Origin of the sequence: Variovorax paradoxus (genome assembly GCF_000834655.1) — a bacterium.
GTDB lineage: Bacteria > Pseudomonadota > Gammaproteobacteria > Burkholderiales > Burkholderiaceae_C > Variovorax > Variovorax paradoxus_F.
The window spans coordinates 226,871-342,213 of sequence record NZ_JXQQ01000010.1 but is presented as its reverse complement, the minus strand read 5'-3'; the positions used below and the strand labels follow the sequence as shown (position 1 = coordinate 342,213).

96 protein-coding genes, 6 pseudogenes and 1 other annotated feature (3 of these 103 only partly in view) are annotated in these 115,343 nt (G+C 63.7%); of the genes and pseudogenes, 54 read left to right on the top strand and 48 right to left on the bottom strand.

What is annotated here, in order from left to right:
• Positions 1–756: pseudogene (locus tag RT97_RS06210) on the bottom strand (YihY family inner membrane protein) (its annotated part extends 39 nt beyond the left edge of the window); the annotation flags it as partial.
• Positions 757–995: 239 nt separating this feature from the next.
• On the opposite strand from RT97_RS06210, the gene RT97_RS34100 reads away from it, so the two are divergent.
• Complete coding sequence (locus RT97_RS34100) at positions 996–1,550, top strand: DUF427 domain-containing protein (protein ID WP_080898200.1); 555 nt, start codon at positions 996–998, stop codon at positions 1,548–1,550.
• A gap of 765 nt (positions 1,551–2,315) precedes the next feature.
• Here the strand turns inward: RT97_RS34100 and RT97_RS06205 are convergent.
• The 4 genes from RT97_RS06205 to RT97_RS06195 form a co-directional block, all read right to left on the bottom strand.
• On the bottom strand, positions 2,316–6,692 hold the full coding sequence (locus RT97_RS06205) for a DEAD/DEAH box helicase (protein WP_042577859.1): 4,377 nt from the start codon (positions 6,690–6,692) through the stop codon (positions 2,316–2,318).
• 125 nt (positions 6,693–6,817) lie between these two features.
• Complete coding sequence (locus tag RT97_RS06200; RefSeq protein WP_042577858.1) at positions 6,818–7,462, bottom strand: flavodoxin family protein; 645 nt, start codon at positions 7,460–7,462, stop codon at positions 6,818–6,820.
• Positions 7,463–7,485: 23 nt separating this feature from the next.
• Positions 7,486–7,635, bottom strand: a complete 150-nt coding sequence (locus RT97_RS33055; RefSeq protein ID WP_155403744.1) for a hypothetical protein — start codon at positions 7,633–7,635, stop codon at positions 7,486–7,488.
• A 734-nt stretch (positions 7,636–8,369) separates the two neighbouring features.
• Positions 8,370–8,672, bottom strand: a complete 303-nt coding sequence (locus tag RT97_RS06195; RefSeq protein WP_042577857.1) for a putative quinol monooxygenase — start codon at positions 8,670–8,672, stop codon at positions 8,370–8,372.
• A gap of 524 nt (positions 8,673–9,196) precedes the next feature.
• Between RT97_RS06195 and RT97_RS33755 the strand changes: the two genes are divergently transcribed.
• Positions 9,197–9,568, top strand: a complete 372-nt coding sequence (locus tag RT97_RS33755; RefSeq protein ID WP_253278154.1) for a hypothetical protein — start codon at positions 9,197–9,199, stop codon at positions 9,566–9,568.
• Positions 9,569–9,653: 85 nt separating this feature from the next.
• On the opposite strand, the gene RT97_RS06185 is transcribed toward RT97_RS33755, so the two are convergent.
• From RT97_RS06185 to RT97_RS06165, 5 genes are all read right to left on the bottom strand, one after another.
• A complete protein-coding gene (locus RT97_RS06185; protein ID WP_042577856.1) occupies positions 9,654–10,391 on the bottom strand; it encodes a winged helix-turn-helix domain-containing protein in 738 nt (245 codons plus the stop codon).
• A gap of 614 nt (positions 10,392–11,005) precedes the next feature.
• Positions 11,006–11,551 carry a cytochrome b gene (locus RT97_RS06180; protein WP_042577855.1) on the bottom strand — a complete coding sequence of 182 codons (546 nt, stop codon included), beginning with the start codon at positions 11,549–11,551 and terminating at the stop codon, positions 11,006–11,008.
• Positions 11,548–12,615, bottom strand: a complete 1,068-nt coding sequence (locus RT97_RS06175) for a catalase family peroxidase (protein WP_042577854.1) — start codon at positions 12,613–12,615, stop codon at positions 11,548–11,550. Before RT97_RS06175 ends, RT97_RS06180 begins: the two co-directional genes overlap by 4 nt.
• A 399-nt stretch (positions 12,616–13,014) precedes the next feature.
• Entirely contained in the window at positions 13,015–14,451 is a 1,437-nt protein-coding gene (locus RT97_RS06170; protein ID WP_042577935.1) for an MFS transporter, read from the bottom strand.
• 25 nt (positions 14,452–14,476) lie between these two features.
• Positions 14,477–14,950, bottom strand: coding sequence for a nuclear transport factor 2 family protein (locus tag RT97_RS06165; RefSeq protein ID WP_042577853.1), 474 nt, complete (start codon positions 14,948–14,950; stop codon positions 14,477–14,479).
• 589 nt (positions 14,951–15,539) lie between these two features.
• Between RT97_RS06165 and RT97_RS06160 the strand changes: the two genes are divergently transcribed.
• Entirely contained in the window at positions 15,540–16,169 is a 630-nt protein-coding gene (locus tag RT97_RS06160) for a TetR/AcrR family transcriptional regulator (RefSeq protein WP_042577852.1), read from the top strand.
• A gap of 337 nt (positions 16,170–16,506) precedes the next feature.
• Here RT97_RS06160 and RT97_RS06155 read toward each other — a convergent pair whose 3' ends face one another.
• Entirely contained in the window at positions 16,507–17,403 is an 897-nt protein-coding gene (locus RT97_RS06155) for an oxidoreductase (protein ID WP_042577851.1), read from the bottom strand.
• Between the two features lie 78 nt (positions 17,404–17,481).
• Here RT97_RS06155 and RT97_RS06150 point away from each other — a divergent pair, with 78 nt between their 5' ends.
• From RT97_RS06150 to RT97_RS33750, 4 genes are all read left to right on the top strand, one after another.
• A complete protein-coding gene (locus RT97_RS06150; RefSeq protein WP_042577850.1) occupies positions 17,482–18,366 on the top strand; it encodes a MurR/RpiR family transcriptional regulator in 885 nt (294 codons plus the stop codon).
• Positions 18,366–19,226 (top strand): EamA family transporter, encoded by an 861-nt coding sequence (locus RT97_RS06145; RefSeq protein WP_042577849.1) that lies wholly within the window; start codon positions 18,366–18,368, stop codon positions 19,224–19,226. Before RT97_RS06150 ends, RT97_RS06145 begins: the two co-directional genes overlap by 1 nt.
• Positions 19,227–19,646: 420 nt before the next feature.
• Positions 19,647–25,367, top strand: a complete 5,721-nt coding sequence (locus RT97_RS32035; protein ID WP_052810580.1) for an autotransporter outer membrane beta-barrel domain-containing protein — start codon at positions 19,647–19,649, stop codon at positions 25,365–25,367.
• 576 nt (positions 25,368–25,943) lie between these two features.
• The gene (locus RT97_RS33750; RefSeq protein WP_042577848.1) at positions 25,944–26,378 is read left to right on the top strand and encodes a helix-turn-helix domain-containing protein; all 435 of its coding nucleotides are present in this window, start codon (positions 25,944–25,946) and stop codon (positions 26,376–26,378) included.
• Here RT97_RS33750 and RT97_RS06130 read toward each other — a convergent pair.
• Complete coding sequence (locus tag RT97_RS06130) at positions 26,375–27,331, bottom strand: WG repeat-containing protein (RefSeq protein ID WP_042577847.1); 957 nt, start codon at positions 27,329–27,331, stop codon at positions 26,375–26,377. The genes RT97_RS33750 and RT97_RS06130 overlap by 4 nt on opposite strands.
• Positions 27,332–27,499: 168 nt before the next feature.
• Between RT97_RS06130 and RT97_RS06125 the strand changes: the two genes are divergently transcribed.
• Positions 27,500–27,685: a YlcI/YnfO family protein gene (locus RT97_RS06125; protein WP_253278153.1), complete on the top strand. Its 186-nt coding sequence runs from the start codon at positions 27,500–27,502 to the stop codon at positions 27,683–27,685.
• Positions 27,686–28,063: 378 nt separating this feature from the next.
• Here the strand turns inward: RT97_RS06125 and RT97_RS32380 are convergent, their stop codons facing one another.
• Positions 28,064–29,017 carry a LysR family transcriptional regulator gene (locus tag RT97_RS32380; protein ID WP_042577846.1) on the bottom strand — a complete coding sequence of 318 codons (954 nt, stop codon included), beginning with the start codon at positions 29,015–29,017 and terminating at the stop codon, positions 28,064–28,066.
• Positions 29,018–29,076: 59 nt separating this feature from the next.
• Here RT97_RS32380 and RT97_RS06115 point away from each other — a divergent pair, with 59 nt between their 5' ends.
• A complete protein-coding gene (locus tag RT97_RS06115) occupies positions 29,077–30,645 on the top strand; it encodes an NAD-dependent succinate-semialdehyde dehydrogenase (RefSeq protein WP_080898197.1) in 1,569 nt (522 codons plus the stop codon).
• Positions 30,646–30,861: 216 nt separating this feature from the next.
• Positions 30,862–31,833 carry a PDR/VanB family oxidoreductase gene (locus RT97_RS06110; protein ID WP_042577845.1) on the top strand — a complete coding sequence of 324 codons (972 nt, stop codon included), beginning with the start codon at positions 30,862–30,864 and terminating at the stop codon, positions 31,831–31,833.
• 45 nt (positions 31,834–31,878) lie between these two features.
• On the opposite strand, the gene RT97_RS06105 is transcribed toward RT97_RS06110, so the two are convergent.
• From RT97_RS06105 to RT97_RS06095, 3 genes are all read right to left on the bottom strand, one after another.
• On the bottom strand, positions 31,879–32,571 hold the full coding sequence (locus RT97_RS06105; RefSeq protein WP_253278152.1) for a flavin reductase family protein: 693 nt from the start codon (positions 32,569–32,571) through the stop codon (positions 31,879–31,881).
• Positions 32,568–33,572 (bottom strand): Bug family tripartite tricarboxylate transporter substrate binding protein, encoded by a 1,005-nt coding sequence (locus RT97_RS06100; protein WP_080898196.1) that lies wholly within the window; start codon positions 33,570–33,572, stop codon positions 32,568–32,570. The genes RT97_RS06105 and RT97_RS06100 overlap by 4 nt, the downstream gene beginning before the upstream one ends.
• Positions 33,573–33,653: 81 nt before the next feature.
• Complete coding sequence (locus tag RT97_RS06095; RefSeq protein ID WP_042577843.1) at positions 33,654–34,256, bottom strand: 3-hydroxyanthranilate 3,4-dioxygenase; 603 nt, start codon at positions 34,254–34,256, stop codon at positions 33,654–33,656.
• 12 nt (positions 34,257–34,268) lie between these two features.
• On the opposite strand from RT97_RS06095, the gene RT97_RS06090 reads away from it, so the two are divergent.
• Positions 34,269–35,186 carry a LysR family transcriptional regulator gene (locus RT97_RS06090; protein ID WP_042577842.1) on the top strand — a complete coding sequence of 306 codons (918 nt, stop codon included), beginning with the start codon at positions 34,269–34,271 and terminating at the stop codon, positions 35,184–35,186.
• Positions 35,187–35,194: 8 nt separating this feature from the next.
• Here RT97_RS06090 and RT97_RS06085 read toward each other — a convergent pair whose 3' ends face one another.
• From RT97_RS06085 to RT97_RS06075, 3 genes are all read right to left on the bottom strand, one after another.
• Positions 35,195–35,998 (bottom strand): aspartate dehydrogenase, encoded by an 804-nt coding sequence (locus RT97_RS06085; RefSeq protein ID WP_042577841.1) that lies wholly within the window; start codon positions 35,996–35,998, stop codon positions 35,195–35,197.
• Between the two features lie 136 nt (positions 35,999–36,134).
• The gene (locus RT97_RS06080) at positions 36,135–37,088 is read right to left on the bottom strand and encodes a dihydrodipicolinate synthase family protein (protein ID WP_042577840.1); all 954 of its coding nucleotides are present in this window, start codon (positions 37,086–37,088) and stop codon (positions 36,135–36,137) included.
• 580 nt (positions 37,089–37,668) lie between these two features.
• Positions 37,669–38,346 (bottom strand): GntR family transcriptional regulator, encoded by a 678-nt coding sequence (locus RT97_RS06075; protein WP_042577839.1) that lies wholly within the window; start codon positions 38,344–38,346, stop codon positions 37,669–37,671.
• 199 nt (positions 38,347–38,545) lie between these two features.
• On the opposite strand from RT97_RS06075, the gene RT97_RS06070 reads away from it, so the two are divergent.
• From RT97_RS06070 to RT97_RS06020, 11 genes are all read left to right on the top strand, one after another.
• Positions 38,546–39,868: an aromatic ring-hydroxylating dioxygenase subunit alpha gene (locus RT97_RS06070; RefSeq protein ID WP_042577838.1), complete on the top strand. Its 1,323-nt coding sequence runs from the start codon at positions 38,546–38,548 to the stop codon at positions 39,866–39,868.
• A 1-nt stretch (position 39,869) separates the two neighbouring features.
• Entirely contained in the window at positions 39,870–40,343 is a 474-nt protein-coding gene (locus RT97_RS06065) for an aromatic-ring-hydroxylating dioxygenase subunit beta (protein ID WP_042577837.1), read from the top strand.
• 7 nt (positions 40,344–40,350) lie between these two features.
• Entirely contained in the window at positions 40,351–40,878 is a 528-nt protein-coding gene (locus RT97_RS06060; protein WP_155403743.1) for a 4-vinyl reductase, read from the top strand.
• A gap of 7 nt (positions 40,879–40,885) precedes the next feature.
• A complete protein-coding gene (locus RT97_RS06055) occupies positions 40,886–42,505 on the top strand; it encodes an AMP-binding protein (protein WP_042577836.1) in 1,620 nt (539 codons plus the stop codon).
• Positions 42,502–43,674, top strand: coding sequence for a thiolase family protein (locus RT97_RS06050; RefSeq protein WP_042577835.1), 1,173 nt, complete (start codon positions 42,502–42,504; stop codon positions 43,672–43,674). The genes RT97_RS06055 and RT97_RS06050 overlap by 4 nt, the downstream gene beginning before the upstream one ends.
• Positions 43,671–44,942 (top strand): SDR family NAD(P)-dependent oxidoreductase, encoded by a 1,272-nt coding sequence (locus RT97_RS06045; RefSeq protein WP_042577834.1) that lies wholly within the window; start codon positions 43,671–43,673, stop codon positions 44,940–44,942. The genes RT97_RS06050 and RT97_RS06045 overlap by 4 nt, the downstream gene beginning before the upstream one ends.
• Complete coding sequence (locus tag RT97_RS06040) at positions 44,942–45,733, top strand: cyclase family protein (RefSeq protein WP_042577833.1); 792 nt, start codon at positions 44,942–44,944, stop codon at positions 45,731–45,733. The genes RT97_RS06045 and RT97_RS06040 overlap by 1 nt, the downstream gene beginning before the upstream one ends.
• 37 nt (positions 45,734–45,770) lie before the next feature.
• A complete protein-coding gene (locus RT97_RS06035) occupies positions 45,771–46,553 on the top strand; it encodes a cyclase family protein (protein WP_042577832.1) in 783 nt (260 codons plus the stop codon).
• A 106-nt stretch (positions 46,554–46,659) separates the two neighbouring features.
• A complete protein-coding gene (locus RT97_RS06030) occupies positions 46,660–48,846 on the top strand; it encodes an indolepyruvate ferredoxin oxidoreductase subunit alpha (protein WP_042577831.1) in 2,187 nt (728 codons plus the stop codon).
• Entirely contained in the window at positions 48,836–50,386 is a 1,551-nt protein-coding gene (locus RT97_RS06025; protein ID WP_042577830.1) for an indolepyruvate oxidoreductase subunit beta family protein, read from the top strand. The genes RT97_RS06030 and RT97_RS06025 overlap by 11 nt, the downstream gene beginning before the upstream one ends.
• Before the next feature lie 13 nt (positions 50,387–50,399).
• The gene (locus RT97_RS06020) at positions 50,400–50,837 is read left to right on the top strand and encodes an acyl-CoA thioesterase (protein WP_042577829.1); all 438 of its coding nucleotides are present in this window, start codon (positions 50,400–50,402) and stop codon (positions 50,835–50,837) included.
• Between the two features lie 254 nt (positions 50,838–51,091).
• Here RT97_RS06020 and RT97_RS33745 read toward each other — a convergent pair.
• Positions 51,092–51,254 (bottom strand): annotated as a pseudogene (locus tag RT97_RS33745) (IS110 family transposase); the annotation flags it as partial.
• A gap of 44 nt (positions 51,255–51,298) precedes the next feature.
• Positions 51,299–52,960: a tannase/feruloyl esterase family alpha/beta hydrolase gene (locus tag RT97_RS32375; protein WP_080898195.1), complete on the bottom strand. Its 1,662-nt coding sequence runs from the start codon at positions 52,958–52,960 to the stop codon at positions 51,299–51,301.
• 211 nt (positions 52,961–53,171) lie between these two features.
• Between RT97_RS32375 and RT97_RS06010 the strand changes: the two genes are divergently transcribed.
• From RT97_RS06010 to RT97_RS33735, 4 genes and pseudogenes are all read left to right on the top strand, one after another.
• On the top strand, positions 53,172–53,840 hold the full coding sequence (locus tag RT97_RS06010) for a TetR/AcrR family transcriptional regulator (protein ID WP_042577930.1): 669 nt from the start codon (positions 53,172–53,174) through the stop codon (positions 53,838–53,840).
• A gap of 336 nt (positions 53,841–54,176) precedes the next feature.
• Positions 54,177–54,505: pseudogene (locus RT97_RS06005) on the top strand (IS3 family transposase); the annotation flags it as partial.
• 2 nt (positions 54,506–54,507) lie between these two features.
• Positions 54,508–54,872 (top strand): annotated as a pseudogene (locus tag RT97_RS33740) (cupin domain-containing protein); the annotation flags it as partial.
• 156 nt (positions 54,873–55,028) lie between these two features.
• Positions 55,029–56,312, top strand: a complete 1,284-nt coding sequence (locus RT97_RS33735; protein ID WP_253278151.1) for a Bug family tripartite tricarboxylate transporter substrate binding protein — start codon at positions 55,029–55,031, stop codon at positions 56,310–56,312.
• Positions 56,313–56,583: 271 nt separating this feature from the next.
• Here the strand turns inward: RT97_RS33735 and RT97_RS05990 are convergent, their stop codons facing one another.
• The 3 genes from RT97_RS05990 to RT97_RS05980 all read right to left on the bottom strand — a co-directional run bounded on the left by RT97_RS05990 (position 56,584) and on the right by RT97_RS05980 (position 59,625).
• Positions 56,584–57,405, bottom strand: coding sequence for an HNH endonuclease (locus RT97_RS05990; RefSeq protein ID WP_042577827.1), 822 nt, complete (start codon positions 57,403–57,405; stop codon positions 56,584–56,586).
• Entirely contained in the window at positions 57,402–58,805 is a 1,404-nt protein-coding gene (locus RT97_RS05985; protein WP_172672163.1) for an AAA family ATPase, read from the bottom strand. Before RT97_RS05985 ends, RT97_RS05990 begins: the two co-directional genes overlap by 4 nt.
• A 220-nt stretch (positions 58,806–59,025) precedes the next feature.
• The gene (locus RT97_RS05980) at positions 59,026–59,625 is read right to left on the bottom strand and encodes a flavin reductase family protein (RefSeq protein ID WP_052810574.1); all 600 of its coding nucleotides are present in this window, start codon (positions 59,623–59,625) and stop codon (positions 59,026–59,028) included.
• A gap of 476 nt (positions 59,626–60,101) precedes the next feature.
• Between RT97_RS05980 and RT97_RS05975 the strand changes: the two genes are divergently transcribed.
• The 4 genes from RT97_RS05975 to RT97_RS05960 all read left to right on the top strand — a co-directional run bounded on the left by RT97_RS05975 (position 60,102) and on the right by RT97_RS05960 (position 64,553).
• A complete protein-coding gene (locus tag RT97_RS05975; RefSeq protein ID WP_042577927.1) occupies positions 60,102–60,554 on the top strand; it encodes a hypothetical protein in 453 nt (150 codons plus the stop codon).
• Positions 60,555–60,831: 277 nt separating this feature from the next.
• On the top strand, positions 60,832–62,577 hold the full coding sequence (xseA, locus tag RT97_RS05970; RefSeq protein ID WP_042577825.1) for an exodeoxyribonuclease VII large subunit: 1,746 nt from the start codon (positions 60,832–60,834) through the stop codon (positions 62,575–62,577).
• Positions 62,574–62,855, top strand: coding sequence for an exodeoxyribonuclease VII small subunit (gene xseB / locus RT97_RS05965; protein WP_042577824.1), 282 nt, complete (start codon positions 62,574–62,576; stop codon positions 62,853–62,855). Before xseA ends, xseB begins: the two co-directional genes overlap by 4 nt.
• 9 nt (positions 62,856–62,864) lie before the next feature.
• Positions 62,865–64,553: a methyltransferase domain-containing protein gene (locus tag RT97_RS05960; protein WP_042577823.1), complete on the top strand. Its 1,689-nt coding sequence runs from the start codon at positions 62,865–62,867 to the stop codon at positions 64,551–64,553.
• A 631-nt stretch (positions 64,554–65,184) separates the two neighbouring features.
• Here RT97_RS05960 and RT97_RS05955 read toward each other — a convergent pair.
• From RT97_RS05955 to RT97_RS33050, 3 genes are read right to left on the bottom strand one after another with little or no spacing between them, the layout of a single operon-like run.
• Positions 65,185–65,811 (bottom strand): hypothetical protein, encoded by a 627-nt coding sequence (locus tag RT97_RS05955; RefSeq protein WP_042577822.1) that lies wholly within the window; start codon positions 65,809–65,811, stop codon positions 65,185–65,187.
• A gap of 3 nt (positions 65,812–65,814) precedes the next feature.
• Positions 65,815–66,837 carry an ImmA/IrrE family metallo-endopeptidase gene (locus tag RT97_RS05950; protein ID WP_042577821.1) on the bottom strand — a complete coding sequence of 341 codons (1,023 nt, stop codon included), beginning with the start codon at positions 66,835–66,837 and terminating at the stop codon, positions 65,815–65,817.
• Positions 66,834–67,055 carry a hypothetical protein gene (locus tag RT97_RS33050; protein ID WP_155403742.1) on the bottom strand — a complete coding sequence of 74 codons (222 nt, stop codon included), beginning with the start codon at positions 67,053–67,055 and terminating at the stop codon, positions 66,834–66,836. The genes RT97_RS05950 and RT97_RS33050 overlap by 4 nt, the downstream gene beginning before the upstream one ends.
• A 185-nt stretch (positions 67,056–67,240) precedes the next feature.
• On the opposite strand from RT97_RS33050, the gene RT97_RS05945 reads away from it, so the two are divergent.
• From RT97_RS05945 to RT97_RS05935, 3 genes and pseudogenes are all read left to right on the top strand, one after another.
• The gene (locus RT97_RS05945) at positions 67,241–67,885 is read left to right on the top strand and encodes a sce7726 family protein (protein ID WP_042577820.1); all 645 of its coding nucleotides are present in this window, start codon (positions 67,241–67,243) and stop codon (positions 67,883–67,885) included.
• 136 nt (positions 67,886–68,021) lie between these two features.
• Entirely contained in the window at positions 68,022–69,065 is a 1,044-nt protein-coding gene (locus tag RT97_RS05940) for a beta family protein (RefSeq protein WP_080898193.1), read from the top strand.
• Positions 69,066–69,200: 135 nt separating this feature from the next.
• Positions 69,201–69,317, top strand: a sequence feature (AL1L pseudoknot).
• Positions 69,207–70,114, top strand: a pseudogene (locus RT97_RS05935) (IS3 family transposase); the annotation flags it as partial. Its footprint overlaps the feature before it by 111 nt.
• Positions 70,115–70,378: 264 nt before the next feature.
• Here the strand turns inward: RT97_RS05935 and RT97_RS32360 are convergent.
• Complete coding sequence (locus tag RT97_RS32360) at positions 70,379–70,615, bottom strand: helix-turn-helix domain-containing protein (protein WP_080898192.1); 237 nt, start codon at positions 70,613–70,615, stop codon at positions 70,379–70,381.
• Positions 70,616–70,809: 194 nt separating this feature from the next.
• Between RT97_RS32360 and RT97_RS05930 the strand changes: the two genes are divergently transcribed.
• The gene (locus RT97_RS05930; protein ID WP_042577926.1) at positions 70,810–71,382 is read left to right on the top strand and encodes a helix-turn-helix domain-containing protein; all 573 of its coding nucleotides are present in this window, start codon (positions 70,810–70,812) and stop codon (positions 71,380–71,382) included.
• Positions 71,383–71,466: 84 nt separating this feature from the next.
• Here RT97_RS05930 and RT97_RS33595 read toward each other — a convergent pair whose 3' ends face one another.
• Positions 71,467–71,832 carry a hypothetical protein gene (locus RT97_RS33595; protein ID WP_042577818.1) on the bottom strand — a complete coding sequence of 122 codons (366 nt, stop codon included), beginning with the start codon at positions 71,830–71,832 and terminating at the stop codon, positions 71,467–71,469.
• Positions 71,833–71,846: 14 nt separating this feature from the next.
• Here RT97_RS33595 and RT97_RS34095 point away from each other — a divergent pair.
• From RT97_RS34095 to RT97_RS05915, 3 genes and pseudogenes are all read left to right on the top strand, one after another.
• A pseudogene (locus RT97_RS34095) lies at positions 71,847–72,962 on the top strand (ArdC-like ssDNA-binding domain-containing protein); the annotation flags it as partial.
• Between the two features lie 230 nt (positions 72,963–73,192).
• Complete coding sequence (locus RT97_RS33725; protein WP_253278149.1) at positions 73,193–73,654, top strand: zincin-like metallopeptidase domain-containing protein; 462 nt, start codon at positions 73,193–73,195, stop codon at positions 73,652–73,654.
• Between the two features lie 586 nt (positions 73,655–74,240).
• Complete coding sequence (locus RT97_RS05915) at positions 74,241–77,063, top strand: ATP-binding protein (protein WP_042577817.1); 2,823 nt, start codon at positions 74,241–74,243, stop codon at positions 77,061–77,063.
• Between the two features lie 119 nt (positions 77,064–77,182).
• On the opposite strand, the gene RT97_RS34090 is transcribed toward RT97_RS05915, so the two are convergent.
• On the bottom strand, positions 77,183–77,368 hold the full coding sequence (locus RT97_RS34090; protein WP_367379256.1) for a hypothetical protein: 186 nt from the start codon (positions 77,366–77,368) through the stop codon (positions 77,183–77,185).
• Between the two features lie 893 nt (positions 77,369–78,261).
• Between RT97_RS34090 and RT97_RS05910 the strand changes: the two genes are divergently transcribed.
• Complete coding sequence (locus tag RT97_RS05910; RefSeq protein ID WP_042577816.1) at positions 78,262–78,711, top strand: carboxymuconolactone decarboxylase family protein; 450 nt, start codon at positions 78,262–78,264, stop codon at positions 78,709–78,711.
• A 550-nt stretch (positions 78,712–79,261) separates the two neighbouring features.
• On the opposite strand, the gene RT97_RS32350 is transcribed toward RT97_RS05910, so the two are convergent.
• A complete protein-coding gene (locus RT97_RS32350) occupies positions 79,262–79,447 on the bottom strand; it encodes a DUF3606 domain-containing protein (RefSeq protein ID WP_080898191.1) in 186 nt (61 codons plus the stop codon).
• A gap of 1,218 nt (positions 79,448–80,665) precedes the next feature.
• On the opposite strand from RT97_RS32350, the gene RT97_RS05905 reads away from it, so the two are divergent.
• On the top strand, positions 80,666–82,777 hold the full coding sequence (locus RT97_RS05905) for a ParB/RepB/Spo0J family partition protein (protein WP_052810572.1): 2,112 nt from the start codon (positions 80,666–80,668) through the stop codon (positions 82,775–82,777).
• A 507-nt stretch (positions 82,778–83,284) separates the two neighbouring features.
• Here the strand turns inward: RT97_RS05905 and RT97_RS05900 are convergent.
• Both RT97_RS05900 and RT97_RS05895 read right to left on the bottom strand, forming a co-directional pair.
• Positions 83,285–83,746: a methyltransferase family protein gene (locus RT97_RS05900; RefSeq protein ID WP_042577815.1), complete on the bottom strand. Its 462-nt coding sequence runs from the start codon at positions 83,744–83,746 to the stop codon at positions 83,285–83,287.
• Between the two features lie 105 nt (positions 83,747–83,851).
• On the bottom strand, positions 83,852–84,745 hold the full coding sequence (locus RT97_RS05895) for an NAD(P)/FAD-dependent oxidoreductase (RefSeq protein WP_042577814.1): 894 nt from the start codon (positions 84,743–84,745) through the stop codon (positions 83,852–83,854).
• Positions 84,746–84,903: 158 nt separating this feature from the next.
• Between RT97_RS05895 and RT97_RS05890 the strand changes: the two genes are divergently transcribed.
• The 3 genes from RT97_RS05890 (at position 84,904) to radC (ending at position 87,205) form a co-directional block, all read left to right on the top strand.
• Positions 84,904–85,479 carry a TetR/AcrR family transcriptional regulator gene (locus RT97_RS05890; RefSeq protein WP_253278148.1) on the top strand — a complete coding sequence of 192 codons (576 nt, stop codon included), beginning with the start codon at positions 84,904–84,906 and terminating at the stop codon, positions 85,477–85,479.
• 182 nt (positions 85,480–85,661) lie between these two features.
• Positions 85,662–86,051, top strand: coding sequence for a hypothetical protein (locus RT97_RS33035; protein WP_155403739.1), 390 nt, complete (start codon positions 85,662–85,664; stop codon positions 86,049–86,051).
• Positions 86,052–86,551: 500 nt separating this feature from the next.
• Positions 86,552–87,205 (top strand): RadC family protein, encoded by a 654-nt coding sequence (radC, locus tag RT97_RS05885; protein ID WP_080898189.1) that lies wholly within the window; start codon positions 86,552–86,554, stop codon positions 87,203–87,205.
• Positions 87,206–87,704: 499 nt separating this feature from the next.
• Here radC and RT97_RS05880 read toward each other — a convergent pair whose 3' ends face one another.
• Complete coding sequence (locus RT97_RS05880) at positions 87,705–88,019, bottom strand: ribbon-helix-helix domain-containing protein (protein ID WP_216595158.1); 315 nt, start codon at positions 88,017–88,019, stop codon at positions 87,705–87,707.
• Positions 88,020–88,361: 342 nt separating this feature from the next.
• On the opposite strand from RT97_RS05880, the gene RT97_RS33720 reads away from it, so the two are divergent.
• Together RT97_RS33720 and RT97_RS05870 are read left to right on the top strand one after the other, a co-directional pair.
• Positions 88,362–88,943 (top strand): hypothetical protein, encoded by a 582-nt coding sequence (locus RT97_RS33720; protein ID WP_253278147.1) that lies wholly within the window; start codon positions 88,362–88,364, stop codon positions 88,941–88,943.
• Between the two features lie 7 nt (positions 88,944–88,950).
• Positions 88,951–90,039 carry a relaxase/mobilization nuclease domain-containing protein gene (locus tag RT97_RS05870; RefSeq protein ID WP_042577922.1) on the top strand — a complete coding sequence of 363 codons (1,089 nt, stop codon included), beginning with the start codon at positions 88,951–88,953 and terminating at the stop codon, positions 90,037–90,039.
• A gap of 130 nt (positions 90,040–90,169) precedes the next feature.
• Here RT97_RS05870 and RT97_RS05865 read toward each other — a convergent pair whose 3' ends face one another.
• Positions 90,170–91,066 (bottom strand): LysR family transcriptional regulator, encoded by an 897-nt coding sequence (locus tag RT97_RS05865; RefSeq protein ID WP_042577921.1) that lies wholly within the window; start codon positions 91,064–91,066, stop codon positions 90,170–90,172.
• Between the two features lie 91 nt (positions 91,067–91,157).
• On the opposite strand from RT97_RS05865, the gene RT97_RS05860 reads away from it, so the two are divergent.
• The 8 genes from RT97_RS05860 to RT97_RS05825 all read left to right on the top strand — a co-directional run bounded on the left by RT97_RS05860 (position 91,158) and on the right by RT97_RS05825 (position 100,125).
• Positions 91,158–92,285: an NADH:flavin oxidoreductase/NADH oxidase gene (locus RT97_RS05860; RefSeq protein WP_042577811.1), complete on the top strand. Its 1,128-nt coding sequence runs from the start codon at positions 91,158–91,160 to the stop codon at positions 92,283–92,285.
• Between the two features lie 155 nt (positions 92,286–92,440).
• Positions 92,441–93,424: an aldo/keto reductase gene (locus RT97_RS05855; RefSeq protein ID WP_042577810.1), complete on the top strand. Its 984-nt coding sequence runs from the start codon at positions 92,441–92,443 to the stop codon at positions 93,422–93,424.
• A 44-nt stretch (positions 93,425–93,468) separates the two neighbouring features.
• The gene (locus RT97_RS05850) at positions 93,469–94,320 is read left to right on the top strand and encodes an SDR family oxidoreductase (protein ID WP_042577809.1); all 852 of its coding nucleotides are present in this window, start codon (positions 93,469–93,471) and stop codon (positions 94,318–94,320) included.
• Position 94,321: 1 nt separating this feature from the next.
• On the top strand, positions 94,322–94,813 hold the full coding sequence (locus tag RT97_RS05845) for a (2Fe-2S)-binding protein (RefSeq protein WP_042577808.1): 492 nt from the start codon (positions 94,322–94,324) through the stop codon (positions 94,811–94,813).
• The gene (locus RT97_RS05840) at positions 94,810–95,811 is read left to right on the top strand and encodes an FAD binding domain-containing protein (RefSeq protein ID WP_042577807.1); all 1,002 of its coding nucleotides are present in this window, start codon (positions 94,810–94,812) and stop codon (positions 95,809–95,811) included. The genes RT97_RS05845 and RT97_RS05840 overlap by 4 nt, the downstream gene beginning before the upstream one ends.
• Entirely contained in the window at positions 95,808–98,198 is a 2,391-nt protein-coding gene (locus RT97_RS05835) for a xanthine dehydrogenase family protein molybdopterin-binding subunit (RefSeq protein ID WP_052810570.1), read from the top strand. Before RT97_RS05840 ends, RT97_RS05835 begins: the two co-directional genes overlap by 4 nt.
• 317 nt (positions 98,199–98,515) lie before the next feature.
• Positions 98,516–98,929, top strand: a complete 414-nt coding sequence (locus RT97_RS05830; RefSeq protein ID WP_052810569.1) for a PaaI family thioesterase — start codon at positions 98,516–98,518, stop codon at positions 98,927–98,929.
• A 53-nt stretch (positions 98,930–98,982) separates the two neighbouring features.
• Positions 98,983–100,125 (top strand): PDDEXK nuclease domain-containing protein, encoded by a 1,143-nt coding sequence (locus RT97_RS05825; protein ID WP_042577806.1) that lies wholly within the window; start codon positions 98,983–98,985, stop codon positions 100,123–100,125.
• An 80-nt stretch (positions 100,126–100,205) separates the two neighbouring features.
• Here the strand turns inward: RT97_RS05825 and RT97_RS05820 are convergent, their stop codons facing one another.
• The 13 genes from RT97_RS05820 to RT97_RS05760 form a co-directional block, all read right to left on the bottom strand.
• Complete coding sequence (locus RT97_RS05820) at positions 100,206–100,886, bottom strand: TraX family protein (RefSeq protein ID WP_253278146.1); 681 nt, start codon at positions 100,884–100,886, stop codon at positions 100,206–100,208.
• A gap of 210 nt (positions 100,887–101,096) precedes the next feature.
• On the bottom strand, positions 101,097–102,290 hold the full coding sequence (locus tag RT97_RS05815) for an LPD7 domain-containing protein (RefSeq protein ID WP_042577804.1): 1,194 nt from the start codon (positions 102,288–102,290) through the stop codon (positions 101,097–101,099).
• Between the two features lie 66 nt (positions 102,291–102,356).
• Complete coding sequence (locus RT97_RS05810; RefSeq protein ID WP_042577803.1) at positions 102,357–104,312, bottom strand: type IV secretory system conjugative DNA transfer family protein; 1,956 nt, start codon at positions 104,310–104,312, stop codon at positions 102,357–102,359.
• Complete coding sequence (gene virB11, locus RT97_RS05805; RefSeq protein WP_080898188.1) at positions 104,278–105,423, bottom strand: P-type DNA transfer ATPase VirB11; 1,146 nt, start codon at positions 105,421–105,423, stop codon at positions 104,278–104,280. The genes RT97_RS05810 and virB11 overlap by 35 nt, the downstream gene beginning before the upstream one ends.
• Positions 105,392–106,723: a type IV secretion system protein VirB10 gene (gene virB10 / locus RT97_RS05800; RefSeq protein ID WP_042577802.1), complete on the bottom strand. Its 1,332-nt coding sequence runs from the start codon at positions 106,721–106,723 to the stop codon at positions 105,392–105,394. The genes virB11 and virB10 overlap by 32 nt, the downstream gene beginning before the upstream one ends.
• A complete protein-coding gene (locus tag RT97_RS05795) occupies positions 106,720–107,562 on the bottom strand; it encodes a TrbG/VirB9 family P-type conjugative transfer protein (RefSeq protein WP_042577801.1) in 843 nt (280 codons plus the stop codon). The genes virB10 and RT97_RS05795 overlap by 4 nt, the downstream gene beginning before the upstream one ends.
• Positions 107,559–108,281, bottom strand: coding sequence for a virB8 family protein (locus RT97_RS05790; RefSeq protein WP_042577800.1), 723 nt, complete (start codon positions 108,279–108,281; stop codon positions 107,559–107,561). Before RT97_RS05790 ends, RT97_RS05795 begins: the two co-directional genes overlap by 4 nt.
• A 151-nt stretch (positions 108,282–108,432) precedes the next feature.
• Entirely contained in the window at positions 108,433–109,485 is a 1,053-nt protein-coding gene (locus RT97_RS05785) for a type IV secretion system protein (protein WP_042577799.1), read from the bottom strand.
• Between the two features lie 239 nt (positions 109,486–109,724).
• Positions 109,725–110,459: a type IV secretion system protein gene (locus RT97_RS05780; protein ID WP_042577798.1), complete on the bottom strand. Its 735-nt coding sequence runs from the start codon at positions 110,457–110,459 to the stop codon at positions 109,725–109,727.
• Positions 110,452–112,959, bottom strand: a complete 2,508-nt coding sequence (locus tag RT97_RS05775; RefSeq protein WP_042577797.1) for a VirB4 family type IV secretion/conjugal transfer ATPase — start codon at positions 112,957–112,959, stop codon at positions 110,452–110,454. Before RT97_RS05775 ends, RT97_RS05780 begins: the two co-directional genes overlap by 8 nt.
• A gap of 14 nt (positions 112,960–112,973) precedes the next feature.
• Complete coding sequence (locus RT97_RS05770) at positions 112,974–113,339, bottom strand: type IV secretion system protein VirB3 (RefSeq protein ID WP_042577796.1); 366 nt, start codon at positions 113,337–113,339, stop codon at positions 112,974–112,976.
• 12 nt (positions 113,340–113,351) lie between these two features.
• The gene (locus tag RT97_RS33715; protein ID WP_253278145.1) at positions 113,352–113,870 is read right to left on the bottom strand and encodes a TrbC/VirB2 family protein; all 519 of its coding nucleotides are present in this window, start codon (positions 113,868–113,870) and stop codon (positions 113,352–113,354) included.
• The gene (locus tag RT97_RS05760; protein ID WP_052810568.1) at positions 113,867–114,433 is read right to left on the bottom strand and encodes a hypothetical protein; all 567 of its coding nucleotides are present in this window, start codon (positions 114,431–114,433) and stop codon (positions 113,867–113,869) included. Before RT97_RS05760 ends, RT97_RS33715 begins: the two co-directional genes overlap by 4 nt.
• A gap of 124 nt (positions 114,434–114,557) precedes the next feature.
• Between RT97_RS05760 and RT97_RS05755 the strand changes: the two genes are divergently transcribed.
• Positions 114,558–115,343, top strand: partial view of a ParA family protein gene (locus tag RT97_RS05755; RefSeq protein WP_042577795.1) — the 5' portion only. It continues 3 nt past the right edge of the window; 786 of the gene's 789 nt are visible here — the first part of the coding sequence; its start codon is at positions 114,558–114,560; its stop codon lies off the right edge, out of view.
• On the top strand, position 115,343 holds a 1-nt sliver of the coding sequence (locus RT97_RS05750; RefSeq protein ID WP_042577794.1) for a ParB/RepB/Spo0J family partition protein. 893 nt of this gene lie beyond the right edge of the window; a 1-nt sliver of its 894-nt coding sequence is all that appears in the window; its start codon straddles the right edge of the window (only 1 of its three bases is visible, at position 115,343); its stop codon lies beyond the right edge, outside the window. Before RT97_RS05755 ends, RT97_RS05750 begins: the two co-directional genes overlap by 4 nt.

Below are 115,343 nucleotides of genomic sequence, written 5' to 3'. Positions count from 1 at the left end.
AACCAGCGTGACCAGCCACGAGAAGTACACCCAAAGCAAGAAGATGGGGAGCGCCGCGAATGCCCCATACAGCGCCTTGTACGTAGGTACTTTAACGAGGTATGTCGTGAAGCCGCGCTTGCCGAACTCGAACGCCACACTGGCGATCAAGCCGCCTGCGAAGGCGTCACGCAACGCTACCTTGGTGTTCGGGACAAGGTAGAACATGCTCGTCACCACGGTGACGCCGAGCAGGAGCGGGCCAAGGTCGAGCACGAAGGCGAGCGGGGGCGGCAACGCACCGATCAGGCCCACGGAGATGCCCAGCAAATACGAGGTTGCCCACAGGCTCAGGCCCAGGACGGGCGGCCCGATGGCCAACATGAGCATGTACAAGCCAACCCTCTTGAGGAATGGCCGATTCTTCTTGATCTTCCACATCTGGTTCAGCGCGTTCTCCACGGTGAGCAGCATGGCGACGGCAGTGCCCAGCAGAAAGAGCGAACCGACCCACGTGAGGCCGCTGGCGTTGACTGCGAACTGGTTCAGGTACTTCAGCACCGTGCGCGTGATGTCAGCGGGCAGCAGCCTGCTCAACAAGAATTCTTGAAACGCGTCCTGGAAGCGCGCGAAGACTGGAAATCGCGTGAACAGCACGATGCTCGTTGCCAGCAAAGGCACGATTGACAGCAAAGTGGTGAACGCGAGGCTTCCAGCAACTTGCGGCAAGCGCTCTTTCCGCGCGCGCTCGATTGTTAGACGGAACACGGTAAGCATGTATCGCTGAGGAGGCAGTCGGCTGGCTTCGCGGGGGATAAGGACCCCTGCCGTTGTGGGATATTGCGGTGAGGTCAGCTGTCTTGAGCCTGTGCTCAGCATAGCGCCGCTTACGCACATTCTCCCGAAGGTCGAGCCTCAGGGCCAAGCGCGCGGTCTCTAACTGCGCCCGCTCCTGCGAGGGGGCTCTCAGCCTCTCGACCGGCACTTGGACCTCGTCATGTATTCTCTATGCCGTCATGAGCAGCGATTCCAACTGGCTTGAGAGCGCCCGCGCGCAGTGGGTTTGGCGGGGGGAACAGCGGCCCCCGTTCGCCGATGCCCCGGCCTCAGGGCAGATGTCGGTTTGGGATTTCCCGAGACCGCCAGAGCTCGTACGCGAAGCACGCGAGATTGTCGTGCTCTGGGGCCGCCTGGAGATAGCGCGCACACGCGCCGCTTGGGCGGTCCGCGAAACAGCCCACCCACCCACCTTCTACCTGCCACTGGTCGACGTACAGACCGGATTGTTGCAGCCCGCTGGCGGTGGCTCGTTCTGTGAGTGGAAGGGACCGGCACGCTATTGGAATCTGGTGGACGGTGCACGTCGCTTAGACCAAGTCGCCTGGAGCTACCCCCATCCCTTGTCTGGTGCTGAGCCAATAGCCGGATGTGTGGCCTTTTATGCCCACAATCTTGACTGCCATGTCGGCGGATTGAGAGCCCACCCGCAAGAGGGCGCCTTCTATGGTGGCTGGATCACGCCCGATCTGGCTGGACCCTTCAAAGGCGGAACCGGTAGCGGAGGTTGGTAGCCAGTTGGTTTCATTGACGCGGTGCGCAAGCATGGACAAATCGCACAATCAAATGCCGTCGCGAGTGCGCGTCACCGGAGTTGAGAGCAAGGCCGACCAACTTCGGCTTCAACAAGCACACCGGTCGCTCAACCAGCGCTGGGTCGGAGAGTCGGTATCAACCTGCCAGCCACTGGACCGACAATTCTCCTCTGCAGCGCCCGGCCTGTTGCTGAGATCGATGGACTTCCGCTCCGAGCCCTGAAGCCGAAGTTCAGATTGCCCTGAAGACGTCGTTGCTGCGCGTCCGTCGGGCAGATACAGGGCACTGCACTTTTGAACAACCTACCAGCAGGGCTCGCCTGATCAAGCGAAGGGAAGTTTCCGGTTCGCGCAATCAATCCGTACGCGCTTGAATGGCTGTCAGTTCTGCAATGAAATTCCGATCCTCGAAAGGACTTCACAGTCAAATTTGCCTTCCCGAGCGAGAACATCGCCCCGAGCATGCGGCTGTGCCCAGTCCGAGACCCGGGTTTCCTCGTTGCTGACGGAGGCTTCGAAACAGAACCAGAGCCGGCGGATGGCCATGTAGGCGGCACTTCTGCCGCCAACCAGGCATTCAATGCAGCAGAGGGGGTCTTGGGCTATCGGCTTTCTTCGGTGATTTCTGCGCGCGGTGACATGAAATCTACAGGCTTCCGGTCGCCTCTTATGCAGGTGGCACATGGCGCGCCCTAACGCGCCGCGGTGTGGCGCGTCGCGGCCGTGGCCCCGCTCCGCGGTCAGTCAACCCATGCGCTCTGAGTTTCCTGGAAAGTGTTGCAGCGACGGCGTCAGCAACAGCGCTTGCCGGGCGGCTTGCTCCTCCACCCCGTCAAGCGTAACCAGCGCAGCGAACTCTCCTGCCACACTGGTCGCAATGGGCACGCCATCGCGGTACACCACGCGCGCGCCCGCGACGCGCGGGACCTTCGGTCCGTTCACGATGGTTCCGAGCAGGTTGGCCGGGTCGCTGGCCGCGAGCGCGATCAGCGTGCCGTCGCCTGCGAGCCTGCGCACCTGGCGCATCGAAGCGACCGCTTCGGGCAGGGCAAACTGCTCGCCCGACACCCCGGCAATGAAGCGGCCGCCACGGATTTCTCCGCGAGCTTCCAGCCGCCGGCACACGCGCACAAGGTCGCGCCACGGCGGCAGCCAAGCGGCCTCGCGCTCGAGCAGCCGCCAGCAGATCACGCCGTAGCGGCGCAGCAGCACGCGAACAACCTGTTCGATGGCCTCTGCGGAAGGCACCGCCGTCGCTTCAGCGGTGGGGGGACGCACCAGCGTCCAGCGCCCCGCATCCTCAATGCCGAAGAGCGGCGTGCGCCGACGCCGCCGCGTGTCGGCCGATGCGCGCTTGGAGGCCGGCACCAGCAGTGCGCGCAGGCCCGCGTAGCTGTCGCAGCGCGCGCGGCCCTTGGCGACCAGCTCGGTCAGCGCCTCTTCAATCTCGACTGGCAGCAGGCGCGTGCCGAGCGCGATCTCGTCGAAGAAGCAGGCACCGTGCTGCGCAAGATGCGCGCAGACGCGCAGCGCCCGCGAGCCCAGCGTTTCATCGTCGGCCGGTGCCGGTGCCAAGCCGCTCCACAATAGCGCGCTGCGGCGCGGCAGCAGCACGACCGGCGTGGCGCGCAACGACAGGCTGCCCGTGCCCTTGCGTCCTTCCGCCGCCGACGGGCGCAGGCGCGTCCACAGCACACGCCCCGCCGTGCACAGGTCGTCGAGCCAGGCACCGGCGTAGTCTGTCACGCGCGCGGGCAAAAGTTCGGCTTCCCACAGCGGCGCGGGGGCCTCGTAGCCCTCGAGTTGCGACAGGATGCCCGACAGCGCTTCCGGCCCGCGCACGCGCGCTGCCGTGCCGATATGTTGCCATTCGAAGAGAAAGCGCACGAAGTCGCGTGGCTCGACCGGCTCGATCTCGCGGCGAAGGCGCTTGAGCGTGTAGCGATGGATGCGCGCCAGCAGATGGCGCTCGCACCATTCCAGATCGGCCCCGCCGGGCGTGAAGCGGCCCTGCAGCACGCTGCCTTCGATCTGCAGCGCGAGGAGGCCGCCTTCGATGTCCGCGGGCGGCAGAATGAGCGGCCCGGCGAGTTGCGCCACGGTGACGGGGCCCAGGCCGCCGAGGCGTGAGCGCAGCAGTTCGCGCAGTGCGGTTTCGCGATCGGGCGGCTGCTCGGCATCGGTGGGCGCGTTGATAGGGGGGTGCATAGGCGCATTGGGGGCAATGGCGTGCAGCAGCCGCAGTTGCTCCGCTGTCACCCACAGGCCACGCGCGGCACGCCTCTCGCCTTCAGGCTCAAGCAACAGGCGCGTCGCGCGGCCTGCCCTGGCGAGCGCGGCGAGCCATTGCTTCCAGCCCGCTTCGCGCGCCACTTCGTCGTCGCCCAGGGCGCCGAGCATGTTGAGCGCCTCATGCATCTCGTCGGCAGAGCGCGGTTGCGGCCAGGCTTCCTCGCGCACGCTGGCGATGGCGTCCGCATCGAGCTGTCCGACGTCGTTGGCGCTTTCGGGATCGGTGTAGCGGCGGTTTTGCACGGCTTGCGTGCGGCGCTCCTCCAACGGTGCATCGTCCAGGAATGCGTAGGGGCGCGCGTTCAACGCCTCCATCGCGAGCGGCGAAGGTGCCGGAAGGTCGCGCGCCAGCATGTGCACCTCACCCGACTCCATGCGGCGCAGCAGCGCGAGCCAGCCTTCGGCGTCCATCGCGTCGTGCAGGCAATCGTCCAGCGTCTGCGAGACCAGCGGGTGATCGGGCACTTGGCGCTCGCCGACGATGTTTTCCGCGCACGCAACCTGGTCGGGAAACACAGCTGCGAGCAGGTCTTCGGAGCGCATGCGCTGCACCTGTGGCACCACCTTGCGCCCGCCGCTGAAGCGCGGCAACGCCAGCGCGGTGGTCGCATTCCAGCGCCAGCGCACGCCGAACAGCGGCGCGTCGAGCAGTGCCTGCACCAGCACATGCACGGCCGAGGCCGAATGCAGGTAGTGCGCAACCTCGTCGAGGGGAAAGCTGTGGCTGGTGGACAGCGACAGCACGATCGCGTCCTCGGTCGCCGCGGCCTGCAGCTCGAAGTTGAAGGTGCGGCAAAAGCGCTTGCGCAGCGCAAGGCCCCATGCGCGATTGATCCGGCTGCCGAAGGGCGAGTGAATCACCAACTGCATACCGCCGGAGGCGTCGAAGAAGCGCTCCATCACCAGCGTGCGCTGCGTCGGCAATGCGCCCAGTACCGCGAGCGCATGCGCGAGATGCCCGACGATCTGACGCGCGGATTCGTCGTCCAAGCCCACGGTCCGCGTCAGCAGTTTCATCGCGGCGTCTTCGCCGCCGGATTCCAGCGTCCGCGCGACCTCTTCGCGCAACCGCGACACGCCGAACGACAGCTCATCGCTGCGCCCCGGCGCCTCGCCGAGCCAGAACGGAAGGTTGGGTGCAGCGCCTTGCGCGTCTTCCACGCGCACGCGGCCCGGCTCGATCTTCAGGATACGGTAGCTCGTGTTACCCAACTGGAACACGTCGCCCGCCAGGCTCTCGACTGCGAAGTCTTCGTTGACCGTGCCGATCTTGTCGGCCTGCGGCTCTATCACGACCGTGTAGTCGCCAGTCTCCGGGATGGTGCCGCCAGAGGTCAACGCCGTCATGCGCGAGCCCCTGCGCTCGCGCAGCAGTTGGTTGACGGCATCGCGGTGCACATAGCCGGCGCGCTGGCCCTGCCGCGTGGCGAATCCTTCGGACACCATGCGCACGACCTCCATGTATCGCTCGTGCGTGAGCTGCGCGTAGGGCCATGCGCGGCGCACGAGCGCGAAAAGTTCGTCCTCGTGCCATTCGCGGCAGGCGGTCTCGGCCACGATCTGCTGCGCGAGCACGTCCAGCGGCGCGGGCAACACGCGCAGCGCATCGAGCTCGCCACGGCGGATACAGTCGAGCAGGGCGGCGCACTCGACCAACTCGTCGCGCGACTGCGGAAAGAGCCGCGCCTTTGGCACGCCGCCCACGGCATGGCCCGAGCGCCCGGCACGCTGCAGGAATGTGGCTATGGCGCGCGGTGAGCCGAGTTGGCAGACGAGGTCGACGTCGCCGATGTCCAGGCCCAGCTCGAGCGATGCCGTGGCCACGAGGACCTTCAGGTTGCCGCGCTTGAGGCGCTGCTCCGCATCGAGGCGTGTTTCCTTCGACAGGCTACCGTGGTGCGCCGCTACCGCCTCCTTGCCGAGGATGTCGCCCAGATGCCGCGCTGCGCGCTCGGCCATGCGGCGCGTATTGACGAACACCAGCGTCGTCTTGTGCAAGCACACCAGTTCGGCCAATCGGGCATACACCTGGGTCCACTGGTCGCCCGACATCACCGCCTCAAGCGGCGTCGGGGGCAGTTCCAGCGCCAGATCTCGCTGCTTTGCATAGCCGATGTCGACAATGGCGCAGTCGGCCGTGCCATCGGCGCGCAACGCGCCCGCACCGACCAAGAAGCGCGCAACCTCGTTGATGGGCTTCTGCGTGGCCGAAAGGCCGATGCGCACCGGGCGTGCGTGGCCATCTGCCTCGCACAGCGCCTGCAGCCTCTCCAGCGAGAGCGCCAAGTGGCTGCCGCGCTTGCTCGCGGCAATGGCGTGGATCTCGTCGACGATCACGCTGCGCACGGTCGACAGCATCCGGCGGCCCGATGCCGAGCCCAGCAGGACGTAAAGCGACTCCGGCGTGGTCACCAGAATGTGCGGCGGTCGCCGCAGGTTTTGCTGGCGCTCGCGCTGCGGCGTGTCGCCGGTGCGCACGGCGGTGCGGATGTCGATGTCGGGCAATCCCAGCGCCGTCAGTTCAGCGCGAATGCCCTTCAGTGGCGCATCGAGGTTCAGGCGGATGTCGTTGGAGAGCGCCTTCAGTGGAGAGACGTAGACGACAGCAGTTTCATCCGGCAGCCCCTCCGATGCGAGGCCGCTTCGGACGAGTTCGTCCAATGCCGCGAGAAAGGCGGTGAGCGTCTTGCCGGAGCCGGTGGGCGCTGCGACCAGCGTGTCTCGGCCCGCGCGGATCGCAGGCCATGCCTCGGACTGTGCGGGCGTGGGGCCAGGGAAGGTTCGACGAAACCATCGGGCGATGGCGGGATGAAAGGAATTCAGGACCACGGGAAATGAGCTACGGTAGGCATCGCGGCAACGCGACGCGGCGGGCAGCTATCCAAACACTTAGGGACGATACGGGAAATCTCAAGCCGCGTTTGCTGCTTTGCCGTCGGCCGCGGCCGTGGCATTCATGCCTTTGGTGGATAACCGGATTGCCGCAGGAGGCGCGCCAGGTGCACGGCATTGCGCACCATGAGTTGCGTGGCATCCATGGTCGACTGGGGCACGGGCTTGAGTTCTCGGTACTCTTCGCCGCTGCGTGCCGCGCCCACCCAGTAAGCCATGGCGTTCGGCGCTAGCGAAAAACCCAGGTCGTTGAGCGCCTGATAGATCTCGCCGCCCACGTGGTGCGCCCCGTCTTCATTGCCGACCACGGCTGCGGCGCCCACCTTGCCGTAGGAGGGCATGCGCCCGTCGTCGCCGGTCTCGGCGATGAACGCGTCCATGCGCTCGAGCACGCGCTTGGCGACGCTGCTGGGCTGGCCGATCCAGATCGGGGAGCCGATGACCACGATATCCGCCGCCATCACCCGGGCACGCAGCGCGGGCCAATCGTCGCCGGGGCCCTCGTCGGAGCGCGTGCCGGGCAGGATGTTGTGTGAGGCAGCGTGCACGATGTCGGTCTCCACGCCGTGCGAGGCCAGCGCGTCGCGTATGTCACCGAGCATTGCGCCTGTGGAGGAGGGCAGTTGCGCGGGTTTCAGGCTGCAGTTGAATGCTACGGCGCGAAGGGGCGACGGCTGCGTCGCGGCGGTGGCGATCAGAGAAGACATGGGGCCGAGAGTTGCCAGCGTCTTCAGTGGCGCTTGAAGTACTGGACTTCGCGCTCGTGCTGTTGCGCTTGTGCTCTCGAATCGAAGGTGCCGAGGTTACGTCGCTTACCGGTCTTGGGGTCGGTCTTGCGGGAGTAAAGGCGATATTCGCCGGAGGCCAGTTTCCGGATCATTGGAGTCTCCTTGGCGGGGTGAAAATTAAATCTGCGTTGCACGCGTTGGCGGTCTTGTCGGACAGCTTCACTTCGCCCTGAAGGAAGGCCGAGAGAACCTTGTCAGAGCGCTGGTTCCAATGGTCGGGCCGTCGAGTTTGGGAGAACCCCTTTCGCCTGGTCAGGACGAGGTATGGAGCGGCCATTTTTTCTTTCTGCCGAGATTTCAACACGCGCAGCTCCCGCTTCGCATCAACGAGCCCGGCGAGATCAAGTTTGGTCTCAGTTCTAAAGGCGACAGGCCTTTGCGCCGGCTTTCACACGAGCCAGCGAATTGGCTCCGGCTCGGGTCGCATCCGTGCGCTGCGTCACCTACGCCGGCCGCCGGCATGGCCGAGTTGAAACGTTGGCTTGTCGAGGGCGGCCCCCCAGGTCCGGTGCGCGGCACGCATAAGCTCGGCACGCCGGCGTGGTCGCAGCACTGCCCCGAACCTGAGGCCTGACGCTCTTCGTCCCGCCGCCGGCCTGGAGGCAAAGGTGCGACCAAGAAGATGCCGCCTCGAGCGCGGCGTCCCGTCGAGCATCGCCAGTGCTGCGATCAGCGCGATGCAGCCGGGCGTGGCAGGCGAGCTCGTGGCTCGTTTGCCGCCGCCATCAGCACCTTGTCAAGCGCAGCCAGCGCGGCCGGATCCCGCTTCTTGAAAAAGTTGGGACCTGCAAGGGCATCCACCTGCCGGACAAATCTCCGAAAGTGTTCAGCCGGGCAACTTTGCCGCAAGCACGTCGACATCCTGAATGGACGGCGGCTCGGAAAACAAATCACCTGCCTGTGCCATCAGAGCCGCCGCAACCTTGCCGGACAGATGCGCCTGACGGCCTGTTTCATCCGGAAAGGCATCAAAGATTCCGAAGGTTGTCGGCCCAAGGCGAAGGCCAAACCAAGCGGTCGTGGCGGGCTCCTCCATCACGAGAGGAAGGCCACCCACGAGAAAATTTTCGACTTCTTTCTCTTTCCCGGGCTTCGCTTCCAGGCGAACGAACAACGCGACTGTGACCATGGCATGCTTCCTTTCGTTCAACGAAACGCGAACCGGTTGGTCGCATCGGGCAGATCAGTTTGCGCCGTTTGAATGGCCATGTCGCGAATTATTTCGTTCATCTCAGCTTTCGGCATCGAGCACCTTGGCTTCGACCAGCTCTGGCAGCATGCGTGGTAGTTCACGTCGACGGCCGATCCCTTGCCGAGAGTGGGGATGTTGTAGATGCGCAGGTCGAGCGTGTCGCCGTCGGGCTGCTCAACGGGCTACGCCAGTCCCAGCGATCCGCCTTGTCCCCACGGCAGCTTCACGCCTCATGGCAATACTCTAAAAATGGCAGTCACTAACCCACTTGCCAGCTCAACGAACGGTCGGTTGTGGCCGGAAGCAGGCTTCCAGAGTGCATCCTTGTGCTCTTGCCAAGGTTGGGGCAGCCTCTACTCTGATGATGCTGCCAAGCCCCTACGAATTGCTTTCTGGATCGAGCCTCAGATTACGATCCCACCTCGGTTGCGTCGGCCCAAGACGCGAGGGTCGGCTCCCCGATGGTGGTAGCCAGCAGCACCGACCAGACGCGCGGGACTTCGGGGGCTTTCAGCGTGTCAGTCGCCGAACTGGTCACCCAGTTCGATGGCGCGTGGTTGCACTGCCGCATCGGCGGACATGAGAACCACGACTTGCGCTTCGTTTTCCTAGGCCGAAACTCGGCCTTATCCCCTAGTTCGCTGCGCGACCGCACCGTGGCCACATCCTTGACGTCAACGCGCTCGGTGCGAGTCGTTGTCTCTTCTGTCGAAGCTTATCGGGCCGCTTCCGGCCAGCACCAGCAGGAGATCAAGGACGACATCGCCAATTACACGGATATCCAACCCGTTGTGCAGATCAGCGAGGTGGTCGTGGAGCGTTCGGGCGTTTGACCAAGGACAGGCTGGCAACGCGCTCAGGCAGAGGGGCGCGCATCTGATGTGTCAGGGAGATGAGGGAAGATTCAGCCCTCGCCGGTCAAATGATTTTTGTGCCCACCAAGTCCACGGTTTCTCGACCGCTGGAAGCAGGGTCGACGGCCGAAAGGATGTAGCCAAGCTTGTAGGCGGCCCGAAGAATGAATCCGTTTTCTTCATGCAGATCAAGTTTTCGGCGCACATTGTTTATGCAAACGTCGATCGTCCGATTCTTTGCGATGGGTGGCGGCACGTTCCACACGGATGTCCATAACCGGTCCCGACTGACAACCTCGCCGACGTTTTCAAACATTGTCTTGGCCAGGGTGAACTGCCGTGGTTGGAGGTGGATCGGGCGACCTCGATGCAGTACGACGTGCTCCGATTCAAGGAATTGGTAGCCGCCCCAACTGCCGTCTCGTTCATTGGGTTTTTGTGACTTGATTTGAGCGGCTTTCAGCAGTACGTCGATGCGCCACCCCAATTCGCGTTCCGACATCTCGGATGTGACGATGTCGATGAGCTGGCTGTCCGACGCTCTTGCATGGAGGTCAGGCCATTGAGATGCTTGGACAATGAGCATGACGGGCATGCGCAGCACTTCGCTGACAGAGTGCACGTTGTGCCAAGAAGTCTTTTCAGCGCGAAAGCTCGAAATGGCAAGGGTAAAACGCTGCCCGCAGGCAAGGGCACTCAGCAGGTCGAGAATGTCAGCGAAGTATTTCGGACAATGACCTAGTGCTTCGACCTTTCGCCCGAACTCACTGCGCAGGATTTCCAGATCATTAACGACGGCCACAGAAGACGGCTCTGCGAAGGAAATAACTTCTCCCTTTTTGTTGGATGGTGATGATGCGCAAAGGTAGGTGCGCGTGCGCCAAACCCCACGCCCGTTTCAAGCTTCTGGGGCAGCCCCACGGGAGCAAAACTGAGTCGGGCAACTTTGCCCCAATCCCTCAGGGCGGAGAAGTATCAGTTGTCCAATGATATTGCGGTGCAGGAGAACGCGTCTCATATCGTCTTATTACCGCTGCGGGGCAGATTCGGAAACATTTTGTACCGACGCCTTCCGCCATCTTTCTCGCCTGACCACCGTCAGGTCGCTGGATCTCTACGACGTCCAAAAACCGCTTCAGGCCTCGATTCATTTGACGAAATCCCCAACGTGCAGACGCTGCGTGCCGTCGGCTTGTTCGGCGCCGAACTGTTGACTCCGCCATCTGAAGATTCAGAGCAGCGAACGCAAGCCGCAATCGGGGTTCGCTGACACCCACAGGACGCGTCGCGTTAGAACGCCTGATAGATTGGGGCCTGACTAGTCCGGGCCATTGAGCGCTTCCAGGAAAGTCGCTTAAATCAAGCTCGATTGATCTGTCGACAAGCGCATCCGCGCCGCATCCGATGACGCAGCCATCAGCGGACTCGATCGCGGCCGAATTTCATGGTCTCGAACACACCGTCCCTTCGAACCCAGGCATGAAGAAGTGCGGCAGCAAAGTGCAGCAGGAACAACGCGAACAAAATGAACGCGAGCGCCCTGTGGGCTGCCCACAGCATGCTATGCAGCTCGGCGCTGGGTGGAGCGATCGGAGGCAGCCGAATCCCGGCTATGAAAACGGGATAGTCCGCGGCAGACAACATGGACCAACCCAGCAGCGGCATCGCGATCATCAGCACGTAGAACGCTGCGTGCGACAACCTTGCCGCGAGTTTCATTGGCTCGCTCATGTCCGCCGGCAACGGCGGTGCCCCCCTGCGCCAGCGCACGGCAAGACGCAGCAACGCGAGCGCAAGTATCACAACGCCCAACGGTTTGTGAATGCTCACCAGGAACAGGTAAGCGCCATCGATGGTGGACATCATCCCCACGCCAATGAACAGCATCGCAAGGATGCCAACCGCCATGGCCCAATGGAGCACACGTTGCAGAAGGGAGAATTTCATGCTGGAGCGGCTCATGGCTTGCCTTCGGACTGGATGCGCGGATAGTGTTCTGACTCTGCGGTGCGCCGGTCATAGGACAGGGCATACGCGGCCGATCGCGCTGCCGGGAACGGATCGTCGGAGGTGCGGATTCCCTTCGGCAGCACCGTGGGGTCGAAATTGATGTCGCGACACGGGCCATCGGCCTCGGGGACGATCCTGGTGACCACCAGCATGCCCGCATCGATCTGGCGACGATCGTCGGGCCAGACCTGGGTCGGGTCGGCGCTGGGATCGCCTGGATTGGCAAGAGTCAGGACCAGCTTCCATTTCTGCGGGGCGGCGGCGGTCCGTTCGGTAATGTCCTGGAAGAGGAAGTCAGGGTCACGCTTCTTCAAGTCCTCCGGTGGCACCGCCACCATGGCAGTCGTGGGAATGAAGGACCAACGCGCGACTTGATCGTGACCCTGCGCATTGGTGAACACGAAGCTGTTGAGGCTGTTGAAGCGATCCTGGGCGTAGGATTCGGCATAGGGCGCCGTGCTGGCCCATGCCCCGAACGCGCGCAGCGCGGGATGACTGGCCGCGAATTGCTTGGCCGGCGCTGGGTCCTGCTTGTTCGCATTGGCGCGCTGAAGCGCATAGAAATCGGCGGGCGTGGCGACGGGGAAGAACGGTGGATTGATCATTGCGGTGCGCCACTCCTGGCCATCCGGCGCCTGTATCCGCAGGCTCAGGCCGCGAACACGGCCGGTGCCATCACTCATGGTGGGAATCGGGCCGGCGAGATTGAAGCGCCCGGTGACGGGATAGGTGCCTACCTTGAAGAGCGGTGCCCGAGAAATCGCAACGGCCTCGCCATTTGCCTCAAAACTTCCGGCGAAGCAAATCCCCTTGGCATGGTTGCGCCGATATCCCTTGATGGCGCCGCCAGCTGGCGCGAGTGAGTCGACGATCTTTGCCGGTGTCAGACGCGCAGGCGTCAACCATCCGCCCGCATAGGCGAAGGCCAGAGCAGCAGCAATGACCAGACCAATGATTGCTGCCCAACGAACGCTGATCGGCAGCCCCGCAGGTGAATTGTCTTGGTGTTTTTTCATCGGTTTTTTCCATGGGCGCGGGCAGGGCGCCCCTTGAGTTTTCTAATGACGTGACCGTTCGATGGATCTGCGCATGCCCATGTGCATGCCATCGCAGTCGCTGCGTCCGACGTTAGTTCGCGAGCCGGTCCCCACGGGTTACACCCGCTTGATAATCGGTCGGCCGAATGTGTGAATGGTGAGAGCCCTTACCTCGGTCTTGACGGGGTGAGAGCGTCGGGGCCATCACAGCCGAGGCGTGTTGCTGGCGCTGTCGCGGGGCACGATGAAGGACACGTCTCTGCGCCCTCAGATCGCGCGGAAAGGCCGGCAAGCGAGCGCAGCGGCATTACAGAGGATGACGAGGCCGCCGCGGGAGATGGGGCTCACCCGTCTTCCGTCGAAAAGGAATCCAGGGCATCAGGCGGTCGCGGGCTTCAGGGCGGCCCGCGTGCTCGATCTGGACGCGACAACGGACAGTGCTGCCGCGACAAGCAAACTGAGTGCGACGCACAGCATGGTCGCAACCAGTGCCCTGGCCATGGACACCGGGCTGGGCGTGTCGCCTGCGACGGCGAAGAAGACGCCGCCCATGACTGCAACACCCAAGGCAGCGCTGATCTGCAAAGCCGAGTTGGTGATGCCGGCAATCATTCCGGAGCCGGTCGCCGGCGCCCGGTCTATCAGAGCACGCACGAGGGTCGGCAGCGCCCAACCTTGACCGAAGCCGATGAGCCCGACAGCGACCATCACCGCAAACTTGGGAGGCATGTGGGCGGGTGTGGCTGCCACCAAAGCGGCAAGGTAGAGGCATCCAGCTACTTCGAGCATCATGCCGATGACAGGAACCCACTTGCCGAATGCGCGGATGGCCAGCGGTGTCGTGAGCGGCCCGATGAAAAAGCCGACACCGCACGGCAGGAAGACCAAGCCTGCCGCACCGGGGCTCAGGCCGAGCCCTGATTGAAGGTAGACCGAGAAAAACAGAAAGAACGCAGAGACGACATAGAAGAAAAGGACGCCCGTCAGACCGCTCATCAGACCGGGCATGCGCAACAGATCCATGCTGACCAGCGGCACGCCACCGCGACGAGCGAGCGCAGTTTCGCATTGCCAAAAGCTGAAGCCGGCCACCGGCGAGGCAATGAGCATGGCAGCTGCCCACCATGGCCAACCGTGCTCGCGCCCTTCCACCAGGGGCACGATCAGCAAGCCCAGCGTGATGGCGCAAAGCAGAACGCCGACCTTGTCCACGGGCGCCGGATCATCGCCTCTGGCATTTGGCAAGAGCGGCAATCCACCCGCCAGGACAGCAACGACCACTGGCAGGTTGATCAGAAAGATGATGCGCCACTCCAGTTCAAACAGGTTCGCGGAGATCAGTGCGCCGCCCAGTACCTGCGCCACCACAGCTGCCAGCCCGATCGTTGCCGCGTACACACCGAGGGCACGAGACCGTTCATGGATCGGAAACAGGGCGTGGATGGACGCCAGGCCCTGCGGCGCCATCGCGGCGGCGCTCAGGCCTTGAAGGACCCGGCCCACCACAAGGATGAAAGGTGAAGTCGCGAGGCCGCACACCACCGATGCGAGACCGAAGCCGGCGATGCCGGCGAGGAAGATGTTGCGTCGGCCGAAGAGGTCACCGAGGCGCCCTCCGGTGATCAGAAAGACGGCATAGGCTGCTGCGTACCCGGAGATCACGAGTTGCAACTGCGCATCGCTGGTTTGAAGGTCGCCTTTGATGGACGGCAGGGCCACATTCACGATGAAGAAGTCCAGCGGGGGGAGGAACGCCCCCACCAGCAACACCGCAAACGCAAGCCAGCGGCGCCTGCCCGAAGTTGTCGCTTGCATCATGGTCTGTTGCAGCGCTGTTTGGTCAGTCAGCACGGCCCCAGCCTTCAGTCCCCACAGTGGGAACCCAGTCCTTGAGCGGCGTGGAGAAGTGCATCTCGAACGTGCGCTGCAGGAACGCCCAACGGCCGTCGCGGCGTTCAAAGACATCACGGTATTGACCGCTTGCCTGCAGCGGTCCCTGCTCGACGTGATAGAAAAGGCAGTCCGCCGCGACCGAGCCGGTCGCTGTGTCGCCGTCGATGGCAATGATGGCGTTTGCCATCCAGTGGTGCATGTGCGGCATGCGCTTCATGTTGACCCGCGCCTGCGCAAGAATGGCATCCAGTCCGTCCGAGTTCCCGTTGGCGCCCAGCAGGAGTCGGGAGTCGGGGTGCCACAGGCTTGCCAGCAACTCCATGTTCATGGTGTCGAACGCCTCCGCGTAGTTGGCGATCAATGCATCGATCGCAAAGCGGCTCTCGATCGCATCAAGGCGGGCTTCAATGGATTTGGACATTCACATTCTCCGATTGCGTGCGGTCAGTCCACCAGGACCAACTGGCACAAATAACATACCATTCGGTACAAAAATAGACCAATGATTGAGGCGTTCCCGTGATCGCGTTCGAAACGCGACATCTGCCGAAGGCTTGGCCGTCAAAGCCCGCAGCTCTGGAACCCCTCGTCCGATTTATATATCGAACGGTACAAATATAAGTGGGTCGGTGAGGTTCTGTCAATCGTGTGATTTCGGCCAGCGGTGGAATGCATCCAGCGGTGGAATGCATCCAGCGGGACCTCGGGGACAGCTCGGAGGCCACGGGGTTTCCGGCACGGCACGACGGTCTGCCGGACCCGTTCGCTGCGTGCAGGCACGGCGACGCTGGAGTCCGGCAGTGACGGACTGGGCGGAGGCAAGCAAAGCGGTGTACTCAGCCCCAGCGAAGGGCATGCGCCGTACCGGCCGACGGGTTTGCAGCGCAAAGGCTGTGGCGCGAATGGGCTGCCCCAGACCCTCCGCCGATCGCGGGCAGCGCCATCGCCCAAGCCTTGTCCGCGAATTATGTATCGACTAATATGTAATTTTATCCGCGGGGAAGTTTTGAATGGCTCAGCGAGGTCGACCTCGTACTTTTGATCGTGATCTTGCGCTCACCTCGGCAATGCATCTTTTCTGGGAGCATGGATTCGATGCGACGTCGCTCTCGCAACTCAAGGCGGCAATGGGCAAAGGCATTTCCGCGCCCAGCTTCTATGCAGCCTTCGAATCCAAGGAAGCGCTCTACAAGGAGGCGGTGGAGCTGTACCTGAAAAGCTATGGCGGCGTGACCCAGAGCCTGCACGACGGCTCGCTTCCGCCCAGGGAGGGTGTCTATCTTGCACTTCATCGCTCCGTCGAGATGCAGTACGGCGCTGGCCATCCCAAGGGATGCATGGTGGCGCTGGGTGTGATGGGCGCGAATTCACCAGGGAGCGAGACCATCACCGCGTTGTTGCAGGGCGTCCGCCAGCGCACGCGCGCAGGATTCCGTTCCTGCGTGGAACGCGGCATCAAGTCCGGAGAACTCCGCAAGACCACGAATGCGGTCGCGATGGCCGCTGCCTTTGATGGATTCTTCCTCGGAATCTCGGTCCTCGCCCGCGACCGCGTCCGACATTCGGATGTCCAAAAAGCTGTGTCCGAGTTGATGGGGATATGGGACGCCGCGGCAGCCCGGCCAGCTGAAGCCGCCTGAGTTTCGGCTTCGGCGCGGGATGGAGTAAATGCAGGGCCTGCGCCCGCGGCCTGTTCGGCAATTTCGGGCTCGCGCTCTCGGAGCGCGTTCCTTCGCTGAGCCTTCGACTTCGGACCTCACGCGGCTTGGCGAGGGGCGGAAAAGGCCATCGAGCCCGAGTCCGTCTGGCAGCGCTCCCGGTACCGTCACGTCGCGGCATAGACCCTGACACGGGCGCCCGATGCCAGGAATTCTCAGGGTTGAGCGCGTCGATGAAGCGGACGGAAGAACGCTTGGCCATCGCAATGCGCCTCGAGGTGAAAGCGGGCGAGGATTATTCGTCGTTCATGCCGAGGGATCACCCGGGGCCGTCGCTGGCGGCTGCGAGCAGGGGCACCAGCACGTCGCTGATCGGCGTCGGGATGCCGTGCGCTCGGCCGCGACGCGAGATGACGCCGTTGCGGATGTTCCATTCGAGTGGCCGGCCGGCCTCCCGATCCGCAAGGATCGAGGTGCCCATGTCGATGGGTAATGCCTGGAACTTCTCGAGGATCTCCTGCGGCGCGTCGTCGCCGAGTTCAGCACCCTCCGCGCGGGCCACGGCCAAGCATTCCCGCCCGTACGCGAGGGCGAGGTCGGCAACGTCCGGGCGACCGAACATGCCGGAGCGCCGGTGTGCGAGCACCATGAGTCCCGCCATCGCGTTCTGCAGCAGCTTGCGCCAGGCGAGCGCGCCGAAGTTGGCGGCCAGTTCCACGGCGCACCAGGTGCCTCGCAGCGCCTCAGCCACCACGCGAGAGGCGAGCGTATCTGGCAGGCTGAGTCGAACGTCGCCGCGCAAGCGCACCACGCCATCGGGTTGCGTCTGGGCAGGAAACCACACGACGGCGGGAACGATGCGCGCGGGTGGGGAATGCGCGGCGACCCTTTCCGATTGTTCAACCCCGTTCTGCAGGACGCAGACGACCGTGTCCGGACCGCTCAACGCCCAGAGCCATTCCGCGGCTGCGTCGATCTGCGTGTCCTTGACAGCGAGAAAGACGAGATCGACCTTGCGATCGATGCGTGCGGCGTCGGTCTGCACCGGCCCGGGTACGGCGATGAGCCGATCGTCATCCTGCAGTGTCAGGCGATCTCGGGGTGTGCGGCCGCACAGCAGCGGCGTGCGGCCGACGTCGTGCAGTGCCGCCGCTACCGTGGCCCCGATGGCGCCCGGGCCCACGACAGCAATGGCGCCGGCGAACTGTGTGGTCATGGAACTCCTTTCACTCGAGGCGAGGCAACTGCTCGACTCATATTGCGTTCTTTGAACGCGTCTCGTAATATATTACGAATGACAAGACAAAATGGTAATGGAGTTTCAGATCACGAGGGGCGGCTTGGTGAGTGGATCGGGAGCATCCAGGCCCGCAGCGGCGATCTCGCCGCGAGTGAAGCGAAGGTCGTCGCACTTTTGCTCGCCGATCCATTGTTCGTCGGCGCCAGCACCACCGCGCAGGTCGCCGCACGTGCGGGCGTTTCGCCGCCGAGCGTCATCCGCGCTGCACGCGCGATCGGGTTCGGCGGGTTCACCGAGCTCAAGATCGAGATCGCTCGGGCCCGCGGCACCACCCGTTTCTTCGCGCCTCCTGAAGCGCTCACCGCGGGCGCGACGCTGTCTGCCGTGCTGGAAACCTCCATCCGCGCAGGCAGCGATGCACTGACTGCGCTTGGCGGGGCCATCGAACTGTCCGCACTCGACAACGCGGTCGGGTCGATCCAGCGCGCGCGGCAGGTCATCGCGTTCGGTGCTGGTACGTCGGCGACGGTCGCCGCCGACGCGGTCTTCCGGCTTCGCGCGGTCGGCGTGACGACCATCAGCATTCCGGACTATCTGTCGGCAATGATCGCGACGCGATTGCTCGGCCCGGGCGATGTCGTCATCGCCGTCAGTTCGACCGGGCGCACCTCTACCACGCTCGCCATCGCCGACGCGGCGTCATCGGCCGGGGCGTCGCTCATCGCGATCACCAACCAGTACGGCACACCCCTGGCGAGCCTCGCGGATATCGCGCTCGTCGTCGGCGGTGCGCCGCTGCCCGCGCAAATGGCTGCCGCAGGGAGTCGGTTGGCCCAGCTCGTTGTCATTGACGCACTGGTCGCCGCCATCGCCCTGCGCGACCCGGAACGGAGCCGCCGGGCCGAGCGGGCAGGCATCGATCTGCCCGACATCGCCTGATGCAGCCGCGCACCGTCGCGATCGTGCTCGCCGCGGCCGTCGCGCATGCGGTGTGGAACCTGGCCTCGAAGTACAAGCGGGCGGACACCGTGCTGTTTGTCTGGGCCTACACCTGCGCCTCGGCGGTGCTGTGCGTCCCGATCGCAATCGCGCTCATGGCCAGCGGGGAGCAAGCGCTCGATTGGCGGTTTGCGGCAGGTGCAGCCATCTCGGCTGCGCTGCACCTCGCATATTCCCTGACTTTGCAAGCCGGCTACGACCGCGCCGAACTGGGGGTGGTCTATCCGGTCGCGCGTGGCACAGGGCCGATTCTGACGATGCTGTTCGCTCTCTTCCTTCTGGGAGAACGGCTCACCGCATTCGCGATGCTCGGCGCGCTGCTTGTCATTGCGGGCATCCTCGTGACCACGGGCAACCCGTTCAGGGTGGGGAGTCGCCGCTCGCTGCAGGGAATGATGTGGGGCACCGCGACGGGCGCCACCATCGCCGGCTACACGCTCTGGGACAGCTATGCGGTGACCTCCATGCACTTGGCGCCGGTGAGCTACTACGCCGGCACATTGGCGCTGCAGAGCTTGATACTGACCCCGAACGCGCTGCGCAGGCGGCACCGGGTCCGCGCCGCCCTCCGTGCCGACGTCGTGCCGATCGTCGTCGTGGCTGTCTTCTCCCCCTTGGCCTACATGCTCGTCCTCCACGCCATGCTGGACGCGCCGGTGGCGCTTGTGGCGCCGCTGCGTGAGTCATCCATTGTCATCGGCTCTCTACTCGCATGCCGGCTTTTCGGCGAGGATCATCTCGTGCGCCGGACTGTCGGGGCGGTGGTCGTGCTCGTCGGAGTCGCGGCGATCAGTCTTTGACGTGTGCGTGCAGCCAACCCATGAGCGTCGCTCGCTGACTGGGATTCCCATCCGGGCCGCGCAAGGCGACCACCTGTCGAAAGCAACCGGACATTACAGGGTCGGTGGCCGATGGCCTTGCCACGGTCAGCGGAAATCTAGGTTCGGAGGGTCAGGGAGCCCCAACTTTTGAGGTCTGTGAGGATCGTTTGAGAGTCAGGGCCGGATGGCCAAGACGCAGTGACGATCGACAAGGGGCCGGCAGATCGGCGAAACAATCGATTTCAGATTTGCGGAAATCGTGACGATACGTAACAATTAGCCTACAAAAACAACTGATTGCCCCCGAGGAGACGCTCTTCACGAACGAACCTGTCGTCAGGCGCCGCCCACTTCTTTGTACTAACTTGCTGCCCAGGCTGGCGTTTGGGTGGCCTTGCCATGAACCGCACCCACCGCATCGTCTTCAACCGCCGCACCGGCGCCTGCCAGGCCGTTTCCGAAACCGCGAAGTCATCGGGCGGGGGGCGTTCGGCACTCGGTTGCGCCTTGATCGCCGGCGCGGCGCTGCTCGCGTCGGCCGTATCGCCGTCTGTTCATGCGCAAGGTGCTCCGCAAGCCTACTGGCAGAGCCCCCTGTCCGGCGCGTGGTTCGATGCGGACAACTGGCGCGATGCTGTGGTGCCGACCAGCGCACACGACGCCCTCATCGACGCCATTGGCTTGGTGCAGATCGCGGGAAGCGGCACCAACGCCGGGGCCAATCAACTGGTCGTTGGCCTGGCCGTCCCAAGCACCATGTCCGTGACAAACGGCGGAACGCTCACCGCCGTCAGGGCGTACCTTGGGTTCGGTGCTGCAGCAGGTTCGCTGCTGGTCGACGGCGCGAATTCGGTGTTCAGCGCGACGTCCGGGCTGCTCTTGGGCTACAGATCGGCAGGCACGCTGACGGTGCGCAACGGCGGCACGGTTCGCGCCAGCTCGATCGAACTCGGGCCCCAGGCCGGTGGACAGGGCACTCTGAATCTCGAGGTCGGCGGCACGGTGGAGACCGGTGGGGCATCCGGGCTGGTGCCGGCTGTAGGCGCAGGGGCCACCGGCGCCTTCAACTGGACCGGCGGCACGCTGCGGGTGGTCGGCAGCACGCTCGTGAGCGGCATGGATGCGACGCTCGGCGGCACGGGCTCCACGCTGGACACCAACGGCTTCGACGCGACGCTCTCGGGCGTGCTCTCGGGCAGCGGCGCGCTCACCAAGACCGGCGCGGGAACGCTCGTGCTCTCGGGCGTGAATACCTATGGCGGCGGGACCACTGTCACCGGCGGCGTGGTGTCGATCAACAACGCCTCGGCACTGGGGAGCGGCGCTATGTCGATCGGCAATGCCGAGTTGCGCGCCACCAGTTCGATGGACCTGGCCACCTCCCTGAACCTCAGCGGCCCGGCCACGGTGTCGGCGGTCAACGGCGTGACCCTGCGGCTCACGGGCTCGATCGGGTTCACCCGCGACCTGACCATCGGCGGCACGGGCCGCGCGGGCACCGTGGAAATCGCCAGCACCGGTGGCGTCGCCTCGCCCACCAGCAATCTTGTTGTCGCTGCCGGCACCGCGCGTGCGGGCAGCGGCGTCCTGTCGATCCTGACGAACATCGCGGCTTCCACGACGGTGGCTTCGGGGGCCGTGCTGGACATGAACGACAACACCGGCTTCGCCGTGAAAAACCTGCAGGGCGCAGGCATCGTGCGCACAGGCGCACTGGACACGACGGTGCTGCGCGTGGACGCCGGCGACTTCTCCGGCTCGATTCAAGGCACCGGCGCGTTCCAGAAGACCGGCACCGGCACCCTCGCGCTGCGAGGGGCCAGCACCTACCAAGGCAACACGGGCGTCGCCGGCGGCACGCTCCTGCTGGCGGGTGCTGGCGCGCTGCCCACCACCAGCGCGCTCAATGTGCTTAGCGGCGCGACCTTCGATGCCACCGCCATCGACGCTGCGGGCGTGACGCTCAGCACGCTGTCCGGCGGCGGCGCGGTGCTGATGGGCACGAAGTCGCTCACGCTGTCCGGCGCCCTGAGCGGCGTCTTCAGCGGCACCATCAGCGGAAGCGGTGCGCTGTTCAAGACCGGCACGGGCGCACTGACCCTCGCCGGCGCCAATGCCTACCTGGGCGGCACGACGATCTCGGGCGGCACGCTGGCCCTGGCGGACGCGGGCTCGCTCGCCAACGCCAGCGCGGTGAGCGTGGCCAGCGGCGCTACATTCAACATCGCGGGCCTCACCACCGGCGGCACCGCAATCGGCAGGCTGACGGGCAACGGCAGCGTGCTCCTGGGCACCAAGACGCTCACGACCGGCATTGCGGCCGACACCGTCTTCGATGGCGACCTCCAGGGCACGGGCGGGCTGGTGAAGCAGGGCGGCGGCACCTTCTTCCTGAACGGCGCGAACACATACACGGGCGCGACCACCGTGCAGGCCGGCCGCCTGTCCGTGGGCAGCACCGCCGCCGACAGCGGCGCGCGCATCGCGGGCGCGGTCGACGTCGCATCGGGCGCCACGCTCAGCGGTTTCGGCAGCATCGGCGGTAACGTGACCATCGACGGCGGCGCGCACCTCGCGCCCGGCGACCCCGCAGCGGGCAACGGCATCGGCACGCTGCGCATCGAGGGTGACCTGGCACTGAACACCGGCAGCCAACTCGACTTCGACATCGGTGCGCCGAGCGGCACCGCGTCCGTGCCGGGCCAGAGCGACAACGTCGAGGTCGGCGGCAACCTGTCGATCGCCGCGTCCACGCTGAACGTGCGCAACGCGGGCGGCATGGGGCCGGGCCTGTACAACCTATTCAAGTGGGGGGGCTCGCTGTCGGTCACCGGCGGCGGCTTCGCACCGCCTGCTGGCATGACGCTGCAGACGCTGGTGGGCAGCAAGCAGATCAACCTCATCACCGGCGCCGGCTATACGCTGAACTTCTGGAACGGCAATGGCCTGGCGAGCCCGTCGCAAATGGGCGGCGGCGACGGCACCTGGTCGGCCACGTCGCCCACCTGGGCCGACGAGACCGGTGTGGCGAGCGGGCCGCTGCAGCCGCAGCCGGGCTTCGCGATCTTTGGCGGCGCGGCCGGCAACGTGACGGTCAGCACCGCCAACGGCGCGGTCACCGCGAGCGGCATGCAGTTCGCGAGCGACGGCTACCGGCTCACGGGAGACACGATCACGCTGGTGGCCGATGCCGGCCACCCCGCGCCGGTGGAGGTGCGCGTGGGCGACGGCAGCTCGGCGAGCGCAGGCTGGAATGCGAACATCGCCAACGTCATCGCGGGCACCGACGGCCTCGCCAAGACCGGCGCGGGCACGCTCGTGCTCAGCGGTGCAAACACCTACAGCGGCGGCACCACCGTGCGCGGCGGCACGTTGCAGGTGGCGGCCGACAACAACCTGGGCGTTGCGAGCGGCGGCCTTGCACTCGACGGCGGTACGCTGCGCGCGACGAGCGGCTTCGCATCGAGCCGGGCCGTCTCGCTCGGCGCGGGCGGTGGCGGCTTCGATGTCGACCTGATCCAGACGCTGCGCCTGAACGGCACGGTCTCGGGCGACGGCGGGCTGGTGAAGACCGGGGAGGGCACGCTCGTGCTCGGCGCTGCCAACAGCTACGGCGGCGGCACAGCCGTGAACGCGGGCTCGCTCGAAGCGGCGGTGAGCGACGCGCTCGGCACCGGCCCGGTGTCGGTGGGGACCGGCGCCGCGCTGATCTTCAGCGGCAACGCGCAGGCCGGCGCGCAGACCATCACCGCAGCCGAGCGCACATCGCCCACGGTCAACGCGGGGCAGGTGCTGTTTCGCGACAACGCGTCAGCAGGCAACGCGCGCTTCGTGCTGAACACCGATTCGGTGGCCGAATTCGGCGGTGCGTCCACCGCCGGGAACGGTGTCTTCGAGAACCGCGGCGGCCGCACGGATTTCGTCGCCAATGCCACCGCGGGCAAGGCCACCATCACCAACTTCGCAAATGGCCAGATCAACCTGCTGGACGACGCGAGCGCCGGACAGGCCACCTTCATCAACAAGAGCGGCGGCCTGATCGACGTGTTCGACAACGCCACCGCCGACCAGGCCACCGTGGTCAACGAGGCCGGCGCGCGGCTGCGCATCCGATCGGCGGCCACCGGCTTCGGCATCGGCGCGCTCTCGGGCGCGGGCGACGTGATCCTCGGCGCGAAGGCGCTGACCACCGGCGCGCTGAACGCCGACACCGTTGTCTCGGGCGTGATCTCGGGCGCGGGTGGCTCGCTGGTGAAGGTGGGCACCGGCGCGCTCACACTGTCGGGCGCCAATACTTACACGGGCGGCACCGCGCTGCGCCAGGGCCGCTTGAACGTCGCGCACAGCCAGGCGCTGGGCACCGGCGCGCTCACGATGGACGATGACACCACGCTGGGCTTCGGCGCCGACGGCCTCACGATCGCCAACGCGATCCGGCTGACCGGGAAGAACGATCCGGTCATCGACACCGGCGCGTTCAACGGCACGTTGAGCGGCGGCATCAGCGGCGGCGGCTTCGTCACCAAAGAGGGAACAGGCACGCTGACGCTGCTGGGCGCCAACACATACAGCGGTTCCACGAATGTGGCGCAGGGCACGCTGCGCGCGGGTGCGGCCGACACGCTCAGCGCGAGCTCGGCGCACAGCGTAGCCACGGGCGCGACGCTGGACCTCGCAGGCTTCAGCCAGACGGTCGCCTCGCTTGCCAACGGCGGTACTGTTTCGCTCATGGGTGCTGCGCCGGGCACAACGCTCACGGTCAACGGCAACTATGTCGGCAACAACGGCGTGTTGAAGTTGGGCACGGCGCTGAACGCGACGGGCCCGTCGGACCGGCTCGTGATCAACGGTGGCGCAGCCAGCGGAAGGACCAGCGTGCAGTTCGCCAACCTCGGCGGACTGGGCGCGCTCACGGGCGGCAACGGCATCGAGGTGATCACCGCGCAAAACGGCGGGACCACCACCGCGCAGACGACCAAGGATGCGTTTTCGCTCGCGGGTGGGCAGGTGAACGCGGGTGCCTACGAGTACCGCCTCTACGCCGCGGACGCGAGCGGCGCGGGCGAGAACTGGTACCTGCGCTCCAGCATTCCCGGCGCCACGCCGCCCACAATCCCTGGTGCGCCCGATGCGCCTGCGGTGCCCGTCATCACCTATCGCGCCGAAGCCTCGCTCTATGAGGCGCTGCCGAACCAGTTGCGTCTGGGCAACCTCGCGATGCTGGGAGATCTCCGCAAGCGCGTGGGCGACGACGACGTGAAGGGCACGGCCACCGCGCCGACCGGTCCGGACCGGCGTGCGTGGGCACGCGTGCTCTCGACCGATCTCGACATCCAGCAAGGCGGCACGGTGTCGCCGACGAGCAAGGGACGCCTCACAGGCTTCCAGGCCGGCACGGACCTGCTGGCCACGTCGAACGTGCGCGCCGGCCTTTACGTCGGCCAGCTCGATGGCGACGCGAGCGTCAACGGCTTTGCGAGCGGTGTGAACAACCTGCGCACCGGCCGCACCGACCTGCGAAGCCAGTATGTCGGTGTGTACGGCACCTACACCGGCGAGAGCGGCTTTTATGCGGATGCGGTCGTGCAGTCAGGGCGCCATCGCTACACGGTGCAAACGAACATCGGCACCGCTGCCGAAGGCAAGGGCAACAGCCTGCTGGGTTCGATCGAAGTCGGTCAATCCTTCGCACTGGGTGCAAGCGGCTGGAGCGTCGAGCCGCAGCTGCAGCTGATCCACCAGCGACTGGACCTGGGCAACTCGACCATCCTCGGTGCCGTCGTGCAACCCGATGCCGACAGCGGCTGGATCGCGCGTGCCGGTGTTCGTGTGAAGGGCCAGGTCGACACTGGCATGGGCGCGCTTCAACCGTACGGCCGCTTCAATGTCTACAGGACCTCAAGCGGCACCGACGTTGCGCGCTTCCTGAACGGCACGACGCGCAGCGGCATCGAGGCGCCCACCGGCGGCACGAGCACCGAGCTTGCAGGAGGCTTCACGCTGGCTGTTGGCCAGACGACCAGCCTCTATGGCGAGATCGGAAAGCTCTGGTCGTCGGGCGGCGATGCGAAGGTCAAGAGCTCGATCAACGGATCGGTCGGTGTGCGCGTGAGGTGGTGACGGGCGCGCAGCAACGCACGACTCGCCGGGCGCTCAGCGCTGCGCCGCCTCGACGCTCACGTGGATGCTCTCTGAGGTGGTCGCGCGCGGCGGCTCGGGCGACGCCTATGTCTGCGACCAGCCCTGAGGAGCAGTTCGCGGCCCTCTAAAGAAGTCGCGCTGTTTTTTCTCGTACCTGATAAATCGCAGCCTTACTGCCTTCTACCCACGTTCCGCCACCGAATGTGGTGCCCCCTTGCCACTTCATGGGGCAGCTGTCAGTGCGCTGAGTCATGCGAGCAAGACTGCCTTCTTTTCGTCCAAAGTCAGGCCGCCCTTCGTAGCAAGGCGTCTGTGCCTGAAGGCCCGCCGCTCTACTTCCCCGCGAGGCGTCGGATCCGCGCCGAACGAAGCTCATCTCACCGGCCGAGGCCACGCCAAGCGAACGTGTGTCTGCGAATTCATTCAGCAACGGGCCAGATGATGAAAAGCGCCAGGATCCAATCCCTCGCGCGCCGCATCCGCGCAAGTCGCCACAACGCGGGGCGCTTGGCTGCTGGCCGAGATCGTTCCCTGGAACATCAGGCATCATGCGCCTTGCTCGACGACAGCGACACGATGGTCGATTGGCGCCACTTGCCAGACGACCTGGTCGACGACCTGCAGGGCGCCACGACGATGCACGGGGCCATCGACGACACCATCGATCTGCGCGCGCAGTCAGGACGAACGGTGAAGCAGGCCGTGCAGGCCAGCGGCGGCAACCTCTCTGCGGCTGCGCGCTGCCTGGGCATCAGTCGCAATACGCTGTATCGCAAGCTGCGTCAGTTCGAGTCGGCAAGCGGCGACTGGGTTTGCCTTGAACGCATCGCCTGCAGCGCGATCGCCTTGCGCCAGCATGCGAAGCGATCTTCGCTTGGCCATGACCGGAATGCACCGCGGGGCAGGGGACGCGCGTGGGCGTCCTGGAAACGCACCTCGGATTCACTGCGGATCGAATGGCGAGGTCCGGTCCAGGCTCGCACTGGCTAGCAGAGCTGATTGCCGATCCAGGCGCCGGCGCGGGTGATGTAGCCGCGCACGCCATCGCGCACGACCTCGAGCACTGTGGGGTCGAACGACGCATCGATGTCGTCGTAGACCGGCTCGATGACCGTATCGCTCGAGGCATTGATGGCGCCCCACTTGCCGTTGGTGTGCAAAAAGATGGCAAGCCCCGCGTAGGTGAAGCCCGAGACGTCGTCGAAGCCCGGGGCGATCCTCAGCGCTCCAGCCGTGTCGATGAAGCCCCATCGTTTTGCTATGCGAACCTTGGCGAGGCCGTTCGCAGCGAAGCCGGCGGCTTCCGCGTAGCGCGCAGGAATACGCGTCTCGCCGCCGCTGCCCATGTAGCCATACCGATGGTTGCCGGCCTTGAAGGTCGCGAGCCCGCACGCATCGAATTCGCCGAACTCCTTGAACGCCGGGCGAAGCGCTTGCTTGCCGGCGACGTCCACGAACCCGCGATAGCCGGCGCGCCTGACCTTGGCGAGGCCGTTGGCGGCGAATGCGCCGATGCCGTCATAGATCGCTGGAATCACCAGTTCTCCCCGCACGTCGATGCAACCGCAGGTGCCTTCTTCCGTGCGGACCACCGCGAGACCGCCATCGTCGAACGAGCGGGCATGTTCGAAGTCCGCAGGGAAGACCTTGTTCCCCGCGGCGTCCACGAAGCCGTGTCGGAAGAACTGGGCGCGATCGAGGATCACCATGGCGATGCCCTGCTTTGAGAAATCCTCGGCCTGGTGGAACGACGGCCCGACGACGATGCGGCCGGTCCGATCGATGAATCCATAGCCGCTCTCGCTGTTTGGATCCAGGTGGGCGACGGCCAGACCATTTGCGGCAAAAGGCCCGACGCCGTGGAACTGCGGCGGCACCACGATTTCGCCTGCGAGATCGATGAAACCAAAGAGGCCGCTCTCGGCGGATCTGACAGGAAGCATGGATCGTTTCTCGGTTGCGGGGAGTAGCTGGTGGTGCAGCGGCTTGGCGCACAGTATCGCGGTCGTTGCGGCATGACCCGGCTCCGTCTTGCTTCGCCTCGTGCCGGTCCGAAGAGAGGAGGGGCAGAGAAGGGCGAGGCTGCATAGCATTTGCTATACGATTTTTCCATGAAGACGACCCAACTCCCTCCGGTCCGGGTGACGGCCGCCGTTCGAGAACAGATCGAAGGCGTGCTGCTCGACGGCGAAACGCTGTCGCATTTCGTCGAGCAGGCTTCGATCGATGCGGCGCGTCGTCGCAAGGCGCAGCAAGAATTCATGGCCCGTGGGCGCATCGCTTGCGCGCGCCCTTGAGACGGGCGAGTCCTATGCGGCAGACGAGGTCCTCGATGCGATGAAGTTCCGGAGACCGATCCGTTCACTTGCCGAATTGCTTTTGATGACCGCATGGAGCGGGAACTCGTCATCCGTTCGGCGCATACGGCTACGTAGCCCTGTTCCATATCGTCAGCGAAACGGAGATCATGGCATCTGCCATTCGGCACCAGCGCGAGGACGACTACCACTGAAGGCAAGGGCGACGCGGCGATCGCGAGGGGAGGCGCGCGGGTGTCTAACGCGCTTGGATCGGAACCCTCATGCAATCTCACGGGCGGCCAAAACCGGGGTCCTCGTGCCTTCGCCGTGGGCCCTCTTCGTATGGACTGGGGGACGGATAAGAACTTGGACCGATTATGCAGCGATCCCAACGGCTCTGCGGTACTCGACGGGGCTGCGGGCGCCCACCGTTCTCAGTGCGTCGACCATCATTTGCGCGGAAGGCGACAGGCCGGGTGTGGTGCGCCACCAGACGCCCAGCGGGCGCTCGGTCTTGGCCAGCTCGAGCGGCAGGATCTTGATCAGTCCCGTGCGCGCCTCCACGTCAGCCAAGTGCTGCGGCCAGACGGTGATCAGCTCCGACGTGAGGACCAGCGCACGGTTCGTGAGGAACGACATGGATTCAACCGTGGCCACTGGCGCATTCATTCCGGCTTCCCGAAATGTCGCTTCGAGCTGCCGCCGCATGGAGGTTTCAGGCGGCGGAAGAACCCATCCGTAGCCACCGAGCATGTCCAATCCGATTCGCTTTCGACTGCTCAAGGGATGTTGCGCGCGCACGATCAGGCGTGCGCGGTCCATTCCCAACACTTCCTGGGTGATGTCTGTCGGTAGCCGCCGGCTCGGAAGCCGGCTCGTCATCAGATCCAGATCGCCGCGGCGCAAGAGCGTGGTCAACCAATCATGCTGGCCTTCGACCACCGTCACCTTCAAACGCGGCTGGCGCTTCAACACGATGGTCAATGCGGCCGGAAGAATGCCACCGGCAGTGGATGGCAAAGTGCCAATTGTCACGCTGCCGTGGCCCTCGCGCAGTTCGGTCACCTCGCGATCCGCATTGCGAAGCTGCGCGATGATGGCCCGCGCGTGGCGCACGAGTACTTGGCCGAAAGGCGTTGGCACCGAGCCCCGACTGGTGCGCGTGAAAAGCGGAGCTTCGGTCAACGCCTCCATTTCCTGAAGCGCCTTGGTCACTGCCGACTGGGTCATATGCAGACGCTCGGCTGCGCGCACGAGACTTCCCTCTCGCTCGATCGCGTCGGCCAAGCGCAAGTGGCGCAGGGAGATGCGCAATTCCCAGTTCGACATGAGCAACACCTTCGCTGGAGAGGTCGTGGCTCACATCGAATTGAAGTAAGCGACAAGCCATGAATTTCTTTCAAGTGAATGGTAATGGAATTCACTTTTTGGAATTTCTTCGCGGTGCCATAGTCCCTTCCGACGAACCTCCGTCTCTCAAGGACTGCACTCAAGTGATCGACTACCCGGACCTCCAGCTCTACATTGGTGGCGCGTGGCGCAAGACGCGCAGCGACATGCCGGTGGTGAACCCCGCCACCGAACAGGAGATCGGGCGCCTGCCTCGCGCCATGGCCTCGGATCTGGACGACGCGCTGGGCGCCGCCGAAAGGGGCTTTCGTGCGTGGCGCCGCACCGCACCCAGCGAACGCGCGGACGTGCTGCGATGCGCAGCGCGGCTGATGCGAGAGCGCATCGACACCATCGCGCATGCCATCACGCTCGAACATGGCAAGCCGCTCGCGCAGGCACGCCTCGAGGTGATCCGGGGCTGTGAGTTCCTCGAATGGGACGCTGGCGAGGCCGTGCGCACCTATGGCCGCGTGATTCCGAGTGCTCAAGGCACGCGCTACATCGTGCATCACCAGCCGATCGGCACCGTTGCCGCGTTCTCTCCGTGGAACTTTCCGTTGAGCCAGCCGGCTCGCAAGATCGGTGGCGCGATTGCTTCGGGTTGCTCCATCATTCTCAAGGCAGCCGAAGAAACGCCCGCTGGTGCCCTGCACATTGCCCGCGCGCTGCACGACGCCGGGTTGCCGCCCGGTGTGCTCAACCTCGTCTTTGGGGATCCAGCCGAAATTTCCGACTACCTGATCCCGCAGGATCAGGTGCGCCTGGTCGCCTTCACCGGCTCAACCAATGTTGGGCGCCATCTCACAACGCTGGCATCCCAGCACATGACGCCCGTGCTCATGGAACTGGGCGGGCATGCGCCCGTCATCGTCTGTGACGACGTGGATGTGCAAGATGCGGCGGTCATGTCCGCCAACCGGAAGATGCGCAATGCGGGCCAGGTATGCACGTCCCCAACCCGCTTTTTCGTTGACGAGAAGGTCTTCGACGAATTCGTGGAAGTCTTTGCTGAGCGCACCCGCGCCCTGCACGTGGGCGACGGCATGACCCCTGGCGTGGAGATGGGCCCGCTGGCCAACGGCCGCCGAGTCGCAGCACTGATCGAACTCGTGGAGGATGCCGCAGCGAGCGGTGCCCGCCTGGTCGCCGGCGGCAAGCGCATGGATCGACCGGGCTATTTCTTCGAGCCTACTGTTTTGGCCAATGTGCCCTCCGGCGCTCGGGTCATGAGTGAGGAGCCATTCGGTCCGTTGGCCATCATCAACCCGGTGAGCTCGCTGGACGAAGCCATCGCGCATGCCAATGCCGTGCCCTTCGGCCTCGCGGCTTACGGCTTCACCCACAGTGCAGCCAAGGCGGATCAAATGGTGGAGGAGGTCGAGTGCGGCAACTTCTCGATCAATACGCTGGAAGCGTCGCTGCCAGAGACGCCTTTTGGCGGTATCAAATCCAGCGGCTACGGGCGGGAAGGTGGCAGCGAGGGACTGCATCACTACATGACCGTCAAGAACGTTTCGCACATCATGAAGCTCGAAGCCGCGTCCGCGAAAAGCTCCGGCGATTAGGCCAGGGTTCTGGATGCCACTGCGAGCTCCAGGCCACACACGCTGCTCCCAGTTCGTAAGAGCGCTGGCCCGAGACCATTGGCAAACGTGCCGAGTTCGCAATGCCCACTGCCAAATCACGCGTTCGCGATGACGCGCTGATTGGTGAACTCGCAGCTTGAATTCGCTCGTTGAGTTTCCGGCTCGTCTCTACCCGTTGTCTCCGAGCTTTCCAACATGTCCTCTCCTGCGCTGAAAGCCCTGGTCCACACCATGCGATACGAGGCTGACGGCATCGTCAGCGTCGAGTTCCGCCCGACATCTCCCGAGGTGGATTTTCCCGCCTTCGAAGCCGGCTCGCACATTGACCTGCACCTGCCCAACGGGTTGGTGCGCAGCTACTCGCTCTGCAACCCGGCGAGCGAGCGCCAGCGCTACGTGGTGGGCGTGCTCGACGACAGGAAGAGCCGCGGCGGCTCGCGCTACGTGCACCAGCAACTGCGCGTGGGCAGCACCATCGAGATTTCGCACCCGCGCAACAACTTCGCGCTGCAGGATGGCGCGGAGCGCTCGGTGCTGGTGTCCGGTGGCATCGGCGTGACGCCCATCTGGTGCATGCTGCAGTGCCTGGCTGCCCTGGGCAGGCCGGTGGAAATCGTGTACTGCGCGCGCAGCCGCAATGAAGCCGCCTTCATCGACGCCATCTCCGCACTGGCTGCAGAGAAGGACATCGCGGTCACTTGGCACTTCGACCAGGAAAAAGGCGCGCCGCCGAACTTGGTGCAGATGTTGGAAGGCAAGGGCGCCGACAGCCATTACTACTGCTGCGGCCCCACGCCCATGCTGGACAGCTTCGTGAAGAGCTGCGAGCAGCTGGGCTACGCCAACGCTCACATCGAGCGCTTCGCCGCAGTGCACGCGGATGCCTCCGCCGCCGCCGAGACCTACGTGGTCGAGTGTGCGAAGAGCGGCAAGAGCGTAGAGGTGCCGCCCGGAAAGTCCATCCTCGACAGCCTGATCGAGGCGGGGCTCAACCCCGAGCACAGCTGCAAAGAAGGTGTCTGCGGGGCTTGCGAGACCGTCGTGCTGGAAGCCGGCGAGATCGAGCACCGCGACGGCATCCTCAGCAAGTTGGAGCGTCAGTCGAACAAGACCATGATGATCTGTGTGTCGCGCTGCAAGCGCGGTCCGCTGGTGCTGGACATCTGATATCCACTTGACGCTCGTACGGATGGGACTGCTGGCCCACCAACGCTACCGCTGCAGGATCTGGCCCACAGTGGCGTAGTTGGGACCAGCGAGCCGACAGATGGGATTGAGGAGCGCCGTATCGATCTTGCCGGCGCTCAGCAGCGAGTCTTGGACGTGAAAGCACAGCACGTCCCCGATCATCAACCTCGTGGGCCCTTGTCCGAGTTCGATGCAACGATTGAGTCGGCATTCGACAGCAATGGGCGCATCCAGCAGGCGAGGTGTCTCAACCTGCGAGGACGCCACGGAACGCAAGCCAAGCGCATCGATCTCGCTGATCTCCGCCGGATATTCTTCTGCGCTCGCGTGAAGTGGTGACAGCAAGGAGTAGTCGGCGATGTGAACGACAAACTCCCGCGTGTCGAGGATATTTCGAGCGGTGTCTTTCAACCCTGCGCCATCAGGTTTCGTATCGACGCCGATCGCCAACATGGGCGGCGAATGGCTGACGAATGTGAAGGAAGAAAATGGCGCCAGATTCGCGTTGCCCTGGCGCGACCTGGAGGTCACCCACGCGATCGGCCTTGGAACCACGATGCCTGTCATCACTTTGTAGACCTCTGCGTCGGTCATCGTTCGGGGATCAAGGTACTTCATTGTTGAGGCGGCCGCCTTCTCGATGGTGCCCGGCGGTGGGCAGGTGAAGCTGCTGCAAAGAGCAGCCTCGTCGTTGACAAGAGAGTCGACCCCGGTCATTCAATGGATACGCCGGTCTCGACAATCAACGGTTTCATCTTGCTTCCCTCGTCACGAACGAAGGCGTCGAACTTCTCGGGCGACATGGAGACTCGGCTGTAGCCCTGATCGGAAAGCTTCTTCCAGTTCTCCGGGTTCGACAGCGCGTATTCGAAGGCCTCGTGGATCTTGTTGATGATGGGCCGGGGCGTGCCTTTCTTGACCGCCACGCCAAGCCAGAAGTCCATGACCAGCGATGGAAATCCGATCTCTGCGGTGGTCGGAACGTTAGGTAGATGGCTATTGCGGCTGGAGTCGGCAACGGCAAGAGGAATCACCTTGCCAGTCTTCATCAGATTCAGTGTGCCAGGAACCGCGTCGAACAGAAGGTCGATCTCCTGGGTCATGATGGCCTGCATGACCGGTGGGAAACCCTTGTACGGTACGTGGGTGAACTTGGCGCGCGACCCACCTCTGGACAACATATGGCCCAGAAGGTGCGGCGCAGTGCCGGAGCCGAATGAGCCATAGAGGACGCTGCCGTCTGCCGAGGACATCGTCTGTTTCAATGACTGGACGCTGTTGATCTTGCCCGAGACATTGGTCAGCATCACCTGGGGTGCGCGGGCGAGCATGGCGACGCCGTCGAAATCCCGTGTCGGAAGATAGGTGCTGTTCTTGTAGAGAAACGGATTGACACTGAAATCTCCGGTTTGCCCGACGAACACGGAGTAGCCGTCGGCCGGCGCGGACATCATGTCCGCCACGGCGATCTGTGACCCACCCCCGGGCTTGTTAAAAATGATGACGGGCTGCCCCATTCGCGTCGTCAGCTCCGGCCCGATGATTCTGACGAAGGCATCCACCGCGCCTCCTGCAGGGAAAGGGATCAGGATTCGGATCGGTTTGTTTGGATACGTGGCTTCAGCATGCGATGGCAGGATGGCCCCTCCGAAGATTCCTACGGCGGCTGCGAGAAGGACAGTCCTGAGAATTGGGTGCGTAGAGCCGTGGGCAGTCATGACATCTTCCGTTGGTGATTGAGAGTGGGACGAGGTTGTTTGAAAATAGGGCGGCTGTGTTGCGTTCGTGAAGGTCGCGGTTCAACGAGGATCCGATGGCGTCGTTGGCACGGCCGCGTCGGCATGGTGAGCGCTCAGATCGGCATGCCACCTGCGCCAGTCCCTGGCGGGATGAACGGTTCCGCACTCCTTGCAGGTGCGCTCGACGTCGCTGGTTTCGTAGAACTGTGCGAAAACCTTGGGCAGATCGCTCACAATGCTCTGCAGCTGAAGTTCCTTTCGGATGACGAGCGAGCCGCATACGGCGCAGGCCCATTCAAATCCATCCTTCACGCCCATCGGGCGCGATCGCTCGATCACTGTGCACAGGCTGCCAGACTCGGGCCGCTGCGGAGAGTGCCGCACATGCGCAGGCAACAAGAAGGTGTCGCCCTCCTTGAGGCTCACCCGTTCAAACTTTCCCCGATCCAACAGGAGAAGATGTGCCGTTCCGCGAAATTGATGAAAGTATTCCTCGAACGGGTCATCGTGAAAGTCCGAACGCTGATTGGGACCACCTACGACCGTACATATCAGATCCGAATCGGCCCAGATCTGCTTGTTGCCGACAGGCGGCACGAGACTCGCGGCGTTCTCGGCCAGCCAGTTGTCAAAATTGATGGGTCCACCGTACTTCAGGTTCATGTTTAGCTCGTCATGAAAAAGGAAAATAGAAATATCTCATTGAAGCAAATGAGGGCCTTCGTCGCGGTGGCTCGGGCGGGCAGCTTTACGCGCGCTGCAGATCAACTGTTCATCACGCAGTCGGCACTCTCGTCCCTGATACGCAACCTTGAGTCGGAACTCGATCTGCGATTGCTGGACCGGACAACGCGGCGCTTGGAACTCACGGATGCGGGAGAGGAATTGTTGGATTCCCTCGAGCAGCTGCTCAACGATCTGGACCGGATGACGTCCGACCTGCGCGACGTCCGCGTCATTCGACGGGGGCGTGTTCGCATCGGCGCGACGCCGCTTCTGGCGTCGACCTTCCTTCCCGTAGCCGTCCAGGCCTTTGCTCAGCGGTACCCGGAAATCACCGTTCGGGTCGTCGATGACGCTTCGGCGAAGCTGATGCAGAGTCTGGAGCAGGGAGACGTCGATCTGCTCATTGCGACGCTGGATGGAGGCCATCCGGAACTCGCCTCGACTGTGGTCCTGACGGACGTGATGGTCCTGGTCTGCCGGCGTGAACACCGGCTCGGCGATGCACTGGAGGCAACATGGAGCGACCTGCTTTCCGAACCCGTCATTGCGATGTGCAAAGGAAGCGGGTTGCGGGCGATCATGGATCAGACCATGGAGTCGATCGGCGCAACGATCAGTCCTTCGCAGGAAGTCAATCATGTGGCCACCGCGGTGGCCATGGTTGCCGCGGGCATGGGCATCGCCGTGCTGCCGGCGTACTCCGTGCGCTTCGGCGAGGCGGCGGGAGTTCGGGCGGTTCCGTTGACGTCGCCGACGGTGCAACGGCACGTCAGCCTTGCAACGCTCAAGCGAAGAACGCCTTCTGCCGCGACACAGGCTATGGCCGAGCACCTGCTGGAATTCGCGCGCAGGCAGGAGGGGCGATGAGTGGAGGATCATGGCTCGCCCCAATGCGAGGCGACTGCATCCAAGATGCTGAAGGCGGTGACTCGAGACGATTTCGGATTGGTTGGCAGCGGGCTGTTTTCGACGGAAAGGCGGATCGTTCCTGCAACGCCTTGCGCGGTGAGCTCGTGACGATTGGTGCGGGCACCTGGATCCGCCACCAGTTCGACGGTCACCGCAGACGGGTCCCCGACCGCCAGGGCGAGCGCTGCGACAACATTGGCGTTCTGCGGGAAGCGCGCTGCCGCCTCCTCGGCGCCCCCACGAAAGAACACGGTGCTCTTGCTGATGGTGGACAGGTCGATCATGCTTTCCGCCGCCGTACCGCGCCAGGCGGCCACAGGTTTGCACCCGCGGTAGTTGACGTGGACAGGACCGAGGCGACGTGCGGCGCGCAAATAATCGAGCCCGCCGAGCGCCCCGGAGGGGATCAGCAACCGGCTTTCCCCTTGACGCGCGCAATCCCATAGCCGGGCGCGCAGCGAGGCGTCCATGAGCGCGCCCACTGAGGCTGCAACGACGTCGCAGCCCGCCTGAAGGCAACCGGGCGCGTGGCTTTCAAGGGCCGTCTGGCCCGCCACCTCCACAACCAGATCGGGGCCGGCGGCAAGCAGATCCTCGAGGCGACTCCACGAAGAGCGCAGGCCGGGATGGGGCACGGTGCCCGTCACCAGGGCCCCGAGAAATTCGACGCCCGGCAAATGGCCGGCTTGCAGCTCGCCTGCAATGACTTGGCCCAATGCACCGAAGCCAATGAGTGCAATGCGACGGAGAGTTCGGCGTGCTTGCTTCATCGTTTCTCTTCAGCCCGTCTGGCCCATGCCGTCGCTTGAGCATTGGCTGCAGGAGTCTCCCGAGCAGGGGCGACAGTGCCCACTCGTCTTGGACGCCAGCACTCCGGATGCGGATACGTGACGGGACATGGCCGGCTCATCGAGACAGGCCACTTTCGGCGAACATCTGACGGCTCCATGCCCGCTGTTGTTCGGTAAGTGCGAGCAGAGGACGGCGAACCGGACCGCCGACCTGACCAAGCAACTCCTGCCAGTACTTGGTGTGCGCCTGCGGCGTTCCGGCGGGACGGCTCTTGCGGAAGGCCTGGCGCGCAGGCTCCAGGCTATCGCGGACAGCACGCGCTTCGGCATAGCGCCCCTCGAACGCGAGCTTGGTGTATTCGTGAATGCGCTGGTCCTTGGCCGTTTGAAGAAGCAGCGGCGGGGTGGAGCACAGATAGAGGCGCCATCCGAGCTGGATGATGTTGTCCAGCCATTCCTCTTCGGAGGCAGTGCTGACCTGGATGCGGTCGCCCACCAGCTGGGTCAGTTCCGTGTAGAGCTCGCGCGAGACGCTGTACTTGATGGCGACGATGTTGGGGAGCTCGGCGATCCTCGCGCAAAGCTGGGGCGACATGATGTACCCGCAATCCGGGTGATTCCACATGGCGATGCCGATGTCCAGCGTCTCGCTCAAGTGCCGGTAGTACTCATAGACAGTCGCTTCCACGTCATTCGCGAAATGAAGCACCGGACTGTGCACGACGATCCAGTCCGCGCCGACTTTTTCCGCGTGCCGGGCAAGATCGATCACCACATCGAGATTGGTGTCGGAACAGGACATCACGGTGTGCGCGCGCCCTTGGCAAACCTGTGCAGCGATCTCGAAGCTGCGCTTTCTCTCGTGCACCGACATCGAGAAAAATTCGCCCTGCTTCCCGGTGACAAACAGGCCCGCTACCTTCAACGCTCCGATCCAATGGTCGACGTTTCGTGCAAACCCCTGCTCGTCGAAGGAAAGATCGGCTCGGTAAGGTGTCGTGCTTGCAGCCCACACGCCTGTGAAGTGCTCCTTCGCGTATTGCTGGGCGTTGTCCTTCGTGTACTTCATTTGTTCTTTCTGCTGGTTCAGCGTGCTGAAAGCGCAAGGCGCGCCTCAGCCTGTCTGCGTTGGATGGGAAGATCCTGCGATGGGCAGGGGAGTGCTCGGTTCTTCACGCACGAGTGACGCTTCATCGTCGTGGCGGCAGCGGCAGGCATGCCCGCGGACGACCCTCGCCCGTGCTGCGTGGCCGATCGATCGCCAGGCATCGCCCGGCCACGGCTTGCGAGGTGTTGGATGCGGTGAGGTTCGGCCATGCACTGAATTACAGACGGCTTGGCGACCGGCAACAAACGGGAAATTTCGAACCACTCAGAAAGCGACTCTCTGAATCACGGTGCTGGTTTGCGTGCACAGGACCTCGGACATGTCCCCGCCTGCTTCGGGACAACGCAGGGGATGCACTTCGCGCACGGATCAGGTCGGCTCAGATACGAAACGAGCGGCGAAGCCCCGTTGGGGCCTTACCAGAGCGCGCATCGGTTGGGCGGTGCACCCAAGGCCTGCGCAACTTGGGCATCGGACCTTTGGCCCGCAAATGGATCGGGACACCTCCGGCGCGTGTTGCGCCGGGCAGTTCCCCGGTCGCCTAGGACTGGACCGGGTTTCGGACCGTTGCTGCGAAGTCCCGTTGGGCGGCGATGACCATTCGAAGCATGGCGTCGTGGGCGGCAACGCTGTCTTTGCGCGCAAAGGCGTCGCGCAGTTCCCGGTAGCCGGCGATCACCGCCAGTCGCCGCTGGGGATCGCCAAGCGTCATGCGTCGCACCAGCGCCACCTGATCTGCATAGCGTGCTATACCCGAAGCCAGACGGGTATTGCGGACCGCGGCAAGCCAGGCGTCGCGAAACAGGCGGCCGGCGCCGAATGCACCGATCGCGTCGTTCATCTCGTGCGCCCGCTGGGCTTCGGCGGTGGCAAGGTCCACCTGGTGAAGCTGAGTGGGGGTGACGTCGCGCGCGGCCAGGGCGGCGGCCCGCGGCTCGAGGAGAAGCCGCAGCTCGAAGACATCGTCGACGTCCTGCGGTGTCAGGGTCGGCACTTTGTAGCCGCGCGGCGTGCTCACCAGATAGCCCTCGGCCACAAGTTGAAGCAGCGCCTGGCGCACCGGCACCCGCGACACGCCCAAATGATTGGCGATGTCGGCTTCTACGAGCCGCTCACTGGCTCCCGGAATTCCACTGCGCAGGCGCGCGAGAAGGTAGTCATAGGCTGCTGTGCTCAAGCTGGGCTGAGCAATGGCGGTGTTTTCTTCTCTGACTTGCATGGGAGCGATGGTGTGCGAAGCCGCGAGCTTAAGGCGCGCCGTGAAAAGTGTTTGAGCAACCGAAGGTTCAGTATACCTAAGTAATGAACTTCGCTGAGATAGAAACCTAGCTCACTCAGGGTTTCACTGGAGAGCGAGAAAAATGGTTGTAATTTAGCTGAGGTTCGGTATACTGCAAATCTCACTAAATGATATTGCCATGACTTTGGAGCAATTTGGTTCAGCTCGGATAGCCTCGCTCGTACAGAGCGACAAGGTCCACAAGGACCTTTATCTGAGCGAAGAACTCTTCGCGCTGGAGCAGCGAGAGTTGTTCGGCAACACCTGGTCCTTCCTGGGGCACGCCAGTCAAATCGCCGATTCCGGGGACTTCTTTACCGTCGAGGTTGCGGGGCAGTCCTTGATCGTGCTGCGCGATGACAAGGGCGAGATCCGTGCGCTGCACAATCGTTGCGCCCACAAGGGGGCGCAACTGCTCACCGTCGAGTCCGGTCGGCTCACCGGGCGCTTCCTGCGCTGTCCCTACCATGCGTGGTCGTACCGGCTCGACGGAGCCCTGGCGGCTTATCCGCTCCGGTCGGGCTACGAGAACACCGGGCTCATGGCCTGCGAGTCCGGCCGCGGGCTGTCGCCGGTCGCTGACCTGCATGTCTACCGTGACTTCATCTTCGCGCGGCTGAACGCTGACGGCCCAGCGTTTGACGCCTACTTCGGCGATGTATTGCCCACCATCGACCTGATGGTCGACCGCTCTCCTGTCGGCCGGCTGGAGATCGCCGGAGGCGTTTTGCGTAGCGTCGTTCACTGCAACTGGAAGCTCTATCTTGAAAACGTCAACGACTCGGTGCATCCGGCCTCGACGCACGAGTCCGCGGTGCGGGCAGCGCAAGCGGTCGCACGCGACCGCGGGTCGGAGCCCATGCCTCTGGCTTTCGAGCAGATCCTTCCGTTCGGCGAGCGGTACGAGTTCTTCGAAGGAATGGGCGGCAGGGTCTTTCCAAATGGCCACAGCATCTCCGGCACTCGCTTCAGCGTGCACTCGGGATACGGAAACCTCGGGCAGTATGTTCAGGACCTGCAGGCGGCGCACGGGGAGGCGCGCGCGAAACAGGTGCTCGAACAGTCCCCTCAGAACACCGTCCTCTATCCCAGCCTCGCCATCAAGGGCTCTCCCCAGACCATAAGGGTCATCCGGCCCGTCGCCGTCGACAGGACCGTCGTCGAAGCCTGGAACTTCCGCACGGTCGGCGGGCCGGACCTCCTGCTGGATCGCGCACTGACGTACAGCCGGCTGGTCTTCTCGCCGATGTCGGTCGTGGCGCACGACGATCTCCATCTGTTCGAGTCTCAACAGAAGGGTTTGCGATCAGGGCCCAACCCGTGGGTGAGCCTGCATCGCGAACACACGCCCGATGAGGCCAAACAACAGACGGCCGAGACCAGCGGCACCAGCGAACTGCTGATGCGCAATCAGTACCGCGCCTGGGCCAAGTTCATGACCCTGAACATGAAGGAGGCATGAGATGTCGGTGCCAGAGTGTGTCGAGCTGATCTATCGGGAGGCCTTACTGCTCGACGAAGGCCGCTATGAGGAGTGGTTGAAGTTGTTCTCGCCCAGTGGGCGCTACTGGGTTCCCCTGAGCAAGTCCCAGGCCGAAGGTGATTCGCAGCTGTCGATCGCGGACGAGGACATGAACCTGCTTCGCTTGCGCATCGAGCGACTTGCATCCGGCCGGGCGCATTCGCAGCAGCCGCCCAGCTCCATGCAGCACGTGCTGCAGCAGCCCATGCTCGGCGAACAGATCACCGACGTGGACACGCTCGTTTTTCGAACCGCATTCAACTACTCGGAATGTCGACAGGATGACGTCGTCGTGCTGCACGGCCACTACGTTCACAGGCTCGTTCGGCTCGATGGTCAATGGCGCATTGAACTCAAGCGGGTCAACCTGGTCAACGCGGCCAGCCGCCTTCCGATGATTCAGCTCTTTCCGTGAGGCCAGGATGACCACATTGGCGCTTCACGACCGACTGCGATTCGACGTCGACAACGGGCAGGTACTGGATGCCGACCGTCGATATGTCCTGCTGCGCGCGGACGTGCTTATGGGCCTCTTTGAAGGCCTGTCCGAAGGCGCGGCCGAGGACGCTCTGGCTGCATTGCGCGATTCGGTGAACCGCTACGGCAGCGCGAGCGTTCGCGCCTACGACAACCGCGCGGACTCCGATCCCGCAGCCCTGCTGGCCAGCGTCGCCGCTGGTGCCGCATCGCTGGGTTGGGGGCGATGGCATATCGAACTCGACGGCACCACCTGCCGACTGCGCGTCGTCAACAGCCCTTTTGCGCGAGCGCGCCGGGTGCGGGGCGAGGCATGCGCGGCGATCGTCGGCATGTTCTCGGCTGCCTGCAGTCACATCTGGCAAGAGCCTGTCCTCGCCACCGAGGTCCACTGTTCTGCGTGCGGAGCGCGTTCTTCCAGCCCGGAAGAGAACGTCTGCACATTCGAAGCGACCCGTCAACCATCAACCTGAGCATTCGATGAGCACTGTCTACGACCGATTCTGCGCGAGCGCTTCGCACCGCGGGAATGCCGACTTCCTTTGCGTTGAAGAAGTCACCGCAGCCAACTATGGCATTGAGGCGCAAACCATCTCGTGGCGCGACGCAAGCGAGCGGGTGAACGCGCTGAAGGCGGCCTATGCCGAAGCCGGGTATGGCCACGGCCATCGCGTCGGTCTTCTGCTCGAGAACCGGCCGGACCATCTTTTTCATTGGCTCGCGCTCAACGCATTGGGCACCTCGGTGGTCCCCATCAGCGCTGAAATGCGCGCTGCCGAACTCGAATATCTGATCGGGCATGCGCAGCTGGCTTTGGCGGTCGTCCTGGAAGGCAGGCTCGACGTGGTGCAAAGTGCGGCCGAGACGGTGGGCATCCGCACGCAGGTCATCACGGCGAAGTCGACGGAGTTTCCGTGCCCGGCTGCCCCTGCGCCTTTGTCCGGCCGGCCAGGCCTGCAAAGCGAGTGCGCGCTGCTCTACACCTCCGGCACGACCGGGCGTCCCAAAGGCTGCCGCCTTTCCAACGACTACTTCCTGCATATCGGCAGCTGGTACACGGCACTGGGAGGCTGGTGCCCCGTGCGTCCGCACGAAGAGCGCATCGTCACGCCGCTGCCCATGAACCACGTCAACGCGATGGCCTTCACCGCCATGGCCGTGATCACCTCCGGTGGCTGCCTCATCCAGCTGGACAGATTCCATCCCAGGACCTGGTGGAAAACCGTGCGCGCCACGCGCGCCACCATCTGCCACTACCTGGGCGTCATGCCGGCCATGCTCCTGGGGGCCGAACCTTCTGACATGGATCGGTCCCATTCGCTGCGCTGGGCGTTCGGCGCAGGGGTCGCGCGCCAGGACCATGCCCGCTTCGAGGAACGCTTCGGCTTGCCGCTGGTGGAAGGATGGGCCATGACGGAAACCGGCGCGGGCGGCGCCATCCATGCCAATGCCGGTCCACGCGAAGTCGGCGTCAATTGCTTCGGCGCTCCAGGCAAAGACGTCGAGGTGCGCCTGGTGAACGACGAGGGGCGGGACGTCCCTGACGGCACGCCCGGCGAGCTGCTGGTGCGAGCGCGGGGAGAAGACCCTCGTCGACACTTCTTCTCGGGCTATCTCAAGGATGAATCCGCCACGGAAGAAGCCTGGGCGGATGGATGGTTTCACACGGGCGACATCGTTCGCCGCGAAGCGACCGGGAACCTGTACTTTGTTGACCGAAAGAAAAATGTGATCCGGCGCAGCGGAGAAAACATCTCGGCCGTCGAAGTGGAAGGGGTCCTGGTTCGCCACCCCGCCGTCAAGACGGTTGCAGTTGCCGCCACTCCCGACCTGGTCCGAGGCGACGAGGTCATTGCATGCATTGTCCCGGAGGTGCCCGTGAGGTCGGACACGCAGGCGCAGGTGGCACGCAGCATTGTCGAGCTCGCGCTCCAGCAACTGGCCTACTACAAGGCGCCGGGCTATGTGGCCTTCGTGGATGCCCTGCCGGTCACCAGTTCCCAGAAGATTCAGCGTGGAGAACTTCGTCAGATGGCAGAGAAGTTGCCTGGGACTGCAAACTGCGTCGACACGCGATCGATGAAGACGCGCCAGCCATGATTCCAGTTCGCACAGGCTACGAGGGCGTTGCGCTCGTTGCGCCATTCACGGTGCCCTACGAGCGATACAGCATCCGCAATGCACAGTGGTTCGCGGCCCAGGCCCTGCGAGGTCTGCTCAAGGAGGCCAGCCTGGACAAGTCTCAGGTCGATGGAATCAGCCTGAGCAGCTTCTTGCTGAGGCCGGACACGGTGGTGGGACTCACGCAGCAGCTCGGATTGTCTCCACGCTGGATGGATGACGTGCCCACAGGGGGGGCTTCGGGCGTCATGGCGCTTCGGCGTGCCGCACGCGCGGTTCAGTGTGGAGACGCCGACATCATCGCGTGCATTGGCGCGGACACCAATCACGTCGAGTCTTTCCGCCAGGGGCTTGCCAACTTCAGCTCCTTCGCTCGCGACGCGACCTACCCGTACGGTGCCGGAGGGCCGAACTCGATGTTCGCGCTGATCACCGACAACTACATGCGTCAGTTCGGTGCGACGCGTACCGACTTCGGTCGAATTGCCGTGAGCCAGCGAGCGAACGCTGCGCTCAACCCCAACGCGATGCTGCGCAAGCCCATGAGCCTGGACGACTACATGCGGGCGCGCCCGATCGCAGAGCCCATCCATCTTCTGGATTGCGTCATGCCCTGTGCAGGTGCGGAGGGGTTCCTGGTGATGCGCGAAGAGCGCGCCGAAGCGCTTTCGCTGCCACACGTGAAACTGCGTGGTGCCATCGAGCGCCACAACGCGTACGTGGAAGATCCGGTCATGATTCGCGGTGGCTGGCTTCGGGACCGGGACGAGCTGTATGCGCAGGCGGGTATCTCGCCCGGTCATATCGATGTGGTCCACACGTACGACGACTATCCAGTCATCGTGCTCATGCAGTTCGAAGGTCTGGGACTGTGCGACTTGGGCGGCGGACCGGCATTCGTGAGAGAGAACACCTTCACCCACGACGGTACGGTCCCGCACAACACGAGCGGCGGTCAGCTGTCCGCGGGACAGGCCGGAGCGGCAGGCGGCTTTCTCGGGCTCACCGAAACGATTCGCCAGCTGCTGGGCGTCGCCGGAGAGCGGCAAGTGCGGGACGCCCGTTGGGGGCTTGTGAGCGGCTTCGGCATCGTCAACTTCGATCGGTGTGTCTGCACCGGCGCCGTCATCCTGGAGCGCGCGCAATGACGTCCCCGGTCTTCCCTCGCAAGAATCCCGTGCTGCGTACGCAGCGCATGAATCTCCCTCCCACGGGACGAGGTCGCGTGGCCCATGGCCTCACCCGGGCTGCGGCCGTCAGCGATCACCTCGAGCTCCAAGTCTGCGAGGCATGCGAGACGGTCCAGTATCCGCCGCGCGACGCCTGCGGGACGTGCCTGTCCCCGGACTTGAGCTGGCGCAAGCTGAGCCCCTGCGGCGAACTGCTCAGCGTTTCAACGCTGCATCACAGCAACCACCTGTACTTCCGCGAAAGACTGCCTTGGCGAATCGGCGTGGTGCGCCTCGACGCCGGTCCGACCGTCATCGCCTTTCTGACCGATAGCGTTGGCCCGCCTGGCGTCGTTGGCGGCGCGGAGCGAACGCGAGTGCAGGTTCTGCTGCGGCTCGACCGGGCCGGACAGGCGGTGCTCGTGGCACAGCCGATGGAAGAACTCAACATTGACTTGAAGGACAAACTCCAGATGGAAACCGGATGCTCCCCTCGCGGGCGAAAGATTCTCGTGACGGATGGGAAGACTCCTGTGGGCCAGGCTCTCGTGCGTGCGCTGCTCAATGCAGGTGCCGAGACCGTCTGGGTCGGCTACTCGGAGCCGTGGAAGCGCCCGGAAGAGATCGCGAGGCTCAAGAATGTTCCTGGCGTGGAACCCGTGGCGTTGGACCTCACCGACGCGCGGTCGGTCGCCGCCCTGGGTGGCGAGCTCGGAGGAAAGGTCGACATCGTGGTCAGCAACGCCGAAGTCCACCGCACCGAGGGCATCTCGTCGAGGCCCGGCACCGATGTCGCCCGAGCCGAGATGGAAGTGAACTACTTCGGACTGCTTCGCCTGGCACAGGCATTCGGCCCGGCGCTGAAGGGCCGCGCAGCAGACGGGTCCGGGCACTCGGTGGCATGGGTGAATCTCCTGTCCGTCTTTGCCCTGTCCAACCTGCCTTCCCAGGGTACGTTCTCGGCATCCAAGGCAGCCGCCTGGTCGCTGTCGCAATGTCTGCGCGCCGAAATGCTGCCCCACGGAATTCGTGTGCTGAACATCTTTCCCGGTCCCATCGACGACGAGTGGAATCAGAACGTGCCGCCTCCCAAGCTGTCGCCCGGCGCCTTGGCGGGTGCGACGGTCCGGGCCCTGACCGATGGGTTGGAGGACCTGTACCCGGGCGACGTTGCCCAGGAGTGGTTTGAGCGCTGGAGGGACAACCACAAGGCGCTTGAGCGAGAGCTTGTGACGGGAGGCCTGTGATGACGACCGGCACCCTTCTCCAGGCGCTTGCGAAAGCGCTTCAGACCCGCGCGGTCCGCGTGATCGACCTCACGCAAACCTTGGCGCCGGATTTCCCGACGATCGCCCTGCCGCCCGAACTTGGCCAGGCATGGCCTTTCCGGATCGAGGAGATCTCGCATTACGACGAGCGGGGTCCGGGCCAATACTGGAACAACTTCTCGTGCAGCGAGCACACCGGCACTCATCTGGACGCGCCGGCCCACTGGATTTCGGGGCGTCACCGACCGAACAACACCGTCGACACGCTGGAAGTGCAACAGTTTCTCGCGCCGGCGTGCGTCATCGATTGCTCAGCCGCGTCAGCCAAGGACCCCGACTATCTCCTCGGTGTTGATGACATCCTGGCGTTCGAGTCCAGACACGGTCGCATTCCTGCAGGCGCCTGGCTTCTGATGCGTACGGATTGGAGCAAGCGCAGAGACGCTGTCGCTTACCAGAACTTTGACGAGACGGGGCAGCACACGCCGGGCCCCGGCACGGACGCGGTCCGGTTCCTGGTTGAGGAGAGAGGCGTCCTCGGCTTCGGCTCGGAAGCGATCGGTACCGATGCCGGGCAGGGCTACCACTTGAAGCCTCCCTATCCCTGCCATTCCTTGATGCACGGCGCCGGCAAGCTCGGCCTGCAGTGCCTGACCAACCTGGATCTGTTGCCACCGGCCGGCTCGCTCCTCCTCACGCCTCCGCTGAAGATTCTCAAAGGCTCCGGCAGCCCTTTGCGGGTGCTTGCCCTTGTGGAGACGCAACCGTGAATCCTCGCGCGTCATCCAACAACAGAAACCACTGCCCATGAACACACTCCGTCAGCTCACCGAATCCATCCGATCGCGCAAGATCCGCGTGGTCGATCTGACCCAGACCTTGAGCGAGGACTTCCCCTCGCTGCAGTTGCCTCCCGAGTTCGGCCAGGTCCAGGGCTTCAAGCGCGATCGAATCTCGAAATACGACGAAGCAGGCCCCGATTGGTATTGGAACAACTTCAGCTGCGGTGAGCACACGGGCACCCATTTCGACGCGCCTGCCCACTGGATCACCGGTCGTGGGCACGCCGCCAGCACGGTTGACACGATTGCGGCGGAGAACTTTCTGACGCCCGCCGTGGTCGTCGATGGCAGTGCGCAGGTGGCCGAGGACAGCGACTGGCTCCTCACGAGAGAGTACCTGGAGGATTGGGAGCATCGGCATGGCCGCATTCCGGCCCATGCCTGGGTCCTGTTCAGGACCGATTGGTCCAGGCGTGTCAATGATGCGGCCCGCTTCCTGAACACGCGCGAGGACGGTGCACACACGCCCGGACCCACGCAAGAAGCCATCGAGTGGCTCATACGCGAGCGAGACGTGCATGGCTTCGGCGTGGAGACGATCAACACCGACGCTGGCCAGTCCTTCAGGTGGCCTCTGGCCTACCCGTGTCACACCCTCATGCACGGAGCGGGAAAGTATGGGCTCCAGTGCCTCACGAATCTGGACCTGCTTCCAGCCACCGGGGCGGTGATCCTGTCGGCACCTCTGAAGATTCTCGAGGGTTCCGGCAGTCCGTTGCGCGTTCTCGCGCTCACCGAGGCCGCTTGAGCGCGTCCGTTGTTGCCCGGCTCCCCACGCACCCTGTCTCCGCGCAATTGACCGCGGGCTTCGCACTCCTCTCCCATCCATTCCATTCAGAACCACGAGAATCTTCATGGCAGAACGTTCCTTCAAGCACGAGGTCGAGAAGCTCAAGATCGCGCCCGGCGCAGAGTTCGAGGGCGAAGGCATTCTTGCCGTGACCAAGGCCTTGCTGCAATCCGGCGTAGCGTATGTCGGGGGCTATCAGGGGTCACCCGTGTCCCACCTGATGGACGTCTTGGCCGATGCGAGCGAGACCCTCGACGCCCTGGGGGTCCACTTCGACAGCAGCGCCAGTGAGGCCACTGCAGCGGCCATGCTGGGCGCGTCGGTCCACTACCCTCTGCGCGGTGCGATCACGTTCAAGTCGACCGTGGGCACCAATGTCGCATCGGACGCATTGTCCAATCTCGCCTCGGGCGGCGTGACTGGCGGAGTCTTGGTCATCCTCGGCGAGGACTACGGAGAGGGCTCGAGCATCATCCAGGAGCGCTCACATGCGTTCGCCATGAAGTCGCAGATGTGGCTGCTCGATCCGCGGCCCAACCACGCTTCGCTGGTGCGTGCCGTCGAGAAGGCGTTCGAACTGTCCGAAGCCAGTCGAACGCCCGCCATGCTGACCATGCGTGTGCGCGCTTGCCATTCCCATGGACGCTTTATCGCCTCCGAGAACCGGAGGCCGCCTTTCACCGTGAAGGACGCCCTGGATGAGCCCCGGCGCGACATCCATCGCATGGCCCTGGCTCCGGCGACCTTCGTGCACGAACACGAAAAAATCTCGGACCGTTGGCCTGCGGCGCAGGCGTTCATCAGGGAGCATGCGCTCAACGAAATCTTCGGCGATGCCAAGCTCAACGTCGGCCTGGTGGTCCAGGGCGGGCTCTACAACTCATTGATGCGTGCTTTGGAATTGTTGGGGCTGGCAGATATCTACGGAAGAACCGCGCTTCCGATCTACGTAATGAACGTGGTATATCCGGTCGTGGACCTTGAAGTGCAGGAATTCTTCGAAGGCAAGGACGCCGTTCTGATGCTCGAGGAAGGCCAACCCGAATTCATCGAGCAGACCTTGCACACCATCGTGAATCGCCAGGAAATGACGACGCGCGTGCACGGCAAGGACATGCTGCCTAAGGCCGGCGAGTACACCACCTTGGTCATGCTCAAAGGCTTGCGACGCTTTCTTCAGAAGTACGTCCCGTCGATGCTCGAGAAGGAAAGGATCCCCGAGGGGGTCAGGCAGATGCTGGCGCCGAAGGTCACGCCGATTATTCCCTCCATGCCCGGCGTCGCCCTCGACGATGGTGGCCCCGTCCTGCCGAGACCGCCTTCGTTCTGTACCGGCTGTCCCGAGCGGCCGGTCTTCACCGCATTGAAGATGGTGGAGAAGGAGACAGGCAAGCACCACATCAGCGCCGACATCGGCTGCCATCAGTTTGCTGCGCTTGCGCCGTTTGACATCGGTGCGACCTCCATGGGTTACGGCCTGGGCGCTGCAGGGGCAGCCGCCTTGAATACCGGGCAGACGGGAAGGCGCAGCGTCAGCATCATGGGCGATGGGGGCTTCTGGCACAACGGCCTGACTTCCGGTGTTGGCAATGCCGTCTTCAACCAGAGCAACAGCGTCATCGTGCTGGTCGACAACGGCTACTCGGCGGCCACTGGAGGTCAGGATATCTTGTCGTCGCGAGGAGCCGGGCCGACCCGGACGGCGTCGCTGCCCATTGTCGAGGCGGTCCGCGGGATAGGCGTCAGATGGATTCGCACCGTTTCGCGCACCTACGATCTGAAGGCAATGAAGAGGGCCCTGTCGGATGCGCTGACGTCTTCGGATTCAGGGCCGAAGGTGGTGGTTGCGCAGTCCGAGTGCATGCTCAACAAGCAACGCCGCATAAAGCCTCAGGTTCGAGATCGATTGAAAGCCGGGGCGCGTGTCGTGCAGGAAAAGTTTGGCGTGGATGCGGAGACATGCACGGGAGACCACTCGTGCATTCGGCTGTCCGGGTGCCCTTCCTTGACCATCAAGGACAACCCCGATCCTCTGCGCCAGGACCCCGTGGCCACCGTCGAGTCCAGTTGCGTCGCATGCGGACACTGCGGGGAAGTTTCCCATGCAGCCGTCCTGTGTCCGTCCTTCTACCGCATTGAAGTCGTGCGCAATGCAGGTTGGTTCGAGCGATGGAGGAACAGGCTGGCCAATGCCGTGATTCATCCGATGCAACGGCGCCTGGCTGCCAAGGAGTTTCGATATGCAGCCTGAAGCAGCTATGCGACCGCTGAAGATTGCCATCCTGGCGATGGGGGGTGAAGGTGGCGGAGTCCTTGTGGACTGGATCGTCCAAACGGCCGAGCGCCAAGGTTTGCATGCGCAATCGACCTCGGTTCCCGGTGTAGCCCAGCGTACCGGTGCGACCATCTACTACGTCGAAATTCTCCCGCTCATCCGCGGGACTGTGGAGACACCCATCTTCGCGCTGATGCCCACGCCGGGTGACGTGGACGTGGTGATTGCATCTGAGCTCATGGAGGCAGCGCGCGCCGTCCAGCGCGGCCTGGTGACGCCCGATCGCACGCTGCTGATTGCCTCGTCTCACCGGGTCTACGCGCTCCAGGAGAAGATGGCCATGGGGGATGGCCGCATGGACTCCAGTGCCTTCCGTGCTCAATGCGAGAGGGCGTCGCGTCAACTCGTACTTCAAGACTTTGCCGCCGTTGCAGAGAAGGCAGGAAGCGTCATCAGTGCAAGCCTCTTCGGGGCGCTGGCGGCAGCGGCTCTTCCGGGTCTGCCCCGTGATATGTGCGAGGAGGCCATTCGAGAAGGAGGCGTGGGCGTTGCCCCGAGCCTGAAGGCGTTCGCCGCCGGATTCTTGGCCGGGACCGATGCGCGTTCCGAGGATGGCGAAGCGAGGCCCTCCGGTCTGATTCGCGTAGACCCACGACTTGCCTGCCTCGCGCAGCGCATCGAGCGGAACTACTCACCGTCGACGCACGCCATGCTTCATGCCGGAATTGCGAAGACTTCGGACTATCAGTCCACAGACTATGCCAAGCTCTACCTCGACAAGATGGACGAAGTGCATCGACTTGAAGCGGCTCGAGGTGATGGCTCGTTCAGGCTGACCAATGACGTGGCTCGCCATCTTGCGCTTTGGATGAGCTTCGAAGATCTTCCCCGTGTTGCGGAGCTGAAGATCCGCAAATCGAGGTTCGAGCGGGTTCGGCAGGAAATTGGTGCGGCGCCGGGTCAGGTTGTGCGCATCAACGAGTACTTCCATCCAAGGCTCGAAGAAATTGCAGATACGCTTCCCCCGGCCCTCGGAAGATTCGTCTTGCGCTCCAGGCTCGTGAACTCGCTGCTTGGACCGTTGACAAGGAATGGGCGAGTCGTTCGCAGTTCGTCCCTCGTGGGGTTCCTGGTTCTGTATGGCGTCTCTCGATTCAAGGCAGTTCGCAAGTACTCGCTGCGCTACCGCCACGAGATGAGCGAAATCTCCGACTGGCTCGGACGCATCGCGAGCGCGGCGAGCCACGACTACGACCTGGCTTGCGAGATCGCCCAATGTCAGCGACTCATCAAGGGTTACAGCGACACCCATGCCCGGGGCATGCGCAATTTCAAGTCCATCATGTCCGTGATTGCGCAGCTGCCTGCCGTGGATGCTGCATCCAGGCTCAAGCAGCTTCGCGAAGCAGCGCTGGCAGATGAGGGGGGCACCGCATTGGAGGCAGTGATGAAATCGATGGCCCCTGGTGACTCATCGCGTGATTTTGGCCAAGTGCAGGCACGCTCTCTTGCTTGACCGGGGTGCAGGAATGAAGCGTCATGAAATGGGTTTAGAGATCGGCTTCAAGCACTGCGATCCCGCAGGCATCGTCTTTTATCCACGCTATGCCGAGATGGTCAACGACACGGTCGAGCATTGGTTCAAGCATGGGCTTGGTGTCGACTTTGATTGCCTGCACCGTGTTCGCCGCATCGCGATTCCCACAGTGAAGCTCGACTTCGAGTTCAAAGCCCCCAGCAGATTGGGCGAGGCGTTGATCTCAACCTTGATCGTTGTCGCAACGGGTCGAAGTTCCGTCGCGCTGGAGGTGGATTTCGCGGGCCAGGACAAACGGCCGAGGCTACGAGCTGAGGTGACCTTTGTCTTCGTCGACATGGAATCAATGAAATCTCTGGAGATACCTTCAGACCTGAAACGATCGATCGAAGGTTATCGCTCGGCGGCCGAGTCGTGCGGGCCAGACTGAAGGCGCTGAGGCCGGGCAAGAATAGGAAGCGCTGCACTGACAAGTGGGAGAGCGAGAAATCCGTTTCCAACGCCCGAAAGCGGACAGGGCTGCTCCGTGTGGGCTCTTCTATTTGGCAAACGCGCTGAGTGCGAACGTGGCGTACGGCGCCGTGCGGCGGGATAGGTGGTGCACGTAGCCGAGCGCCCATTGGCTGGCGCTGGCGCCCTGCGTTGCGTCAATTCCGGGGCCATGGACGTTAGTCGGATGGAGACCATCCGCACCAACATCTCGCGCTGACGATGCAAGGTGAGCGTGGCTTGCTGCATCATCGTCTTAGCGCCTACGAATTTGGTGCCCTGCTGTTGAATCGCCGGGCCAGATGGTGCGCGCGTCCGTGGCAGCGTTCTTGTTACCGCTTACGAACGCGCGCACGGCTGGCGAAGTGCTTTAACACAGAGGGCGCACGCGGTCCTACTAGCTCACGATTCGCAGGAATAACTGCTGAGTCCATTGATGTCGCCGGAACCCTTGTACTTGGGGTACTGGGGATACTGACAGACAGGCAGGCTTCGCGTCGTCGTTCCGCTCCTGAATGTGTATGTCATCTGCGTAGGAGCGATGCCGTCTTCGACCCAACCCATGATGGAACTGGCCCAGTCCACTTCCTGCAGTGTTTGGCCGGCGGAGTGACTTCCGCCTGGAATGATGAAGAACCGTGTTGCGGTGCTTGGGTCGGAAAGGCCATTGAACTTGGCGATGTCCGTCATGGTCGTCCAGTTGCGGTAGTGGTCGTTTGGTGACAGGAGTCCATCGCTGCCATCGTGCCAGGAGATGAGTTTCTTGCCCGCCGTGATGAAAGCTGCGATGGCGGCTTTGTCATGGTCGGCACCGATGCGTGCGAGGCCGCTGCCGATCATGTAATAGTCGGATTCCAGCTGGAATCCGGACTGTCGAGCGGACGTCAGCCATGCGGGGTCGCCACTTGCCAGCAAGGCAAACCCTCCACCGAGGCTGCCCCAGCCCTGACCAAGCCCTCTGGCCCACGAGTAGCCGGAAAGGACGGTGGTTCCGTTCTGAAGTTTCTGATCTGTGATGAGTGATTTCATCGTGGCAACCTGAGTTGTTGTCAGACATACTGAGGGGTCGTTGCTGGCCCCTGCAGCGCCACATTGAAGCACTGCGGGATCGAATGTGCATGCCTTCGGATTGCCGATAAGTGAGTCTGTCACGCCATCGAGCGAGTCGCATGCAGCCAGAGCTGCGGACCAAGCGGCGTTGTTTTGAGTGCTGCTGAGAGCGGCAGGCGTCCCAGAATAGGAGGCCGCCTGCAGCCATGCAGACGTCTGTCCAGTCATATCCATCGTTTCGCAACCCGACACGATGCCATCGAACTCCTCCGGCCAGCGCTGCGCTGCAATGTATGCATTTCGCCCACCGTTGGAGCAGCCATTGAAGTAGCTGTGTGTCGGGGCCGAGCCGAAGAAGGCCTTGGCGAGCGCTTTGCCGAAGTAGACCGTCGTGCCCAAAGCTTGGTATGCATAGTCCGTTGCCGACTGACGTCCCTCGGGAGTTCCATTTCCCCATACCGCAGGAGCTGCCTGCGCCGATACTGATGCGCGGTTGCCCCCGTTCGACGCGGCATAGATCGCGCCCTTGAGCCCTACAGCAGGACTGAGTGATGTGAGATTGCCGCTGGAATCTGTGGTGAGCGCAGAGGGAATGCGGCCATCGAAGCCACCCCCTCCCTGTTGCCAGTAGCGCCCTGTCCAGTTGTCTGGCACGTCGACTTCGATATCGAGATATGGCGCACGCGTACCGAGCACCTGGCAAAAGCCGGACGGGTTCACGGATGCTGCGGCTTCGAAGCGCGTGGCCTTCGTAATCGTTACTCCTTCGATGACTTGTCCACTCAGTGAAGCGCAAACGGCCTTCAGCTGCTCGGCACTCGGCCCAGACGCGGGGCCAGGAGCAGGCGTAGGTGGAGGTGTAGGTGCTGGTGCGGGTGCGGGTGCGGGTGCTGGTGCAAACGCGAGACCAAGCGCGTTGCTGCCACTGCCACCGCCACAGCCTTGCAAAGAAAAGATCACTGCAATTGCAAGCCCACCCAGCATCCTGGCACGGGTTAAGAGTTCGTCGCGCATGTTTGTCTCCAGTGTTTGTATTGCCGCCATTCGCCAGGAGGCTGTTTCCTAACGATTCGATCGCTCTCTGGATCACGACCGACCGGTCGGTCCGTAATCCGGAGATGAGAATACCGTCGCAGTCAGGACTTTCGCAAGCGCTAAGCCGTCCGGACAAACACCTATGATTCGAGTTGTCGCTGAGCGTTTGCCTCAGCCCATCACCTTGCCCATGAGCGTTGAACGCATCTCGCCTCGAACCAACGAACAGCGCGCCTTGATCTCGAGGAATGCGGCTGAGTTGTTCGCTCGCAAAGGCTTTGCAGCCACATCCATGAACGAGATTGCCGAAGCCAGCCACCTCTCGAAGCCAGGGCTGTATCACCACTTCAAGGACAAAGCCGAGGTGTTGTTTCACATCGCTGACGGCCACGTGTCACGTCTCGCAGACATCGTCACGGGTGTGGAGGCTATGGAGTTGACTCCAGAGCGGAGACTGCCGGAACTCATCAAGGCATTCATGCTCGAGTACGCCGAGGCGCAAAACGAGCACCGGGTCCTTACCGAAGATGTTCGCTTCTTGGACGTTGAGGCGCAGGCGTGCGTCCTCGACAAAGAACGCGCAGTTGTCCGAGTCTTTTCCGATGCGGTCGCTGCGGCTCGCCCCGACTTGGACGGTACGCAACTTCCCAAACTGCTTACGATGTTCCTTTTCGGGATGCTGAACTGGATGTTCACCTGGTTTCAGCCGAACGGACGATTCACTTACGCCGAAATCGCACCCATTGCGACCCAACTCTTTCTTCACGGCGTTGCAGGAGTGGAGGCCGAAGACCCGGCTGTGGTCGGCAGGCGCCGGAAAACGTCTGCCTCTCGCGGCGGTCCTAGAGCTAGCACCTAGTATCGTCTTCGTCGATTGGTCCGCTGCTGTTTGAAAGTCCGGCTCACTGCCGGCAATCAGCGTGAGAGTATTCGGAAAGATGAGCTACTCGACCGGCGGCTTGACCAACGAACGGTAGTCTTCAATCGATCTCTTCAGGTTTGAGGGAATCTCCAAGGATTTCATCGATTCCATTCCGACAAAGACACGAGTGACCTTGACTCGTAATCTCATCGATCCGTCTTGGCCAGCGAAACTGACCGCTAGCGCAACAGAACTGCGGACCGCTGTTGATTTCCATGGAATGCTGACCCGCGAAGAATGCGGACAAAAACTTGGACTACCAAGAGCTAGTTCATGTATTCATACGAAGACAGGTTCGAGCGGTCGAGCTGTATATCAAGCTCGGCAAACGCGTCAGGGCGACCATTCGTCAGCTGGGTTATCCGACCAAGAATGTCCTGAAGGGCTGGCACCGCGAATACGAGCAGCGGCTCGATTTGCCTGTGGGCTATGCGGGCCGAGTCCCCAAGTACTCGCAGGCGCAGAAGGAGGCGGCTGTCGAGCACTACATCACTCACGATCGCTGCATTGCCGCAACGATGAGAGCCTTGGGCTATCCGGGTCGTGGGACGTTGACCGCATGGGCTCGCGAGGCGCTGCCTGAGGCCAGGAAAGCCATGGTTAGGATCAGGCCCGGCGCACCGACTTCTGCCATGTGCGCGCAGGGCAGGGTGTTGTGGTGGATCGGGTCGGTGCGGTGTCAGACTACCGCTACGAGCTGCTAGGGCATCTGTTGTCCGGCAACCTGTTCGTCGAGCCCTACCTGGTCACGCTGCTGCCCGGTGCCGTTCCTTATGTGACCTTCCAGCATCCAGGCCTCAAGTTCCTGTACTCCTGTGCGGGGAGGTAGTCTACCGCTATGGCGGCAGGTCCGTGGAGGTGAGGGCAGCGGACTCACTGCTGTTCGAAGCAACGGCGCTGCACGGGATCGAGGCGATCCATTCGGGGCCGGTTTCCTGCCTCTCGGTGGTGTTCACATTGCGTGAATAACGCTGGGTGCGCGTCAGCTTGTGAACTCGCCGATCGCGCCGCAGCAATTCCCGCTAAAACTACAAAGCACCTTTTCATGCTTTGATGCATGTCGCGTTTCCCGCGCTCCTAAACTGGGTCAAACCATTCTCAGCGGCCCATTCAGGAGACATCGCAATGCAATTCCGAAAGCGCCTCGGCGGCTTTCTGCTCGCTCTCGGCCTCGCGGTCGGGACGGCGCAGGCTCAGCAACCCCTACGCGTCGTGGTGCCGTTCGCGGCTGGCGGCGGAACAGACCAATACGCGCGGCTGCTGGCTTCGGAGCTCACCAGGCGCGGCACCCAGACCATCGTGGAGAACAAGCCCGGTGCCAGCGGCATCGTGGCGGCAGACAACGTTGCCCGCTCGAAGCCCGACGGCACCACCGTGCTGATGAGCTCGCTGAGCATTCTGGCGAGCAACACCGTGATGTACGACAAGCTGCCCTATGACCCGGCGAAGAGCTTCACGCCCGTCACCCAGATCGCCTATCAACCGACGATCATCGTGGGGCGCCCGGATCTGCCCTACAAGAACATCAAGGAAATGGTGGCCTATGCCAAGGCTCATCCGGACAAGATCAACCGTGGCTCGCCGGGCGCATCCATCCTGACCAACCTGGCGCCACTGGCCTTCGAGGGCATGGCCGGCATCCGCACGACGCACATTCCGTTCAACGGGGATTCCCCCGGCCTGCAGGCCATGCTCGGCAGCCAGATCGACATCCAGGGCACCTCCATCACCGGCCCGCTGCAGCACGTCAAGGCGGGCAAGATGCGCGTGCTGGGTGTGATGGACTCCAAGCGCCTCCCCCAGGTGCCCGATGCACCTGCTTTCAAGGAGCAGGGCTACGACATCGAGGCGCTGCTCTGGTACGCGCTTTCCGCGCCCGCTGCCACGCCGAACGCTGGGGCCATCAAGTGGGCGCGAGAGCGTCAAGCCGCAGGGCTTCTAGAAATCATTAAGAGCGTTACGACGTGGAGATGCCATCCCACCATCGCGAGTTTCTCTGACAGCATCTTCGAACCTTCTTGCAAGTTCCCGATCACACAGTCCAAGAACAAGACAGTGACACATCATGACGGAGTGTTCTTAGTTGCGACGAAGCATGTCGCCGAGTACGTTCACACGTTCAAACCTCAGTGTCTGCGAAATAGCGTTACATCAGGAAAGGACTTCGATCTTGACTATCTGAACTTCAAGGTTTCGAAGGGCATGACATATGGCCGCGTGCTAATCGTGCCGACTGCTCCGATCGCCAAGTTCGTTGCATCCGGTGCTTACCTGGCGGAGGGACCCGCTTCAAGTTTCTATGTCGCGGTGACGCGTGCGAAACAGAGCGTGGCGATTGTTCTGGACAAGGCAGGAGGATCCCTGTTGCCTTACTGGCGCCCAGATTCATTGGTTGCCAACGAAATTTAAGAGCATGACGCTTGCTGTTGATCCTCTGGCTTTAATTTCACGCGCAAAACACACCGCTGGCTCGCGTCGATCAACGCATGAAGAGATCGCCCTCAGCGTTATCGAAATCCGTGTCGGTCATCGCGGGGTCGCCGGGCTAGCCTAGTGGCAGGTGACAAGGGGATCGATGTGTCTGCCGCGACCGTCCTTCCACCTTCCACCTTCCACCTCACATTCCCAACCTCACACGTCGCGGCTCGTGGACGCATTCCTTAAAGATTCTTGATCGAGGTCAGATCGTATTGACCTCGTATTTAAGGATCGAATCGAAATACTGTTTCATCGTCTGGACACTCGTCGCATAGGTCAATCGTTTGTTGATGATGTCCTTGGCCTCTGCCGTGGGAATCCCGCGCTCTTGCGCCAATGTCTGGATGGCGTGCGCTTTGCTGAAGGCCTTGAGCTCGATGCCGCTGGCGAGTGCGTCAACTGCCTGTCGGAAGGATTCGGCTTGCTTGGCGCGCACCCTAGCCCGCTCAAGGAATTTGCGGCCCAGCACTTCCGAGTCGAACAACCTGCACTCGGCGATGATGGCGCGGCCGCCCGCAGTTTGGCCAGTGAAGCCGAAGTCCTCATCGATCGTGATGTGCGTCTCGTACTTTTCCGTGTGAGGGTGGAACCAGATAAGTTGAGCGGCGCTCGGGAACTTGTTGAGGGGACGTGCCGTGGTCCTGTCCTTTAGAGGGTCGTGCATACCCTTGTAGTTGTTGCATTGCTTGCAACTGATCGCCAGGTTGATAGGCTCGAAAGTGAATTCCTGGTAGCCAAGCGTGGAGCGGCGTTTATCCTGGTCGTTGCTGGTCCCTCGCGCATGCGTGCACCTGTAGCTCTTGTTCTTTGGCAGGATGTGCTCGAGCTCGCGAAATCCCGATTCGTCCGACTCGATAGGTGCCTGGCAGTAGCAGCACCGATGGTTCTGGAGCTCGCGCAGTCGGGTCCTCAGGCGCTTGATCGCGTCAAGGTCGGTTGACCACTTCTTACCCGCCAATGCGCGCACCTCGTTGAGCAGGGCGTTGTCGGATCGCGTGAACTTGATCGTACTGAATCGGCTCATGCGTTCTTGTTCTTGCCATGACCGGGCGATTCTCCCGTGTCTTGCTTCTTAAGCCGGGCGATGATCCCTTCGAGTACATCACGCATGGAATCGTGGGAAGGAAGAATGTCGATACGACCGCGAAATTGCTTGATCCACTGTTCACGCTCATCGTCGGTGATGGGCCTCCTCATCGACAGCTTGCGCAGGGCGGTGTTGGCGTCGTCCATGAAATCCGGGGCACGAGTCGATTCCAGTCCAAACATCTCGCCATAAACGTCCGAGGCGCTCCAACCGAATGCAGTGGGGAGTTCCTTGCTGTGCACGTGCGCTCCCTTTCTCGTCGGCTTGGTGAGGGTGCGGATGCTTCCCCATTCCTCGGATATCCCCGAGGCGATCAGCGGGGAGTGCGTGGCGACCACCACCTGGCAGTCCCTGAAATTGGAGACCATCGCATGGAGCTCCCGGATGAACTCCTGTTGCCAGCGAGGATGAAGGCTGTTCTCCGGCTCATCCACTAGGATCAGCGAGTCGTCCCTGATCTCGGCGGCGAGGGATGCAAAAGTGCCAAGCCATCCCCATTGCCCAGAGCTCAATTCATCACCCAGCACGGTCTCATCGTGCTTGATCCTGTGAAAGCGCGTGCCGGTGATCACGACATGGCCAAGGCGAATGAGCAGCTCCCACATCGGGACGTCGATGAAGGTCCTAGCTCCTATAGTGGCGTGATCTATTCCCAGACGAAGCCTAGCCTCCGTCTTGTTGGAGAGGCGTTCGAGTTCCCGATTGATCTTGCCGATATTGGCTCGATACTTCTCCATGGTGGAGTACAACTCGAGGGCTTCATCCTCGGGTCGGTCCCCAAGCGACTGCTCCAGTGTGTATAGGCTCTCTGCGATCTTTTCTCGTGAACCTCCCCTCTCGGAAGAGCCTTGGAGTAACACGTCGATACGTGGTGACAGGCCCAGTGACGAGAATGCCTCCGTTAACAGCGACGCCCGCTCCTTCAGACGGTAGCGATTGGACAGCAGTGAGCCGACGAGGCTTCGCTCGCTTTGCGCGACTCCTGCCATCCCATTGCTCGCCCGGGGACCGAGGTACACGAAATCGTCGGGCATCTTGCGGCGCCGGATCTTGAGGTCACGCGTTCCAGTTCGTGGAAAGCGATCGAGGGGTGTTCCGGAAATCGCGATGACCCGCCTTGGCAGTTTCGCGGGTGCGGTGAGAAGGATGGAGGACCCCTTGTCGGCCACGTATTGGTGCCTTCCGAGTGCCACCTCGACCAAACACCGCAAGAGGTAGCTCTTGCGTCCCCCATTTTCAGCAATGAAGACCGTAAACCAGTTTCCTCCTGGTTCAACCTGCGGCGCGATGGCCAGTCTCCGCTCAAAGCCACCGCCCATGGAATTGAGATGCGTCAACATACGTCCCGCGCACGACCCGCTCGCGCGACCGTGCATCCCTCCTTGTCATTTATTAAGCTCGAAGACTACAACATTCCCGAGCGGTTGGTGGCCCAAATCGACCACAGGCCGATGTCCCATAGTTTGCCTTGCAGCGCTCGAAGTCACACAGCCTGCAGACCTCGATTGCTGAGGGCAACGAGCCAATATCGATGTGTTTCTTGGCCTAATGAATGCCTTAGATCGCCAGGTGCAGAACCCCTTGTGAGTGCTCTGAAGGAACAGCACAGCAGATCAGCGCCTCGCCATCGCCGACTGAAGAAGTGGGCTGTACCGGATATGCGACCGAGCCCTCGGTCACGCGGCACTTGCATTCGCCGCAACTGCCGCCCCTGCATCCGAATGCGGGAGACAGTCCCCGCGCTTCCGCGACTTCCAGCAGCGAACCATCTCCGGGATTGCACCGACCTTCCTTGACGGATTCCGTGACGATGATCTTCACCGATTCGCTGGCCGGAGCAGCAAGTTGTGCACCCAATCCGCCGGCATCGGGCATGCGCCGCAGCGAGGATGGACCGAAGCCCTCCGTGTGAATTCGCTCGTCCCGCACTGTCAGTTCGCGCAACCCGCCGAAGACGTCCTGCATGAACTGGGCGGGACCGCACAGGTAGAAGTCATAGTCATCGAAGGGGAGTGTCGTCTTGAGCAATGCCATGTCGATGCGCCCCTCCCGCTCGTAGTCGTGGCCGGCCACGGCCGCGCCCGGCCTGCTAAGCGTGCGAATCCAGTGGACCTTTCCGTCACTGCCGTAGACCAGCGATCGGATTTCTCGCCCCAATACCAGTTCTCCTTGGATGCGTGCTGCCTGGAACAGCCAGCGGGCCTCAGGTGACGCGTGCGACGCCCCTCGTGAGCCAGGTGGCCGAGCATGGACAGCGTGGGCGTGATGCCGATGCCGGCTCCCATGAGAACGGCGGGGCTGCTCTGCAATGCATCGATGGTGAATCCACCTGCTGGCGCCCGGGTCTCGATGCGATCACCAACCTGCAGTTGGTGCAGCAGTCCGGAGGCTTGTCCACCTCTCTTCACGCTGATTCGGTAACGGGATGAAGCCCTTTGGGGGAAACCTTCAAGCAGTCGCCTTCGACCGTCGGCTTGGTCTTGAAGTCAACCTTTACCAACTCATACGGATGTCCAGCCTCTCGCATCGCGATTTGCGACGCTAGGGCAGGCCGCATCCCGCGCCCTGTGCGCTGAATGAAAATGGAAGAAGTCGCGCGGATCATCTGCGCCACTATCTCAGGAGGGCGACAGATGGCATTCAAGGACGACAGCGGTGGATTTAGGTTTTCATGCGACGATGCAAAATTGTCGATCGGGGCGAGCACATGGAGCACGCGCCTCTCGCAGCTTGCTCGCATGGGCCCGATGTATGTGATGACACGGATGCTGCCGAATCTCGACTATGTTGGAAGGATCTTGGGCAAGCGACCGCGCGAGATCTACATCATTGCCAGTACCGAAGCTGAGGCGGATGCACGCCGCCTCAAAGCCCAGTTTCCAGAAATTAGTATCGTTCTTAACGACAACGTGAACGCGAAGATCGTCCTGGTTGCGCCGAACATCATTTGGCTTGGGAGCTCTGACTTCGGGGAGTCGAAAGAGATCGAGTCTGGAATCGGTCTTCATTCCGATTTGGCGTTCAGCAAGGCAGTCACCTCACTTTTCGAACCGGTCTGGTTGAAATCGCGGGAAATATTGCTTTGAGCATTTGGCGGTTCTCTACCGGTTGCAGGGCCATAGAAGTTGGAGTGGATGGATTTGAGTATGAGTGAGCAACGATGACAGGTGATCAATCTGTTTCCCTGAACCGCTGCGGCTATTGCGGCTCGACCAACTACCGTAGGGTCGTTGAGCGTGACGCGCAGGGCGCTATGCGTTATGGCCAGCGGCTCGTGTGCTCCGGTTGCACGAGGGAGCTCGCCAGCATGGAGGATTGGCGGCAAGGCCAGTGCGATGCTGGGCCACTGTTGCCTTCAGCGGCATGAGCCTTACGTATCTGGTTTCGTCCTTCGCGGACAAGGATCGGGTGAAGGCGCTTGGCGCCCGATGGGACCCGGGCCGCCGGCAGTGGTACGTGCCCGAGGGGCGTGATCTGGCTCCCTTCTCCCAATGGCTGCAGGATAGCGGTGCTGTCGCCGCGAGCCCTTCCAGGGAACTGCTGGCTCAGGCTCCGGCAGAGTCGCGCGACCTGGCGGTGCCTCGCAAGAAAGGTGTGCCGCTCTCCCAACTGCTGCAGGGCGTTTCCGCGGCAGTGGCGCAAGCTTTCAAGACCGGTGTCTGGACCATGGTCGAGGTGGTGGATACGCGCATGCGCAACGGACATGTTTACCTGGAGGTGTCCGAGCGGGATGCCTCGGGTGTGATCACCGCCAAAGCGAATGCCGTCATCTGGGCCAGCACGGCCAGTCAGATCTTGCCCATGTTCGAAGAGGCTACGGGCGCTCAGGTGGGCCCCGGCATCAAGCTGTTGGTGCGGGCTCGCCCCGTCTTCAAGCCGCAGTTCGGCTTCAGCATCGAGCTCGATGCCATCGACTCGGAATACACACTCGGCGACCTCGAGGCGCGCAAGCGGGAAATTCGAGACCGCCTGCAGCTTGAGGGCCTCTTCGACCTCAATCGGCGATTGCCAACACCTTGGGACTACAACTTGGTGTTGGTCATCGCCCCTGAGGGCGGTGCTGGTTTGGGTGATTTCCAATCGGAGGCCAGCCGCTTGCAGGCACTGGGCATTTGCCGCTTTGTGTACGTTCACAGCCGTTTTCAGGGTGACGGTGCGGCCGCGGAGATCCGTCGAGCGCTACTGGGAGCTCTGGCCCATTTGGGAACGGGCGACGAGGGCAGTGACCCTCTGCCCGATGCCGTGGCGATCATTCGAGGGGGCGGTGCCATCAACGACATGGCCTGGCTCAACGACTATGCGCTGGTGCGGGCTGTGTGCGAGCTGGAGGTTCCTGTGCTCACCGGCATTGGCCATGAACGCGACAACACTGTGCTCGATGAAGTGGCGCACATCCGCTTTGATACGCCTTCCAAAGTCATTGTCGGGGTCGAACGGTTGATCCTGCAGCGGGCGCAGGAAGCCAAGGCGCTGTTCGCCGGCGTGATCAGAGACGCGACCAAGGTTATTGGAGCGACCCGGCGTACCGTGGTGGAACGCTATGCCGCCATCGAAGCGGGAGCACGACACGAAGTCGCGCGCAGCCGCCAAGAGGCGCGCGAACTTCTCGCGCAAACCCAGCTCGATGCCGCGCAGGCAGTGCGCGTGGCCGCGGAGGGCACGGAGCGTCAGTTGAACGATGTGCGCCGCCTCGCAGCCCACCAACTGGCCGATGCCCGCAGTACGGTGCCGGCCCTACTGGCCGAGATCCGCGCCGAGGCGCGTCAGTCCCTGCAAACTGCCCGCGCCGGCATCTGGACCAACCAAGCCTATGTGCTCGACAAGGCGACGGCCGATCTTCGCTTCGTGGCAGATACCACCAGCAGAGCATTCGAGGACGTTGCAGCACGATCCCGCCAGGCCGTGGCGAGCGCCAAGACCGATACCCAGGCTCTCATGCGCGAGATTGCAGGGCAGGGCCCGGAAAAGACATTGAGCCGCGGCTTCGCCCTCGTGCGCAATGCCGACGGCAACGCCATCACCAGCGCGTCCAGCACCGAGGCGCAGATCACCATTCAGTTCAGAGATGGAGCCCGGCGTGCCAAGCTCCAAGAGGACAATCAACCATGAGTACCACGTTCAAAGAGTCCTACAGCGTCTTGCAGCGCCACGCCGAGACGTTGCGAAAGCAGTCCGAGCCCAATATCGACGATCTCCTGCGCATCGTCGAGGAGTCCGTGGCTGCCTACAAGGTGTGCCAGGAGCGCATCGATGCGGTGGAGACGGCCTTGGAAAAGGCTCTGGGTGGCGCCCAGCAGCGCACCTCCGACGACCAGGTCTCGAAACCCGGCGCGAGTGCGTCAAGGGCAACCCCAGCTCCAGATGGTGAAGACGACATCCCGTTCTGATCACCCCTGATGGACACCGCGACCGCACGCTTCTACCAAGACAACGCGAAGGACATCGCGGGCCAATACGAGTCCGTGGAAAGCCCTGTCGCTAAGTACTTTCCTCTCGCATTCGTGGCAGGCGGTCGGGTGCTAGACATCGGGGCGGGTTCCGGGCGAGACCTGGCGCACTTGCTGCGCAGCGGGTATGACGCCTACGGTATCGAACCAACCGACGGTCTGCGCACGGCGGCCCTGTCGGCCCATCCCGAGCTGCTGGAACGGCTTCAAGCGGCTTCTCTGCCCGCGCCGGGCCTGCCGTTCGGTGGAGGGTTCGATGGAATCCTGTGCAGCGCGGTGCTTATGCATGTGCCGGACCACGAACTTTTTGATGCTGCATTGGCCATGCGCGCCTTGCTGAAGCCGCGTGGGCGAATTCTGCTCTCGCTGCCGTTGTCGAGAGGCGAGGGCCTGGTGGAGCAGCGCGACGCGAGTGGACGCTTGTTCGAAGGGTACACCGCTGAGGAAATCCAGCTGCTGTTCGTGCGGCTCGGCTTCCAATGCGTCGGGCGCTGGAACTCCGACGATGCGCTGGCGCGCACGGGTACCACCTGGTACACGCTTCTGCTGGAGCTGCAATCCACAGGCTCACTGCGATCCATCGATCAGATTGAAGGCGTGCTCAACAGGGATCGAAAAGTCGCCACCTACAAGCTGGCACTGTTCCGGGCCTTGGCAGATCTGGCGATGCATGAGAGCAAGGTGGCGGTTTGGCATGCAGATGGCACCGTCGGCGTGCCGCTGATGCGCATCGCTGAGAAGTGGCTGATGTACTACTGGCCCATCTTTGCCGCCTCTCGGTTTATTCCGCAGTCTCAGTCGGAAGGGGCAGGGGATGCAAAGCCGGTGAAGTTCAGAGCGGCGCTCACTGCGCTGATGCAGCCGTACCGGGAGCAAGGCGCTCATGGTGGGCTGGGCGCCTGGCACCTAGATTGGCAGTCTGGGCGACTCTCGCCGGGAGTCCAGACGCAGCTCAAATCTGCCCTTCGAACCATTGCGGAGACGATACGTCTGGGGCCTGTTGCCTTCTCGGGTGGCGCGTTGGACACGGGGACGGTATTCGAATTCGACCGTCGCACCGGCTTGGTGATTCTTCCTGCCGGTATCTGGAGCGAGCTGAGCCTGTTGGGCCATTGGATCGCCGATGCGGTGGTCCTGCGCTGGGCCGCACTGTCCGAGCGTTTCGGTTACCGGCAAGCAGTGACGTCGGGAGATGTGCTCCCGCTGCTGCTGGCCCGGCCCGATCCCGAGAGAGCCACCATGCTTGCCCGCCAGGCTTACGAGCGGGCCGGGATCACACGTTGCACTTGGTCGGGGCGTCCGCTGAAGCAGCGGTTCGTGGTCGACCACGCGATCCCGTTTGCGCTATGGGCGAGCAACGACCTGTGGAACCTGCTGCAGGCGGACCACCAGGTCAACGCCAACAAGTCAGACAAGTTACCATCGGCTCAGCTGCTCAGCGCGAGGCGCTTGGCCGTGATGGAGGACTGGGCCGTGCTGCGAGCCGCGCATCCTGTGTTGTTTGATCGTCAGGCTACGCAGTTATTGGGAAGCCCGCCTGCTGATTCAGCTGGGTGGGCGGACGCCATGTTTGGGCGCTTTCGCGAAGCTGTGGAACTCACTGCACTGCAGCGAGGCGTAGAGCGATGGTCGATTTAGAGCGGCTGACGAAGTTCAGAAAGCAGATGTCGGCAACAGCACGGGCCAGCGCCAACATGGGCGCTCATGCACTCAGTTGCTTCTTGACTTCGCGTACACCAAGGCCACGAACAGCTGCCATTTTGCGCAAGCTGCGCAGCGCGCGGGCGGGCGTTTCCTCGTTCCCAGTGATAAATTGTTTGGCCAGAGACGCCGACGAGTTTGCCGTCGCTTGCGCTGAGATACCTAGTTTGTCGCGGTGTGCCGACAACCTGCCCGGATTGAACCGACGCCTAGTGCCGGCCTTGCTTTCCAGAGGTTCAGCGCTTTCCGTACGTCTGGCCGCTCTGGCTAATCGCCGCAGCTGCTTTTCCAACGGCGGGCACAAGCTGCTGCTCTCAAAAGTCGTCGTACAGGAGCTTGAAAATAAGTAACGGGAGAAGGCACGAGGCTCTCGTTGACACTGTCAAGCTTCACGATCGTTTGGTGCGCCTTGGGCCGTTTGACCTTCGCGAGCAACTCCACCGTCGGATCGACAAACACAGCCGCCGCCAGTTTTCAAATAGTCTCGGCGCGGAACGGTCATCGCCTTCGCTCGAAGTCGATATTGATTCAGCAGCAGCTATCGTGCGTCTGTCAACGTACGAGCAAGTCAGAGCTTTTCGCAGATCAGCGAGGGATCGCACAGCGAAGTCAGTTCTCCGATGTACGAGGCGAGCGCCTCCCGAACCGAGGCTTCCCCTGCGTCGCAGCGACTCCCCATGATGATGTTCACTGCAACGTCGATCTTCTTCCAAGGACACACCTTAGATCGAAGCATGTCCAATCCCCAGTGGTCCAGCCCTGCCTCGATGATTCGTTCCACGCAGATCACCCGGCCATGAAAGGGTTCACGCGCTTCTGGCGGTAGCGCTGCGAGTGCGCGCAGCGCCCGCTTGTCTCCGGTCAGCAGCCTTGTATCTGGCGCTGCCACGAGCGATGCGAGAAGCACCGCCTCACCGGCGTCGATGCCCAACACGTTTTCGAAATTCCCAAGGCTTTGGCTCGCAGGCTCTATTGGCGCCCGCATCAATGCGATGGCTTCGAGCACACGGTCAGCTGCCTCGACTGCGTGGAACACTCGCATGTCGAGCTTGCTCTTTGCCTTGATGGCCCGGTACTTTGACGAGGCGAGCGTGGTGCACTCTTGCATCGGGATGCCCATCAACGACGGGATCTCCTCGAGAAGCCCCCAATGCGCCAGCTTGCACAGCGCGTCGACGTCTATCAGTAGACACACGCTTCAGTTCGCTCCATCCCAGCCGGTGATCTGCGACACGAGGTCCTGCAGGTCATCGGCGACGCGGCTGAGATCCAAGTGCGAGCGCAACTGCTGCAGCAGTGCCCCCTCTGGATCCAAGTCTTCACTGAGGAAGTTCAGCGCCGTCAGCGCGGTAGGCCACCGCTTCGTGAGAAAGGCATATCTCAGAACAAAGTGTCCAGCTTCGATCCCCACAGCGCCAGCAGCGCCGCGGGCCAGTACCGCGATGTCCACAGGCGCAGCCAGAACTGGCCATTCGGTCACACGCGCCGTCACTTCCTCGCCGCCCAGCGTCTGGAGCGCGAAGCCGTCCGCTTCTGCTTCCTGGCCATCGGTCGACAACTCGGTTGCGTATGTGCTCGTCTCCTGAAGCGATACATCGATGATGGAGGATCCAGGGCGCAAATGCCCCAGTGCGATGTGTCCGATCTCATGCGCCAGGATGAAGCTCAGCCAAGCCCGTGAGGACTTCTTCTTCGCGATCACGATGGCCGGACGTCCGCCCAGCTGCAGCGCGGCCCCATCCATCTTGCGCACGCCCACAGGCAGGTGTGGCAAGGGAATGACCGGAATTCCGTGAGCCCAGCACAGCTCCAGGAGGGCACTGAAGCCGAACTGGCCAGCGCGATCGCGCATGGCCAGTGCGCGCAAATCTCCTGGATCTTGAGGCAGCGGAACGTACGGTATCGGCAAGGCGGCCAACACCGCCTGCGCAAGAGATGACGCGATGAAGCTTGCAGCCGAGAGTGAAGACGCCTCGATGTTGACCGAGTGCTTATAGGCAACGCTGGCCATGGCACCCTTGGGAACGATCTGACCCGACAGCAGAGGCAGAAGCTCGACGCTCAGCCGCCGACTGACGTGCATCGCCAACTCCGCCGCGCCGCCGCGCTCCTTTTCCAGTGCGGGATCCCACCAGTCAGGCAAAAGCCGACGCACTTGCGCGCGCGTCAGGCCGATCGCCGACACGGCTTGGTAGATGGTCTTGGCATCCGGATGGGTCACTGCATGTTCCTGGTTGCCGTCAATGGTGCGCTTTTCAAGACGGGGCCTAACGCTTCGATCAATCGGGCGAGCAAATCAGCCGTCTCCGGCCGCCCGTCCCAAACACGCTCGAGCGCCCCTCGCACACGGGGATTATCGAGCACACCGCCTATCTCTGTTATGCCATTTTCGAAATCAATATTTGCATAATTCAACAGCGGTCGAATGGCTGCTGTCACGGACTTCGTCCGTCCACTCAAAAATCGGCTCACTGTGGGCTGGCCTACACCTGCAGCCTGAGCAAGCGCATTTACAGAGATGCTCTGCCGCTTCAGGTACAGCCGAAGCGCGTCTCGGGCCCGGACAGCTTCCAAGGTGGTGGGTTTTGCTGTTCTTGGCATAGTTTAATTATATAATGCATAAAATGAGCGCCCCCTCCATCACCGAAAGCGATTTGCGCCAAGCGGTGCGTTCGCGACTACTCGCGGATGCCACTAAGTCGGGTGGAAGGCTCTTTGAAGAGCTTGGGATCGAAGGTGGAGAGGCGCGAGTTGACCTCGCACTGGTGGACACACAGCTCAGCGCTTTCGAGTTGAAAAGCGATCTCGATTCGTTCGCACGCATGCACAACCAGATTCACGCTTACAACCGCGTCTTCGACCGGGTGACGCTGGTCACTGGGCCGGTCTATTCCGAGGTCAGTCTGGCCTTGATGCCCACATGGTGGGGGGTTTGGTCAGCCGCGCGCCGTACGAATGGCACGCTCGGGCTGCGCGTGCTGCGAAAGCCAAAAGCCAATCCGGTGCAGGATCGCCTGAGCATGGCCATGCTGTTGTGGCGCGCCGAATGCATCGAAACGCTGGCGTCGCACAGGGGAAAGTTGCCTCCCAAGAGAGCTACGAAGTTTGAGTTGCAAGAAATGCTCGCTCGGGAACTGAGCGTGCGCACGCTGCGCGAAGCTGTCACCAGTTTTCTGCGCAAGCGACAGGTGGGTCTCCTGCCGCCGATTTCGCTCGCTTCAGATGGCTCCTCTGATGCTGTTGCCTTTGCGCTGAACTGCTTGGCATAAGTCGTCGCAGCGCGCACTGGCAACACACGGCACACGCCGCGCGCCGAACCGCAGCATGGTGCGACCTGGGAAATCCCGTAATCCAATGTAAGTAATCGTGACGTACCCTCTAGACACAACGAGTCTGGAGGGACCTATGCCCGCGATATGGAAATACCTGCCCATCCTGAAATGGAAGCAGGGGGAACGAATCGCCTTGAGCAAGCTCACGGGCGCCCAATGGAATGGAATGGTCCCGCTGATCGAAATCCTCCCCATTGACCCCAAGAAGGGGACGCTCTCCGAAACGCTGGTGCCTTACATCACCAAGATTGGAGGGCAAATGGCCAAATCGATTCCGGAGGGCACGCCAATCGCGATCGACATTCGATATTTCATGCCTACCTACGCAAAACAGAGCCAGGTGCTCACCTCGATCTGCAAGCGGCTCTCGTCGCTGACCGGTCGTCAGATCATCCCGGTCATCACGGAGGCGATGGTTGCGCGTCCGGCAGACCTGCCGGACCTCGCCAAGGCCTTTGAGGTCTTCGTGCTCCGGATCCAGACACACGGCGTGACCTCCGACCAGGTCAAGGATTTCGTGAAGGTCGTCGTCGGCGCGGGCATCGCCAAATCGCGGCTTCATCTGCTGGTGGATCAGTTCTCGATCGTGGGCGTCGCACCAGCAGCGTGCGCCACTGCCGCGCAGCCTTATCTTGACGAGGCGCTCGCGGCCGGGTGCAGCAGCACCACGCTCGCAGGCGGCTCTTTCCCACTGAACCTCGTTGGCCGTAAGCAAGGGCTGCACGACATCGAGCGCGTTGAATGGAAAGCTTGGAAGACGTTGGTTGCCAAACCGGCATACGCAAAGGTACTGTTCAGCGATTACACCGTAAGCAATCCAGCTCCGGCGCCTGACATCGACCCCACCATGATGAACCCGTCGGTGGCCATCCGTTATGCCAGCGACGGCTTCTGGCGCTTGTTCAAGGCTGGCGGCTTCAAGAAGGGGAAGCAAGATCAATACAAGAACCTGTGCGTCCTGCTCAAAGGCGATCCTGTGTATTCAGGCGCCGCGTTCAGCTACGGCGACGATTGCTACGACAAAGCGTCCGTCGGCGTGCTCGGCAATGGCAACCCGACCAGCTGGCGGCGCGATGCCGCGAGTCACCACCTGGTGCTCACGTCGTCGGCGATATGAGACAGCGAACTGATTCGGCCGTCTCCTTTTGCCTACCTCCAAGAAGGGGTAAAGGGTACGTCCCTCTGCAAAGCGCAGACCCCGAGCAATCCTCGTGAGACAGTGAGAATTCCATATTCCTTTTCCCTTGGTGAGCGCGTTTTTCGCCCAGGCGGAGCTCGGCAGCCGGCTGAAGTCCTGAGGGATTTCATCGACAAGCATCGCGGTACCTTCGGGGTCGAGCCGATCTGCAAGGTCTTGCAGGTCGCCCCGTCGGGCTACCGGCGGCACGCGGCGCTGCTGCGTGAGCCGCGTAGGCGCTGCGCCAGAGCACACCGTGACTATGCCTCATGCCGGCGATACAGCGCGTTTGGCAGGTCAACATGCAGGTCTATGCGGCCGACAAGGTCTCAAGGCAACTGGCGCGCGAGGGCACTGCGGTGGCGCGCTGCACGGTCGAGCAGCTAGTGCGTCGTGATGCGGCAAGGTGGTGAAGACCGCGATCAACGATTCCAGAGCACCATGCCCGCTGGATCGGGTCAACCGGCAGTTCCGTGCCCAGCGTCCGAATCAACTGTGGGTCAGCGATTTCACGTACGTCTCAACATGGCTGGGCTGGCTGTACGTCGCCTTCGTGATCGATGTGTTCGCCCGGCGCATCGTGGGCTGGCGGGTCAACAGTCAATGCGCACGGACTCCGTGCTCAATGCTTTGGAGCAAGCGCTGTACGACCGTCAACCCGAGCGCGACGGCAGCCTGATTTGTCACTCCGATCGCGGCTCTCGATACATCAGCATCCGCTACAGCAAACAACTGGGCGAGGCTCGCATCGAGCCATTATTGGGCAAAGGGAATTCGTACGACAACGCCCTGGCCGAGACGATCAACGGCCTCTAAAAGGCTGAACTGATCCATCGCCGGGCACGGTGGAAGACCAAGGAGGCGGTGGAGTTCGCGACGCATGAATGGGTGTCCTAGTTCAACCACCATCGCCTGCTCGAACCCATCGGCTATATCCCGCCTGCTATTACCGGCAACTCACCAATCAGTCCGCCACAAAGGCGACATGACTTAAACCAACCGGCCTCCACGTAAGCCGGGGCGATCCAAGAAAAGCGAGCAGCTCAACGCCGAGCAGAAGCCGCTGGGCGCGTGAGCACGTCTTATAGGTACGCCCAGGGCACGTGGTTGTGGAGCGGAACTTCTAGCGGAGGAAGGTTACACCCATTCTTTCAGAGCCAGGCCGACCGCTGCGTTTGGACGCTCTAGCTTATTGAAAGCACGGCTTGGAGTGATACCACTCGCTAACGCGCTTTTGAGAGGTTCTGGCGACTCTAGGCATTCAAAAATTTGTCCAGGGTGCTCCCCGCCCTGACGCCACAGGCAGAACACCATCGTGCAAAGAGCAAGACATCCAGAAAGTTTTCGCCTCGTTCAATTTTGGAAACGTATGACTGCCCCACGCGAAGTGAACTTGCCAACTGAGCTTGTGTAAGTCCCGCTTCCAACCGCAAGCTGCGCAGCAGAGAGCGAAGTTCTTCGTACTTAGCATCGTAAAGGGAAACGGACATCCACGAATCGTTAAGTCCTTTACGGAATAGTCGTAAACGGACTAAAATTGCGCAATCTGTCCATCAACTAAACATCTCGCGACCGGTTGTTCCTCGTGCCCAATCGAGCAATTGCATCCCCACTACCTAGTGCCCGGCCTTTGAGGTTGCCGGTCTCGGTGACGCGTGTCCAGCCGCGGCAGCCCGCACCTGTCGTGCGCAGTTTGTCCGCGGCTCGCATCGGCGCGCAGGTGAGGGCGCTGCGTATGGCGGCCGAGGTGTCTGGCGGCGCGCTGGCTAAGACCTCGGGGATTTCTGCCTCGATGCTCTCGCGCATCGAGCGCGGGCTGGTGTCGCCTTCGGTGGAGACGCTGGAGCGTCTGGCGAATGGCTTGGGTGCGCCGATCTCGCGGTTTTTCGGTGATCAGGCCCGTCGCTCGGACTTCTGCCATGTGCGCGCAGGGCAGGGCGTTGTGGTGGATCGCGTCGGTGCCGTTTCGGACTACCGCTACGAATTGCTGGGTCACCTGCTGTCGGGGAATCTGTTCGTCGAGCCTTATCTGGTCACGCTGCTGCCCGGTGCCGATCCTTATGTGACTTTCCAGCACCCGGGCCTCAAGTTCCTGTACTTCCTGTCCGGGGAGGTGAGCTACCGCTATGGCGGCAAGTCTGTGGAGGTGAGGGCAGGGGACTCGCTGCTGTTCGATGCGACCGCACTGCATGGGATCGAAGCGATCCAGAGTGGGCCGGTGTCCTACCTCTCGGTGGTGTTTACGCTGCGTGAATAGCGCTGGGGTGCGCGTCAGCTTGTGAGCTCGCCGATGGCGCCACAGCGATTGCCGCCCGCTTGCGCGTGCGCGCACCGAGCTATCTTAGTGTTCGCATGAATTCGGAGATCCTGGCCGGAGAAGGCACCTTTTGCCGGGTCGTGCCGATGCAGTGTCCCGGTCCAGACACAAAGTAAGGATGAGCGCTTCTTGCGTTTGACCGCACGCGGCAATGGTTGCCTCTGCTGCCGCGTCCTTCGGCGTGCTCAAGGCATAGAACTCATGCAGCTTCGCCGCCAGCAACCCCTCGTCAGGCAACTGCATCCGGTATTGCGCCACCAGCGCAGGCGAGAGCGTGCGGCTCAGCGGGTATTCCACCACCTCACTGTCCTTGGGCCAGAGGCTCGTCGCGGAATACCCGGCTGTCCCCGGGAAGGAAGCCTTGAGATCGCGCGCGAGGAAATTGACCACCGCATCGCCTGTCTATGCAAAGAAGGCGCGCATGGTGGGCCGTATCAAGACCTGAGGGCCCGCTCGCCGGCCCGCTCGGTGTTTTTTTTCTCCGGATCTGGTTTTCTCCTGCTTTATCTCTCTCTTTTTGTGCGCCGGCTGTACGTCAACGCAGAGTGAAGTTCAAGGCGATACCGCGGCTGTCTACTCTGATATCTGACAGTGGGCTCGACAGGCGAATCGCTGCAGTCTTCGTCGGACGCGCGCGTCGCGCCGCTTGCTGCGTCTTGCGCTTGCGTGACCCGCGCCGATGCCTGCATCCCGATGCGGTCGATGGTCAGCGAAGTGACGTTGGCCGCGCCATTGGGCGAGGGTGCGCCAGGCCGCCCACCTCGGTGCTCGGCGGTCCTGAGTCGGGGTCGAGGGCCTGCTTCGCAGCGCCTCGGGCGTGCCGCCGTTGGCGGTGCAGCGCTGGTCGCGTGCAGGGCTTGACGGCCTGTCCGTTCGCGTCACCTCTGCGTTCGATGCCGCCTCTTGACCGACGCATAGCGCGCTCGGGCCGATGTCCAGGGCCGTGGGCTTCGCCACCGTCCTCACCCGGTCCTCGCTTGGTCGCTCGGCTGCGGCTTGCGGGCGGTCCCTGGACATCGGCCCTTGTCGCGCGCTGCCCCTGCGTCGAGGCGGCTCCGAAAGCAGATGTTCAACCACCGCGGCACATGCCGCAGAAAGGCCCAGCCATGCACGCCAATTCGACTTCCAGTTCCAACCCGCGCGATGCGGGCAGCCCGCATCGTCCGGGCCATCCGACAACCACGGGCGTTCCCCCCGTGCCCCCCGAGGACTCACCCCAAGCAGGTGGGGGTGTCGCCGAATCTCCGGGCACCGCTGCGCGGGACCGCATGGACGTGCGGCAGGCCGTGACGGACCGGATCATCGCGATGCTGGAGAAGGGCGGCCACGTGTTCCGCGAACGCTGGACGCGGGCGGCGGCGCGCAGGATGCCCCGCAATGGCCAGACGGGAGCACCGTACCGCGGTGCCAATGTGTTGCTGCTCTGGGAGGCGGCGATCGAAGGGGGCTATGCGTCGAACGTGTGGTTGACCTACCGGCAGGCGCGCAGCGTCGGCGCCCAGGTGCGCAAGGGCGAGCGTGGCGTGCTGTGCGCGCACTTCGAGCGCAGCGCGCGCGAGCGCCGCGACGATGCCGACGAGGTCCTCTCGGAAGGCGGGATGGACGAGGGGGCCATGACCGCGGAGGGCGGGGCCCGCGCCGGCGTGCTGCTGTGCCGGGCGTTCTGGCTGTTCAACGTGGCGCAGATCGATGGGTTGCCGCTCGAGGTGGTGGACCTGGGTGTCGCGCTCCAGTGGGCTCACAGGGGCCGGTGGAGCGGGCGCTGCGGTTGCTTGGGGGCTGCAATGCGACGATCCGGCATGGCTTCGCGCAGGCGGCGTACTTGCCGGGGCTCGACGAGATCCGGTTGCCTTGGCCGCGGCAGTTCACAAGTCCCGAGGCGCAGTGCGCGACGGCGCTGCACGAGCTGGTGCACTGGACCGGCCATCCCGATCGGCTCAACCGCAGCCTCGGGCGGCGCTTCGGTGATGCCGCCTATGCGTTCGAGGAGCTGGTGGCGGAGCTGGGCAGCGCGTTCGTGATAGGCCACTGCGGTCTGGTCGATGCCACGGTCGAGGGACATGCGGCCTATATCGATGCCTGGCTGCAGGTGTTGCGCGAAGACCGCACGGCGATCTTCACGGCAGCGCGCCTGGCGGAGGACGCCTTCGCGTTGATCGTGGCACGCGAGATGCCCGAGGTCGACGGGCTCGCGACAGCTGCAGCGCAGTGAGGTGCCTTTGCGCCCAAGGCGAAAGGCACCTGGCCCTCCAGGTCTGCGGTGGGATCCGGATCCCGTCATCGGCCAGCGCTCCGAGCAGATGCCCGCAGTTAGCCGGTTTGCTACCAGTTTGCAGAAGCTGCCGCTGGTGCTATGCCCAAACCGGCAACTTCGCGTAGCCTGAGAATCTTCCAGACGCACGAACAACTCATCGCAATGGTCTCTGCGCGACCATCTGCATGCCATGACGTGGTGCCAACACCCAAGGAGTTCCGTCGGTACCACGCCACCGGTTCACTCGCCCATTTGCCTGTTCGCGCTTTAATGGCAGCTCGTCGCTGCGCGCACGACCAAGGCTGTGGTTAGCAGAATGCCGGAAACCAATGCAGTGATTGCCATCAATCCCCTGGGAGTGACCTCGACGTTGGCTTCAATCTGCAAAGGTCTGTTGCTGAATTTGGACCGCGCAGTCTGCACGCAAGGTGAATTAGGGATACTGTGCGTTTTTTCCCCAGACCTCATGAACGCCCCCCGCTTCGTTGGGCATCCGCTGCGCGTCCTCGCGCGCGCGGGCTGACGCCAGTCCGACACGGCCACCATGCAGGAACATCCGCCTCTCGCACCCGCCGAAGTGCACTGGTACTTCGGCCCTTTCAAGCTGTGGGAAACGCAGCGCAGGCTCGAGCGCGGCGGGCAGCTCGTGAAGCTCGGCGGGCGTTCCTTCGACCTGCTGCTGCAGCTGGTCAAGCGCGCTGGCGAATGCCTCGGCAAGGATGAGCTCCTTGCTGCCGTATGGGCCGGGGTGCTGGTCGAGGAAGCCAGCGTGCGGGTGCACATGTCGCTGCTGCGCAAGGCGCTGGGCGAGCCGGCCCCGGACGAAGGATGCAAGGAGTGGATCTCCAACATCCCGCTGCGCGGCTACCGATTCAACGGGCGCGTGCGGTATGAGGCGCTCGACACCTCGGCCTTGCCGGCACCGCCCGCCGCCCGGGCCTCGCCCTTCACGAAGCCGCCGGCCCGCCTGATCCAGCTCGTCGGCCGCGACGCGGAGGTCGAGCGCGTCCTCTCGCTGCTCGAGGACCACCGGCTGGTGACCCTCGCCGGCCCCGGCGGCATCGGCAAGACCAGCGTGGCGATCCGCGCCGCGGAGTGCCTCCATCACGCACAAGGCGTGCAGGTCGCGTTCGTCGATCTCGCGCCGCTGATCTCGCAGGACCACGTGACCGGCACGCTCGCGCGCGCGGTGGGCGTGGCCGCCGACATGCCCGACACCCTGCAGGCGATCACGCAATGCCTGCACGGACAGGACGTGCTGCTGCTCGTCGACAACTGCGAGCACATGCTCGACGTGCTGCCGCAGCCAATCGCCGGGCTGCTGGCGGCCCTGCCGCGCCTGCGCGTGCTCGCGACCAGCCGCGAGGTGGTTCGCGTGACCGGTGAGTTCGTCATGCGGCTGCCCGCGCTCGCGTTCCCGGAAGCGGAGCCGCTCACGCTCGAGGAGGCCATGGACTGGCCCGCCGTGAAGCTGCTGGTGGCCCGCGCCCGCGATGCCGGCGCGGGCACGTTCAAGGAATCGCACGGTGCGCTGCTGGCCAGGATCTCGCAGCAGGTCGACGGCATTCCGCTGGCCATCGAACTGGTGGCGGCGCGGCTGGGCGTGCAGTCGGTGAACGACCTCGCGCTGCTGCTCAACGACCACATGCGCCTGTACGCCATCGGCCAGCGTGCGGTGCACGAGCGTCACCGCACCCTGGCCGCCGCGCTGGACTGGAGCGTCGCGCTGCTCGACGAGGACGAACTGCGCATGTTCCGGCGGCTGTCGGTGTTCCGCGGGCGATTCGACGTCGATTCCGCGGTCGGCCTCTGCGCGGACATGGACGGCGAGCTCGCATTCAACGCGCTGATTTCGCTGGCCAACAAGTCGCTCATCTTCTTCGACAGCACCGACTCGGTGGCGCCGTACCGCATGCTCGACACCACCAGGAGCTACGCCGCATCGCTGCTCGCGCAGGCCGGCGAGCGCGAATCCGCCCTGCGGCGCCACCTGCAGCTGATGCTCGGGCTCATGAAGACCGCAACCAGCGAGCTGCCGACGCTGACCGAGCAGTCCTGGGTCGCCCGCTACGCGTACCGGCTGAACGACGTGCGCTTCGCGCTGAAGGCCTGCCTCACGGAGCTGGACGATGCCGGCGCCGCCGCGGCGCTCATCGTGGCATCGGCCTCCTTGTGGTACCAGGTGTCGGAGGTCGAGGAATACCGCGACGGCATCATTGCCACGCTCACGATGATCGAGCAGCAGCCGACACCCGACCTTGAGACCGCTACGCGCTTGCATACTGGGCTTCTGAGTGCGCTGCTGCATACAGGTGGGTCCAATGAAGAGTTCGACGCAGCCAGTGAGCGTGCCTTGGCTGGCGCTTTGGCTGTCGGCGTGCCGGCACTCGAATTGCAGGCCCGATGGGGGCACTGCACAGTCCACATATTCCGTGGTAACTACCTGGCGGCACTTCGGCATTCGCAGACGCTGCAGGAGGTCGTCCAGTCGTGGATGAATCCTGCCGCCGAGATCCTCGCGCATCGTGTGAGCGCAATGACGAACCACTTCTGCGGCCGCTTCGAGACCTCGCGACAGCACAGCGAAGCTGCCATTGCCGTGTCCCGCGCCGCGGGCCGCACGCATGCCAACATCGGTTCGGACTCCGTCGTGGCCGTCAAGGCATTGTTTTGCAGGACGCTCTGGATTCAGGGCGAGACGACTTCAGCCCTTCGGATGGCCACTGAGGCTGTCACACGTGCCGAGGAGGTCGGCGACGCAATCTCACTGTGCGCGGCGCTTTTCGGTGCCTGCCCCGTCGCCTTGTGGGCAGGCGAATACGAGATCGCCGATCGCTGGAGTCGGATGATGCTGCATGAAGCAAAGCGAAGGGGACTCAGGGGCTGGCTTGGCCATGCAGAGTATTTCATTCAGGGGCTCAGGCTTCATCTAGAGCGCGATCCCATCGTGCATGTTCGTGCGGTCGCCGCGCAGCTGTCCAGCTACGACGCTCAGCGCAAGGAGATGCTCCTGACCTTCTGCCCCGATTGGCTCGACGATGCGCTGTTCGCGCGCATCGAGCGCGGCGAAGGACTGTGGTGCGAGCCCGAGGTTCGGCGTGCGGCCGGCCTGCGACACGAGAGGCATGGCGACACGGCCAAAGCCACGAAGGCCTACCAACGCGCCATCGAAGTCGCTAGGCAGCGCGGCGCCGTTGCATGGGAGCTACGCGCAGTTCTCAGCCAGGCCAGGCTCTGGACAGGCGCGGGGCGCGAGCAGGAGGCTGCGGAATTGCTCGATGCCAGCATCGGTCGTGCACCGGTGGACGATGCGAACTCGACCTTGAACGAAGCGCGCAGCCTGCGCGAACGCCTGATGCGGGGTTGAGTTTTGTCACGCTCACTCAGGCGTCGAGCGCGAGCCGTATGCTTGTCGCGATGCCATGCTGAGTCATCTTTGCATAAGGACTGACTTTTTTGGTCTCCTCGAGAAGCAGCACTGCCTCGTTAGCCGGGACGCACCGGTAGTGCGACCGAGACGTCGGCTTCCAAAAAGAAGAGTCCGTCGATGGGGTCACGGCCGAATATCACCTTCACCTTGATCGATACATTGGGAGGCAACATGAGCTTTCGCTTCTCTGCGACCAATGCCAAGGCGCCATGAAAGCAGGCTCCGTAGCCCGCGGCAAACAGCTGCTCCGGATTCGTCCCACCACCGATTCCACCGAGTGATTTGGGCAGCCGAATGCGGACATCAAGCTCTCCATCCTCTGAAACAGCGTGCCCTCACAGTCGTGCGTGTCCGACTGATCCGCCCGTCACGCTGACTTCAGTTTCGTAGAGGGGCAATACCGAATGGCCTTCGTAGGCGTCAAGCAACGATACGGAGGGCGAGGCGAAAGTTGTCATGGGATGTGGGACCGAGAAAAAGCTCACTGGAGAGCGGGGCATACACTTTGCCTGCGTGCAAGACATTCAGAACGCGTGCCCGGGAGATCGGGACCTCTCCCGATTGGGTTACCTCGCTTCAGAGATGCTGGATGCGCAGCGCCTCGACCGCGAAATGCTCGATCAAGCACACGCCGGCCCTTCGACGGAACTCTGGCAGAGCCGGCATTCGCGTCTGGCGTGCGACAACTTGGCTCGCGATCGCAGCGACTCGTCCGCGGGGCAAGATCCGCTGCATGTCGGGGCGGCGCATCGCTCAGAAGTACTTGGCTTCGCAACTGCGCCACGGCACCCACATGCGATTCGACCTCACCAGATTGAACGGCGAATGGGCTCTTCTTCGCTACGTTGGAAACGCACTGGATTCCGTGCAGATGTTCGAGTTCCAAGACGGGACAATCGCCCGCGTGCGCCTTCAGCGCAACCCCGAGAAACTGGTGCATCTCATGCATCCACGACGTCAGATGGCCTCAGGGGTCATCTCACCTCTTGCCTTTTCCGAACGCTGTCGGCTCGCGCGAGCAGCCACAAAAAAACTTGTGCGCGCTGTCACAACTGCAAGGGCTTGAACGTCTTATAGGGAGCGGGCCGTGATGTATGGCCCGCGTAACCCCTCACCGTGAAGGAAAGCGTTAACCATGACTCGCGCTGTTTGGTTCCAGGCATCGCCTGAAGGCGCAAAAGCCGTCAGTGCTCTGCACCATTTTGTCTCGACCGGAACCGGTCTGCCCGCCTCTCTGATCCATCTTGTCTTCCTTCGAGTCTCGCAAATCAACGGCTGTGCGCACTGCATCGACATCCACACGCGGGACCTTATCGCCGAAGGAATGTCGGTCGAGAAAATTGTCCTTATTCCTGTTTGGCACGAGGCCCAATATCTGTTCTCCGCCCAAGAGCGTGCCGCGCTCGCATGGGCCGAGGAGGTCACGCTTGTCAGCGAAACACATGCGTCCGATGAAGCCTACGAGGCAGCGCTCGAAGCCTTCGGCGAAAAGGACTTGGTAGACCTGACGCTTACCATTGCCGCCATGAATGCCATCAATCGCATGGGCATCAGCTTCCGCATGAAGCCTCGAGCAAAAGCCTGATGTCAGCTTAGACCAGGTACGTCAACGCTGCGTCGCTGGCCTCGGAGGGCTGCCACAGCGCAACATTGGGCAGACGATCGCGGCAACCTGCCGTGGGTCCGCTGTTGGCCGACTGTAGCCGCTGACCACCGGCGGCTGCCATAAAGGAACGCTGCAACGTTCTGCGCCAAGACGGGGTCGGCGGACCGTACCGCCAAAGTCGATGGCATCGCCGGCTGTCTTCTCGAACAAGTCCCGCACTGTCCAAGACGTCCGTCGCGCTTTGGTTTTCCCTGGCGCCGCGGAAAGCTGCGCCCTGCATCCCGGTGCGCCATGCTGCCCCGCTTGTGGACATCTCACCGATTTTTCAGAAAGAAAAGGGCGATTGGCTCTTGTCTTACTTCGTCTCGACAGATCCAGCAGGAGAAGGGTTCGTCGGCAGCGCGGAAATTCTTCTTCGCAGGACGTTGCAGTGCAAACTTGTGTCGGTGCACCCGATGGCGAGTCAGGACGATGTCCTGAGGCATCTCGACAGTCGTTGTCAGGATTGGATGGCCGACTGGAACTGCCGTCATTGTTCTGCAGCCGTCCCTCTGAGCGCGCCGAGGTAAGCGCGCACGCGCTCGACAGAGGGGCCCACCGCCCGCATGGCGATTCTCAATTCGGCCACTGAGCACCCCAGATGGTCGGCCCACGCTTTCGCGACCGCAGGCGTTGGCGTCTTGATGTTCTTCACTTCGAATGAAGCTGCGCGCATGTCCACATCCTTCGAACCAGTTGTTGAAAAGCGGGATGTTGCGTCGCTGGACTGCGCGTGCTGTCAGACGAGGTTGAACCGTTGCGTCGGTTGTTGCGCGTTGGCCCATCGCCTGGCTGGAACGCCCGTGAAAAAGCCGCCTCAAGGGCGGCTCGGTCGTGGCGCGCGATCAGGCGACGCGAAGGACCGATCACCCCCGCGCGGGCGGGCATGTGAGAGCACGCGGTCGCACGTGGATCGTCGCGACGGGTGGCGGGCACCTGTTGCCGCCGGGGCGCCGCTGGCTTCACAGGCATGCCGGCCTCTCCTGTGGGGAGATCATCGAAGCAGGGCCGGCGACGATCATCCGGCGAAGGGGGTTCCTGATCCTTGGGGTCGGCGTTTTGCGTTGCGAGGCATGGTCTCGCTGCGGCGTGCAGCCGGGGGTGCCGTTGGACCTTGCTGCCCGAGGCTCGCGCGAGTGGCGGGCTCGGGGCGCCGGTGCCGGGCAGGCTTTTGGTGGGCGGCGATTGCAGGCGACGGTGAACGCGGGAGGCGCAGGGGGCGGGCTGGGTCGAGTGATCCCGTCGCCATGCGCCTGGATCGTGCACGGCCGGAGGGGGGCTGCGAAGGTCGGGCGAGCGGGGTGGGGCGGGGCGTCAAGGGCCGCCTTTCGGTGGTGCTGTGCGGGTGGTCCCGGTGCGCGGGGGGGGATGCCGTCCGATGCCTTGGGCGCCCCACCGGCGTCGCCGGTGTCGGGCTGCTGCAGGTTCGCGCGGTCGCGCTCATCCCCTGCGGGGACGGCCTGCGGCCGCCTTGCGCATCCCTGGCGCACGGGGCTGCGCCCCTTGAACTTCCCTTCTCGATCGGACCTGCCTGCGGCAGGTGAGGGCGCTCGCCGCGCGGCGGTTCCGGTGCGCCTCGGTCCGTCGTGGCGGGGCTGCCGTCTGCCTGTGTCCTTCGCCTTTTCCGGTGACGGTGCGCCCGCGGCGCCGTGGGACCGGCTGCGCCTGCAAGGGGGTGTTCATAACGCGTGCGCGTTACGAAGGCTTCCCCCTGGCTCCCCCGTCCCCGCGCGCGCCTGCGGTCACCGGGCGAAGAACTCAGGAAGACGGCGGCCAGCTCCGGATGCTTGGCCGATGCGATCCGGAACCCTTTCACGAGGGGCTCCGAATCTAGGAATCCGGCAGGGCTCTTTGTCCTTTTTCTTTCTTCAACTTCACGACAAAGGAAATGCAAATGACTGCGACAACGACGACTCATGCGAATGACGCGGCCCGTGCAGCGGGCAAGGGTGGCGCTCGCCGGCGCAAGGCGGCCTCGGCGAAGGGGCGGGGCGGCGACCGGGCGGGGGCCGACGCGCGCGCGACAGCCGACGCGGACACGGCGCCGCTCGACCTGCTGGTGCCGCTGGAGCAACTGGTGCTCGGCGAGGCGAACGTGCGCCGGGTACAGCGCGACGAAGGCATTGCCGAGCTGGCCGCGCTGATCGAATCGCAGGGCCTGCTGCAGCGGCTCGCGGTGGTGGCGTTGCCGGACGGTCGCTATGCGGTGGTGGCGGGCGGGCGGCGTCTGCGTGCGATGCAGCGTCTGGCGGCCGAGGGGCGGCTCGATGCGGCGCAGGCGGTGGAGTGCCGGTGCTTCGCCGATGCGCGCGCGGTGGAGGTCTCCCTCGCGGAAAACTCGGGACGCGAGGCGATGCATCCGGCCGACGAGATGGAGGCGTTCCGCGCCCTGATCGACAACGGGCTCACGGTGGCGCAGGTGGCGGGCCGTTTCGGGGTGTCGCCGCTGACCGTGGAACGGCGGCTGCGTCTCGCGCGGCTCGCACCGCGCTTTCTTGCGATGTACCGCGCCGACGAGATCGGGCCGGACGAGTTGCAGGCGCTGGCGCTGACGGAGGACCACGCCGCGCAGGAGGCGGTCTGGGACGGGCTGCCGGTCTACGAGCGCAGCGCATGGGCGCTGCGGCGCAAGCTCACCGAGCAGTCCTGCGCGGGCGACAGCCGGCTCGCGCGCTTCGTGGGTCTGGCGGCCTACGAGGCGCGCGGCGGCGCGGTGCGGCGCGATCTCTTCGCCGAGGACGACGAGGGCGAGGGCGTGTACCTGGACGATCCGGTGCTGCTGCAGGTGCTGGCCATGGAAAAGCTGCGGGCGCTGGCCGAGGAGGTGCGGGCAGAGGGCTGGGCCTGGGTGGACTGCGTGACGGAAGGCGACGGGCTCGCGCTGCGCCACCATTGGCAGGCTTCGCAGACAGCGCGCGCGATGACGCCCGAGGAAGCGCAGGCCGTGGCGGCGATGGAGACCGAGCGCGACCGGTTGGCCGAAGCGCTCGAGGCGGTGGAGGCGCAGCTCGACAATGTCGACGCGGCGGACGGCGGGGACGGGGTCGATGCCGAGGTCGAGGTCGAAGCTGAGGCCGAGGCCGAGGCGCAGCGTCTCTCGAGCGCGCTCGACGATCTGGACGACCGGCTCGCGGCGGCGCATGCCGCGCTGCTGGCGTGGACGCCCGAGCAGATGGCGAGCACCGGGGTGCTGTTGCGCATCGACCATCGCGGGGAGGTGGTGGCGAGCCGGGGGCTGGTGCGGGCGGAGGACGGCCCCGCCGACCCGGAGGGCGGCGACGCGAGGAACGGCGCGACGGGCGACGCAGGGCACGAGGTTCTCGGGACAACGCGCTCCGCGATCAGCGAGAAGCTGATGCGCGATCTCACGGCCCATCGCACTGCGGCGTTGCAGGCCGCGCTGATGCAGGACCCGCAGGTGGCGCTCACGACGCTCGTCCACCGGATGGCGGAGACGGTGTTCGGCCAGTATGGCCGGGGCAACGATGTGGTGAAGGTCCATCTGCATGTGACCAGCGACTACGCCCTCGCGCAGTCGGCCACGGGCTACGAGGACAGCCCGGCCGGCGCACTGCTCGTGCGGGCCGCGGCCGACTGGGGCGATCGCCTGCCCGGCGATCCGCAGGCCCTGTTCCGCTGGCTGCTTGCGCAGCCGCGCGAGGTGCTGCTCGACCTGCTGGCGTATTGCACCGCCCGCAGCATCGATGCGGTGGTTCCGCGCGAGCGCACGGCCGACCAGAGCGATGCGATCGCCGAGGCGCTGGGCCTGGACATGGCGGACTGGTGGACGCCGACTGCTGCGAACTATCTCGGGCAGGTCAGCAAGGCGAAGGCGCTGGAGGCGGTGGCCGAGGCGACCGGCGACGCCGCCCTTCCGGCCGTGGCGGCGATGAAGAAGGCCGAGGCCGCGGCGCATTGCGCGCGCCAGCTGGAGGGCACGCGCTGGCTGCCGTCGCCGCTGAGGCCACTCGCGGCGGCGCCGCGCGTCCACGAGGCGGAAGCGTAGCCGTCGGCCCCTGCGTTCCCGGTGTTCGGCATGCCGAACATCGGGGCGCACTTCGCATCGCGCGTCTCGCATCTCGCGTCATGGCTCACTCAGGGGGAGGCAGTTGTTCTTTGCCAGTCGTGTCCGAGACAGTGGCTAGAGTCTCAGGCAACATCGGCGGCCGCTTTCGGGTGAACCGGTCGCCGAGCGCCGACGGCTGACTCCAACAGAGTGCGAACCCAGACCTGGTGAGCCTACGCTTGCGGCGCGAACCGACAGATGAAGATGTGCATCCTTGTGCCCGGGCGCGGATGAGAGGTGGAGACACGCAATCGAGCCCCCGAGGATTTCGGCGGCAAGGCCTGTCCGATCATCAAAACCAAGTCGCTGTTCTGGACCTTGCACCAGATCGCCGACCGCCTCCGGCTCGACCCATTGGCCACGAATGCCTGGCGGCGGTGGCGGGGACGTGCGGGCGGGAAGTCAGGCGGTCGACTGAAGGTGGCGTGCTGGCGGGCCAGTCAAGCCTCACACCCATCTGCGTACCCTGCCTTTGTAAGCCTCGTACGCTGCCCCGAAAAGAGACGCCAACACGCGTTCTTCCGGGATGATTTGGAACCGGGTGATGTAGCGCACGTACACGACAATCCAGAAGACAGCGAGCGGATTCGCCAACGACACTGCCCACGCCAACAGGGTTAGCAAGAGTCCCACATACATGGGGTTGCGCGTATACCGGTACACACCTCGGATGACCAACGAGGACGCGGAGCTTGCCCTGATCGGGCTCACGGTCGTCCTGGCGCGCCGGAACGCAACCATTCCGGCGATGCTGATGCCTTGCCCAACGCACGCCAGGACGACGGCGCAGATCACACGGGCCGGATACGGAATCTGCACAAGGCCTGCGGCAGCTGGCGTCAGCCACATCAGAAGCGCCAGAAGAAGCGCCACGACGGGCGGAGGAACTTTCAGTTCAAGCATGCTCATGTCGCTCCATGACGAGGCCTGGCGCCCCGCATCATCCGCCGCCCACCACGGGACGCCCCCATTGGCGATGCCCTGCGGCAACCGGAGAAGGACATCGCCACTGCCTCAAACCACCATCGATTGCTGGGCGAAGATGCCCGCCATCGCGCCCTGGGATGACGCCTGGGTGACCGAGGGCAAGAAGGGCGTGGTGAGGTCGCCGGCGGCGTAGATGCCGGGCATGCTGGTCTGGCGGCGCTCGTCGACTTTGAGGACGATGCCGGTGGGCGTGTCGACCGTGGCGAGGCCCAGCGATTCATGCAGGCTTGCGGATGGCTTGTTGCGCGGATGGGCGAACAGGATATCGACCGCCACATTGCGGCCGCCCTCGAGATCGACGGTGGTGATGCGGCCCTCGCGATGGGCGATTTCGATGATCCGGCCATCGATGACAGGGATGTTGCGGCGCGCCAGATCGCCCTGGATCTCCGGGGGAACGTCGTGGCCGTCGGCGAACACGGTCAGTTTGTCTGTCCAGTCGCGGAACAGCCTGGCCTGATTGTGCGATTGCGGGCCGGACCAGACGAGGCCCCAATGCCGGTCGGCGACTTCGAAGCCGTCGCAATAGGGGCAGGGCACGATGGACGTGCCCCAGCTGTCGGCGAATCCGGGAACAGCAGGCATCTGGTCGACCACGCCATAGCTCAGGATCACGCGGCGCGCGCCAAGGCTTTGGCCATCGGCAGTGAGGACCGAGAAATTGTCGATGGCACTGGAGACGCTGTCGGCCCGGGCAGTGACCAGTTTGACAGTGGGGTAACGCGCCAGCTGCTTTCGCGCTTCGGCCAGGATGTCCAGCGGCGGCTTGTGGTCGTGGCCGAGCAGCCCGTGCGAGTGGCCGGCGAAGCGATTGCGCGGCAGGCCGGTGTCGAGAACGGTGACCTTGCGGCGGGCGCGGCCGAGCTGCAGGGCCGCGGCCAGGCCGGCAAAGCTGCCGCCGATGATGATGGCGTCATTCATGGTGAGAGGCTCCGTGCGGACGATTGTTTAATGGACTATCAAGTACAGTAATCTAGATTTGATATAGTGAACTGTCAAGTCCATTAAATATGTCCACGGCCCGTCTCCCAGTTCCTGCTCCCAAGCCCCAACGCGGGCGGCCACGCGATCCCGAGCGCGTGCGGCGCATCGTGGAAGCGGCGCAAAGGCACTTCAACGAGCACGGCCTGGAGCGAGCCAGTGTGGATGCCATCGCCGCGGACGCCGGTGTCTCCAAGATGACCGTGTACAGCAACTTCGGCTCCAAGGAAGGGCTGTTCCAGGCGGTCGTGCGCGACAGGACGGCGCCGGTGGTGGACGGCGTTCAGGGCACGGAGCCGCTGGACCCGAACCACCCCGAAGAGGCGCTGCTGGCGGTCGGCGCCCGATTTCTCGCGCTGGCGCGCGGCGACGCACTGGGCGCGTTGCGCGCCGTCTATGGTGTCGCAGGGGCGCAGCCTGAAGCCTGCCGTGCGTTCTACAAGGAAGGGCCGGAGCGTGCGAATGGCGAGCTGGCCGCATACCTGCGCCGTGCCCACTCGGCGGGCACGCTGAAGGTGCGAAACCCGCTGCAGGCAGCGGACCTGTTCCTGTCAATGTTTCTGGGCTCCGGGCACATCCGTGGATTGCTGAAGCTCGATCTGCCGGATGCCCGGGAGAACAGGGCCCTTCTGCGCGAGGCCGTTCGGGTCTTCATGGCGGCCTACGGCGCGTAGGCACCCACGATGCGGCCTGAGGTCGCGCTGGCTTGAGCGCGGCAGTCCGCCGGCTCGGGTGGAAGCGATGCGATACCCTGAAATCATCCGGGGGCGCTGTGACCGCAGCCGCAGATCGCCAGGCTGCTGGCGGAGCATGCGCAGATCCGGCTTCTCGGCTCCTGTCCGAGGCGCTGGAGGCGATGGCTGAGAAGGCCGGCGAAGCCGCCCTCCCGGCCGTGGCGGCGACGAAGAAGGCCGAGGTCGCGGCGAATTGCGCGCGCCGGCTGCAGCGCCAGCGCTGGCTTCCGTCGCCGCTGCGCCTGCTTGCGGCGACGAAGCGCGGCCATGAGCCGGAAGCGGAGCCCTCGCCCCTGCGTTCCCGGTGTTCGGCATGCCGAACACCGGGACGCATCTCGCGTCTCATGTCGCGGCGGTCCGAGATCCCCGGTTCGTTTCCTCTCTTCTTCGATTCTTTTCTTTTAGGGCTGATCGCCCGGCGCATCGGAACCGCTTCGTCCCATCCCCCTCACGCCACGGCGCGTGCTGGCTGGCTGCCGGCCTGTGCCTCTCGAGCGGTCGAGTGGGCTTGAAGTCCGGCGGAACGCATCTGCCATTGCACTGCCTTCGGCCGTGACATCGGCACAGGCGCTGAAAAATCCCCGCCGATCGCCGAGGCGCCTCGGCGGCCGGGGCACGGCGCCGGGCACCTTGACACGTTGGTTCGGTTGCCATCGGCGAGACAGCCTCACTGAACTGTCAGGTTCCTGCGCCAACCGCCCATCCAGGTTCGGGGCCGCCAGCGGCCCTGTCGCTCGGCGCACGCCCGCGCTCCGGGTTGGATAAGCGGTGCGGGGCCAGCCCTCGGAATCGAACTGCAGGATGCGGGAGCCTTCGTGGCGCTGCGAAGGGTGGGGTGGGCTTGCCTGTGAGCCCCAAGGCTACCCCATCGTTCTCGCGTTCAAGGCCCTGCGCGCGCTGCGCGTGCTCGGCGCGTGCCGCGCGCCTGCGGCGGCCTTGAGCGCTGCGCTGCGACGGGGTCGCGGGGGCACGCAGGCAATCCCGCCTGCGTCTTGCACAGGAGTTCATCGTCATGAACGCTACGACTTCTTCTTCCTCTTCCCTTTCATCTTCCCTTCCTGGGTCCTCGGCCGCGGAGGCCGGCGACGCCTTGACGTCGCGCGACCTGCGGGTGCTCGAGGCGCTGCGTCCGTTCCTGGGCGCTGAGGCCGAGGCGCTGTACGAGGCGCATGGGCGTTCGCTGCACCGGTTGGTCGGGGTCGCGAGGGAAGCCTCGGGAATCGGCTGGGTGCAGCTGCGCTCGGGACTGCGCCTGGCGCGAGAGCTGCTGATGGAGGACGTGCGTCCCTCGCAGGCCTTCCGTTCCGCGTACGCGGTGTCTGACTACCTGAAGCTGCACTTCGCGGGGCAGGCGCACGAGAGCTTTGCGGTGCTGTTCCTGAGCGCCCAGAACACGATGCTGGCCTTCGAGGACATGTTCCGCGGTACGCTGACGCAGACGGGCGTCTATCCACGCGAGGTGGTCAAGCGGGCGCTGCAGCTGAATGCCTCGGCGGTGATCCTGGCGCACAACCATCCGTCAGGCCATGTCGAGCCGTCCGAGGCGGACCTGGTGCTCACGCGGGTCCTGAAGGAGGCGCTGGCGCTCGTGGACGTGCAGGTGCTTGACCACTTCGTCGTGGGGAACAACCGCACCGCGTCGATGGCCGAGCGCGGCCTCGTCTGAGGCTGCACGCGGGCGCCTGGGCGCCCGCGTTTATCTTTTCCGCTTCTTTTTGCTCTTGTTCGCCTGCCGGGCGCTGCGCCGTGAGCGCAGACACGCTGATGCCGATGGCGGGCATGGGCGCCGGCGCGGACGGTCTTCGCCGACATGGAAGGTCCGGTTCAAGACGAAGGGAGACGAGCGATCAGCGCGGTGACGTAGTCGGTGCGTTTGTGCGGCACATCCACCACATCACGGCATCGGGGTGGCGGAAATAGACGATCAGGTAGGGGTACCCGGGGAAGTTTTCGGGAGCGCAGTCCGGGCCTTCCCAGTTCGGCGTCGAGACCCGGCGAGCCCGCGCCCGGATGCTGCTTGATGAGCTCGTAAGCCCTCTGCAGTTTATCTAGCAAGCCCCTCGCGGCGTTCGGTGCATGCATGGTGATCGCGTCGTAGTGGATTGCGGCGGTAATCTGCGTACCCGCACGAGGGCGGACAACGAATCGCCTGACGCCCTTCACACTCAGGTCGCTTTCTTCCTCACGCCCTTTGCCGGCCGCCTGGCCTTGCGCTGAGCACGAACTTTCGACGTGCGCGCGCCCACTGCCTCGACGTCGGTGATCTCGGCCCTCAATTCATCGAAGTGTGCCGGCGTCCACTCGACGGCAGGCCCCGATGCGAGGCCAGCAAAGATGGCCGCTCGAAATTGCTCCCGCGCGAGATCCCGCCGGCTGAGGTCAAGCATGTATTCGCTGGCGTTGCCGTAGCGACGGTCTGCGACCTGCGCATCGACAAAGGCCTTCATCTCGCCGGGTAGGGAAATGTTCATCATGGTCATGGAAGAGGCTTCAACGCGCCATGGCAGACTTTGCCATCCTCCGCTGGACAGTGCTGGGCCATCCTCTCCGCAACGGCCAACGAGACGAGGCCGCTGATTCCGATACTCCGTTTCTCACCGATGCGCGCTGACTACGCATGCCGGGCCGATCACCACTCGGCTCGGTTGTTCGGCATGCCGAACGTGCGGGCGGCGTCCGTGCCGGCGGCTGTGGGGGGAGGGGGGAGGGACCTTTGATGGCGGGGAAGGAGCGCGTGGAGCGGGTGGGGGAGCAGAGTCCTTGTGCGGTGTTGAGGGCAGGATAGACTGACGTCAGACATTGTTTACTGCAACGGCGTTGCAATGACCAAAACCTCTCGATCGAGCCGCGTGATAGCTACCCGGGTACCGCCCGAGACCAGGGCACACTTCGCCGCACTGGCGGCCAGGCATCATCTCAGTGCGTCGACCCTGCTCGCGAAAATGGTCGACGAGGTACTCAAGGTCAACGGCGAAAACTCGCTGGACCCGGGTGGACAGCGGTTCCTACACGAGTCGCAAAGCGACGTTGGCGTGGCGGATCGCATCACGCTGCGGCTTCGCAAGGGCGATCGTGTTCTGGTGACACAGCGAGCCCATTCCCGTGGGATGAAGACAGGCAGCTACCTGGCCCTGCTGATCCACAACCATGCGCGTGACGCGGCCGTGCTGCCGCCGAACGAACTCGACCAGATCAAAGTGAGCGTCGCCCAACTGGCTGCGCTGGGACGGCAGCTTCGAGCGTTCGGCATGCCGAACACTCTGCCGGAGCCGATGACACCAGACCTCGGCGAAGCCATCGCGATGGTCCGGCGGGAAATCGAGTTGGCACGCGAGGCCACAGCCGCCATCGTGCGCCGCAACCTCATCAGCTGGGAGACCGGCGAAGGGAACCGCCATGCCTAAGCAGATGATGCGCGTGGACAGAAGCGGCCACGGCTCGGCCGGAGAGTCGCGCGACATGAGCCTGGACATCGTCAGCTACGGCCGGCGAGGACCGGGCGGCAGGTTGCGCCTCGGAGCCGAGCAGATCGCGCAGATTCAGCGCACGGTGGGTCGCGCGCCCGAGGTGATGGTGAAGGTCTCTGGCGGCGGACGGGACGTTGGCGGCGTCGAGGCTCATCTGCGCTACATCGGTCGGCACGGCAAGCTTGCGTTGGAAATTGACGAGGGGCTGGCGCAGCAGGGCCGGGGTGCAGCCAAGGAGATCACGGCGGAGTGGCAGCTTGAGCTTTGCAGAAGCCAGTACAAGCCGAGGCCCGCTCCGGGGGAGAAGGACACGCGCGCAAAGCTGGTTCACAACATTGTCCTGTCCATGCCCGCCGGTACGCCGCCGGACAAGGTGCTGGCTGCGGCGCGCGTCTTCGCACGCGAGAACTTCGCGCTGCAATATCGCTACGCCATGGCGCTGCACACCGATCAGCCGCATCCGCATGTGCATCTGGTGGTCAAGTGCGAGCACGAGTTTGAGCCCGGCAAGCGCCTCTACATCCGCAAGAACACGCTGCGCCAGTGGCGCGAGCAATTCGCCGCGCTGATGCGTGAGCAGGGCGTGGCGGCCAATGCCACACCACGCCAGCTACGAGGGCAAGCACGCAAGCCCTTTCGGGACCCGATCCATCATCGGCTGCGGGCACTTCGGGCGTTCGGGCAACTCCCGCCCAGCGACCGGGCCAAGCATGGGCCGCCGAGGACCTCTACCTTCATGCGCAGCAAGTTGGACGGTATGCTCCGGGCGCTCAAGTGGGGGAGCGATCTAGAAATTGGCCAAGAGGCGATGCGCAGCACCCGGCGGGAGGTGACTGCGGATTGGCGGGCGACGGCGGAAGCACTTCGAAGACAGGGCGAAGAGAATATTGCCGCTCATGTAGATCAATTCGTAGCGGGCCTGCCGGATGTACAGACTGATGCACAGCGAATAGCTGACCAGTGGAGAGAGCAGGTGAGACACCGAGCGCCAGGACGCAACGATATCAAGCTATGGGCGCCGAAGTCCCGGTGAGATAGCGCACGACTGTGACAGTGAGATTCACGGCAGCCCCTATGTCCGCTTCAGACTGTTTGCAGACCTCCAGGCGCCCGTGTGCAAAGGGCGTTTCTCGTCACAAAGCGGCCGCTCCCAAACAGGGCTTTCACTTCGCAGATCGTCCGACAAACTCGATCAACGCCTTCAACTTCGTCGGCTGGTCATGCCGGCTCGGGTAGTACAGGTAGAAGCCCGGAAACGACGGCGAAAACCTGGTCAACACGCGCGTCAGGCGCTTGGCTTTGACCAGCGGCGCCGCCAAGGCTTCGAAGGTGTAGACCAGCCCAACGCCTTCCAGTGCGGCGTCCAAGCCGAACAGCGAGTCCGAAATGGTCAGGTTGCCTTGCACCTCGTACTCCACCGGGCGACCTTCGATCTCGAACTCCCACTTGTAGATCGTTCCTGAGCCGGAACCCCGGAAGCGCACACAGTTGTGGCGCGCGAGGTCGTTCGGGTGACGTGGCGCCGGCATCCGCTTCAGGTAGTCGGGCGATGCGACCACGGCCATCGTCACCGGCCCGCCCAGAGGGACGGCCACCATGTCCTGCTGAACGCTTTCGCCCAGGCGGATGCCGGCGTCGAACCCGCGCTCGACGATGTCGACGAAGCCCTCGTCGTTCGTCAACTCGATGTGCACCTGCGGATGCTCCCGAAAGAAGTCGGCCAGCCGATGCTGCAGCACCATGGCGATCGACACCCGGGCCGCGTTGATTCGCAGCGTGCCGGCGGGCCGGCCCTGCATCACGTTGAGTTCTTCACCCGCCTCGACGACCTGCCCCAGCGCCGGACCCACCCGCGCGAGGTAAGCCTCTCCCGCTTCGGTGAGGCTCACGCTGCGGGTCGATCTGTTCAACAAGCGAACGCCCAGCCGCGTCTCCAGGCTCCGGATGGCCTGGCTCAACGCAGAAGGCGACACCTCCAGTTCAGCGGCCGCCGAGCTGAACCCCTTGTGTTCGGCAACCTTCCAAAACGCAATCAATCCATCGAGCTGTTTAAGTTTCATCTTGAAGATTATCTTCAAGCGGCATGCGGTATTAGGGTATTTTTCTTTCGGAAGATGACTTCTACAGTCGGCGCCATCACAAGGATTTCAGATGCCCGGCCTGTTCGACAGCTTCACTCTGAAGCAAATCACCCTTCGCAATCGCATCGCTGCGTCACCGATGTGCCAGTACCAGGCCAAAGATGGCCTGGTCACCGACTGGCACCTTCCTCACTACACGGCCTTGGCACGCGGTGGCGCCGGGCTGGTGGTGGTCGAGGCCACGGCCGTGTCGCCGGAAGGCCGGATCACGCTCGGCGACCTGGGATTCTGGAGCGATGCGCACACCGCAGGCGCTGCGGCCATCGCGAAAGCGATTTCGGATGCCGGCGCCGTTGCAGGCATCCAGCTGGGCCATGCGGGCCGCAAGGCCGGCTGCACTCCGCCGTGGGAAGGCGGAGCGCCACTCGCTTCCAGTGATCCGGAAGCTTGGCAGCCCTTGGCGCCGTCCGCCGTGCCGCTGATCGCCGAACAGCCCCACGTGCCGCGGGCCATGAGCCTGGAAGACATCCATCGGGCCCAGCAGGACTTCGTCGATGCCGCCTGCCGCGCCCTGGCGGCCGGCTTCAAATGGATCGAGCTGCATTTCGCGCACGGTTTCCTTGCCCAGAGCTTCCTGTCGACGCACTCGAACCAGCGCGACGATGCCTACGGCGGGAGCCTGGAGAACCGGGCCCGTTTCCTGGTGGAAACGGTCGCTGCCGTGCGCCGCGTGTGGCCTGCGGATCTGCCGCTGACAGCGCGCCTCGGTGTCCTGGAATTCGACGGCCAAGACGATGTGAATCTGCCTGAGTCCCTTCAGGTTCTCGAATGGCTCAAGGCGGAGGGCCTGGACCTGGTGGATGTCGGCATCGGGTTCTCGACGCTCTCGCCCGTGCCATGGGCGCCGAACCTGCTGGTCGATACCGCTGCCGAAGTGGCACGGGTGACCGGTTTAAAGACGACGACCAGCTGGCTCATCACCGACGCAACAGACGCCGACCGTGCCGTGCGCGAGCACAAGGTCGATCTCGTGATGGTCGCCCGGCGGCTGCTTGACAACCCGCACTGGCCCCGACAGGCCGCGCGCGAGCTCGGAGTCGGCGATCCGGTCCTGCCCACGCCCTACGCGTACTGGCTCGAAAACTGGTCGCCCCAACCCGCGCCGATCGCCCCCGAAACCTTCAAGGAGCCTGCATGAGCACCCGCGTCCCACATCCCACATCGGCTACGACCCCGCTGTCGGCCCTGAGCCGGCGCCAACTCATCACCCGGACCGCAGTACTTGGCGTCGCGCACGCCGCCGCCGTGCCCACGGCCTGGGCCGAAACACCCCGACACGCAGGAACACACGTCATGAAGACTCGCAAACTCGCCTCACTCGAAGTCTCGGCGCTCGGCGCCGGCGCCATGAGCATCAGCGCCAACTACGGACCGCCCGCGGACAAGAACCAGGGCATCGCGGTGCTGCGCGAGGCCCATAACCGCGGCGTCACGTTCTTCGACACCGCCGAGGTCTACGGCCCGTACACCAGCGAAGAACTGGTCGGCGAGGCGCTCGCACCGTTCCGCGACAAGGTGGTCATTGCCACCAAGTTCGGTTTCAACATCGGCGGCGAGGGCCTGAACAGTCGGCCGGAGCACATCCGGACGGTCGTCGAGGCCTCCTTGAAGCGACTGCGGACCGATCGCATCGATCTGCTGTATCAGCATCGCGTCGATCCTGCGGTGCCGATCGAAGACGTTGCCGGCGCCGTCAAGGCACTGATCGCCCAAGGCAAGGTGCTGCACTTCGGGCTGTCCGAGGCCAGCGCCAGGACCATCCGCCGCGCACATGCCGTGCAGCCCGTGACGGCCGTCCAGACAGAGTATTCCGTGATGGAGCGCGATGTCGAGCGCAACGGCGTGCTGAACATTTGCGAAGAGCTCGGCATCGGCTTCGTGCCCTGGGGTCCGGTGGGCATGGGCTATCTCACGGGCACGATGAACGGCGCCACCAAGCTCGATCCGAAGACGGACTTCCGCTCGGGCTTCGATCGCTTCACCCCAGCAAACTTGGCTGCGAACCAACTGATCGTGGACGTCTTGAAGACCGTCGGCCAGCGCAGGAATGCCACACCTGCACAGGTTTCACTCGCCTGGCTGCTCGCGCAAAAAGCGTTCATCGTGCCGATTCCCGGCACACGGAATCCGGTGCACCTGCGAGAGAACCTGGCATCGATCGACCTTCAGTTGAACCCGGCCGACTTGAGAGAAATAGACAGCGCTTTCGCGCGCATGAAGCTGCAGGGTGGGCGCATGAACGCCGACCAGATGCGCATCGTCGACGCCGACGCCTGACGCGGAATCCGCACCTCGCCTCAACCCAACTCCAGGAACCCACGATGTCTTCGAATGAAAAAGTATGGCTGGTCACCGGCGCTGGCCGTGGCCTCGGAGCGGACATCGTCCGCGCGGCATTGGCGGCCGGACACAAGGTCGTCGCCACAGGCCGCGACCCCGCAAAGCTGGAGGCCGTGCTCGGCGTGCACGACAAGCTCATGACCCTGAAGCTCGACATCACCGACGCAGACGACGCGAAAGCCGCCGCCGCGGCGGCCGTTGCGCGCTTCGGCCGGATCGACGTGCTCGTGAACAACGCCGGCAACTTCTACGCAGGCTTCTTCGAAGAGCTGACCGCGGACCAGATGCGACAGCAGATCGAGACGCTGCTCTTCGGTCCCATGAACGTCACGCGCGCGGTGCTGCCGGTGATGCGACAGCACCGCGCCGGCCTCGTCCTTACGATCTCATCGACCGCAGGCATCGTCGGCGGGTCTTTCTGCACTGGCTATGCCGCGGGCAAGTTCGCCGTGGAAGGCTGGATGGAGTCGCTCGGCCCGGAGATCGAACCCTTCGGCATCCAGACGATGCTGGTCGAGCCGGGCTTCTTTCGCACCGAGTTGCTGTCGGCCGGTTCCACGACCTTTGCGAAGCCCTCGATCGACGACTACGCCGATCGCACGGCAGGAACCATCGCCTTCCTGTCCGGCCTCGACGGCAAGCAGCCGGGCGACCCGATGAAGCTCGCGAGCGCACTGGTCCAACTGGCCGGGCTCGACAAGCCGCCGCTGCGCTTCGTTGCAGGCACCGACGCGATGGAGCCCATCGCTGCCAAGGCCCGCGCGCTGCTCGCACAGATCGACACGCACCGCGCGCTGTCGGCTTCGCTGGCGACCCAAGCACAGGAGACCTGAAATGTCTGCCACTCGCCCGCTCACGCTGGAGGTCAACGGCAAGCGCCATGACCTGCGGCTGGACACCCGTACGACCTTGCTCGACGCTCTGCGCGAGCATGCCTTTCTCCCCGGCACCAAGAAGGGCTGCGACCAGGGCCAGTGCGGCGCCTGCACCGTCCATGTCGGCGGCGAGCGGGTGCTCAGCTGCCTCACCCTGGCGGCGCAGGCCGAGGGGCGCCAGATCATGACGATCGAAGGTCTCCAGACGCGTGACGGGGTGATGCACGCGGTGCAGTCGGCGTTCATGGACCACGACGCCTTCCAGTGCGGTTTTTGCACGCCGGGCCAGATCATGTCCGCCGTGGCCTGCATCCGCGAAGGTCACGCCAACTCGGACGACGAGATCCGCGAATACATGAGCGGCAACATTTGCCGCTGCGGCGCCTACCCGCACATCGTTGCCGCGGTGCGCGATGCGGCCGGCCGCGTCAAGAAGGGAGCTGTGCTGTGAGAACGTTCGACTATCTGCGCGCCGACACCGTCGCGACCGCGGGCGCTGAAGCCGCTCAACCTGAAACCCGTTTGCTTGCGGGTGGCACGACGTTGCTCGACCTCATGAAGCTCAACGTCGAGCGACCTGCGCGCGTGGTCGACATCACGCGCATCGCAGGCCTCGACGGCATCGCGGTGTCGGCCAACGCCATCCGCATCGGCGCGCTCGCCAAGATGAGCAAGGTCGCGGACCACGCCGACATCAAGACCGCCGCGCCTGCGTTGTCCGAAAGCCTCTGGCGCGCCGCCTCGGCGCAACTGCGCAACATGGCCTCCATCGGCGGCAACCTGATGCAGCGCACCCGCTGCATGTACTTCCGCGATCCGGGCGCCTACCCGAACTGCAACAAGCGCACGCCCGGTTCGGGCTGTGCCGCCATGAACGGCGTTAATCGCAATCACGCCGTGCTGGGCACCAGCGATGCCTGCATCGCCATCTATCCGGGCGATTTCGCGGTGGCGTTGGTGGCCTTCGATGCCAAGGTGATCGTCCAGGGCGCTTCTCTTCCTCGTGAGCGAAGCATTCCGGTCGACGACTTCTTTCTGCTTCCCGGCCAGACGCCGCATCTGGAAACTCGTCTGGCGCCCGGCGAGATGATCGTCGGCATTGAGGTGCCGCGTTCGGCCGCGCTGCAACGCTCGCACTACCTCAAGGTGCGCGATCGCGCGTCCTACGAGTTCGCCGCTGCCAGCGCCGCCGTTGGCCTGGCGATGGAGCCTGATGGCAAGACGATCCGCGACGTGCGCATCGCCGTGGGCGGCGTCGCCACCAAGCCCTGGCGACTGCGCGCGGTCGAAGCGGCGCTCAAGGGAAAAACCCTCGACGAAGCCACGCTGCGCGCAGCTGCTGCGGCCACTGCCGAGGGCGCGAAGTCGAGCGGGCACAACGCGTTCAAGATCGACCTGGCACCCAAGGTCGTGGCACGCGCACTCATGATGGTTGGAGGTGTGGCATGACCCGACACAACGAGCTGGAACTGAACCGCCGCGCCGTCATGAAGCTCGGCGTCGGCACCGCGGCGGTGGCCACGGCGGGCGTCGGCTTGTCGGCCCACGAAGCCGTCGCGCGCGAGGTCCCACCCTCGGGAGGCCCGGCCCTCGGCGCCGCCCTGTCGCGCGCCGACGGTCCGCTGAAGGTCGCCGGCCTGGCCCGCTACGCGATCGAGCAGAAGCTCGAAAACTTGGTCTACGGCGTCACGGTGCAGTCGACGCGACCGGCCGGGCGCATCGTCGGTATCGACACCTCGGCCGCGAAGGCGCTGCCGGGCGTGGTCGACGTGTACACGCTGCATAACCCCCTGAAGCTGAACGAGCCGACGGTCTACAGCAAGGGCGGCGGCGCCACCGAAGAGTTCACGCCCCTGCAGGACGACGTGGTGCGCTTCAACGGCATGCACATCGCGCTGGTGGTGGCGGACACGTTGGAGCAGGCCACCGAAGCGGCAAGTCTGCTCAAGATCACGTACGAAAACGCCGAACCGATCCTCGATCTGGACGATCCGAAAGCGAAGCCGCAGACTATCGCCGACATGGGTGCCGCATGGGGCGATGCGCCTGCCGCGCTCGCCGGTGCCGAGGTGAAGGTCGATGTCACCTACACCACGGCCCGCGAGTACAACGTGCCGCTGGAGCCGCATGCCTGCATCGCATCGTGGGACAACGGCAAGATCACCGTCTGGGAACCGAGCCAGTGGGTCGGCGGCGCGCGCAGCGTAGTTGCCGAGTGGCTCGGCATCGACATCGAGAACGTTCGGGTGATTTCGCCTTACGTGGGCGGCGGCTTCGGCTCCAAGATCGGCGCGCATCCGCATGTCGGCCTGGCCTGCGCGGCGTCGCGTCAGCTCGGCAGGCCCGTCAAGGTGTCGCTCACGCGGCCGCAGACCTTCACCGGCCTCGGTGGGAGACCGGCAACCAAACAGAACCTGTCGATCGGCGCCCGCAAGGACGGAAAGATCGTGTCGATCATCCACGAGAGCTGGAACGAGACGGCCATCGACGAGGTGCACGTCGAGGCCTGCAACAACGTGACCAAGATCATGTACGCGACGCCCAACTTCGCCTCGCGCCTGAACGTGGTGCCGGTGCACACCGTCATGCCAGGCTGGAAGCGTGGCCCGGGCGAGAACCCCAGCGCCTTCGCGCTCGAAAGCGCCATGGACGAGCTGGCCTACGCACTGGGCATGGACCCGATCACCCTGCGCCTGGCCAACTGGGCCGACAAGGACCCGAGCAACCAGTTTCCGTGGACGACGCGACAGTTGCGCGAAGCCTATGCTGCAGGTGCCCAGGCCATCGGCTGGTGGAACCGCAACCCGAAGCCCCGCTCGATGCGTGAAGGCCGTGAGCTGATCGGTTACGGCATGGCTGCCGGCGCGTATCCCATGATCCGAACCGCCAGCGAAGCGAAGATCGTCTTCCACGCCGACGGACGGATCGAAGTGCTCAGCGCCGGCACCGACATCGGCACCGGGACGTACACGATCCTGGCGCAGACAGCCGCCGATGTGCTGGGCGTGCCGGTTGCGAGCGTCGTGGTTCGGCTGGGCGACACCGTCCTTCCGCGCTCGGCACTGGCTGGCGGCTCGCAGCAGGCAAACAACCTTGCGAGCGCCGTCGCCAAGGCCGCACGAAACGCGATCGACGCGCTGCGCGCTTTGGCGGCCAGCGATCCCAAGTCACCTTTGGCAACGTCGAAGCCGGCGGATCTCAGCTTCAAGCGCGGCATCCTTCGCCTCGCCCGCCGCCCGACCGGCGGCATCAGCATCGCGAACCTGCTCAAGGCCGTCGGCAAGAGCAACCTCGAAGTCGATGGCAACACCTTCGCCGCCGATGCGACTGAAGCGACCAAAAATGCAGCCGACCGCAGCTTCGCGCAATTGAAGGGCGCGGTCGAGGGCGGCCTCTCGGCCCACAGCTGGTGCGCGCAATTCGTGGAAGTGCGTGTCGACGAAGACTTCGGCACGGTCCGGGTCAAGCGCATGGTCGCCGCGTTCGACAGCGGACGCATCTTCAATCCCAAGCTTGCCGAAAGCCAGTGGATCGGCGGCATGGTGATGGGCCTTGGGCAGACGCTGCTCGAAGAAGGCCAGATCGACCGGCGCGATGGCCGCACCGTGAACGCCAACTTTGCGGACTACGCAGTGCCTGTGAATGCCGACGTGCCGGAGATGCGGGTGATCTCCGTGGGCATCCCCGATCTGCAAGCCACTGCGCTCGGCGGCAAGGGCGTCGGTGAGATTGGTGTGGTGGGCGTGGCTCCAGCCATCGGCAACGCCGTGTTCCACGCAACCGGCAAACGTATCCGCAGTCTGCCGATCACGCTGGAGAAAATCAACGCGACGTGAGCGTGAGGCCTTCGACGACTGCTTCCGGCCATCGAGCAGACCATCGCGCCGGCAGCCTGACCGACAGCAATCGCTGCAAAGTCGACATTGGTCGGGAAAGTTCATTGCGCGATTCGGCGACGAGGACGCTGGCCTAGTTCGCATTTTTTCGACAATGATCGGCGGCCTCAAGGCTGCAGGGCCACAGGTCTGATGGCCATGCTGCGGCTCGTTGGTGATCAGAGCCTCGCTTTTGGAGGAAGCGCAGTCAACCGAGGTCCGCGTCGCACTCGGCTTCGGTTAAAAATGGCCATGACTTCATCAGGACGCAAACATCAATGGACGACGATCTAGAGGCACGCATCCGGTCTGGCCAGGCACTGTGTGAATCGATGGGCAACTTTCATGTGACCGGTTGGTCTCCCGAGCGCAAGACGCTCGGCGCGGCATTCACGGTGCGACGCGAGTATTGCCATACGAACGGAACGATCGCACAGGGTGGATTCATCACGGCCTGGCTGGACGCTGCCATGGCCCACGCCGTGATGCATGACACGGATCACACGCAGACGGTATTCAGCCTCGAGATCAAGGTGAGCTTTTATGAAAAGGTCGGGCCCGGAGAGGGACGGGTCGAAGGGCGAGTGGTCAAACGCGGCAAGCGCATTGCATTCCTTGAAGCAGCGCTCTACAACGCGGAAGGCAAGCTGGCCGCCGAGGCCTCCTCAACCGGGATCCTTGCCAGTCTCTAGCGCGGCTCCAGCGTGGACGAACTTCGAGCTGACGATGGCCTACAGTCTCGTTCATGACGCGCATTTCGATACCGGACGCCCCGAGCGATTACGCCCTTTTCATCAGTGAGCTGAAGGCCCGCGTGGCCGCAGCGCGCCTGTCGGCGGCACGTGCCGTCAATCGTGACCTGATCGCGCTTTACTGGGACATCGGTAAGGCCATCGTGGACAAGCAGTCTGCGCAGGGATGGGGCCAGTCTGTCGTCGAGCAGATTGCGCGCGACCTGCGCGCCTCATTTCCAGGCACGCAGGGGTTTTCGGCGCGCAATGTGTGGGACATGCGTCGCTTCTACGATGAGTACTCGCGTCCGGAAATACTGCGACAACTTGCCGCAGAAAGCGGCGGGCCGACGCCGCGGCGTTCGAAGCATTCCATTGCGGCGACTCCATTCGCCGAGGGAGACAGCGGATTTCTGCGACAGCTTGTCGCAGAAGTTCCCTGGGGACACCACCTGCTGCTCCTGAGCAAGCTGAGCGATCCGGTCCAGCGAATTTTCTACTTGCGCGCGTGTGCGGCCTATGGCTGGAGCCGTAGCGTACTGCTCAACCAGATCAAGGCTGGCGCCTACACTCGCTCACGGTCGGAAGGCAAAAGCCACAACTTCCCGCTGGCACTGCCCGTTCACCTGGCCGAACAAGCCGAGGAGGCGCTCAAGAGCAGCTACAACCTGGAATTCCTGGGCGTGCGTCAGGCGATCAAGGAGCGCGAACTCGAGAACCAGCTGACAGACAAATTGCGCGACTTCATCCTCGAGCTGGGTTATGGTTTCTGTTTCATAGGTCGACAGCATCGACTGACTCTGGGGCGCAACGAGTATTTCATCGACCTGCTGTTCTATCACCGCTTCCTGAAGTCGTTGGTCGCCGTGGAGCTGAAGATCGGCAAGTTCGAGCCCGAGTACGCGGGGAAGATGGATTTCTACCTGAATCTGCTCAATGAGAAAGAGCGCGCACCCGACGACGCGCCATCGATCGGCATCATCCTGTGCGCGGAGAAGGACAACCTGGAAGTCGAGTTTGCGCTCAAGAGCAAGTCCAACCCGATCGGCGTCGCCGAGTACCAACTTCAGGCCAAACTTCCGGCCGAGATGAAGGGCAAGCTGCCTACCGCGCGGCAGCTCCAGGAAATCGTGCGGTTGCGCAGTCGCGAGTCTTGATCCAGCGGGGTGGGCACGGATCGCCGCAGCGCTGAGGGTGGGCGCGTCCTGTCATCGATCCGAATGCTCGCCTTGGCCGATCACATCGGCGGGACCCACAGGGCGATCAGCGAGAGGTGGGCTGGATAGAAGACGTAGAAGATCCACCGATGGCGCGGCAAGGGAACCTCGACCTTGCCCGCAGCCCAGATGAGCGGCAGAGCGGCCAGTGCAGCAAAGTTGCCGTTGATCGGAAAAAACGAGACCGTTGCCAGCACCCACAACAACAGCCGACGAACGCTCGGCCTTCGGACGAATGCCCAGGCGCCCAGGCAACAAAGCAGCGCCGGCCACCAGAACTCCACCGCCGCCCCGCCAATCAGGAACGCGACCGCGGCCAGGGAACGTGCGGCCAGGCCGCCTTGCTCGAGCAGCCAAGTGATCAGTGTTGCCAGGAGCAGGGTGGCGAGGATGTTCAATGGCCACCATCCGACCAGGTGAACAAAGGCCGGCGTTGCCAGGAGGGCGAAGATCGCCAGGCGCCCCATGACCCGCAGATGTACGCCGCGCTCGCGCGCCCCGGGGCGCGCCAGGTGGGCCATGAGTACGAATCCGAAGAGCGGCATCACCATGCGTCCCAGCGCATACAGCGTGGGGCTCGACTCATGCAGCATGTACTTGTTGACGTGGTCACCCGTCATGAGCAACAGGCCGACCCATTTGAGCGCTTCGAGCGAGCCGTTCGAGATCGACCAGTCGCTCACGAGCGAGCCGGTCTTCAATCGATGGGGTACCTGGAGCCTTCGAGACATGCCGTGGCATTCCTTGAATTTCGCGTGCATCGGTGCGCCGGTGGCAGCCAGCGGACTGGCGTCAAGGCCGCCATCGCCGGATCGGCTCGTACGACAGCGTTTTGCCACTCAGGGGCGGTGGCGTGCGCGCAAATCCTGAGGCAATGACAGTGGACGTCGCCCGACGGGCCCGCTCGATCCCTAGACGCGCTCATGGTTCAACTCTTCCTCCCGGAGACTAGGCGTGCGCTGGCGCGTACGTGATCCGGGGCGCAGGCGGAGGTCGGGGAGGCGGAGGGCGCGGCCTTGCCCCAGTGCATCCGCCATCCGCTCGCGAATCAGTTGGACCAGGCGCTGCTGGGAGTCAGGATCGCCGGTCACGCGCCGCGCGTACTGCTCGGCAAGCTTCAAGTCTGCCGCCGCCGTGGCCAGTTCAGGATCCCGCTGCCGCATCTCATCGGACAGAAACTCGATGTTGCGCACGCGCTCTGCCCGCTGTTTCATCGCGCGCAGGTGATCGGGCGTCTCCACACTCCACCGGCCACGCTGAAGCGGGACTTTTCCTTCGCCGACAAATTCGCCGTTCGCATTCCGAGCGGCGGCGCGCACGTGGACCGGCTGGGTGCCGTGATGCATGAGCACCACTTGGTCGCCGATGCGCGGTTGCGAAGCCGACTCCGCGAGGGCTCGCTCGAGATCGACACCCCAGATGGTGCGGTCACCAGCCTGCGTGCGCACCATCACATAGAACGACATGCGCTGCGCGGGGTCAAACTGGTAGGGTACAGCGGCGGCTGCCAACAGCACGCCCCTGACAGGGGCGCTCACCCGCCTGGGAGCCTCCTGCGGCCCCTCGGGCGCTCGATGATCGGAAGGACGTTCTGATCCGGCAGGGGTGGGGGCTGCGCGCGCGGCGGCCGTCTCGCGATCCGCCGATGTCAGCGCCGCATCCGGCGCCCTTTCTTGCGTGAGCCGCGCTCTCTCCGATGCGCGCTGCATCTGAAGTACCTCGGCTGGCGTCGGCGCATAGCCGCGGACCTCGATGCCGCGCAGGACGGCTTCGCGCCACATGCCCCGGCGGAAAGCCTCGGTGCCTTCGAGCTCGATGACCTTCCAGCCGCGCGCTTGTGCGATCGCCGCAACGCTGTTCAGCACCTCGTGGTTCTCGGTACGCACGCGGATGCCGCCGCCGTCGTCGATGAAGGCGAGGGTCCGGTCCGGGAAGAAGTAACGATTGTCGACGCGAAGGTAGCGACGTTCGATGGCATCGGGTACCCGGCGATGGCCGCGATTCGACCCAGGCAGGTGTCCCTGCACGGCGCGAGCGACCGCCTGCGGGGCCATGCTTTCCGTCCCGATCGGCGGCTGGTGTTCGGGAAAATGGTTTGAGGACACTGCGGCTCCTTTCCTACGCGCTGCTCTGCAAGACGTCCGGACCGACCGCCCCGATTGGATGCATCATCAGTCCAGGATTCGCGCCATGAATTCATCGGCGCGGCGCTTCATGTCCTCGTCGCTGAGCTTCTCGGTGGGAATCTCCACGTCGTCGAAGTCGAACGAGAAGTCGTCCAGCTTCAATTCATCGTTGAGGACGTCGCCCGGCTCGGCGCTGGCTGCCTTCACCGCCGGTGCGCAGCCGCCATCCTGCGCCATGGCACCGGTGACGGCACCGGGGCTCAGGTCGGATACGTGTTCATTGCTATCGGACGTTGGCGTTGGCGCGTGTGCCACGACGGGGTCGGACCTGTTCACGTCCAGCTTGGGCACCCGTGGTGGTGGGCGCTCGCGCGACGCGAAGAACCTGTCGCGAAAATAGAGGATGCGGTGCGCCAGCACCGGCCGCAAGCCCTCATAGAACAGGATCATTCGATCCGGGCCCAGTTCCTTGATCTCCTGGGGCAGCAGCAGGCGGCGCGGCTGCTCACTGATGCTGACGGTCGCCGTCTTGCTCCCACCGCTCCACATCGGGCGGCTGATGCTTTTCTGCCGGACGGTGCAGGTGCCCAACTCGCGGGAGATGGCCTCGGCGTCCTCGTACTCCTTGGGCGGGAACACGATGCGCGCGGCCAACATCTTGCGGATCGACTTGGCGCCCTCGATGCCGTATCTCTCGATCAGCTGCGAATTGGACTGGACGATGATGACGGCTCGCACGTTGTACCCGGGGAGGAAGGCCGTGGAGTCGGCGATCACGGGGATGCGCCCGAGCGCCGGAAACTCGTCAAGCATCAGGAGCACCTGGTGGCGAAGCTGCGGATTGTTCTCGGGCAGTTCGCGCGTCTGCAGGCCAATGGCCTGCTGGAAGAACAGGTTCAGGAGCGGCTGCAGCCGGGCGATGTTGTCGGGGTTGATCTGGACATAAATCGTGATCGGGCGCTTGCGCAGCTCCCGCAGTTCGAAGTCATTGGCTGATGTGGCTGCATCGATCATCGGATTGAGCCAAAGATCCAACCGGCTTGTGAAGGTCTTGCGGATGCTGGAGGCCGTGGTCGGCGCCAGGTCGATCACGTCATAGAGGCTCTGCACGGCCTCCTGCGACAGCGGATACCCGGCGCGCTCGCAGGTGTCGATGACGCGCTTCCAGTGCTTTTGAAATCCCTCGGCGTCGCTGGCCATGCCCTGGCGCAGCACCTCGCCAAGGGTGCGCCTGGCGCCCTCGGTCTCGAAGAGGTAGAGCGCGATGCCCAGGAAAAGCGATCGGGCCGACGAGGTCCAGAAGGGATCGCCCGCCTGGGGATCGGGAAAGAGCATCGTGCCGATGCGCTGCAGATCGTCAATGCAGCGGTAGGGCGTCTCGGACACGTAGCCAAGCGGATTCCAGCGTGCCGAGCACTCGCGCTCGGACAGGGGATCGAACAGATGCACTTCCTGTCCATGGGCCGCGCGAAAGCCTGCTGTGCGCGTGAAATTCTCGCCCTTGATGTCGCTGACGATGGCCGAGCCAGGCCAGTTCAGCAGGTTGGGAATCACCACGCCGACACCCTTGCCGCTGCGCGGCGGCGCCTCCAGCTCAACGCCCTGTTGGCCGGGCAGCACCAGGTAGTGGTTGCCGAGGCGGCCGAGGATGATGCCTTGTTCATCCAGGAGGCGAGCCTTCGAGATTTCTCGCCGGGTGGCGAATCGTGCATTGCCGTGCAGGGGGCGGCGGCGCGGCAGCACAGCGATGCCGACAAGGCCGAACATCAGACCTTGCGAGCCTGCCAGCGTCGCAATGAGGACACGACGCACGTCCGGCCGCTCGCCGTAGGCCTGCCAGTATCGCGGGAGAGTCCATGGCGTGGCGTCCTGCGGCGGCAGTCCCATCGCCGCCAGAAACGCGTAGCCGGCGACATACATGCCGACCATCGCCGCGACGAGCAGCGCGACGGCGATCCGGAAGGGACTAGGCAAGCCTTCGGATCCTGTCGCCGGGGTCATACCAGATCTCCCGCACGATGCGCCGCTGCAGGTCGTCCCGGCGGTCTCGTGCGCACTGCACCACGATGTCCACGCTCATCTGGGCCAGTTCCACGCCTTCGCGCGTGCTCATGCCCTGTCCCGCCTGACTGCGCTTCATCAACTGCGCAAGTGCCACAAAGGCCATCTCCGCACTGTCTGCGTGCACGCTGGTGATCGACCCCGGGTGGCCGGTGTTGACGGACACCAGGTAGTCGTACACCTCTTCGCCCGTGCGAAGCTCGGACACGAACACGCGGTCGGGGCGTTGCCGCTTGGCTCCGGCGAGCAGCTGGCCGGGGGTGACCGAGGACTGCCCTTGGGCACCCTGGGAATAGAACAGTCGCACATGGTTGGGCTGGTTGCGCAGCGACAGTTCCTTGACGTCCTCGATGGTGATCAGCCGGTCCTCGGCGGGCACCTCGAGGATCAGTGCCTTGCTGACCGTGGTCTTGCCGGAACCAGTGGCCCCGGACAGGAGGATGTTCTTGCGCAGCTGGACGGCACGACGCAGGAAGTGCACGAATTGCCTGCGGGCGAGCAAGCCAGTCAGTTCCAGGTCTTCCGGTGAAAGGGTTGCCAGACCAAGCTCCACCGGCGTCGCAGGTGCGCTGCGCGTGGATTCGAAGATGCATCGTCTTTCCAACTCCTCGAGGGTCCAGAGGGCGTTGGAAGGACGCCGAATCGTGATCGAGACGGTCCGGTCCAGCGTCGCCGGCGGCAGCACGATCTGGATCCGCTCACCCCCGGGCAAGGTCGCGGAAAGAAGCGGTTCGTTTGCCGAGATGCGCTGGTGCGTGAAATTGGCCACGAGCTTGGCGATGGCCATGCACCAGTCGAAGCTCGCGAAGGGCAACTCTTCCCGCGTCCAGCCGGATTGCCTCTCCACAAAGGCCACCCCGGGCTCGTTGATGCAGATCTCGGTGACGTCGGTGTCGCCCAGCAGCCGGCTGAGCGGGCCTAGGAAGAGGGCGAGCGACGTGGGCGGTGCTACGGCGGTGGCCGAAGACGCGAAGGCCGGCGTTGGCTGCCCGCCTCCGGCAACCGTGTGGGCGTCCTGATCAGGGGACGTTCGGCTCGGCTCGAAGCGCATAGACAGGCCTGAAATCCACGTCGCGGGCGACCAAGATCTGGATCCGCTCGCCTTGGTTCTTGATGACAGTGGGAGGAATCGAGACGCTGCCGCGCAGGACCTCCGTGATGACGTCGCGGCTGCCCTGCGGGCCTAGCACCACGCCGCCGCCACTGCCCACATTTGGGGTGCTTTGCTGGCGTGCAGCGATCGCCTGCATCGCACCGTCGATCACCGAGATCAGGACCGCGGCACCGAAGCGGTCCCAAAAGTGGGTGTCGACGAACCCAGGAAGACCGCTCCTTCCCAGCGCGTCTGTGCCCGGGGACGCCAGCTGGACCACCACGCCTGTCGGCGTGCGGGCCTCGTTCCACAGGACGAAGACGCGGCCCTGCCCCTGGCGCGGCGACCCCCGTTGCTCGCCGACATACTTGGTGCCGCGTTCGAGCAGCACGACCTTGCCGTCGGCCCCGTAGATGTCGCTGGCGCCGATGCAGGTCGTCATGCCTTCGTAGGTGGAATCGATGGCGGTCTCCAGGGTGCAGTCGATGAAAGCGCCCTTGGGCAGAAGCATGCGTTGCGTGGGCAGGGTGCGGGCGGTGACGGCCGGGGTAGAGGTGGGTCGGAGGCTGGCGCCCAGCTGACCGCCGCCGACGGCTGCCGAGCTGGCATTGCCCGGCTGAAGTGCGCCGAACAGTTGTGCCATGCCGGGCACATTGCCGGGGGCCATGCTTGGATCGGCGAAAGCGTGCGGCGGGGCGGCACCTGTGGGCTGCGCTGTTTGCGCGCGTCGAAGTACCGGCGCCCCCAACTGTCGTTCGAGGGCGATCTGTTCGGGCGTCTTCTGCGGCGGGCCTGCATTGGCAACGGTTGCTGGCGGCGGCGAGAAGGTCGGAGCGGCGATCGTCGTGGCGTCTGGCAGCGCCTTCGGCGGGTCGATGCGGCCCAGCGGGGGCACTTTCATCTCGCCGCCCGCGCGTGCTGCGGCCGCCTTCCTGGCAGTTTCCTCGGCTTCCCGCGTCTTGGCGTACTGGGTGTTGTAGTACCAGAACAGGAACCCCGCGCCCAGCAAGATGATTGCGGCCAGCGCGAGCGAGCCGCTGACCCGCGATTGGACGGAGCGCTCGCGGTTGACCGAAGGGATGGATCGCTCGCCTTGGATCGCGGTGTTGGATGCCGCTACCCGCGAGGGCCGTTCATCCGCATCTTTGACGCGATGCGAGGGCAGAATTTCCCCGGTATCCGGATCGATTTCAACCGAGCCGGCTTGCTGGGGCGGATGGCTTCCAAAAGCGCAGCGGACCTGATCCAGCCAGCTCATGGTCCCTCTCCTGCAGTCAGCCGCCGCACGCCCGGTGCGCTGGTGTTGGTCGAGGTCCGGGCGCCGCCCCCCACGAAGGACTGGTTGATGACGCAGCCGACCAACTCGCCGCGCCGCAGTACGAAGCGGCGCGCCACGCGGTGGATGACAACTTCGTCGTTCTCGACATTGAAATTGAGCAGCGATTCGGAGCCGTCGTCGTTCTGGACGAACATGGCCGGGAATTCCGAGCGTGCCTGGAAGCGCAGCCGGGTTTGCACCCCGTCGTCGAAAGCGCCCATGGGTCTGAGCGATTCGCCGCCACAGTACCAGTAGTTGGTGTTGTGGGGCCGGCCCGCCGCGCTCTCGCTCATGCGCGCTTCGGTTCGGCGGCGCTCTTGGTCCGCGGCCGCGGCACGGGCGTCGTCCTCGGGGTAGGTAAAGCGTATCGAATACACCATTCGCCGTGCAGCGGCGCCTGCGGGCGCTGACGCGCCGACGAGGTAGTCGAAATGGTAGGCCCGCCTGTTGGTGAGCACGGTGAGGTTGGTCGAGGCTCGCGCCTCCTTGGGTTTGATGAAGAAGTGGTTGCGCTCTGCGCCAACGTCGAAGGCACCGTTGTCACCGGAGCCGAGGTTCACAAACTCTTCGCCTTCGGCAAACTGCAGGTGGATCTGAAAGCCGACATAACCCTGCAACCTGACAACGTCATCGGGTCTGTAGGCAACCACCCGCACCCGGGCGTCCACGTTTCCAGCCGGCGGGATCGTCAGGGCGTGGCCGACCGGCGTGGTGAGCAAGACACTCGTTGCCAGCCCAATCGCGAATGCAAGACCGCGGTGCGCGTGTTGGCGGTTCATCGCGCATCCTGCCTGTTTGGCGCAACGCCGGCTGCGGCAACCTCGGGCTCACGTCGATACTCCACCACGCGGAAGCCCAGCGGGTTCAATGAGCGCATCTTGTCGTCCCGCGACGGAGGTACAAATGCAAATTCGATCGTGGCGAGCCAGTGACTGGCCTGCTCCTCCCCGGTGCCGCCGGCGCGCGTGTAGCGCGTGAAACGGACCTGGGCCAGCCGGTCCTTTCCGCTTTCGAGTCTGAGAAAGGTGACTGAGCGCACCTGCGTGCGGATGGCCGTGCCGTCTTTGTAGACGTTCAGGGGCGAGGCTGCGTTCTCGGTCGCCCACATGGCCGCCCATTCCTGGTTGAGACGGGCGGAGTTCTGCGAGGCAACCAATTCGTAGTCTGCCTCGGCAGTGCCGTAGAAATAGCGCTCCCGCGCGATCACGTAGTTCTGAAGCAAGTTACGGGTCACCACTTGCTCGATATCCGTCGTGCCTTCGTAAGTGGGCACGATATCGACGATCCCGCTGCTGCTGTCGACGCGGATCAGTACCGGAACGGGTTGCTTCAGTGGCGTGAGGCCGCGGATGGCTGCAACCGCGAGCAGCCCGATGACGATTGCCGTCGCAGCAACGGTCCAGGCGATCCTGGTCGATCGTTCCGCGTGGCGTGCGCGATCGAGCTCCCAGCTTTGAGCCTCGAGCAGGTAGTTCTCAAGGGCGGCGTGCCGGTGCATTGACCGCTCCTGAGATCGTGGCACTGGGCAGTGCATTGATAGGCGTGAGAAGCCCCTTGCATTCCGGCGGCATTGGCGGGCTGGTGCCGCAGGCCGCCAGGATCAACGCAAGCAGCGGAAGCGCAGCAGTTGGTTTCATAAGAATCCTCCGTCACTGGCGGATGCCCGAGGGGCTGGACATCACTTGCTCTCTGGGAAGCACTTTTCCACCGCGGCGCGGGTCGCCGATGCCTGCGATGGAGGCGGCGCCAGCGCCGACGCGATTACCTGCAAGGCGACGGAATGAGTCCCAGCGACTGCCCGGCTCCCGACGGAGGCCGTCCAGCACGCCTCGGCCGAATTCGTAGCTGGTGCGCTTGGCGCTGCCTATTGCCCACCGCGTTAATCCGCTGGCGAAGCCGAACGAACTGAGGGCAATGCCGCTTGCGAGCCCTGCAGCAATGGACAGGACTTGACGCATGACAAGAAGTACCAGCGAGGCACAGAGAACCATGTTTAGCGCATCGACGGTGACGATCGCTGCTCCGCGTGATGCAGTTTGTGTCGCGTAGGAAGACACCATCTGGAGCATGAAGCTAGCCACCAGAGAAGTCAAAATGGCGACGAGCGCATAGTTGGCCAACTGAGCAATCCATGCTTCGAAAAATCTTCGTGTGGCCTCGAAGAAAAGCAAGCATATGAATATTGGTCCTAGGGCCAGAATCAGCGCCAATGCAATCTTGGACAGGGCAAACAGGAAAAGCGCGTAGACCGAAACGCCACCAACGATGAAATAGACGATTGCTCCGGCCAGATAGAACCCAAAGTCGCCGTTCAAAACACCGCCCTTGTTCCAAAGGCTTGATGCAACAGCACCGCCCTTTTCCCAAATCGTGTCAATCACCGATATAGGGTCGGGAGCACCGGTTATAGAGGCGGACAGTTGAATCGGCGCACTGAAGAACGTGTCGACGATGACGCCGTTGAACAACCAGAGCTTCAGACCAAGTCCGAGAATGATTGCTACAAAAAAGATGCGTTTAACGCCTTCCCAAATCGGCTCTTGAATTCTCCCGGTGAGACTGAGAAATCCCCAAATCATCACGTAGATGGTTGCGAGCGTTACTACAGCCGGTTCGATAGCACCTGCAACGACGGCCGTTTTAGCCGCGACGTAGTCGGTCAGCTGTGAATTCAGCCAAGTCCAGAATTGCTGGAAGAACACGGTTCACCTCATCCAACGATTCATCTATCGGAGCCGAGAGTGGGCGAGATCGTCGGCTGAAATCGCGTCTGGAAGTTCCCGTGATCGGGAATTGACGCTGTGGACTTCGGCGCTGGCGACTCAGTGGGCTCGATCTCAAGTGGTACCGAAGGCGATTCATGCTGCCGCAACCAATAGTTTCCTCCCGCAGCTAAAAATCCAACGACGGTGATGATGATGACTGTGCGGAACATGGCGGTTCAGGGGTTGGGAGAGAACCTCGTGGTGAAACCACCGTGACCGGAAATGATTCGCTCTCGAGTGCGTTGCTCCTGCGCAGCCTCCCCCGCTCTAGCAATCTGATAAAGGCTTTGCAGCTTCGTCTGTTCATTGGTGAGCATGGTCTGCTCAGCCTGAATCCTCGCTTGAAGGTCCTGAATCGCCTTGGGATCGTGGGCCGCGGCGATGCGGTTGATCAATAGCTGCAGTGCGGAGAAGCGCTGGCTGGTGCTCTGGTAGGCGCTCTGAGTCATTCCGTTGAGCATCGCTGCCGACTGTCGGCCCTGTTCGACGATCTGGCGCAAGTCGGGACTGAGCGTGTCCATTTGCTTTACGGACAGGATGCTGTTCGCTTTCATGATCGACTGCACCTGGTTTGCCAATCCTGCATAGCTGGCCGACGAGCCGCTGAGGACATTCGTCAGCTCGCCATAGCTGGGCGGCAGGTAATTGCGTGCGAGCTCTGAAGTCGGCAGCACCTGCTCCATGCCTCGCGTTCCCGTCAGCGCGTTGTGGGTCTGAGTGAGCTGGTCCTTGGAGTCCTTCAACTGGTCGTACTGTTTCTGCATTGCTGATATCTGCTGCTGCCAGTACATCACCTGCTGAATCAGGTTGGCGACGGCCGTGACGTCGATCACCGGGATGCCGGCTCGTGCATGCAGCGGCATCCAAAAAGATGTTGCGGCGAGAACGGATACGAGCATGTGCTTAAGCATGGAAGACCTCCTTGGGCGAGTTCGAACGAGCCAAGCGATCGGCAAGCGCCGCGCGGAAAGGCGCGAGCCATTGAGCAGAATTCGGGCCGCACCTTTCGATGCACTCGCACATGAGGCGGACGTTGCTGGTGCGTCCGGAGATGACATGCAGGAGGTCATCGAAGCCATGGAGGTCGAGCTGTGCGACCACACTGACATGGTTCTGCTTGATGAGGAATTGACGCGATCCGGGCTCGAGTTCCTGCTTGATGAGCGCGAACTCCCGGTCCGTCAGATTGAAGCCCTGTGTGTACTCCTCGTAATCCGCCTCCGGGTTGGGAAACAGGATCTTGGTGGGCGTCTGCTCGACGATCGCTCGCGCGATGCTGGAGTCGAGCACATGGCTCGTGCTCTGGGTAAAGGTTGCAATGTTCGCGTTCTTCTTGCGCCAGGTCTCCAACCCGTTCTTGGCGAAGCGCGCGAAGGCAGGATCGCTCAGCAGCTTGGCAAATTCATCCATCCAGCACACGAGCGGGCGGCCATCGACCATGCGCTCGACGAGATGGAAGAGGTACATGGTCAGCGGTGCGCGAATGACCTCGTTGTCCAGGAAGTCGGTCACGTCGAATCCGACCAGCGGGTGTCGAGCAAGCAGGGGGGCGACCTGGTCGTGGTCGTTGTCGAAGACCCAGGCATAGTCTCCGTGCTCCGAGGCGCACCACTTCCGAAGACGCGCATGCATGCCTTCCGGGTCTGTCACGTCCAGAAAGGCAAGGAGTCGGGAGAGACACCGGAAGCGCAGATCCAGCTTCAGCGTGCCATGCAGGGCCTGGTCGAGATCGTCTTCCTGACGCACCGTCAGGATGTCGTTGGGTGTTCGCGCGACCAAACGCCGGAGCCACAGCCGCATGAACTCGACGTTGTCGGGGACCGAGTCATCGAGCTGCAGGGGATTGCAGCCGGTTGGCTGCCCATTCTTGAGAGGGAGGTACCGGCCGTCCAGTGCGCGCACGAGGATGTGCAGCCCTTCATCCTTGTCGAAGATGACTTGGGTGGCGTCGAGGCGATTGCAGATCGCCACCATGCAAAAGCCCAGCAGCGTCGTCTTGCCCGTTCCGACGGGCCCGACGCCTGTGATGTGGCCAACGTCCCGGCGACTGCCGCCGTCGTTGCTTCGCGGATCGCTCGCATGCAGCGAGAAGTAGTAGGGGGAACCGGCCCGGGTCATGAACATGGTCAGTGCGTCGCCCCAGAAGTTGCCCGTCGCTCGGCCGATCGGGAAATTGTGGAACGGCGACATGGCGGCGAAGTTGCGGCTGGTCATGGGAGCCTTGCGGCTGCGATAACCGAAGTTGCCCGGCAGCTGCGCCCAGAATGCCGCCTCCAACGCCAGATCTTCCCGAGCCACCACCATTCCCGTGTCACCCAGCAGATAGCGAGCGCGAGCCACGTTGTCATTGAGCTCTTTGACACGGCGTCGGCCCTCGGCCTGGTCGGAGGCGTCGGAGGCATCGGCGAGCACTTGAAGGGTGAAGTGGTGGTCGCCCACGACGAATCGATTGCTCACCAGGTCGTCCAGTGCGTCCTTCAGTTCCTCGGCTTGGGAGACAGCCAAATCGCCGGCGGCCGCCATCCGATGGTGCTGGCGGCTCATCATGTCGGTGGCGGTGCTCCTGGACAGAAAGGTGAAGCTTTGCGTGAGTACGAAGGGGAATGGCGCGGTCAGAAGGCCGCTGAACATTCCCGGCGCCGTGGGCGTGGGATATTCCTTGATGCCGAGGAACGCGCCGATCCGCGTCTGGGTACCCGTGCGGTATTCCATGGCCTCGTTGCCGAAGAAAGGCCGCGTGGTCGCCAGGACCTCGTTCAAGGGCGAGCGGGTCAGGGGCATTCGCTGCCATTCCCCGTTGACAAGCAGGCCGTGAAACTCCGCAAGAGATGAGAAATGCGCATCCTTGCCCGGCAGTTGATAGATGCCTAGCGGCTGGGGGTCGTAACGCTCCAAAGCGGCGAGCAACTCCTCACGCAGCTTGGCGCACATGTCCAGTGAATCGCGCAGTTCGTTCTGGGCGCCTTGTGGATCCGTGCGCTTGAGCAGACGCAGTGCAGCGTTGCCGATGCGGGTAGGCTGCGGCCTGAAGACCACCGACAGGTACAACTCGTTGACCATCAGCCGCTCGCCGGACATCTTTCCGCAGTAGCGCTGCTCAAGTTCGTGGGCGAAGCCGGGGACCGTTCGCCCGGCCGGATAACCCACCTCGCGACGTCGGATCACATGGGTCCACAGTGCGAGATTCGGCGACGCGAGGTTGCGCAGCAGTACATTGAGGCGCTCGTGCCAGCCGTTGATGTCGTCGTCGTCCGCGCTTTCGAAGCTCGTGCCGGCCAGGCGCAGGGTCTGGACATAGTCGCCCGCGCGCGTTCTCACCACATGCTCGTCCATGTGCGACGAAAGCGGAATCATCGCTGCGGCATCGACCTCGCGGCGCAGCGTCTTCTCGGAGCGGGAAAGCAGTTGCATTGGCGGATTCCGAGTCAGATCACCGATGCCGCCGCTGTCCGCCGGCGGCAGCCCCGCAGGTCGGGCATGTCCAGCGCCAGCGGGCTGTAGGAGTTGGCGTGCCAGAACCGCAGATTGCCGGCAAGCAAGGCGGGAAGGCGCGTGCGCCCCCACAGCTGAAGCAGGTCGAAGAAGCGCGGCTCGTACAGGCACAGCAGGCAGAGCACACCGTGCAGCGGCACGAAGGCAAGCAGCCAGGCAAGGTTCTTCGTCACGATGAACGATTCCGTCGTGACGAGGATGTTGAACATCATGGCTGAATAGGTGACGCCCCAGACCATCGGGGGCCGCGTCATGCCCACGAACAGGGGATCGGCGGTGATGCCTTGGTTGCGGCTCATGGGTCAATTTCCTCAGACACCGAACAGCCCACGGATCCAGGACACGATCTGCGGGCCACCGAAGACCAGCACGGTCCCGATCACCACGGCGACCATCCACCACCAACTCAGACGCCCGAACCAGGCCATCGCGCCGGAGACCATCACAGCGACCGCCGCAAGCGGTGTCAGGATGGCAACGAGCTGCTGTTGGGTGGCATTCGCGCCAGTCGCGAACGGACTTCCTGCCAGCGCGGCTTCGGGATGGGTGATGACTAGCGCTGCGACGAACAGCAGGCCGAGGCACTGGGCACGGCCGCAGACGTCGCCCGCGGGCCGGATGCGGGCATGCCGTATCGGGCCCCGACCGCGCTTTGATCCGTGGTGTTGATCCGGATAAGAGAATCCCTTGAGCTGCGGTTGGCTCGGTGCGACGGATGGTGGGCGCCATGCTGGCTGGCGGTGCATGCTGGTGTGCGCGGGGATGCGCCCACAACAAGGTCCCGTGGCGACTGCAAACAGAACCCGACTGGGGATCGAGATGGTGGTCATGGGGAGACTCCTGTGGGAAGCTCGGGAGCATTGCGAGCACCGTAGTCAGACAAAGTCGAACCAGCGCGAGAGACAGGCAGGCCGGCATGCGTGCGGCTGCGATAGACATCCCACCAGGGTGCCTGCGCCGCGTCCATGTTCAAAGTGGGGCGGTTCTTGGCCTGGGGAGCAGGGGGCTTGAGCGCAATGGCTCGGCCCGCGACGGCGGACGTCATTCCGATCTCCCGCTTGAGGCCCGCAATGTCGTCAAGCGTGCGAAGACGCTGCGCCTCGCTCTCGTTCGCACCCTGCATGTCATTTGCGATGAGGCGCTCGGCCTTGCGGCGTACCAGGCTTTGCAACTGCTCTTCGGACCGTTTCAGCTCCTGGCGAAGAATCTCGACGCGGTCGTCGTCTCGGACGGCCTGTACCGGCGGGGCGATGATGTGCGATGCGAGGGGGCCGGCCTGTGCGCGCACCCTGTCCGCGTGGAGCATCAAGGCCGCGGATGCAAGGAGGGAAAGCCAGATCGTTCGCCGGCCCCTACCGAACACATCGCTGCAGTGAACATCCGTCAGTTGCATGGGACGCAATGTCCGACTTGGCCCTGCACGTGTCGACTATTTCTTTTGATAGTGGCGCAGATCGGGGCGGACCGCCAAATTTCGTGAGCGTCGCTGCACGGCGGTCGAGCCTGAGGAGCAAGTCATGGGCAACGTGGTGATCTTTGGCAACCAGAAAGGCGGCGTCGGCAAGTCCACGCTGGCGGTGCTGTACGCATGCTGGCTGGCCGACGTGCGACGTCAGTCGGTATGCGTGATCGACCTTGACGCGCAGGCGAACAGTTCGAAGTCTCTCCGCCGGTTCACGGCGGGCGTCGAGGCGACGCAGCTCTTTGGACAGCAGATGCGGTCGATCAGTCCGCCGAGCGACAAAACCATCGCCCTGGTGCCGGCCAGCAAAAAGCTGGCCGACATCGAACTCGCGCGGGCAGAGATGGTGATCCCCGCGTTCCGCAGCAATGTGACAACACTGGCACGGGACTTCGACGCCGTCGTGATCGACACGCCGCCGGCGTTGGGCCTGCGTTTGAGTGCGGCGCTGATCGCCGCGAACGCCGTGACCTGCCCGATCGAGCTGGAGGAGTACAGCATCGACGGAGTCGCCGACATGCTCAGAACCATCTTCGGTGTCAGACGGCGCTACAACCCCCAGCTGAGGCTGGCGACCATCGTGTTGAACCGGTTCAATCCGCATTCATTGCGGCAGAAGGCGGCGATGCAGGACCTGGCCTTGAATTTCCGGGAGTTTGTGCTGCCGGCACGGATCTCGACGCGCTCTGCGATTCCCGAAGCGCTGGCCGCAGGCTTGCCGGTGTGGCGGCTGCCCAAGAGCGCGGCACGCGAGGCCAGTCTCGAAGTGATGCGGGTGTTTGAGTTGCTGCAGCAACGCATCGACGGCTCGAGCGAGCCGACGCCAGTGGATGCGCCGGCA

Coding starts and splice junctions, on each gene's coding strand:
- RT97_RS34100 (WP_080898200.1), top strand. CDS start 996: ATGAGCAGCGATTCCAACTGGCTTGAGAGCGCCCGCGCGCAGTGGGTT.
- RT97_RS06200 (WP_042577858.1), bottom strand. CDS start 7,462: ATGTCTTCTCTGATCGCCACCGCCGCGACGCAGCCGTCGCCCCTTCGC.
- RT97_RS33055 (WP_155403744.1), bottom strand. CDS start 7,635: ATGATCCGGAAACTGGCCTCCGGCGAATATCGCCTTTACTCCCGCAAG.
- RT97_RS06195 (WP_042577857.1), bottom strand. CDS start 8,672: ATGGTCACAGTCGCGTTGTTCGTTCGCCTGGAAGCGAAGCCCGGGAAA.
- RT97_RS33755 (WP_253278154.1), top strand. CDS start 9,197: ATGGTGGTAGCCAGCAGCACCGACCAGACGCGCGGGACTTCGGGGGCT.
- RT97_RS06180 (WP_042577855.1), bottom strand. CDS start 11,551: ATGAGCCGCTCCAGCATGAAATTCTCCCTTCTGCAACGTGTGCTCCAT.
- RT97_RS06175 (WP_042577854.1), bottom strand. CDS start 12,615: ATGAAAAAACACCAAGACAATTCACCTGCGGGGCTGCCGATCAGCGTT.
- RT97_RS06170 (WP_042577935.1), bottom strand. CDS start 14,451: ATGCAAGCGACAACTTCGGGCAGGCGCCGCTGGCTTGCGTTTGCGGTG.
- RT97_RS06165 (WP_042577853.1), bottom strand. CDS start 14,950: ATGTCCAAATCCATTGAAGCCCGCCTTGATGCGATCGAGAGCCGCTTT.
- RT97_RS06160 (WP_042577852.1), top strand. CDS start 15,540: ATGGCTCAGCGAGGTCGACCTCGTACTTTTGATCGTGATCTTGCGCTC.
- RT97_RS06155 (WP_042577851.1), bottom strand. CDS start 17,403: ATGACCACACAGTTCGCCGGCGCCATTGCTGTCGTGGGCCCGGGCGCC.
- RT97_RS06150 (WP_042577850.1), top strand. CDS start 17,482: ATGACAAGACAAAATGGTAATGGAGTTTCAGATCACGAGGGGCGGCTT.
- RT97_RS06145 (WP_042577849.1), top strand. CDS start 18,366: ATGCAGCCGCGCACCGTCGCGATCGTGCTCGCCGCGGCCGTCGCGCAT.
- RT97_RS32035 (WP_052810580.1), top strand. CDS start 19,647: ATGAACCGCACCCACCGCATCGTCTTCAACCGCCGCACCGGCGCCTGC.
- RT97_RS06130 (WP_042577847.1), bottom strand. CDS start 27,331: ATGCTTCCTGTCAGATCCGCCGAGAGCGGCCTCTTTGGTTTCATCGAT.
- RT97_RS06125 (WP_253278153.1), top strand. CDS start 27,500: ATGAAGACGACCCAACTCCCTCCGGTCCGGGTGACGGCCGCCGTTCGA.
- RT97_RS32380 (WP_042577846.1), bottom strand. CDS start 29,017: ATGTCGAACTGGGAATTGCGCATCTCCCTGCGCCACTTGCGCTTGGCC.
- RT97_RS06115 (WP_080898197.1), top strand. CDS start 29,077: ATGAATTTCTTTCAAGTGAATGGTAATGGAATTCACTTTTTGGAATTT.
- RT97_RS06110 (WP_042577845.1), top strand. CDS start 30,862: ATGTCCTCTCCTGCGCTGAAAGCCCTGGTCCACACCATGCGATACGAG.
- RT97_RS06105 (WP_253278152.1), bottom strand. CDS start 32,571: ATGACCGGGGTCGACTCTCTTGTCAACGACGAGGCTGCTCTTTGCAGC.
- RT97_RS06100 (WP_080898196.1), bottom strand. CDS start 33,572: ATGACTGCCCACGGCTCTACGCACCCAATTCTCAGGACTGTCCTTCTC.
- RT97_RS06095 (WP_042577843.1), bottom strand. CDS start 34,256: ATGAACCTGAAGTACGGTGGACCCATCAATTTTGACAACTGGCTGGCC.
- RT97_RS06090 (WP_042577842.1), top strand. CDS start 34,269: ATGAAAAAGGAAAATAGAAATATCTCATTGAAGCAAATGAGGGCCTTC.
- RT97_RS06085 (WP_042577841.1), bottom strand. CDS start 35,998: ATGAAGCAAGCACGCCGAACTCTCCGTCGCATTGCACTCATTGGCTTC.
- RT97_RS06080 (WP_042577840.1), bottom strand. CDS start 37,088: ATGAAGTACACGAAGGACAACGCCCAGCAATACGCGAAGGAGCACTTC.
- RT97_RS06075 (WP_042577839.1), bottom strand. CDS start 38,346: ATGCAAGTCAGAGAAGAAAACACCGCCATTGCTCAGCCCAGCTTGAGC.
- RT97_RS06070 (WP_042577838.1), top strand. CDS start 38,546: ATGACTTTGGAGCAATTTGGTTCAGCTCGGATAGCCTCGCTCGTACAG.
- RT97_RS06065 (WP_042577837.1), top strand. CDS start 39,870: ATGTCGGTGCCAGAGTGTGTCGAGCTGATCTATCGGGAGGCCTTACTG.
- RT97_RS06060 (WP_155403743.1), top strand. CDS start 40,351: ATGACCACATTGGCGCTTCACGACCGACTGCGATTCGACGTCGACAAC.
- RT97_RS06055 (WP_042577836.1), top strand. CDS start 40,886: ATGAGCACTGTCTACGACCGATTCTGCGCGAGCGCTTCGCACCGCGGG.
- RT97_RS06050 (WP_042577835.1), top strand. CDS start 42,502: ATGATTCCAGTTCGCACAGGCTACGAGGGCGTTGCGCTCGTTGCGCCA.
- RT97_RS06045 (WP_042577834.1), top strand. CDS start 43,671: ATGACGTCCCCGGTCTTCCCTCGCAAGAATCCCGTGCTGCGTACGCAG.
- RT97_RS06040 (WP_042577833.1), top strand. CDS start 44,942: ATGACGACCGGCACCCTTCTCCAGGCGCTTGCGAAAGCGCTTCAGACC.
- RT97_RS06035 (WP_042577832.1), top strand. CDS start 45,771: ATGAACACACTCCGTCAGCTCACCGAATCCATCCGATCGCGCAAGATC.
- RT97_RS06030 (WP_042577831.1), top strand. CDS start 46,660: ATGGCAGAACGTTCCTTCAAGCACGAGGTCGAGAAGCTCAAGATCGCG.
- RT97_RS06025 (WP_042577830.1), top strand. CDS start 48,836: ATGCAGCCTGAAGCAGCTATGCGACCGCTGAAGATTGCCATCCTGGCG.
- RT97_RS06020 (WP_042577829.1), top strand. CDS start 50,400: ATGAAGCGTCATGAAATGGGTTTAGAGATCGGCTTCAAGCACTGCGAT.
- RT97_RS32375 (WP_080898195.1), bottom strand. CDS start 52,960: ATGCGCGACGAACTCTTAACCCGTGCCAGGATGCTGGGTGGGCTTGCA.
- RT97_RS06010 (WP_042577930.1), top strand. CDS start 53,172: ATGAGCGTTGAACGCATCTCGCCTCGAACCAACGAACAGCGCGCCTTG.
- RT97_RS33735 (WP_253278151.1), top strand. CDS start 55,029: ATGCAATTCCGAAAGCGCCTCGGCGGCTTTCTGCTCGCTCTCGGCCTC.
- RT97_RS05990 (WP_042577827.1), bottom strand. CDS start 57,405: ATGAGCCGATTCAGTACGATCAAGTTCACGCGATCCGACAACGCCCTG.
- RT97_RS05975 (WP_042577927.1), top strand. CDS start 60,102: ATGGCATTCAAGGACGACAGCGGTGGATTTAGGTTTTCATGCGACGAT.
- xseA (WP_042577825.1), top strand. CDS start 60,832: ATGAGCCTTACGTATCTGGTTTCGTCCTTCGCGGACAAGGATCGGGTG.
- xseB (WP_042577824.1), top strand. CDS start 62,574: ATGAGTACCACGTTCAAAGAGTCCTACAGCGTCTTGCAGCGCCACGCC.
- RT97_RS05960 (WP_042577823.1), top strand. CDS start 62,865: ATGGACACCGCGACCGCACGCTTCTACCAAGACAACGCGAAGGACATC.
- RT97_RS05945 (WP_042577820.1), top strand. CDS start 67,241: ATGAGCGCCCCCTCCATCACCGAAAGCGATTTGCGCCAAGCGGTGCGT.
- RT97_RS05940 (WP_080898193.1), top strand. CDS start 68,022: ATGCCCGCGATATGGAAATACCTGCCCATCCTGAAATGGAAGCAGGGG.
- RT97_RS32360 (WP_080898192.1), bottom strand. CDS start 70,615: ATGTCCGTTTCCCTTTACGATGCTAAGTACGAAGAACTTCGCTCTCTG.
- RT97_RS05915 (WP_042577817.1), top strand. CDS start 74,241: ATGCAGGAACATCCGCCTCTCGCACCCGCCGAAGTGCACTGGTACTTC.
- RT97_RS05910 (WP_042577816.1), top strand. CDS start 78,262: ATGACTCGCGCTGTTTGGTTCCAGGCATCGCCTGAAGGCGCAAAAGCC.
- RT97_RS32350 (WP_080898191.1), bottom strand. CDS start 79,447: ATGCGCGCAGCTTCATTCGAAGTGAAGAACATCAAGACGCCAACGCCT.
- RT97_RS05905 (WP_052810572.1), top strand. CDS start 80,666: ATGACTGCGACAACGACGACTCATGCGAATGACGCGGCCCGTGCAGCG.
- RT97_RS05900 (WP_042577815.1), bottom strand. CDS start 83,746: ATGAGCATGCTTGAACTGAAAGTTCCTCCGCCCGTCGTGGCGCTTCTT.
- RT97_RS05895 (WP_042577814.1), bottom strand. CDS start 84,745: ATGAATGACGCCATCATCATCGGCGGCAGCTTTGCCGGCCTGGCCGCG.
- RT97_RS33035 (WP_155403739.1), top strand. CDS start 85,662: ATGGCTGAGAAGGCCGGCGAAGCCGCCCTCCCGGCCGTGGCGGCGACG.
- radC (WP_080898189.1), top strand. CDS start 86,552: ATGAACGCTACGACTTCTTCTTCCTCTTCCCTTTCATCTTCCCTTCCT.
- RT97_RS05880 (WP_216595158.1), bottom strand. CDS start 88,019: ATGACCATGATGAACATTTCCCTACCCGGCGAGATGAAGGCCTTTGTC.
- RT97_RS33720 (WP_253278147.1), top strand. CDS start 88,362: ATGACCAAAACCTCTCGATCGAGCCGCGTGATAGCTACCCGGGTACCG.
- RT97_RS05870 (WP_042577922.1), top strand. CDS start 88,951: ATGCGCGTGGACAGAAGCGGCCACGGCTCGGCCGGAGAGTCGCGCGAC.
- RT97_RS05865 (WP_042577921.1), bottom strand. CDS start 91,066: ATGAAACTTAAACAGCTCGATGGATTGATTGCGTTTTGGAAGGTTGCC.
- RT97_RS05860 (WP_042577811.1), top strand. CDS start 91,158: ATGCCCGGCCTGTTCGACAGCTTCACTCTGAAGCAAATCACCCTTCGC.
- RT97_RS05855 (WP_042577810.1), top strand. CDS start 92,441: ATGAAGACTCGCAAACTCGCCTCACTCGAAGTCTCGGCGCTCGGCGCC.
- RT97_RS05850 (WP_042577809.1), top strand. CDS start 93,469: ATGTCTTCGAATGAAAAAGTATGGCTGGTCACCGGCGCTGGCCGTGGC.
- RT97_RS05845 (WP_042577808.1), top strand. CDS start 94,322: ATGTCTGCCACTCGCCCGCTCACGCTGGAGGTCAACGGCAAGCGCCAT.
- RT97_RS05835 (WP_052810570.1), top strand. CDS start 95,808: ATGACCCGACACAACGAGCTGGAACTGAACCGCCGCGCCGTCATGAAG.
- RT97_RS05830 (WP_052810569.1), top strand. CDS start 98,516: ATGGACGACGATCTAGAGGCACGCATCCGGTCTGGCCAGGCACTGTGT.
- RT97_RS05825 (WP_042577806.1), top strand. CDS start 98,983: ATGACGCGCATTTCGATACCGGACGCCCCGAGCGATTACGCCCTTTTC.
- RT97_RS05810 (WP_042577803.1), bottom strand. CDS start 104,312: ATGACCCCGGCGACAGGATCCGAAGGCTTGCCTAGTCCCTTCCGGATC.
- virB11 (WP_080898188.1), bottom strand. CDS start 105,423: ATGCGCTTCGAGCCGAGCCGAACGTCCCCTGATCAGGACGCCCACACG.
- virB10 (WP_042577802.1), bottom strand. CDS start 106,723: ATGAGCTGGCTGGATCAGGTCCGCTGCGCTTTTGGAAGCCATCCGCCC.
- RT97_RS05795 (WP_042577801.1), bottom strand. CDS start 107,562: ATGAACCGCCAACACGCGCACCGCGGTCTTGCATTCGCGATTGGGCTG.
- RT97_RS05790 (WP_042577800.1), bottom strand. CDS start 108,281: ATGCACCGGCACGCCGCCCTTGAGAACTACCTGCTCGAGGCTCAAAGC.
- RT97_RS05780 (WP_042577798.1), bottom strand. CDS start 110,459: ATGCTTAAGCACATGCTCGTATCCGTTCTCGCCGCAACATCTTTTTGG.
- RT97_RS05775 (WP_042577797.1), bottom strand. CDS start 112,959: ATGCAACTGCTTTCCCGCTCCGAGAAGACGCTGCGCCGCGAGGTCGAT.
- RT97_RS05770 (WP_042577796.1), bottom strand. CDS start 113,339: ATGAGCCGCAACCAAGGCATCACCGCCGATCCCCTGTTCGTGGGCATG.
- RT97_RS33715 (WP_253278145.1), bottom strand. CDS start 113,870: ATGACCACCATCTCGATCCCCAGTCGGGTTCTGTTTGCAGTCGCCACG.
- RT97_RS05760 (WP_052810568.1), bottom strand. CDS start 114,433: ATGCAACTGACGGATGTTCACTGCAGCGATGTGTTCGGTAGGGGCCGG.